This window comes from Chelativorans intermedius, from assembly GCF_025398255.1.
In the GTDB taxonomy this organism is placed as follows: domain Bacteria; phylum Pseudomonadota; class Alphaproteobacteria; order Rhizobiales; family Rhizobiaceae; genus Chelativorans; species Chelativorans intermedius.
On record NZ_JAODNW010000008.1, the window covers coordinates 55,319 to 160,221 of the forward strand.

Here is a 104,903-nt window from a genome sequence, read left to right on the forward strand (position 1 = left end):
ATGAACAGGCAGGAAAGCGCGCCCAGAACCGGCTTCAGCCGCTCCGCCTTGGCCGGCGAGACGGCGATGGCATGGACGGGTCTTTCGCCCGCCAGCGCCACAAGCTGCGCGATGGCGTCCGCCGGCATGTTGGCATCGCATAGGATGGCATCCGCCGCCGCCACCGCTGCGCGCACCCCGGCGCGGCGCATCTGCCGGGCAAAGCCGTGTTCGTAGAGCGCCATGTCCGCAAGGCCGGTGACGAGATCGCCCTCCTGCGTCAGGATCGCCGTATAGCTCGGCGTGGTGCGGTCGAGGAAGGTGGCCGAAAGGTCCTCGATGCCCGCCGCCTCGATTGCGGCGGCCACCGTCTCGCCCGCCTGGTCGCCGCCGCGCAGCGAAACGAGCGCCACCGTCACCCCGCGCTGCACGGCAGCCCGCGCGGCGTTGAAGGCGCCGCCGCCCACCTCCTCGCGCATGGTGCCGGGATTGGAAGCCTCCGCCACATGGGGGCCGGCCACCCGCCCACGCCGGTCGATATGCGCCCCGCCCGCCGCCAGAAGCCTCAGCCCGCTCATCTCCCTCTCCCCCTGTCCGCCCGCCCGCACCCGCTCATGGCAATGCCCGGAAAGAAAACAAAAATAGAACAAAATTCAATTTCCATTGAAAATCAATGGCATATTGCTATTGCCAAGACAGAACAAAAGAGGTACATAAAAATATCGGGAAATTGGCCGGCGCGGCTTCCATTGACCTTCAAGGGGTGTTGTATCATGGCTCAGAACACATTGCGGCTTGTAGAGGATAGCTCTGTGGACAAATCCAAGGCATTGGACGCGGCGCTTTCGCAGATCGAGCGGGCCTTTGGCAAGGGCTCGATCATGCGGCTTGGCGCCAATGACAGCGTGGTCGAGATCGAGACCATCTCGACCGGCTCTCTCGGCCTCGACATCGCTCTGGGCGTGGGCGGGCTGCCGCGCGGGCGAATCATCGAGATCTACGGGCCGGAAAGCTCGGGCAAGACGACGCTTGCCCTGCACACCGTCGCCGAGGCGCAGAAGAAGGGCGGCATTTGCGGGTTCATCGACGCCGAGCATGCGCTCGATCCCGTCTATGCACGCAAGCTGGGTGTCGATCTTGAGAATCTGCTCATCTCCCAGCCCGACACGGGCGAGCAGGCGCTGGAGATCTGCGACACGCTGGTGCGTTCCGGCGCGCTCGACGTGATCGTCGTCGATTCGGTGGCCGCGCTCACCCCGCGCGCCGAGATCGAGGGCGAGATGGGCGATTCGCTTCCCGGCATGCAGGCGCGCCTGATGAGCCAGGCGCTCAGGAAGCTCACCGCCTCCATCTCGCGCTCCAAAACGATGGTGATCTTCATCAACCAGATCCGCATGAAGATCGGCGTCATGTTCGGCTCGCCGGAGACGACGACGGGCGGCAACGCGCTCAAGTTCTATTCTTCCGTGCGCCTCGACATCCGCCGCATCGGCTCGGTCAAGGACCGTGACGAGACCGTCGGCAACCAGACCCGCGTCAAGGTGGTGAAGAACAAGCTGGCCCCGCCCTTCAAGCAGGTCGAGTTCGACATCATGTATGGCGAGGGCGTGTCCAAGGTGGGCGAGCTGATCGACCTCGGCGCCAAGGCCGGCATCGTCGAGAAGTCCGGCGCCTGGTTCTCCTACAATTCCCAGCGTCTCGGCCAGGGGCGCGAGAATGCCAAGCAGTTCCTGCGCGACAACCCGGAGGTGGCGCGCGAGATCGAGCTGGCGCTGCGCCAGAATGCCGGCCTGATCGCCGAGCGCTTCCTGGACGATGCGCGCGACGACGAGCCCGGCGAGGCCGCCGAGGGCTGAGGCGGCGCGCCGGTGGGCGCGCCCCGCCCTTCGGGCCGGGTGCTGCGAATCCATGCCGAGGGCAGCAGGGATTCGCAACCTGGCGGCAGGGCAGGGCGGCAGGCCACCATCGGCGCATCCCGTGGCCCCGGGGCGGGGCCGTGCGGCGGTGCCTATCCGTCGCTCGCTCTCCGGCAGCCGGAAACTCCCCCAGACCAGCGCATGATGTCGGCGTTCACCCGTGCCCCCGTGCGCGTCTGCGCCAGCGGTCCGTAGGTTGTTACGGTGACGGGAGCGCCCGCCGCCTCGATCACCAGCCCCGGCAGGCCCTCGGCCTGGTCCTTCTTGAGAAGCAGCAGGCGGGGGCGGCCGCTATGGGTGTCGAGCTCAGGCACCAGCCGCAGCGCCTTGAAGGCGGGATCGCCCGCGCGCATCCAGCAGCGCTGGCCCTCCTCGTTGATGCGCTGTAGGGCAGCCACCGGCTCGCGGGCTTCGATCTGAAGCTTGAGCGGCCCGCCCATGGGCTCGCTCTGGCATCCGGCAATCAGGACCGTCGCAAGGGTGCCGGCGGCAAGGCGGCTGCAGCGCCTCACGCTGCCTGCCCCAGAAGCCCCTCGAAGAGGGCCCGCCCGTCCGTCCCGCCATGCGCCGGTTCGATCAGGTTTTCCGGATGCGGCATCATGCCCAGCACATTGCCGCGTGCATTGACGATGCCGGCAATGTCGTTGATCGAGCCGTTGGGATTGGTGCCTTCCGCATAGCGGAACACCACGCCGCCCTCGCCTTCGAGGCGCGCCAGCGTCTCGGCGTCGGCAAAGTAGTTGCCATCGTGATGGGCCACCGGGCAGCGGATGATCTGGCCGGGCCGGTAGCCGCGGGTAAACGCCGTATTGGCGTTCGCCACCTCCAGCTTCACCTCGCGGCAGACGAATTTGAGCGAGGCATTGCGCATCAGCGCGCCGGGCAGAAGCCCGGCCTCCAGCAGGATCTGGAAGCCGTTGCACACGCCCATCACCATCACGCCCCTTGCCGCCTGCTCCGCCACCGCCCGCATCACCGGCATGCGCGCGCCGATCGCCCCGCAGCGCAGATAGTCGCCATAGGAGAAACCGCCCGGAATGACGATGAGGTCGACATCGGGCAGCGTGCTCTCCGTCTGCCAGACGGTCAGCGGCGCGCGGCCCGAGATCCTGGTGATCGCCGCGATCATGTCGCGGTCGCGGTTGAGCCCGGGAAGCTGGATGACGGCGGCTTTCATGTCTCGTGGTCTTGGGGTTTCTGCGGCCCTTCGGCGATGGAGATGCTGTAGTCCTCGATCACCGTATTGGCGAGAAGGCGCTCGCACATCTCCTTGAGGTCGGCCTGCGCCCTGGTCCTGTCGGCTGTCTCGAGCTCGATGTCGAACACCTTGCCCTGGCGCACGGAGCCGACGCCGGCGAAGTTCAGCCCCTTCAGCGCTCCCTCGATGGCCTTGCCCTGCGGGTCGAGCACCCCGTTCTTGAGGGTGACGGTCACGCGCGCCTTGATCACCTCGCCTCTCCTTGTCCCGGTCTGCGCCGTCAGTGGCGCGTCTCGCCGTTGCCGTTGCCCTTGGTGGACACCAGCACGGGGCCTGTGGGCGCGGACGGCTCGTTCTCGTTCATGATGCCAAGCCGCCGCGCCACCTCGCGATAGGCTTCCAGCATCCCGCCCATGTCGCGGCGGAAGCGGTCCTTGTCCATCTTCTCCTGGGTGGCGATGTCCCACAGCCGGCACGAATCGGGCGAAATCTCGTCGGCCACGACGATGCGCATCATGTCGCCCTCGAACAGCCGCCCGCACTCGATCTTGAAGTCCACGAGCTGGATGCCCACGCCCAGGAACAGGCCGGACAGGAAGTCGTTGACGCGGATGGCAAGCGCCATGATGTCGTCGATCTCCTGGGGGCTTGCCCAGCCGAAGGCGGTGATGTGCTCCTCGGAGACCATCGGATCGTCCAGCGCGTCCGCCTTGTAGTAGAACTCGATGATGGAGCGCGGCAGCACCGTGCCTTCCTCGATGCCCAGCCGCTTGGCCAGAGAGCCTGCGGCAATATTGCGCACCACCACTTCGAGCGGAATGATCTCCACCTCGCGGATGAGCTGCTCGCGCATGTTGAGCCGGCGGATGAAATGGGTGGGAATGCCCATCCGGTTCAGGTGCTCGAAGATGTACTCCGAGATGCGGTTGTTGAGCACGCCCTTGCCGTCGACGATCTCATGCTTCTTCTTGTTGAATGCGGTGGCGTCGTCCTTGAAGAACTGGATGAGGGTGCCGGGTTCCGGCCCTTCATAGAGAATCTTGGCCTTGCCTTCGTAGATGCGGCGGCGACGGTTCATGGCTTTTCCTGGCTGTCTGCCGGTATTCCGGTGCTGGTCACATGGCCGGCTCGAAAAAGATATGCGCCTTCATGGCTTTTCGCGGTCTAGCGCAAACCCGCCGCCATCTCAATCGTCATTTGCGACCATCAACCGGCAATGGCTGCGCCCTATTGCCCATCTGGCGCAGCGGTGCCAGGCCGGATATTCTGAAGGCGAGGCCGCGCTCGGCGGCAATCGGAAATGTCGGAGGCAGAAAAGGCATGAGCAGCTTGAAAGACCGCGAAGAAATGTTCGAGCGCAAGTTCGTCCACGACGAGGAGCTGAAGTTCAGGGCGGTCTCGCGCCGCAACAAGCGGCTTGGCCTGTGGGCGGCGGAAAAGCTCGGCAAGAGCGGCGACGAGGCGGAGGCCTATGTGCGCGAGGTCCTCAGGGCCGATCTGGAGGAGGCGGGCGAGGAGGATGTGTTCCGCAAGATCCGGCGCGATTTCGACGCCGCTGGCGTGCAGCAGTCGGACCATCAGATCCGCCGCACCATGAGCGAGCTTCTCGCCGAGGCGATCGAAGAAGTCAGGAGCGAGTAGGCGCGCGCTTCCGCCTTTCGGGCCGTTTCGGCCATGCGGCGCGCCGGCAGGGCGCGCCGCCGTGTTCTTGGATGCTCCCTGCCGTCCGATCGGGCCGGGGAATGCGCTTTCAGAGCTGCGCCAGGAACCGCGCGAAGGTGAGGGAGCCCTCCGGCCACGGGCCATATCCCGATTCGGCATTGATGTGGCCGGCCTCGCCCGCGTCCAGAAGCGTTGCCCCCCATGCGGCGGCGATGTCCTCCGCCGCCGCGAAGCTGCCGAAATGGTCGTTGCGGCTGGCCACCACCAGCGCCGGGAAGGGCAGGGGGGCGCGCGGGTAGGGGCCGAAGGTCATGAGGTGCCTCGGCCGGATCTTCGGATTCGTCACCTCCGGCGGCGCCACCAGAAAAGCGCCTGCCACCGGCTTGCGGAAATGCGGGATGGCGTGCACGGCGCAGGCCACGCCCAGCGAGTGGGCCACCAGCACGACGGGCCTCGTCGCCGCGTTCACCGCCTCGGCCACCCTGGCCACCCAGTCCTCGCGCACCGGCTTCGACCATTCGGCCTGCTCCACCCGGCGCGCAGTGGAAAGCCGCGCCTGCCACCGGCTCTGCCAGTGGTCGGGCCCGGAATTGGTGTATCCGGGGATGATGAGAATATCGGCGTCCCGTGCTTTCATGGCGCCGCATGTAGCGGCCCCGGCCGGCCGGTGCAACCGTCTCGCCCCCGGGGCAACCGTCTCGCCCATGCCGCCGGACGCGGCAAATGGTGAACACGCTGTTCGCGCTTCGCCCGCTTGCCCCCGGTCTCCGTCCGCCACACATGAAAGGGCCGACAGCCGGCATTCCGCCCGCGCGGGCGGCATCCGTCTTCCGGCAGCAGCGCCGCGACAGGACACACCTGCGGCCACGCGGCTCGGTCCGTATCGCATCCTTGGCTTCAAAAGCGCTTCAGGAAGAAGCGCCAGGAGATTGAAATGGAAAATCTTTCCCTATCGGCAACAGCGCCCGTCAGAATCGCCGCAGTGGGCCTCAAGGCACGCGATGCGCGCCGCCTTTCCGCCTTTTATCGGGATGTCGTGGGCCTTGAGGAGATGCCGGGGCGTGATGGCGCGGCGGTTCTGGGGGCAGGCGGCAGGCCGCTTCTCGCCATCGAGGAGGATGCAGCGGCGGTGCCGGACGACGCGCGCCAGGCGGGCCTGTTCCACATCGCCTTCCTGTTGCCCTCGCGTGCCGACCTGGCGCGCTGGGCGCGCCATGCGCTGGACCTGCGGGTGCCGCTTCAGGGCGCCTCGGATCATCTGGTCAGCGAGGCGATCTATCTTGCCGACCCGGAGGGCAACGGCATCGAGATCTATGCCGACCGCCCGGCGGCGCGCTGGCCGTGGGAGGGCGGCCAGATTGCCATGAAGACCCTGCCGCTCGATATGGACGGCCTGCTTGCCACGCCGCGTGCCGAACGGCCGTGGGCGGGGGCGCCGCGTGGCACCATCATCGGCCATGTGCATCTGCGCGTCGGCGATCCGGCCGCCGCCGAGGCCTGGTGGCACGAGGCGCTGGGGCTCGACACCATGGCCCGCTACGGCCGGCAGGCCGTCTTCCTGGCCTCCGGCGGCTATCACCATCATGTCGGGGTGAATGCCTGGCACAGCGCCGGCGCCGGCCGGCGCAACCCCGCCATGGCGGGGCTTGCCTGGGTGGAGCTGCAATCCGACGGGGCGGGCCAGGCGCGCACGCTGCAAGACCCTTGGGGAACGGTGGTGCGCATCGCTCCCGCCGTGCAGGGCTGACGACTGCCGGCGCGCCGCCGGCGGTCCGGCGCAGGGGTGAGGCCGCGTCGATCAGCCCTCCGCGAACACCCGGCGGAAGATCGTGTCCACGTGCTTGATGTGATAGCCGAGGTCGAATTTCTCGCGGATCGCCTCTTCCGAAAGGGCCGCCCGCACGTCCTTGTCGGCCAGCAGCTCCTCCAGAAAATCGGCGCCTTGCTCCCACACCTTCATGGCGTTGCGCTGCACCAGCCGGTAGGCGTCCTCGCGGCTTACCCCCGCCTGCGTCAGCGCCAGAAGCACTCGCTGCGAGTGGACGAGGCCGCGGAAGCGCTCCAGGTTCCTCATCATCGCCTGCGGGTAGACGACCAGATTCTCGATCAGGCCGGTCAGCCGCACGAGCGCGAAGTCGAGCGTCACCGTGGCGTCCGGCCCGATCATGCGTTCCACGGAGGAGTGGGAGATGTCGCGCTCGTGCCACAGCGCCACGTTCTCCATCGCCGGCAGCGCGTAGGCGCGCACCATGCGCGCAAGGCCGGTGAGGTTTTCCGAAAGCACGGGATTGCGCTTGTGCGGCATGGCGGAAGACCCCTTCTGCCCGGCGGAGAAGAATTCCTCCGCCTCCAGCACCTCCGTGCGCTGCAGATGGCGCACCTCCACCGCCAGCCGCTCGATCGAAGAGGCGATGACGGCCAGCGTGGCGAAGAACATGGCGTGCCGATCGCGCGGGATCACCTGGGTGGAGATGGGCTCCGGGTCAAGCCCCATCTTCTCCGCCACATGCGCCTCGACGCGCGGGTCGATGTTGGCGAAGGTGCCGACCGCCCCGGAAATGGCGCAGGTGGCCACCTCCGCGCGCGCATTCTCCAGCCGCTGCCGGCAACGGGAAAACTCGGCATATGCCTGCGCCAGCTTCAGCCCGAAGGTGGTGGGCTCGGCATGGATGCCGTGGCTGCGGCCGATGGTGACCGTGTCCTTGTGCTCGAAGGCGCGTTTCTTCAGCGCTGCAAGCAGCGCGTCGAGATCGGCCAGCAGGATGTCGCTCGCCCGCACAAGCTGCACGTTGAAGCAGGTGTCGAGCACGTCGGAAGAGGTCATGCCCTGGTGCACGAAGCGCGCCTCCGGCCCCACGATCTCGGCCAGATGGGTCAGGAAGGCGATCACGTCGTGCTTGGTCTCGCGCTCGATCTCGTCGATGCGCGCGATGTCGAAGGCGGCCTTGCCGCCCTTCTCCCAGATGGTGCGCGCCGCCTCGCGGGGCACGATGCCGAGCTCGGCCATGGCGTCGGCGGCATGTGCCTCGATCTCGAACCAGATGCGGAATTTCGTCTCGGGCGACCAGATGGTGGCCATCTCGGGCCGCGAATAGCGGGGGATCATGCGTCTGCCTGTGTCTAGAAGGAAGCCGCACGCGGTGTAGCAGACCCCGCCCTCAAGTCAACGCGGACGGGGCCTGTGGAACACGCTCGCCGCTCCAGCATTTTGCAACCGGATGGAATCATCCGGCGTCGCACAAATGCGGCAAAACAAATGGATGGACCGGATCAGCGTTTCATTGAAACGATGAACCAACCTAGAACTGCCCCGTCACCGCGATGAAACGGTGGTCCGGTCCCTCGAAGCCGACCCGACGAATCGCGATCAGCACGGCAAAGACCGCCGGCCCGCCCTGTGGGTGGAAGGTCTGAACGCCGGCTAGCCGATAGCCGAGCGGGCATCCCCGGCTTGCCGGGATCTGGCTGTCCTCGTGCACGGTCTGGGTGGTTTCGCCCGCCGTGGTGGCGATCTTGAGAAGCCGCAGGCCCACGGCCCTGCCCATCCCCTCGCACTGCGCGGGCTGGCCGAGGTCGATCTCCTCCAGGCGGAACTCCAGCACGTCATCGATGGGCGGCATCACCGGGCGCGGGTTCACAGCCATGCGGTGGGGATCGGCCGAAAGCTCGGTCACGGCATTCCAGCCGGCGGTGAATCCGCGCTTCAATGCGGCGTCGGAAATCACTGTTTCGCCTTGGGTTTTCGCCTCTTCGCGGGCGGCCTCCACCGGTGCCAGCTCCTCCTCGATCATCACGCGCACCGGCGTGCCGGGCAGAAAGCTGTCACTTTGCGTGTCGATGTAGAAGCGGTTGGCATAGGCGAAGCCCGAGCCGTCCTGAACGCCGTATTCCTCGAAGGCGAAAATGCCACCGTCGGCGCTGAAGCCCAGAATTTCCACCTCCGCCACATCGCCGGCACGGGCAGTCGAAAGAGACAGGGCAAACGCGGCAGCGGCCGCAACAAGACGCAATATAGACATGGCTAAAATCCTTTATCTGTTTGCCCGGCCCTTATAGCGTCTTCACGGCGCCGGGGCGAGGCGCTTGCGAATGCGGAAGAATGGGCGGCTGTGGAAGAATGGGGTAAAGACGGGCTCTCCCCTTCAGGGCCGCGGCATCCCGACATGGGCCCACACGGGCATCGTGTCGCCCGCCGCCGGGCTTGCGGCAAAGACGCCGCGGGCGATGGCGCGGGCCATGGTGGCGGTGGCCGCCGCATGCAGCTCAATGCTGCCGTTTACATCCGGCTCGATGCCGGCTTCGCCGGTGGCAAGCGCGAAGACGAGATCGCCGTCGAGCGGCGTATGCGCCGGCCACAGGGCACGGGCAAACCCGTCATGGGCGGCGATGGCCAGACGCCGCGCCGCCCCCTTGGAAAGCCGGGCATCGGTGGCGATCACCCCGATGGTGGTGTTGATGCCGGGGCTGCCGGCGCCCAGCTTGGTGCGCACGGCGCGTGCGTCCTCCGGCCATGGCGCTGGCAGGCCCAGCCCGCCGAACTCGCCATCCATCTCGAAGGGCGCCGCCCAGAAATGGCGCGTGCTTCCGATGGTGGCCCGACCTACAGCGTTCACCGCCACCAGCGCTCCCACCGTGATGCCGCCCGGAAGGATGCAGGAGGCCGAGCCGAGCCCGCCCTTCAGCCCCGCCGTCGTTGCGCCGCAGCCGGCGCCGCAGCTTCCAAGCGCGAAATCCGCCGCGGCCGCCCGCGCCGCCTCGTAGCCGAGTGCCTGATAGGGCGGAAAGCGGCCCCAGTCCTTGTCGCCCCCATTGGCGAGGTCGAAGAGGATGGCCGCCGGCACGATGGGCACGCGCCGCCCCGCCACCTTGAAGCCCCGGCCGGCCTCCGCCAGCGCCGCCTGCACGCCGGAGGCCGCGTCGAGCCCGAAGGCCGAGCCGCCGGAAAGCACCACCGCATCCACCCCTTCCACCAGGCTGTGAGGGGCCAGAAGATCGGTATCGCGCGTGCCCGGCGCACCGCCCAGCACCTGGTAGCCGGCGATGGTGGGCCTGGCACAGATCACGGCGGTAACACCGGATTTCAGCCGCGGCTCCTGGCTGTTGCCGACGGCAAGGCCTGCCACGTCGGTGATCAGGTTTCTGGGCCCCGCCCGCATCACTCCACCTCCACGAAGCGCGCGCCGTCATAGCGGAAGAGGCGGTAGAGACTGCCCGCGAAGTCTCCCTTCTGGTCGAAGCGCACCTGGCCGATGGCGGTCTCGAAGGCGGCACTGTCGAGCACCGTGCTCACCGGCACCTGGTCCTCGCGCGCCACGCGCAGCGCCTCGCTCGCCAGCTCGACCGCCACGTGGCCGGGCACGGCATAGCCCTCGGCATGAACGTTTGCCGCCTCGAACGCTTCCAGCACCGCCGGCGCCGTCAGCGCCTGCCAGGGCAGGGGCGCGATCATCAGCACCCCGGCCGGCAGCGGCTCCGGCCCGTCCGCCGCCAGCAGCGCCTCGCCGCCGGCAAATGTGACCGCATAGCCGAGATCGGCCGCGTCCCGCGCCATGATGGCGATGTCGGAACGGTCGCCGCCGACGAACACATGCGTGGCGCCCGCCCGGCGCAGCCGCCCCACCAGCCCGATCTGGTTGTCGAGCTGCGGTCGGTAGGTGTCGATGAAGACGGGTTCCAGCTCTGCCATTTCCGCGGCGGCGCGCAGGTTCTCGGCAAGCTCGCGGCCATAGATCGTGCCGTCGTCCACGATGGCGAAAAAGGCATCGCGCCAGCGCTGCACCAGGATGTCGGCCACGGCCCGGCCTTCCGCGTCGGCGCGCGGCGCCAGCCGATAGACGGGCCAGCCCGTGCGCGCCTTCCGGTCGGTCAGGCTGGTGGTGCGCACCGCCGTCACGACCGGGATGCCCGCCTCCTTGAAAACCGGCAGCGCCGCCTCAACGGCCTCGGTGCACAGAAATCCTACGACGATTCCGGCACCCGCCTCGGCGAGCCTGCGGGCTGCCTGTGCGCCGCCCTCGGCGGTGCAGCCGTCGTCGGCTTCCACCAGGCGCACCGCGCCGTCGCGGCTGGCGGCCACGCGCGCGCCCTCCACCCACTGCCGGCCGAGAAGCGCGAAGTCGCCGCTCAATGGCGCCGCCACCCCCACCGTCACGGGCTCCTGCGCGTGCGCGGGCGTGCCCGCCAGCGCGGCAATGGCGAATGCGGCCATGAGAAGGCGCGGAAAGGACAGCGCGACAACCCCTTCTGCTGCAAACAAATCTCGTCTCACGCCACTGGTAAATGCTGGCAGGGCGGGGTGCAACACGTTATTCAGGCGCCCACCGGCGCTTGCATGGCCGGGGCCGGGCAACCTATCTGTAGCCTATCGAATGGAGCTTTCGTGCTGAAGACCAGCGACATAACCCCCCAGCACTACCGCGATGCCATGGCCCGCTTCGCCGGTGCGGTGCATGTCGTCACCACAGACGGGCCGGCCGGGCGCCGCGGCGTGACCGCGATTGCCGCCTGCTCGGTCTCGGACAATCCGCCCACCGTGCTGGTCTGCCTCAACCGCGAAAACCCCAACAACGACCTGTTCCTGAAGAACGGCGTCTTCGCGCTCAACACCCTGTCCGCCGACCACCGGGAACTGGCCGATGCCTTTGCCGGCTTCACCGGCCTGCCGCCGCAGCAGCGTTTCGCCCTCGCCGGGTGGGAGGTTCTCTCCTCCGGTGCGCCGGTGCTCGCCGATGCCCTGGCGGTTTTCGATTGCCGGGTGATCGACACCAAGGATCTCGCCACCCACCGTGTCTATTTCGGCCGGGTGACGGGGCTGCGCGTGGGCGACAACCTCTCGCCGCTCATCTATCATCAGCGCGGCTATCGCGTTCTCTAGAGGCCCTCAGGGAGAAGACATGCCCGATCTCCAACCGCGCCCCCTCCCGCAGTCGATCGACGCCACGCTCGACCTGTTGGCCGGCGCCGACTATGTGGCCGAGCGCTCGCTGGCCACCGTACTCTTCCTGGCGCTCAGGATGCGCCGTCCCCTTTTTCTGGAGGGCGAGGCAGGCGTCGGCAAGACGGAGATCGCCAAGGTGCTCGCCGCCGCGCTCGGCCGCCGTCTCATCCGGCTGCAATGCTATGAGGGGCTCGATGTCTCCTCCGCCGTCTACGAATGGAACTACGCCGCCCAGATGATCGAGATCCGCATGGAGGAGGCGACGGGCACGGCGGATCGGGACATTATGGAGCACAACGTCTTCTCCGAGAAATATCTCATCCGCCGCCCCGTGCTGGAGGCGCTGTCGGGCGGCATCGGCGCTGCCCCCGTGTTTCTGATCGACGAGCTCGACCGCACCGATGAGGCGTTCGAGGCGTTCCTTCTGGAGATTCTCTCCGACTATCAGGTCAGCGTGCCCGAGCTTGGCACCATCCGCGCCGAGGAACCACCCATCGTCGTCATCACCACCAACCGCACGCGCGAGATTCACGACGCGCTCAAGCGCCGTTGCCTCTATCACTGGGTGGATTACCCCGATGCCGAGCGCGAGCTGGAGATCGTCCACCGCAAGGTGCCAGGCGCCAACCGCCGCCTGTCGGAGGAGGTGGTGCGCTACGTGCAGAAGCTGCGCGGGATCGACCTGTTCAAGGTGCCGGGCGTGGCGGAGTCCATCGACTGGGCAAGCGCGCTCACCGAGCTCGACAAGATTGCGCTCGATCCCGAGACCGTATCCGACACGCTGGGTGTCCTTCTCAAGTATCAGGACGACATTGCCCGCCTTCAGGAAGGGGAGAGCACCAGGATCCTGCGCGAGGTCAAGGCCGAGATGGAAGCGGCGGGCTGACGCCATGGCCGCTTCCGGCACACGCCAGGCCCGCCAACGTGCCGACCCGGATGGCCGGCTTGCCGACAACATCGTCTATTTCGCCCGCGCCCTGCGCAAGGCGGGCCTGCGCGTCGGCCCCGGCGCCGTAACCGATGCCATCCAGGCGGTGCTGGCCGCCGGCATCGGCACGCGCGAGGATTTCTACTGGACGCTGCACGCCGTCCTGGTCAAGCGCCACGAGGATCGCGCCGTCTTCGATGAGGCGTTCCGTCTGTTCTGGCGCTCGCGCGAGCTCATCGAGAAGATGCTCGCCATGCTTTCCCCCGTGGCGCCCGAGCGGGCGGAGAAGCAAAAGCCGCGGGCCGGCGAGACGCGGGCCGGCGAGGCGCTCCTCGACCGGCAGGACCGCCAGACCGCACGGGAGCAGGAGATCGAGATCGACGCGCGCCTGTCCTTTTCCGCCCGCGAGGTGCTACGCCACAAGGACTTCGCGCAGATGACGGCGCAGGAGCTGGCGGCTGCCCGCCGGGCGCTTGCCGGCCTCCTCCTGCCGCACGACCGTCTCGCCACGCGCCGCCTGCGGCCCGATCCGCGCGGCGCGCGCATCGACCCGCGCGCCATGATGCGCCAGGGCCTGAGAACCGGCGGCGGCCTCATCCTGCCGCGCTATCGCAGCCCGCGCCACGTGCACCCGCCGCTGGTGGTTCTGGCAGACATTTCAGGCTCCATGAGCCAGTACACGCGCATCTTCCTGCATTTCCTGCATGCGTTGACGGAGAAGCGCCGCCGCGTGCATTCCTTCGTCTTCGGCACACGGCTTACCAACCTGACGCGCCAGCTTCGCCACCGCGACCCCGACGAGGCGCTGGCCGAATGCGCCGCCGCGGTTTCCGACTGGTCGGGCGGCACCCGCATCGGCGAAGCGCTTCACGCCTTCAACCGGCTGTGGTCGCGCCGCGTGCTGGGGCAGGGGGCCACGGTGCTTCTCATCACCGACGGCCTGGAGCGGGACGACATCGACCGGCTGGCCCGCGAGATGGAGCGGCTGCACAAGTCCTGCCGCCGCCTGATCTGGCTCAATCCCCTGCTGCGCTTCGAGGGGTTCGAGGCGAAGGCACGCGGCGTGCGCGCCATGCTGCCGCACGTGGACGAGTTCCGGCCCGTCCACTCGCTGGAGGCGCTGGAGGACCTGTGCCATGCGCTTTCCGCTTCCCCCCGGCGCGGGGCGGCCAGCGCCGCGGCGCAGTGGGGGGTTGGCAAGCGCCTGCCCGCGTGACCATATTCGCAGGAGACAGGAAAGGCGAGGCGCGACATGCTCGAAGAGGTGAAGGAGCCGCTTGATCCCCTGGCGACGGCCGAGGCGTGGATGGAGGCCGGCCGCAAGGTGGCCATCGCCACCGTGGTGGAGACCTGGGGCTCGGCGCCGCGTCCGGTGGGCAGCCATCTGGTGATCGACGGCGACGGGCATTTCGAGGGCTCGGTTTCCGGCGGTTGCGTGGAAGGCGCGGTGGTGGCCGAGGCGGCGGACGTGATCGCCGAGGGCAGGCCACGCATGCTGGAGTTCGGCGTGGCCGACGAGACCGCCTGGCGCGTCGGCCTTTCCTGCGGCGGCCGCATCAGGGTCTATGTCGAACCGCTTCTGGGCTGAGCCATGGACGCCGCATCCCTGAAAACGCTCAACCGCTGCCGGCGCGAGCGCCGGGCGGCCGTTCTCCTCACCGATCTGGAGTCGGGGGCAAGTCGTGTGCTCGTCGAGGGCGAAGCACCGGAGCAACCCCTGCGCGAGCCGGTGGAAAAGGCGCTGCGCTCCGGCCGTTCCGGCACCGTGGAGGCGGGCGGGCGAAGCTATTTCCTCAACGTTCACCTGCCGCCCCCGCGCCTGGTGGTGATCGGCGCCGTGCACATCAGCCAGGCGCTGGCGCCCATGGCGCGTATTGCCGGCTTCGATGTGCGCATCGTCGATCCGCGCACCGCCTTCGCCTCGCCCGAGCGCTTTGCCGGCGTGCGGCTGCAGGCGGTCTGGCCGCAGGAGGCGTTCGAGGAAAGCCCGCTCGATGCCTACACGGCGCTGGCCGCCCTCACGCACGACCCGAAGATCGACGATCCGGCGTTGACGGCAGCGCTTGAGGCCGGCTGTTTCTATGTCGGCGCGCTGGGCAGCCGCAAGACCCATGCAAAGCGCGTCGAGCGCCTGACGCACAGCGGGCTGGGCGCGGCCGCCGTCGCGCGCATCCACGCGCCCATCGGTCTCGCCATCGGGGCAGCCAGCCCTGCCGAAATCGCCGTCGCCATCCTCGCGCAGGTCATCGCGGCGTTGCGCTCGCGCGGGCTGGAAGAAAGGGGCGAGGCGGCGTGAAGTTCGGTCCCGTTGCCGTCGAGAACGCGTGCGGCGCCGTGCTCGCTCACGCCACCATGGCCGGGCAGAAGCGCCTGCGCAAGGCACACCGGCTGACGCGGGAGGATGTCGAGCTGCTGCTTCAGGCCGGCGTGCGCGAGGTGATCGCCGCCGTGCTCGATCCCGAAGATCTCGACGAGGACGAGGCCGCCAGGCGCATCGCCGCGGCCCTTCGCGCCAGTGGCGCGGAGGCGCGGGCGCCCGCCACCGGCCGGGTGAACCTCCACGCGCGGGCGGCCGGCATCTTCCTGGTCGACCGCAAGGTCATCGACGCCATCAACGGCATCGACCCGGCCATCACCATCGCCACGCTGTCGCCCTTCGCGGCGGTGGATGCGGGCCAGATGGTGGCGACCGTCAAGATCATCCCCTTTGCCGTGCCGGAGAATCTGGTGGCGCAGGCCGAGGCCGTGTGTGCCGCGCGCGAGGCGTTCTGCGTCCGCCCCTTCCAGCCGCGCCGCGTCGGCCTGGTGCAGACCGTGCTTCCGGGCGTCAAGGCCAGCGTGCTCGACAAGACGGCCCGCATCACTGAGGCGCGCCTTGCCCGTTCGGCAAGCCGCCTGACCGGCGAGATGCGCCCGCCGCACGAGGAGGGGCGCCTGGCCGCCGCCATTCGCGCCCAGGTGGCGGAGAACGACATGGTGCTGGTCTTCGGCGCCTCCGCCGTGTGCGACGAGGAGGATGTCATTCCCGCCGCCATCCGCCTGGCCGGCGGCCGGGTGTCGCGCGTCGGCATGCCGGTCGATCCTGGCAACCTGCTGGTCGTCGGCACGCTTGACGGCAAGCCGGTTCTGGGAGCGCCGGGCTGCGCGCGCAGCCCCAGGCCCAACGGCTTCGACTGGGTGCTCGACCGGCTGATGGCCGGGCTCGACGTCTCGCCGGAGGAGATCGCCGGCATGGGCGTGGGCGGGCTCCTGATGGAGATCCCGAGCCGCCCCCAGCCGCGCGAGGCGCCGGCCCGCGCGCCGGCGCCCGAGGTGTGGGCCGTGCTGCTGGCGGCCGGGCGCTCGCGACGCATGGGCGCACACAACAAGCTGCTCGCCGCTTTCGACGGTCAGCCGCTGGTGGGCCGTATGGCGCAGCGCCTTGCCGCCAGCCGGGCGGCCGGTGCCGTCGCCGTGCTTGGCCACCAGGCCGAGGCCGTCTCCCGCGCGCTTGCCGGTGTCGCAATCCGGCAGGTGGAAAACCCGGATTTCGCCACCGGCCTTGCCAGTTCGCTGAAGGCGGGCATTCGCGCCCTGCCGCCTTCGGCCTCCGGCGCACTGGTGGTGCTGGCCGACATGCCGCACATCGCAACGGCCGATCTCGACCGCCTGGTCGAGGCGTTCCTCGCCTCCGGCGGCCGGGCCATCGTGCGCGCCACCCACGGCGGCAAGCGCGGCAATCCCGTGATCCTGCCGCGCGCCCTGTTCGGCGAGGTGGAGCGGCTTGAGGGCGACACCGGCGCGCGCCAGATCGTCGAGAGCGCGCCCATGGAGGTGATCGAGGTCGAGCTGGGGGAGGCGGCGAGCCTGGATGTCGACACACCCGAGGCGCTGCGCGCCGCAGGCGGCGTGGCGGGCGCATGAAGTGGCGTGCCGAACGATGGACGCCGGCGCTCGGCAGGGGTGCCGCCGCCGGCCTTGTCCTTGCCTGCCTGGTCGCGGCGGCCGCGGCCGCGACGCTCCATCTCGCCCCATTCAAGGACCGCCTCTTTGCCTATCCCGGCATTCTCGAATCGCGCGATGCGGGGGCCTATCTCGTCGTCGACTATCGCGAGGCGCGCGACATCGACGCCCGCGACGCGGTGCCGGAGCGGCGCGTCTCCGGCCGCTATGTCGACACGGCCATTCGCCGCCTGCAGCGCGATCTGGTGGCCGAGACGCCGGCCGGTCCGGTGCGCCACTTCGCGGTCGGCAGGCCGCGCCCGCCCCGGCTCCTCACGATCTATCTCCACGGCCAGGGCGGCAGCCGCCACCAGGGCGTCGACGATTTCACCTTCGGCGGCAATTTCAACCGCATCAAGAACCTGATGGGCCGCAATGGCGGGCTCTACCTGTCGCCCGATTTCTCTGACTTCGGCGCCCGTGGCGCGGCCCAGATCGCCGCCCTCATCGCCCGCTACACCGCCGCGTCACCGCAGGCTCCCGTCTTCCTGGCCTGCGGCTCAATGGGTGGGGCGCTGTGCTGGCGGCTTGCCCGCGATCCGCAGGTGGCGGCGCGCCTGGGTGGTCTCCTGCTCCTCGGCTCCATGTGGGACGAGGGCTTTCTGTCCTCCGCCGCCTTTCGCCATCGCGTGCCCGTGCTCCTCGCCCACGGCAGCCGCGACACGGTGTTCCCTGTTGCCCGGCAGGAGGCGTTCTATCGCGCCATCAGCGAGCGCGCGCCGGCCTATCCGGTGCGCTTCGTGCGCTTCGAGACCGGCACCCATGGCACGCCCATCCGCATGGTGGACTGGCGCGAAACCTTGAACTGGATGCTCTCCGTGCCGCGCTAGGGCATTTTGCAGCCGGATGGAATCATCTGGCGTCGCACAAATGCAGCAAAACAAATGGATGGACCGGATCAGCATTTCATTGAAACGATGAACCGGTCTAGCGGCGCTTCGCGGCGGGCTCCTACGGTCCGCTGTGATAGTCGAGCAGCAATTCGGGGTTGATCTCCCCGTCATAGGAGGCGTCCACCTCGTACTTCACCAGCGTGAAGGTGCCGGCGCGAAACAGCCACACGCCGGCGGAGAAGGCGTCGCCGAGCCCGCGCCATTTCGCCAGCGTGGTGATCTCAAGCGTCTGCGGGTCGAAGCGCGAGTTCAACAGCACGTCCTCCGCCGTGTAGCCGACGATGCGCAGCTCCTCCACGCGCCCCTCCGCGTCGCCGTTCTCGTAGCGAATGGCAAGCTCGGGCACGGCAAAGCGCAGCGGCAGAAGCTTTCCGAACTCGTCGGCCAGAAAGTACACATGCATCGTGTTGTACGCCGCAGCGTCGCAGAAGAAGCGGAACAGATGCACCTCGTGGGGCGGCGTCTGCGGGTCTTCGTGCGGGTGATTGAAGGCGATGGTGTGCCGCTCCGGCTCCTCGGGCACGTCGGGCCCGGCAAGGCAGGAATCGCCGTAGAGCGCCGCAAAGCGCGCCTTCGCCTTCTCCGCAAGCAGCGCCTCGGCATCCTGCACCTGCCCCTCGCCGCAGCGCGCCGGCAGCGCCTCCTGTGGCGGGCCGTCGGCGGGTGCCAGGCGTCCCTCCTCGATGTGCAGCGGCTCGAAGGGCGCGCCCTGCACCCGCGGGTTTGCCAGCCGCAGCGTGTAGCAGCCGGCGAACACCGCCTCGCTGCCGTCGCTGTGGCGCGCCAAAAGGGCGACGGGCAGGTGATAGTGGATGCCGCCCGCGGCCGCATCCATGCTTGGCTGCCCGGTCGTCAGTGCCACGCTTTCGGTCTGCGAGAAGCCCTCGGCGAAGGCTTCCCAGGTCTCGGCCGGCGGCGTCGAGAAATAGCCGTAGGCGCGCGCATATTCCTTGCGGTTGATGGCGTTGTAGAGCGAGCGGATCAGCGCCTCCGGGCCGGATCGATCGTCGAGATAGGGCGGCTCCGCCGCAGGTGCCGGGCCTGCCGCGAGGCCGCAGAGGGCTGCCGCTGCAAGGAGAAGTCGTCTCATTCGGGGCGCTCCGCATCTGGTTCCGCCGGGCCGCGAGCATAGCACGCCGCCGGCGCTTTTGAACGCGTCGCCTGCCGGCGGTGAAAGGGCAGCAAAAACATTGAATTGTCTCCGTGAAATGAGACCTTTCTTAACCCCGTGGCCCTAGTCTCATCCATGCGAATTGCGACCGCAACGGGCGGGGAGTGAGAATCATGGCAGCGCGGCACGCCCCGCAGGACTTTGCAAGCATTCTCGACGAGCTGCTGGCCGAGCATGGCCGCGAAGTGGGGGGTGCCGCCGCCTCGGTCGATTATCTCTCGGTGGTGGAGGAGCTGCATTCCGGCCGCATCCGCATTACGGGCGAGGGGGTGGTGGAGGCGGCCTATCGCACCTTTGCCGAAAGCCCGGCCGAGGCTCCGCAGCCCTCGGTCGATCCCGACGACATCGCCCGCGAGCTCGGGCTTTCCAGGTGCGCCCGCCCGCGCGAGCTCGACCGGCTGCGCCGCGACTTCGCGATGCGCAATCACCCCGACCGCGTGCCCGAGCATCTGCGCGCCCGCGCCATCATCCGCATGCAGGTGGCCAACATGCTGATCGACGAGGCCAAGCGCGACCGCTTCAAGCCGCGAAAGGCATGAGCCTGTCCCGCGACAGCCAGCGCGACAGCAGCAGCCCCGCCACCACGGCCAGCCCGGTGAACAGCCCGAGCCAGATCCCCACGCCCGCATAGCCCAGCGGAAAGGCGAGCACTACGCCGAAGGGCAGGCCCACGCCCCAATAGCCGATGGCGGCGAAGAGCATCGGCACCGTGGTATCGTGCAGTCCGCGCAGCATGCCGCTGGCCACTGCCTGCGCCCCGTCGGCGATCTGGAACAGCGCCGCAAGCGCCAGGAAGGTCGTCGCCATGGCGATCACCGGCTGGTTCTCCGGCGCCTGCAGGTCGAGGAAGCCGGCGATCAGCAGCCGCGGCGCGGCCAGCATGAGAAGCGCCATCAGCCCCATGAAGCCCACCCCCATGGCAAAGGCCGTCCAGCCGGCACGCGTTACCGCCGCCGCGTTGCGTGCCCCGAAGGCCCGGCCGACGCGCACCGTCACCGCCTGGGAAAGCCCCAGCGGCACCATGAAGCTCACCGAGGCGATCTGGATGGCGATGGCGTGGGCGGCCAGCGACACCGTGTCGATCAGCCCCATCAGGAAGGCGGCGGCGTTGAAGATCGACACCTCGAAGGTGAGGATGGCGGCGATCGGCAGGCCGAGCCGGGCCAGTGCGCCAAAGCGCGGCCAGTCCGGCCGCCAGAAGCGGCCGAACAGCCGGTAGCGGCGAAACTGGCGGTCGAGCGAGACGACCGCCACCAGCCCGAGGAAGATGAGCAGGCTCGAAAGCGTCGTGGCCAGGCCGGAGCCGGCGATTCCAAGCGCCGGAAAGCCCAGATTGCCGAACATCAGGCACCAGTTGGCGAACACGTTGAAGCCCACGGCCAGAAAGGCCACCACCAGTGCCCAGCCCGGCCGCTCCAGCGCCGAGATGAAGGAGCGCAGCACGATATAGCCGAAGAAGGGCAACACCGCCCATTGCAGCGTGCGCATGTACTCGCCGGCCAGCGCCGCGAGGGCCGGCTCCTGGCCCATGGCGATCAGGATCGCCTCGGCATTCCAAAGGAACAGCCAGATGGGCAGCGCTGCCGCCGCGGCCATCCACAGCCCCTGGCGCGCCGTGCGCCGCACCTCGCGCACGAAGCGCTGCCGGCGCCCCAGCGCGCTCGCCATCATCGGCGAGGTGGCGGTCAAAAGCCCGATGCCGAAGATCAGTGGCAGGAAATAGAGATTGTGGCCGAGCGTGCCAGCCGCCAGCGCCTGCGGGGAGAGCCGGCCCATCATCATCACGTCGGTCACGTTCATCGCCGTCTGGGCGAGATTGGTCATGATCATGGGCCAGGCGAGCGCCAGCGTGGCGCGCGCCTCGGCAAACCAGGAATTGACCGGCGGCGCTCCCGCGCCCGAAACCAGCACCGACATGACAAGGGTTTCCTGCAATTGGCGGCCGCTTCCTGAAGCGGCGGAATCCGGCGGCGCCGTCGCGCCCGCACGGCGCTTTTAACGGCTTGCTGCCGTCGCACAAGTCAAATTTCCTGAGGTTTTGCTGCGCAATCATTGATCGGTCGGGCCTTTCGCAGCGTCCTGCCGCCGCTATAATGGCGGCATCTTTCGGGCGCCCGCCCGTCTTTCAACCGCCGGAGAACGCCGTATGGAAAAGCGCCGCCTCGGACGCACCGATCTCTTCGTCTCGAAGATCTGCCTCGGCACCATGACCTGGGGCGAGCAGAACAGCGAGGCCGAGGGCCACGCCCAGATGGACCGCGCCTTTGCGCGCGGCGTGAACTTTCTCGACACCGCCGAGCTCTATCCCATCCCGCCCAGGCCCGAGACGCAAGGGGCCACCGAGCGGATCATCGGAAGCTGGATGAAGGCGCGCGGCAATCGCGACCGGGTGATCGTCGCGACCAAGGTGGTGGGCCGCACCGCCAACGACTGGTTCCGCGGCGGCCGCCCCTCCCGGCTGGTGCGCGCCGATATCGAGGACGCGGTGAACAAGTCGCTCGCCCGCCTTTCGACGGACTATATCGACCTCTACCAGATCCACTGGCCGGACCGCGCCGTCGCCACCTTCGGGGCCAATCCCACGCGCCTGACCAGAATGCCGGAGCGTCATGCCGACGAAACGCCCATCGAGGAGACGCTTTCCGTGTTCGCCGATCTGGTGAAGGCCGGCAAGATCCGCCATCTCGGCCTGTCGAACGAGAGCGCCTGGGGCGTGATGCGCTTTCTCTGCGGGGCGGAGAGGGGCGTGGGCCCGCGTGCGGTCTCCCTGCAGAACGCCTACAACCTGGTCAACCGCACCTTCGAGGTGAACCTCGCGGAGCTGTGCGCGCGCGAAGAGGTGAGCCTGCTTGCCTATTCGCCGCTCGCCCAGGGTTATCTGACGGGCAAGTACGACGACGGCGCGCTGCCGGCCGGCTCGCGCAAGGCGCTGTTCGACCGGCTCCAGCGCTACGAGAAGCCAGGCGCGGCGGAGGCCATCCGGGCCTACAATGCGCTCGCCCGCTCCTTCGGGCTTACGCCGGCCGTATTCGCCAACGCCTTTGTCTGCTCGCGCCCCTTCGTCACCGCCAACATCATCGGCGCCACCAGCCTGGCGCAGCTCGAAGAAGCGCTTTCCGCGGCCGATGTCGCCTGGAGCGAGGAGATGCAGACCGCCGTCGACGCGCTGCATCAGAAGGTGGGCAACCCCTGCCCCTGAGGAAAGTTTCGCCCTTTGTCGGACGCAGCATCACTCCTGCGTCCTTGGGCCATGGGATTCTGGATCGGCCGACCCAAGGACAAGGGAGTTGAACGATGCTCGGAAGAATGTTGATTGCCATCGCCGTCGCGGCCTTCTCGCTTTCACCGGTCGCTGCGCGTGCGCAGGAAGGCATGGCGCCGGTGGAGAGCGGCCATGTCGAGGTCAATGGCCTTGCCTATTACTATGAGGTTCATGGCGAGGGCGAGCCGCTCCTCCTTCTGCACGGCGGTCTCGGACATACGGGGATGTTCGCGCCCATTCTGCCGGCGCTCTCAAAAGGGCGCACGGTCATCGGCGTCGATCTCCAGGGCCATGGCCGCACCGCGCTTGGGGCTCGCCCGATCGACATCGCGGATATGGGGCGCGACATGGGGCAACTGGTCGAAAAGCTCGGCTACGACCGTGTCGATGTAATGGGCTATTCCATGGGCGGCGGCGTGGCCGCGCAGATGGCGGTACAATACCCTGAACGTGTCCGCCGTCTGGTTCTGGTCTCTACACCGGCTTCAAAAGACGGTTTCTATCCTGAGATCGTCGAGCAGATGCACCAGATCAACGGCGGCATGGCCGAGGCCATGCGCGACACGCCGATGTACCAATCCTACGCCGCCGTCGCGCCGCGCGTCGAGGATTTCCCGAAGCTTCTCGATGCCATGGGCGATCTGATGCGCCGTCCCGACATCTACGACATCGAGGTCGAAGCACTTGAGATGCCCGTGATGCTGGTCTACGGCGACAGCGATATGTTCCGTCTCGGACATGTCGTGGCGTTCTACCGGCGCCTTGGTGGCGGGCTACGGGATGCCGGCTGGCAGCGCGAGCACATGTCGCAGAACCGCCTGGCCATCCTACCCGGCCGCACCCATTACGACATCTTCTTCGCTCCCGCGCTGGTTCCCACCGCACGGTCGTTCCTCGATGGTGAGAGCGCGACGGGAAGCTGGGCCGAGCAGGTCGGGGCAGGGCAGCAATAGTACCCGCCGCTATCGGGCGCCGGCCCTGTAGTAGACTTGGCTTTCGCCGTCCCGCCCCACGGCATAGACGTCGTAGCGCGCCGTCGGGTCGTCGCCCATGCCGGGGGAGCCTGCGGGCATTCCCGGCACGGCAAGGCCGGCGATGCGCGGCCGCTCGCGCAGGAGCCTGGCAATCGCCTGCGGCGGCACGTGGCCTTCCAGGAAATAGCCTCCGAGCGTTGCCGTATGGCACCCTTCCATCCGCTCCGGCACCCCGGCCTGCCGCCTGATGGGGGAAAGGTCCTCGCTCTCGCGCACCGTCACCTGATAGCCGGCGCGCTCCATCACCTGCGCCCAGGCGGCGCAGCAGCCGCACCAGGGCGATTTCCAGACCGTCATGTGCGGCGCCCCGCCGGCCTGCGCGGCCACGGGTCCGAGCAGGGACAGCGCAATCCCGGCGGCCAGAAAAACGGACTTCTGCATCATTCCTTCGTCTCCATCCACGGGTTCCCCACCCCGGTCGCTCTAGAGCTTCCAGCCGCTGGAAGGTCAAGCCCCAGATCCCGGCGCGCCCGGGCATTCTTGTCGCAGGCGGGGTGCGGGTGTATCCTCGCGTTCCGACTGACCAGCAGGCGGACTGACGTGGCGCTGGTCTTGCAGGGGCGCGCAAGCCTCTGCCCCGCGATCTCCCGTCGGCCGCTGCGGCCGCTTTGGCGCGGCATCAAGACCGGGAGGATGAGGTCATGGGTATCGCGATGACCATGCAGGAATATCTGGAGGACAACCACGTTCCCTACGATATTGCCAGACACAACGCCACCAGCAACTCGATGATGACGGCACGGGTCGCCCATGTGCCGGGCAACGCGCTCGCCAAGGGCGTGGTGCTGAAGTGGGACGGCAGCTATCTGCTCGCCGTGCTGCCTGCCTCGCGCCGCGTGGACCTGAAGAAGGTGCGCGCCATCGTCGGCGAGAAGGTGGAGCTTGCCAGCGAGGAGGAGGCCGCGACCCTGTTTCCCGATTGCGCGGAAGGGGCGGTGCCCATCTTCGGCGCGCCCTATCATCTGCCCTGCGTGGTGGACGAGGGGCTGGAGGAAAGCGGCGACATCTACTTCGAGGGCGGCGACCACCGCACATTGGTGCATGTCAGCCATGAAGGGTTCGACCGCCTGATGTACGGCATGCCGCGCGGCCACATCAGCGGCTGAAGCGGCGCGCCGCCACGGCGGTATTAACGAATCGATTCAAACTTTATTGGCAAGTTTGCGGCAAGGATGGCGCCTCCTTCCATCGCAGGCCGGGGTGCATTGCCGGGTGCGTGCGGCCGGCCGATGCCGGACGGAAGGGGAGAGCGGGTGCCCGTGCGCCCGGCTCCGGTGTTTTCGCGTAGGGGTCGTTCATGCGTTCGCTTGCCCTTGCCTTCCTTTTCGCGGCCTGCCTTGGCCTTGCCGGCTGCTCCGGCGGCTCGGCGGTCGATGCGTTGCAGATCGCCGGCCCTTCGGCGGAGACGACGAGCGCCATCGCGCGGCCCGAGGCGACCATACCGGGGCCGGCGGACGATGCGGCGCCGGCCGACCTCGCCACCGCCGGCATGACCGCCCTTGCGCCGGTGCCGAGTGTTCAGCCGGCCGCCCTGCGCGTGCCTGAGGCGCCGCGCGTCTACAGGAGCCGTTTCGACGATGCGCATCCGGTGAACTTCGGCCGCATCGCGCCGCACCATCATGCCGTGCACGGCGTCGACGTCTCGCGCTGGCAGGGCGAGATCGACTGGCCGGCGCTGCGCCGCCACGGCGCCAACTTCGCCTATATCAAGGCCACCGATGGCATCGATCACATCGACCCCATGTTCCGGCACAACTGGCAGGCGGCGGCGCGCGCCGGGGTGAAGCGCGGCGCCTATCACTTCTTCTACTGGTGCCGGCGGGCCTCCGATCAGGCTGAATGGTTCATCCGCAACGTGCCGAAGGAGAAGGGCGCCCTGCCGCCGGTGCTGGATGTGGAGTGGAACCACCAATCGAGCTGCAAGTGGCGCCCTTCGCGCGCCGAGATCCTGGAGAAGATGCAGGTCTTTCTTGACCGGCTGGAGCGCCATTACGGGCAGCGGCCGGTCATCTACACCACGCCCGACTTCTATCGCGACAACCTGCGGGGCGCCTTCCGCGACTATCCGTTCTGGCTGCGCTCCGTCGCCGCCCACCCCTCCGAGGTGTATCCCGGCCGCGACTGGGTGTTCTGGCAATATTCCGGCACCGGCCTGAGCCAGGGAGTCGACGGAAAGATCGACCTGAACGTCTTCAACGGCGACGAGAAGGCCTGGCACCGCTGGCTCGCCCGCGTCGCGGGGTAGGGCGCCGCCGCGCTTCGCCCCGGCTCAGTCGCGCTTGCGGGCGGCGATGAAATGGGCAGGCGGCGAACGAGGATAGTCGCCCGTCTCGATGATCGCAAAGCCGGCATCCTCCATGTAGCGCTGCATCTCGTACGGCGTGTAGAAGAAGACGGGCGGCGCCTTTCCCACCAGCCGCAGCGCGGCGACCATGCCACGGATGAACAAGCCCCGGCCGGCAAGGCAGGGGGTCTTGGAGATGAAGCGGCCGCCGGGCTTCAAGAGCCCGTGCACACAGCGCAGCGCCGCCGGCACGTCGCCGATCAGATGCAGAAGGTTAAAGGCCAGGACGGCGTCGAAGCTTTCCCTCCCGAAGCGGTGGTCGAAGGGCGTCGCCTGCGCGAAGGTGACGTTCCCGACGCCGGCGCGCTCCGCCTTCTCCCGACCGATGGCCAGCATCCTGCCCGACAGGTCCGTGGCGGTGACGTGACGCACCGCATCGGCAAGCCGCAGCGCCGTGCTCCCGGTGCCGCACCCCAGTTCCAGCACCGTGTCCTGCGCGCGCAGATGGCTGCGCGTGCGCGTCAGCGTGGTCTCGTAGGCCGCCATGTCCTTGACGGGCCTGGCCGCATAGCGCTCGGCAATTCCGTCCCAGAAAGCTGCCGTTCTGTCCATCGCTTGTCCCTTTCTTTGCCGCCGCGGGATGTTCTCCCGGTCGTGTCCTTCACTTTATCTATGCAATCTTCAGGGATAAATTGCCGAAACTGGCATATGGATCATACAGATTTGCATGAACTGGCAGAACATCTCCTTCGACTGGAACCAGGCGCGCGCCTTTCTCGCAACCGCTGAGGCCGGCTCCTTTTCGGCCGGGGCGCGGGCGCTCGGCATGGCGCAGCCGACGCTCAGCCGGCAGGTGGCGGCGCTAGAGGCCAGTCTCGGCGTGCTCCTGTTCGAGCGCGTGGGGCGGGCGCTGCGCCTGACCGAGGCGGGGCGGGACCTGCTCGATCATGTCCGCACCATGGGAGAGGCGGCGGCGCGCATCTCGCTTGCCGCCTCCGGCCGGTCTCAGGAGATCGGCGGCCGCGTCACCATCACGGCCACCGACGTCATGGCGGCCATGTGGCTGCCGGCCGCCGTCAGGCGCATCGCCGAGGAGGCGCCGGGCATCGAGGTTCATCTGGTGGTCTCCAACCAGTTGCGGGACCTGCGCCGTCGCGAGGCCGACATCGCCATCCGCCATGTGCGCCCCAGCGAGGGGGAACTGGTGGCGCGGCTTCTGCGCCAGACGACCGCCCACCTCTATGCCGCCAGCGAATATCTCGAAAGGCTGGGCCGTCCCGCCACGCTGGAGGATCTGCGCCTGGCCCCCTTTGTCGGCTTTGCCCCGGTCGAGCAGGTCGTCGCGGTTCTCCAGCGCATGGGGCTCCCCGTCGAACGCCACCAGTTCAAGGTGGTTGCCGACAACGGCATGGTGCTGTGCGAGCTGGTCAGGCACGGCCTCGGCATCGGCGTTTTGACGCGGGAGATGGGTGAGCGGTTGCCGGGCGTGGAGTGCGTGCTGCCGCGCTTCGGCCCGTTCCCGGTTCCCATCTGGCTTACCACCCACCGCGAGCTGCACACCAGCCGGCGCATCCGGCTGGTTTTCGACATCCTGGCCGAAACGCTGTCATAGGCCGGGCCGCCGCACTTCCTGACAGCCTTCTGTCAGCAGCACGCGGCCTTGGTCGAGGCCGGCGTGGCGCCCCCTTTCCATCGTCGCTGCGATCCTCCATATTCGGGCCATGTCCGATACGCCCCGCAACAAGCCCGGCGGCTTCTCCGAGCCGCCGCAGCCGTCGCTCTCCGGCACGCCCGTCTCCGGCCCCATCGCGCAATGGGCGGAGGACATCGCGCGCGAATCGCGGGCGTCGCAGGCGTCGCCTGCCAAGCGCAAGAAGAAGGGCGGCCAGACGGCGCGCGGCACCTCCATGGGCGGTGCGGCCTCGGCGCGCGAGCGCGCCGCCGCCGGGCTCAATCCCGTGGCCGGCCTCGATGTGCCGCTGGAGGAGGCAGAGAAGCTCGCGCCCGGCGGCGTCACCGCAACGGTGGCGGCGCTCACCCGTCTCATCGAGGGCGGCGACCCCAATCTGCGGTCGAGCTGGGTGCCCCATCGCCCGCCCCGCCCGGAAAAGACCGAAGGCGGCATCCCGTTCCGCATGGCGACGGAGTTCAAGCCCTCCGGCGACCAGCCCACTGCCATTGCCGACCTCGTGGACGGCATCAGACGCAACGAGCGCACCCAGGTGCTCCTCGGCGTTACCGGCTCGGGCAAGACCTTCACCATGGCCAAGGTGATCGAGGAGACGCAGCGCCCGGCCATCATCCTCGCCCCCAACAAGACGCTCGCCGCCCAGCTCTATGGCGAGTTCAAGTCCTTCTTCCCCGACAACGCGGTCGAGTATTTCGTCTCCTACTACGATTACTACCAGCCGGAGGCCTACGTCCCGCGCTCCGATACCTATATCGAGAAGGAATCCTCCATCAACGAGCAGATCGACCGCATGCGCCACTCGGCCACGCGCGCGCTCCTTGAACGCGACGACGTCATCATCGTGGCGAGCGTCTCCTGCATATACGGCATCGGCTCGGTGGAGACCTACACCGCCATGACCTTCCAGATGGAGGTGGGCGACCGGCTGGATCAACGCCAATTGCTCGCCGATCTCGTGGAGCAGCAATACAAGCGCCGCGACGCCGATTTCTCCCGCGGCTCCTTCCGCGTGCGCGGCGACACGATCGAGATCTTCCCCGCTCACCTGGAGGACCGCGCCTGGCGCATCTCGCTGTTCGGCGACGAGATCGAATCCATCACCGAGTTCGACCCGCTGACGGGCAGGAAGACCGACGAGCTGAAATCGGTGAAGATCTACGCCAACTCGCATTATGTCACCCCGCGCCCCACGCTCAACCAGGCCATCCGCTCCATCAAGGAGGAGCTGAAGCAGCGCCTGGAGGAGCTGACGCGTGCCGGCCGCCTTCTGGAGGCCCAGCGACTCGAACAGCGCACCCGCTTCGACCTCGAGATGCTGGAGGCCACGGGCTCCTGCGCCGGCATCGAGAACTATTCGCGCTATCTGACCGGCCGCGCGCCGGGCGAGCCGCCGCCCACGCTCTTCGAATACGTGCCCGACAACGCGCTGGTCTTCGTCGACGAGTCCCACGTCACGATCCCGCAGATCGGCGGCATGTACCGAGGCGACTTCCGCCGCAAGGCGACGCTTGCCGAATATGGCTTCCGCCTTCCTTCCTGCATGGACAACCGCCCCTTGCGCTTCGAGGAGTGGGACGCCATGCGCCCCGCCACCGTCTGCGTTTCCGCCACCCCCGGCGACTGGGAGATGAACGAGGCCGGCGGCGTCTTCGCCGAACAGGTCATCCGCCCGACGGGCCTCATCGACCCGCCGGTCGAGGTGCGCCCGGCCAAGACCCAGGTGGACGACGTGGTGGGCGAGATCCGCGCCACCACGGCCGCCGGCTACCGCACGCTCGTCACCGTGCTCACCAAGCGCATGGCCGAGGACCTGACAGAATATCTGCACGAGCAGGGCATCCGGGTGCGCTACATGCATTCCGATATCGACACGCTGGAGCGCATCGAGATCATCCGCGACCTGCGCCTCGGCGCCTTCGACGTGCTGGTCGGCATCAATCTCCTGCGCGAGGGGCTCGACATCCCCGAATGCGGCCTCGTCGCCATTCTCGACGCCGACAAGGAAGGCTTCCTGCGCTCCGAGACCTCGCTCATCCAGACCATCGGGCGCGCGGCGCGCAATGTCGATGGCCGCGTCATCCTCTATGCCGACCAGAGGACAGGCTCCATGGAGCGGGCGATTGCCGAGACGGAACGCCGCCGCGAGAAGCAGCTCGCCTACAATGCCGCGCACGGCATCACGCCCGAGAGCATCAAGAAGAACATCGGCGACATTCTGGGCTCGGTCTACGAGCGCGACCATGTGCGCGCCGACATCACCGGTGCGAAGGGCGAGTCCCTGAACAACCTCGTCGGCGACAACCTCGCCGCCCATCTCGAACATCTCGAAAAGGCCATGCGCGACGCCGCCGCCGACCTCGACTTCGAGGAGGCCGCCCGCCTGCGCGACGAGATCCGGCGCCTGCGCGAGACCGAGCTTGCCATCATGGACGATCCCCTGTCGCGCGACGCGGGCGTGGAGAACACGCGCGAGCGGCGGCGCGACAAGGCGCGCGGGCGCAAGGGGCGCGATGCCGCCGCGGAAAAGTCCCTCTTCCGCAAGCCCGATCTGGACGAGATGGGCACCGCCGGCGCCCATGCGGTTCCCGCCGGCGGGAGCCTCTTCCGAAAGAACACCCTGGACGAGATGACCGTCGGCCGCACGGAAAGGCCGCTCGCCCGGAAGCCGGCGCCCGACGACGACCCCACCCCCCTCCGGCGCGGCCGGATCGGCACCGGCTCCTACGAGGACGAGGCCGAAGAACGCGCCCGCCGCCGCCGGCCGAAGAAGACGGGCCGGCCGGGGCGATAGGGCGCGTCGGTCGCGCCCCTGTCGGATGGGCCGCGCCTTCTTCGTCCTTGGGCAGTGCAGCTGGAACGAGGAAAGGTTTTCCCATGTCCTATGTCGATGGTTTTCTGGTCGCCGTGCCCAAGGCCAATCTTGAAGCGTACAAGAAGATGGCGCGCCTCGCCGGCACGGTGTGGAAGGAGTACGGCGCGCTCGCCTATGTGGAGGCGGTGGGCGACGACGTGCCCTATGGCGAGCTCACCTCGTTCCCCCGCGCCGTGCTGGCGAAGGAGGACGAGACCGTCATCTTCTCCTGGATCGTCTATGAATCGCGTAAGGCGCGCGACGAAATCATAGCCAGGGTCATGGCCGACCCGCGCCTGCAGGGCGACGAATGGAAGTCCGTCTTCGACGGCAAGAGGATGGTCTTCGGCGGCTTCGAGGTGGCGGTGGAGATGTAGCTGCCGCTGGAGCATTTTTTGCAGCCAGATGGAATCATCTGGCGTCGCACAAATGCGGCAAAAACAAATGGATGGACCGGATCAGCGTTCTAATGAAACGATGAACCGGTTCAACCGCCGGCAAAGGCGTCGATCATCCGCGCCACGCGCGCAAGCTGCCGGTCATTCCTGTCGGAGAACATCCGGTCGATGCGCACCAGCAGGCGGCCGCGCCTCCCGGCGGCCTGCGCCGCCCCTCCCGGTGAACGGCGGCTGAACGGCCGGTTCAGCGTGCGTTCCGGGTGCTTCCCCTAGAACCGTCATCGTTGACAACCCGCGGGGGAGCACCCGCACCGACAGGAGGAGTAAGGACCATGACCCGCAACTTCATCATCGCCACCGCCGCCGCTGCCGTTCTCGGCTTTGCCGCGCTCCCGGCTTCCGCCAACAGCGTCTCCATCGAGCAATACGGCTTCGGCAACGCCGCCGGTGGCGCCCAGACCGGCTTCGACAACCAGATCGGCGTCTTCCAGGACGGCGTGTGGAACGAGGCCATCAGCCAGCAGCACGGCTCCAACAACGTCTCGGCCACCGGCCAGCACGGCTTTAACAACCGGGCCGACACCTGGCAGGCCGGCCACGGCAACGCGGCGGGCATCGGCCAGTTCGGCGACAACCACAACGCGGTTCTGACGCAGGACGGAAACGGCAATGTGGCCGCCGGCGTGCAGGTGGGCCATGGCTGCGATGCCGAGGTCAGCCAGACCGGCGGCGGCAATGTCGCAGCCTTCGTGCAGACCTGCCCGTAACGACAGGCAGGACCAAACGCGGCGCGGGGGGCCGGAGAGCGTCTGCGCTCTCCGGCCTTCCCCGCTTCACCCCGAAGGAGGTTTTCATGTTGAACCGCAAACCCATCGCGGCTGCTGCCGCCATCCTGGCCCTTGCCCTGTCGGGCTCGGCCCTCATGGCCGGCGCCGGCAGCGCCGGCGCGCCGCAGGCGCGCTGCGAGATCCGCACCGCCACCCAGGGCGGCATGGTCGCGCTGCAGGGCGTCGTCCATGCCGAGACGGCCTTGACCGGCTCCTATGCCTTCCGCGTCGAGACGGTGGCCGGCGCCGGCAGCTCCGACATCCGCCAGGGCGGTGCCTTTTCCGCCGCCCCCGGAAAGCCGGCCGAGCTGGGCCGGGTCATGCTGGGCGGCTCCGGCGCGCTCTACGAGGCGACGCTGGAGGTGGAAACGCCGACAGGCCGTCTCACCTGCACCGAGCGCGCCGGCGCGCTGTAAGCGCCGGTCGCGGGGCGGGCAGGGCACGGGCTCCGGGCAACCGGGGCCCGTTTCCGCCCGCCGGCCCGGCCCGGGGATGACCCGGCCCGGGGATGAACGGTCGGTTAACGCCCCGTTCCGCGCCGGTTCAAGCCCGTTCTGCCATGCTCTCCCCATCGCTCGGCAATCAAGCCGGCACCAGCAGAACCAGGAGGAGAGTTCAAATGACCCGCACCATCCGCGCCATCGCCGCCGCCGTCCTGTCCGCCGGCCTTGCCGCCGCAGCACCGGCCTTCGCCGGCGGCTCCGTCTCGGTGAGCTACAGCCCGACCGACCCGCAGGAGGCAGAGGCCCTGCAGACGGGCCTGCGCCTCTACGCGCTCGTGGAAGGCATCAGGAACGGCTCGATCACCCAGAACGGCTTCGGCAATGCCGCCGGCCTGGTCCAGAATGGCAGCGGCAATCTCGGCATCGTCCATCAGGAGGGCGACGGCCACACCGGCACCATCACCCAGAACGGCAATGGCAATGCCTGCGGGCTTTTCCAGTTCGGCAGGAACACCGAGGCCCATCACGTGCAGAATGGCGACGACCAGGCGTGCGCCACCGTCCAGTTCGGCTGGTAGGCGGCTTCCCGCGTCCGCCACGGGCGGTGCGGCCTTCCCCGGCCGCGCCGCCTCATTCTTCGGGCTCGGCGGTGAAGGTCAGCGGATATCCCTTCTTCCGTCCCGCCTCGCTGGCCCGCATTGCCTTGGTCTCCGCCACGTCCCTCGGAAATACCGCCACCACGCAGGCCCCCTTGAGGTGGGCCGTCATCATGACGCGATAGGCCTGGTCGCTACCCAGGCGGAACTCCGCCTTCAGCACCGTCACCACGAAGTTGCGCGGCGTGAAGTCGTCATTGACGAGGATGACCTTGTAGAGTCTCGGCCGCTCGACCTTCGGCTTGGGCCGCGCCCGCGGCCTTGTCGCGATGTTGCTCACCGCTCGCCTCGTCGAGTCGGATGCTCAGCCCGCCTGTCGCTGCGCCGCTTCCGCGAGGCCGGCATGGACCAGCCACAGCGGCGTGCGCCGGCCGGCTGCCCATGAGCGCATGATGCCGCTGGCCACCCGCTCGCGGCCTGCCGTATCGGCCTTGTCGATGCCCAGTTCCGTGCACACTGCCTCCACGGCCGTACGGATCTCCGCCAGCTCCTCGGCGTCGTAAATGGTGCCTGCGGCTCTTTTTGATGTGGACATGGCAGGTCTCCTTCCCGAAATCTGCGCCTGCCGAACCCCTCTCGGGGAACATTACCAGGATACCATGATGCACGATTGTGGCGCGGAGATGAAGGGGTTTTGATTCGCCGTTTTTCCTGTCAAGGCGAAAATTCTTTCGTGCCGCTTTTCTTGACATGGCTCCCCGGCATAGAATTTCTGTCGTATTTTGCGGATAAGCATCCTTCCCGCCTGAAAGAACGAGGGATTCGATTCGATGAAGATTGCAGTCATGGGTGGCGACGGCTTTGTCGGCTGGCCCACCTCCCTTCACCTGTCCGCCAGGGGCCACGAGGTTCACATCATCGACAATCTCTCGCGCCGCTGGATCGACACGGAGCTCGGCGTGCAGTCGCTCACGCCCATGGACTCCATTCAGGAGCGCACGCGCATCTGGCATCAGGAGACGGGGCGGCGCATCCGCTTTCACCTGATCGACCTTGCGCGCGACTACGAGGTTCTCAAGGCGTGGCTCGCCAAGGAGCGGCCGGATGCCATCATTCACTTTGCCGAGCAGCGTGCCGCGCCCTATTCGATGAAGAGCGACCGGCACAAGAACTACACGGTCAACAACAACGTCAACGCCACGCACAACCTGCTCAACGCGCTGGTGGAGGTCGATCTCGACGCGCATCTGGTGCATCTGGGCACCATGGGCGTCTATGGCTATTCCTCCGTGGGCGCAGCCATTCCCGAAGGCTATCTCACCGTTGGGGTGGAAACGCTGTCGGGCGGGACGGCCAGCCAGGAAATCCTCTATCCGGCCAATCCGGGCTCCGTCTACCACATGACCAAGTGCCTGGATCAGCTTCTCTTCCAGTTCTATGCTAAGAACGATGGCCTGCGCATCACCGACCTGCACCAGGGCATCGTTTGGGGCACGCACACGCCGGAGACGCGGTTGCACCCGCAGCTCATCAACCGCTTCGACTATGATGGCGACTATGGAACGGTCCTGAACCGTTTCCTCATCCAGGCGGCGATCGGCTATCCGCTCACCGTGCACGGCACGGGCGGGCAGACGCGCGCCTTCATCCACATCCAGGATTCGGTGCGCTGCGTCGAGCTGGCGCTGAACAGCCCGCCGAAGCGCGGCGAGCGGGTGAAGATCTTCAACCAGATGACCGAGACCCACCGCGTGCGCGACCTGGCGGAGCTGGTGGCGCGCATGACCGGCGCCGAGGTTGCCTATCTGCCCAATCCGCGCAAGGAGGCGGCGGAGAACGATCTGGTGGTGCGCAACGAGCAGTTTCTAGAGCTCGGTCTCAACCCCACGACGCTGGAGGAGGGGCTTCTGGCCGAGGTCGTCGACGTGGCCAGGAAGTATGCCTATCGCGTCGACCGCAGCCGCATCCCCTCCGTCTCCGCCTGGACCAAGGACATCGCCCCCACCATCGAGCGCGACCCGGAGGGCAAGCGGTTGAAGAGCGTGAGCTGAGCCTTGCGGCACGCCTATGTGACGCTCGTCACCAATGCCGATTATGCGCTGGGCGCGCAGGCGCTGGTGCGCTCTCTCCGGCTGACGGGCACGCGGGCCGACATCGTTGTGCTGCACACCGGCGGCGTGGCGGCGGCCGAACTCGCTCCGCTCTCCGCCCTTGGCGCCAGGCTGGTGAAGGCCGATCTGCTGCCCACATCGGCGCAGTTCAACGAGCGCCATCAGCGCGCCAGACTGCACAGGGACGCGCCCTTCACCAAGGGCAACAAGCCGGCCTTCCACACACCGCTCGACAATTTCGCCAAGCTGCGCCTGTGGCAGCTGACCGAATACAGCCGCGTGGTCTTCATCGATGCCGATGCCATCGTCATCCGCAACATCGACCGGCTGTTTTCCTATCCACAATTCTGCGCGGCCCCCAACGTCTATGAAAGCCTCGCCGACTTTCACAGGCTCAATTCCGGCGTCTTCGTCGCGGAGCCGTCGCACGGGACCTTCGAGTCCATGCTGGAGCGTCTCGACCGGCCGGGCGCCTTCTGGCCGCGCACGGACCAGACCTTCCTGCAGAGCTATTTTCCCGACTGGCATGGCCTGCCGGTGTTCTTCAACATGCTGCAATATGTCTGGTTCAACCTGCCGGAACTGTGGGACTGGGCGTCGGTGAAGGTCATCCACTACCAGTATGAAAAGCCCTGGGAAGCCGATCATCCCAAAGCCGAAAGGCTTAAGCCGCTGATCGCGCTTTGGCAGGCGTACCGCGCCGGCGAAGGGATTCCCGACATCGACCGGCTGGAAAACCCCGCAAGGCCGGCATGAAGGCGCTGTGCAGCGCGGTCTCCGGCGGGACCGGCTATGTCGGCCGCTTCGTCGTCGAGGGACTTCTGGCCGCCGGCCACCGGGTTGTGGTGCTGGGCCGCACGCCGCCAGCGGCGGGCTTCTTCTCCGCGCCGGTCGAGCATCGGCCGTTCTCGCTCGACCCGCAGGCCGTGGAGGCGGTTCTCCTCGCGGGGGTGGATGTCCTCGTTCACGCTGCCTTCGACCATCTTCCGGGAAAATATCGCGGCGGGGAGGGGGATGAATCGGAGCGGTTCCGCTGCCGCAATCTCGACGGCACGGTGGCGCTCTTCAAGGCGGCCAGGGCCGCGGGCGTGCGCCACGTGGTGTTCCTGTCGAGCCGCGCCGTCTATGGCCCGCGACCGCCCGGCACGTGGCTGGACGAGCAGGACGAGCCGCGCCCGGACACGCTTTACGGAGAGGTGAAGCTTGCCGCCGAAAGGGCACTTTGCGCCATGTCCGGCGGCGACTTCCATGGCGTCAGCCTGCGCGTGACCGGTGTCTATGGGCCGGCCGGGCCGGGCAGGGCCCACAAATGGGCTGCCCTGTTCTCGGACTATCTCGCCGGGCGCGGGATCGCCCCGCGCGCCGGCACGGAGGTGCATGGCCGTGACGTTGCGCAGGCGATCCGGCGCGTGCTGGACGGGCAGGTCCGTGCGGGCGCTGTTCTGAACGTTTCCGACGTGCTGGTGGACCGCCGCGACATCCTCGCCATCGTCAAGCAGGTGACGGGGGCGCCATACCCCCTGCCGCGCCCGGCGAACAAGGCAGCCGTCAACGCCATGCGCTGCGACCGGCTCGCCGCCCTCGGCTGGCGGCCGGGCGGCATGGCGCTCCTGGAGGAAACGGTTGCGCAGCTCGCCGCTTCGCGGGAGGATTTGGCGCGTTGAACCGCGCCGGCGCAACGATTCGCAACGTCGCGCCGGAGGGAAAAGCCGGAGGGGCCTCGATGCCGGAAAACCGTCCGCAGCCTGATGGAGAACTGACCCTGCGCACCCAGGCCATGCCCGGCGATGCCAATGCGGCGGGCGACATCTTCGGCGGCTGGGTAATGGCGCAGATGGATCTGGCAAGCGGCATCAGGGCGGCGGAGCGGGCGCGCGGTCGCGTGGTGACGGCAGCCGTCAAGGAGATGGCCTTCGCCAAGCCGATGAAGGTGGGCGACACGCTGTGCGTCTACACGCGCGTGGCCAGCGTCGGCCGCACCTCGATGGTGCTGAAGGTGGAGGCATGGGCGCAGCGCTATCTTTCCGACATCATGGAAATGGTCACCCATGCCGATTTCGTGATGGTTGCTCTCGATGCCGAGGGCCGGCCGACCCCGGTGCCGCCGGAATCCTGACGGCCGGTTCGCTCCACTGTTCATCGAAGCGTCGACGCGCCTCATCGATGCGTTCGCGATTTATGTCGACCCATTTGGCGAGCGCTGCCACGGGCACCAGGAGTTCGCGCCCCAGATCGGTGAGAGTGTATTCGACCCGCGGCGGAATCGTGGGATAGACCGTGCGCGTGACAAAGCCATCGCGTTCGAGATTGCGCAGCGTGGTCGTCAGCATCTTCTGAGAGATGCCATCGATGGCGCGCCGAAGCTCGTTGAAGCGCATGGTCTTCTGGCCGAGAAAACGCACGATCAGCACCGACCACTTGTCACCGACAAGGCTGAGAATTTCGTGAACCGGCCGACAGCGCTCGTGTTGAAGATTGACGCTGTCGGTATGATCCGGGTGACCGGGTTTCAAAAAAGTGCCTCCTTGCAGCAGTTTTTCCGGTATCCAATATAGCGTCGGTTTCCAAGCGTTACCACTCTGGATGGAGAACCGATCTATGGAGAAACTGAGGACTGGCATCATCATTGGTTCGACGCGCGAAGGCCGCTTCGCCGAAAAGGCGGCGAGCTGGATCTATGAATTGGCGAAGAAGCGCGTCGATCTGGATGTAGAACTCGTGGACCTGCGCGATTATCCAATGCCTTTTTTCGAGGACGCCGTGCCACCCGCCTACGGATCGTCGGAGAATTCGCAGGTCCGGTCGTGGCAAAGCAGGATCGCTTCGCTCGATGGCTTTATCTTCACCGCCGCCGAGTACAACCGCGGGCCCACCGCCGTACTCAAGAACGCGCTCGACTATGCCTATCATGAGTGGAGCAACAAGCCTGCCGCATTCGTCGGCTACGGTGGGGTCGGCGGCGCCCGTGCAGTGGAGCAGCTCCGGCTTCACGCAGTGGAGTTGCAGATGGCGCCCATCCGCACGGCGGTCCATATCCTGCTGCCGGACTTTCTAGCCTGCCGCAGTGGAGAAAAGTCGCTCTCACAGATCGAACATTTGAACCAGGGGGCAGAAAGCATGCTCGACCAGTTCGCCTGGTGGGCGAAGGCGCTCAAAATGGCGCGCGAAGCGACCGCTCAGAGGGAGGAGGCGGTGTAGCCTGAGGCGAGAGGCCTGCCATGGCGCGGGCCCTGCCGCAAGCGTCGGGATCCAGCAGCGGATCAGGCCTTCGCCCTTTGCTCTTCCACTTGATTGATTCTTTGGGCAAGCACGCGGTCGATGCGCCTTCCGTCCATGTCGACGATCTCGAAACGCCAGCCCATCGCATCCACCGTGGTGCCGGTGCGCGGCAGCTCCCGCGTGAGGGAGAGAAGGAAGCCGGCAAGCGTGGTGAAGCTGCGCTGCGCGGGCAGGGAAATGCCCAGATGATCCGCCATCTCGTCGGCCGGCATCAGTCCGGGCAGGAGCCAGGAGCCATCGGCGCGCTGGACGACGTCGCGCTCTCCCCCCTCGGCATCGGCACGGAATACGCCGGCAATCGCCTCCAGAATGTCGGTCGGCGTGACGATTCCCTCGAAGCTGCCATACTCGTCATGCACCAGCGCCATTGGCACCTCCGCCTCGCGCAGCACGGCAAGCACATCGAGGGCATCGGCGAAATCGTGCACGATGGGAGCGGGGTGGATGTACGCGCGCAGGTCGAGCGGCTTTTCCTCCAGCCGGGCCGCCAGCAACTCGCGCTGCTTGACGACTCCGACCAGATTGTCGAGGGACCCGTCTCCGACCGGTAGCAGGGCGTGATCGCTGTCGCGCAGGGTTTGGGCGATGGCCTCCGGCCCATGCGCCAGGTTCACCCAGTCCACCTCGCCGCGCGGTGTCATGATGGCGCGCGCCTTCCGGTCGGCCAGCCGCATCACACCGGCAATCATGCGGCGCTCGTCGCTCTCGATCGTGCCTGCGTGCTCGGCCTCGGCGATGAGAGTGCGGATTTCCTCATCGGTAACGCGGCGGGACGCCTCCGCGCTCTGGCCGAGCAGGGCAAGCACCGCCCGGCCCGAAACGTCGAGCAGCCAGACGAGGGGCAGCGCCACCTGCGCCATCGCCGTCATGAAGGGGGCAACCCGAATGGCGATGCTTTCCGCATTCTTCAGCGCAAGCTGCTTCGGCACAAGCTCGCCGATGATAAGCGAGACATAGGTGATCAGCGCCACCACGATTCCCACACCCGCCGGATTGGCGATGGAGGGCGAAAGGCCGAGTGTCGCCAGCCATTGCGACAGCCGCACGCCCAGCGTGGCGCCCGAAAAGGCGCCGGAGAGCACGCCGACCAGCGTGATGCCGATTTGCACCGTGGAGAGAAAACGGCCGGGGTCGGCCGAAAGCCCGAGCGCCCGTTGTGCCCCGCGCTCGTGCTGGCGCGCCTTCAGCCGCGCCGGACGGGCAGAGACGACGGCCAGCTCCGACATGGCCATGAAGCCGTTGAAGAGAATGAGCAGGAAAAGGATGGCAATCTCGATCGCAAGCATGGGCGCTGTCCTATCACCTGCCGGACAGGGTGGCGAGTGGCAACGGCCGTGTCTGCACGGATTCAGCGGCAGGCGCGGTAGCCGTTCTTGCGCTCCTTGATGTCGAAATGGAAGTGGTCCGCATGGTCGGCATCGTATCCCGGCCCCAGCACGGTGGTGAAATAGCCGCAGCCCTGCGCGCGCACCTTGTTGAGAAGGCCACGCTGGCGGAAGGCGAAGAAGCCGGGCCGGCGCACGTCGATCTCGCGGCCGTTGTTGAGCGTGATCGACATCACGTCGAGGGCATTGCCCTTGGAATGTTCGGAGGCCACGCCGGTGCCGCGGATGCGCCGGCAGGAGTAGCTGGAGCCCTGGCGGATCGTGTCGATGCCCGAGAGGTAGCGCATGCGCGCTGCCGGTGCCAGCTCGTTCTTCGTCCAGCGGGCAAAAGTGGCTGCCATGCGGCAGTTGAGGGTGGCGGGAGGCTGCATCTTGATGCCGCCGGAGAGCGCGCTCACCTCTACCGGATGGTCTATGCGGCAGGCGCCGCCGTCGTCAATCGGGGCCAGATCGCGATAGGTCACGCCGAGGCGCTTGAGCTCGCGCCGGCAGGCCGCCTCGTCGGCCGGCATCGCGGCGGCAGGATCGCGCGGCATGGTGAAGCGCGGATAGCTCGTCATCATCGGGTTGGAGGGCACCAGATTCTGCAGCCCGCCGCCCGAGACGGCCGCCGTGCGCACGCCGACATCCACCTCCGGCCGCAACACCGCCTCCGCCGAGCAGGCGGCAAGCACGCCGGCAAGCCCAAGTCCGATCAGGCTCCGCAGGAGGCGGGAGGCACGCAATGGCCTGCGACGCGGCGACATACACTCAAGCACGCAACCATATCCCTTCACGCGGACAGGCCGGCAAGTCTAGGGGCGAAGGGTAAAGGAAAGCTCAGCAGGCCCGTTGATGCCTGTGGCGGAATTGCGGCAGCCGGCGGAAGGGAAGGCCGGAACGGGGTGGCAGACGCTCAGGCGCCGATGGCCGCCAGCCCCTCCTCCAGCCAGTCGCTCAGCATGGGCATGCCGAGCAGATAGTTCGCAAGGCCGCTGTTGACGCGCTGGCGCGCCTCCGCCACCGCCTCGGCCCATTCCTCCGCCTCGTAGTCGCCGCGGCCGATCCAAGCAATGGCCAGCAGCTCGGCCGCCTCATCGACATTCAGGTCCGCGATGAGCTCGCGGAACTCCTCTTCCGTGAGGTCCTCCTCTTCTTCCTCGGCCAGCCCGTCGTGATTGTGAAGGTCGGTTTCGTCGGCAAATTCGATCTCGTGCTCCTTGCCGTCGTCGTAGTCGTCATTGACGGCAGCGGAGATGGTGCGCGCCTTCTCCGCCAGAAGGCGCACCGTGTCCGGCCCCAGCGACAGCTCCCATTCCCTTTCGACCGACCTCTTCATGAACGGCTCCATCGGCGTCTGAGCCCCGCGCCATCATAGCGCATCTTGCAATGGATTGGTGCCGCCTGTTCAAGGCGCGGTGCGGCGGGAGCGCAGCGCCGGCACGACCTCGACCAGCAGGATGGCCGAAAAGATGAGAACACATCCCGCAAGCCCCGTGGGTGGCAGCCGCTCGCCCAGGAAGATGGCGCCGAACAAGGCGGCGAAGACGGCCTCGGTGGACAGGAAGATGGCCGCCTGCGGCGCCGTGGTGTGGCGCTGGCCCACCACCTGCAGCGTGAAGGCGATGCCGCCGGAGAAGATGCCGGCATAGAGGATTTCGGGCAGCGCGGCGCGAATGGCGGCCGGATCGATAGGCTCGACCGCCAGCGCGATGAGCAGCGCGATGAGCGCGGTAACCGCGAACTGCGCGACGGCCAGCGTGACCGGCCGCCCGGTGCGGCTGGCGGCGCGGGCGATGTAGATGACCTGCAGCGCCCAGAAGGCGGCGCACAGGATGGTGAGCCAGTCGCCGGCAACCAGCGCCGTGGCGCCGCCACCGGACAGAAGCCAGATGCCGGCGAGCGCGCAAAGGGCCGCCGGCCATACGATCCGGTGCGGCCACTGCCGGAACAGCAGCACGCCGAAGAACGGCACCATCACCACATAGAGCCCGGTGAGAAAGCCGGCATTGGTGACCGTGGTGGTCAGCAGCCCCACCTGCTGGGCGGCCATGCCGGCGAACAGGAGGAGACCGATCAGCGCGAAACTGCGCCAGTCGCTGGCCCGCAGCCGCACCGGCGTCCGCGCCCCCTCCCGCAGCGCGAAGGGCAGCATGGACAGGCAGGCGATGGCAAAGCGCAGTCCGATGAAGAGGAAAGGGCCGATCGCCTGCATGGCGGTGGACTGGGCAACGAAGCCCATCCCCCACATGGCGCCGGCGGTCAGCAGCAATATGTTGGCTTGAAGACGAGTCATGAACAGAAACCGCAAGGCATGAAAACCGGGCGGTCATAGCAGGGGCGAAGGCGGACGCAAGCCCTTTTCGACGGGCTTCAGGCCATGGTCGATGGTGGCGCCGGCAGCCTGCCGCTAGGGTGCACGCGACAGGCGGATGATCCTTCCGTCGGCCTCGTCGGTGAGCAGCCAGACGGAGCCGTCCGGCGCCACCTCGACGTCGCGCAGGCGGCCGAAGGCACCTTCGAGCAGGCGCTCCTCGCCGACAATCTCGCCCGCATCGTCGCGTTCGAGCCTGGCAAGAAGCTGGAAGGCGAGGGCGGCGACCAGGAAGTCGCCCCTCCACTCGGGGAACATGTCGCCGTCATAGACGGTCATGCCGGAGGGGGCGATGGAGGGATCCCAATAGTGCTTCGGCGGTTCGAAGCCCGGCGCCTCGGCTCCCATCTCGATGCCGCGGCCCGAATAATGGCGGCCATAGGAGACGCGAGGCCAGCCGTAGTTTCGGCCGGGTTCCGGCCGGTTGACCTCGTCGCCCCCGCGCGGGCCGTGCTCGACGGTCCACAGGGCGCCGGTGACGGGATCGAACACGGCCCCTTGCGGATTGCGATGGCCTATGGACCAGATCTCCGGCGCGGCGCCAGGCGTGTCGAGGAAGGGATTGTCGGACGGCACGCTGCCGTCGGGATTGATGCGCAGCACCGAGCCCGCATGGTCGGACACGTCCTGCGCGCGCTCCATCTCCCCGCGGTCGCCGATGGTGAAGAACAGCGTTCCATCGGGGGCGGGCACGATGCGCGAGCCGAAATGGCGGCCTGCGCCGGTCTTGCGGTTCATGGAGAAGATGGTCTCGACATCGGCCAGCCTTGCCGCGTCGCCCTCCCGTACCAGCCGGGCGCGCGCGATTGCCGTGCCGGCGCCGCCGGGGCCGGGCTCGGAGAAGGAGAGAAACAGCGTGCGCGAGGTCTCGAAGTCGCCGGCCGGCGCCACGTCCAGAAGCCCGCCCTGGCCAATGGTCGCCACGCGCGGCACGCCGTTAAGCGGTGGCGAGAGGCGGCCCTGGGAGAAGAGGCGCAGCCGGCCGGCACGCTCCGTCACGACGGCGCTGCCGTCCGGCAGGAAGGCGATGCCCCAGGGATGCTCCAGCCCATCGGCCAGCGTTTCGGCGCGCAGCGCGACATCTCCCGCCTCGAAGACCTGGGCGCCGGGGGCTGCGGGGAAGGCGGCCGCGAAAAGCGCCGCCAGCAGAAGTCTCGCCATGACATTCCCTCCCTGCTCGATCCTCGAAGCTTTTCACATAGGGTGGGGCGGCCGCCAGGCCAAGCGTTGCGGGCGCGCGCGGCGCCCCGGGCCCTTTGCCGGCAACCATCGAATTTCCCCGCTGCGCACAAGATTCCGCGTGAAAATGCCACAAAGATTGCTATATTTGCCGAGAGTCGAACGAAACGGTTCCGTTGGCCAAGGCTGCCGGACCGTTTTCTTTTTGTGTCCACAGGTGCTGGGCCGAGGCCCGCAAGCGGCCTTAGACGTCAGAGAAGGTGAAACGACATGAACAAGGTCCCGATGACCCTGGCCGGGTACGATTCGCTGAAGGAAGAGCTGCGCTGGCGCCAGCAGGAGGAGCGGCCGCGCATCATCGAGGCGATCTCCGAGGCCCGCGCTCATGGCGACCTTTCCGAGAATGCCGAGTACCACGCCGCCAAGGAGGCACAGAGCCTCAACGAGGGGCGCATCAGCGAGCTTGAGGACCTGATCGCCCGTGCCGAGGTGATCGACGTCAGGAAGCTGTCCGGCGACACGGTGAAGTTCGGCGCCACCGTCGTTCTCGTGGACGAGGACACGGAAGAGGAAAAGACCTACCAGATCGTCGGCGACCAGGAGGCGGACGTGAAGTCGGGCCGCATCTCCATCTCCTCGCCCATCGCCCGGGCGCTGATCGGCAAGACCGTGGGCGACACGGTGGAGGTCAACGCGCCGGGCGGGGCGCGTGGCTACGAGGTGCTCCGCGTCCAGTACGGCTGAGATGGCGGGCGGGACGGCGGGGCGCCGGGCCGGCCCTGCCGGTGCGCCCGATATGCGCCGGGTGGAGGTGGTGGCTCCCAACTTCAAGCGCCGCCTCTCCGGTGTCACGAGCACCATTGTTCAGCTCATCCCCGAGCAGGCGAAGACGATCGGCATCGCCGCGCTGGGCCCCGGCCTGCCGGCGGACATGCCGCGCATGCGGCTTTGGCAGGTGCCGGCGCTGTGGCGGCGGCCGGCCGGCCGGCCCTTCCGCATCTGGCACGCGCGGCGCAACACGGAAATGCTGGCGGGCCTCGTGCTGCGCGACGTTCTGCGCGCGCCGCTCAAGCTGGTCTTCACCTCCGCCGCCCAGCGCCGCCACACGCGCTATACGAAATGGCTGATCCGCCGCATGGACGCGGTGGTGGCCACCAGCGCGCGCTCCGGCGCCTTTCTGGACGTGCCGCACCGGGTCGTCATGCACGGCATCGACACCGAGCGCTTCCACCCGCCGCGCGATGCGCATGACGGGTGGGCGGCCTGTGGCCTTCCCGGGCGCTACGGCATCGGCTGCTTCGGCCGCATCCGCCATCAGAAGGGCACCGACCTCTTCGTGGAAGCCATGATCGCGCTTCTGCCGCGCCATCCCGACTGGACGGCGCTGGTGTTCGGGCGGGTGACGGGCGAACACAGGGCGTTCGCCCAGGGGCTTTTGCAGCGCGTGCACGCGGCAGGGCTCGGCGAGCGCATCCGCTTCCTGGGCGAGGTGCCGGATGTCGTGCCGTGGTATCGCCGCCTTTCGCTGTGCGTGGCGCCCTCGCGCAACGAGGGCTTCGGTCTCACCCCGCTCGAAGCGATGGCCTCCGCCACCGCCGTGGTGGCCAGCGATGCCGGCGCCTATGCGGAGATGGTGGTGCCGGGGCGCACGGGCGCCGTGGTGCCGGCCGGCGATGTGGCCGCGCTTGCCGCGGCCATCGAGCCCTATCTGGCCGATCCGGCACTGGCGGCCCGCCACGGCGAGGCCGCACGCGCCCACGTGGCCGCTCGTTTCGCCCTTGCCGGCGAGGCGGAGGGGCTGCTGCAGGTCTATGAAGCGCTGTGGGCGGGCGGGCCATGAAGGCGGAAGCGTTCATCATCCATCTGGCGCGGGCGCGCGGGCGCGCGCCGCAGGTGGAGCGGCTTCGCCGGAGCCTGCCCATGCCGGTGACGGTGATCGACGCAGTGGACGGCGCGGCGCTCGGGGCCAACGAGATCGCCGCCGTCTACCGCCCCCGCCTTCACCGCCCCCGCTATCCTTTCCGCCTACGCGACTCCGAAGTCGCCTGCTTCCTGTCGCACCGCGCCGCCTGGCAGGCGATCCTGGCACGCGGGCTCGATGCCGGACTGGTGGTGGAAGACGATGTGGAGCTCGACAACGGCCGCTTCCCCGCGGCGCTGGGACTGGCGCTGGCGCATATGCGCGGGGCGGACGTGGTGCGTTTTCCCAAGAAGGCGCGCGGCGAGAAGGGGCCGGCGGTGGCGGCGGGCGAGGGCGCGCGCCTGCTTGCCCCGCGCCATGTGATGCTCGGCATGCAGGCCCAGCTCGTGGGGCGCGAGGCGGCCCGCAGGCTGCTCGCCTTTACCGAGACCTTCGACCGGCCCGTGGACACGCTCCTGCAGATGCAATGGCTGCACGGCGTGCGCATGCTGAGCGTCATGCCGGTGGCCATCCGCGAGGTGGCCGGCACGCTGGGCGGCTCCACCGTGCAGCAAAAGGCCAAACCGCTTTCCGAAATTCTGTCACGCGAGCTGCAGCGCACGCGCTACCGGTTTGCCGTCAGGCTGTTCGATGGTCTAAAGAGCCGGTCGGGGGGCGGCCGACCGGAGAGTTGATTCATGGCAAAGCGCAAGAAGACGCTGTTCATCGTCGGCAACGGCCCGCTGTTGTTCGACATGTCCGAGCATGTCGATTCCTGCGACCACGTGGTGCGTTTCAACGAGCCGAAAACCTCTTTCGGCATGAGCGGCACCAAGACGGACTGGCTTTTCGTGTGCAACACGGGCAAGCCGATGCGCCGGCGTCTGAAAAATCCCGATTACCCGAAATCGCCCATCGTGCAGTCGGCGGAGCTGGTTTTTCTTGTCATCCACCCGATTGCCGTGGAAAAGTATACCTTGAAACCCAACTTTATTTCCCGGCTCCGGGGGCGGCGGGCCGAATGGACCTGGGCATCGCTCATGATGTACGGCAAGGCCGGCAAGACCGTGGCTGTTCTTCCACCCTCCTTCTACGAGGAGAGCTGTCGGGATCTCGGTATCGACCCTGTCGAATCGCTCAAGCACCGCATCTTTCCGAGCACCGGCTATCTCGGCATCCGCTATGCGCTCGAGAAACTGCCGGCGGAGGAGTGGAGGGTTGAGATTGCAGGCTTCAGCTGGCAGGGCTGGAAAAAGCATGCCTGGAACTATGAGCGCGACTGGATCGAACGCAAGGCCGCGGAGCGCGAGATTCGACTTTGGCCCTCGAAGGACGACGAGCGCATAAGCAAGAAGAAGGACTGAACATGGACGACAGACTCGATATCTATATCGGCTGGGACTCCCGCGAGCCGATTGCCTATGACGTTGCCAGGAAGACGCTTCTGGAGCGGGCCAGCATTCGGGTTGACGTGCACCCGATCAAGCTGGCCGACCTGGTGGACAAGGGAGTCTATACGCGCGAGATCGACCCGCTGGCCTCGACGGAGTTCACTTATTCGCGCTTCTTCACGCCCTGGCTTGCCGGCTACAAGGGCTGGGCGCTGTTTTGCGACTGTGACTTTCTGTTCCTCGACGATGTGGCGAAGCTGCTCCAGTACCGTGATCCCGAGAAGGCGGTGCTGTGCGTAAAACATGACTACACGCCCAAGGCGACGGTGAAGATGGACGGCAAGGTGCAGACCGTCTATCCGCGCAAGAACTGGTCGTCCTTCATGCTTTTCAACTGCGAGCACCCTTCCGCCAGGACGCTGACGCCGGAGGTGATCAACCGCGAGACGGGCGCTTATCTGCACCGCATGCAATGGGCGAAGGACGAGGAAATCGGCGGTCTTCCAGAAACCTGGAACTGGCTGGAGGGCTGGAGCGAGAAACCCGCCAGTGGCACGCCCAGCGCCATCCATTTCACCAATGGCGGACCATGGTTCAAGGACTGGCAGGACGTGGACTATGGCGACCTGTGGCGCGCTGAAGCGGACAAGGTCGATCCAGACTGGAAGCCGATCTGAGGGGCGGCGGGCGCCGCCTGCCGCCGCGTGATCCTGCCCTACCATCCGTCGGTCATCACGCGTTATCATCCGAAGCCCGATCCGCTCTCGCGGCTCAAGGGCCGGCGCGCGGACTGGACCGGCAGGGCCGTGGAGGTCTTCGGCAGGGCGGGAAAGGAGGTGGCAATCCTGCCGCCGCGCTTCTACGAAGAATGCTGCGAGGAATTGGGGATCGGGGCGGAAGAAAGACGGCGGACCTTTCCCAGCACTGGATTCCTGGCGATCGCCTATGCTATGGATAAATTTCGGCGGACGGAATGGGCGATCAGCCTGTTCGGATTTGGTTGGCGGGGCTGGAAGCGGACCGACTGGGAAATGGAGCGGAAGTGGGTGGAGCGGAGGATCGGCCGTTCAGATGCAGCTTCTAATCTAAGTTCCTAAACAGATCGAGCAACCAGAATCGATGAGATGCGCGTTTGCTTTCATACCTTTCCAAGAGGCTGGCCTTACTATCCTCTTTCGTGGTTCAGCTATCGACGCAACAAGTTCAAGATCGATCTGAGCTACGCCCTCATGGAAGGTATGCGCAGGCATGGCGAGAAGCCATTCATCGGTAAAAAATGGAAGCCTTCCAACGCCGATCTTTCCGTCATATGGTCCTGGAAACGCCCGGCCGTCATCGATGCCATGCTTTCATCCGGACGCCATGTGCTGGTGATGGAGCGTGGTTTTATCCAACCGCGCTTCGAATGGTGCAGCCTCGCCTTCGACGGCATGAACGGGCGCGGCAAGTTCGCGCCTGCGGGCGATAGGGGAGAGCGCTGGGAACGGCTCTTTGCCCACCATCTCAAGCCGTGGAGGACCGAACCCGGCGACTACGCGCTCTTGATCGGTCAGGTGCCGAACGACTCCGCGCTGCACGGCGCCGATATCGTGAAATGGGCGAGCGAGCAGGCGGCAAGGCTCAAGGCGCTCGGGGTTCCCGTGGTGTATAGGCCACACCCGTTGCATCCGACGCCATGCCCAGACGGGGCAATACTGTCAACCGGAACTCTGGAAGAAGACTTCGCGCGAGCGGATCGCGTCGTCACCTTCAACTCGACGACCGCCGTAGAGGCCGTACTGGCTGGCATTCCGACAGTCATCAGCGACATCGGCTCAGTCGCCTATCCCATGGCGTCGCATGATGTAAGGGAGCCCTTGGTGCGGCCCGACCGCACTGGCTGGTGCCACGATCTCGCTTGGCGGCAATGGTCGATCGAGGAGTTGGCCAGCGGTGAGGCTTGGGCGCACATCAGGCAGGTGTTGGAGCAATGATGAATTCATACACTCTGCCGACACCGAAGCAGGTGAGGCGTATCGCCCGCGAGCATTTACAGCAATTCACTCCTGCTCGCAGAGATTACACTGATCCTTGGTGCCTAGTGTTTCCAGAATCAAAGATTGTTTATCTTCCGATTCCTAAGGCGGCTAATTCATCAATCAGAGCGGAGCTTCTTCGTATTATTAATATTAATCCAGAAGAAATTGAAAAAGTAGATGAATTTTCTGGTTTTGATAAAAGGAAGTTCAGTAATCTTTCTAAGATTATTGACAAGGAATGGTTTGTTTTTTCTGTAATTAGGAATCCTTTTTCTAGATTAGCTTCAGCTTATCTGGATAAATTGAAGACGCGATCGGACCCATTCCCTGCCTTGCGACGAATGGGGCTGCGCCGTGATGATAGCTTTCTACGATTTCTTCGAGTGATACGTCTTTGGCCGCAGGAGACTCTCAATGATCATTTTATGCCGCAATCTCTTTTACTCAAGGATGCTCTGAAAAATCCACATATTAAAATATACAAAATGGAGAATCTTAGATCTATTTGGGGCGAGGTGCAATGGGAAGTGGCCCAACGTACCGGCATAAATCTGCAAGAGTTAGGCCATAGAAATAGATCAAAGTCTGAATTAAAGTGGAAAGACTTGTACAGCGAAAAGTCATATCACCTTGTGAGGCGAATCTATAAGGATGACTTTGAGATGTTTGGTTACGATAAGAATATAGACTAGTTTCTAAACTTCGCAATTGGAGGAGGGGGATGTATCAAGCAAGATCGAGAAATCTCAGCCTTCAAAGCGACCCTACTCGATCGCCACCAACCCCTCGTCCTTGACCTGGCGGATGGTGAGCGCGGTGCGCACCGTATCGACGTTGGGGGCCGAGGTCACTTCCTCGATGACGAAGCTCTGGAAGGTGGCGAGGTCGGTGGCCACGCAGTGGAGCAGGAAGTCGGAATCGCCGGAGACCATCCAGGCGCGGCGCACGATGGGCCAGTTGCGCGCCCGTTCGGCAAAGATCTTCAGCTCCACCTCCGACTGGTGGTGCAGCCCGATAAGGCAGAAGGCCACCACATCATAGCCCAGCGCCGGGCTGTTGAGCAGCGCGCGATAGCCCTTGATGATGCCGTTCTCTTCCAGCCGTTTCACACGGCGCAGGCAGGGCGGGGCGGAGATGCCGACCCGCCGCGACAGTTCGACATTCGTGATCCGGCCGTCGTCCTGCAGCTCGCGCAGGATCTTCCAGTCGATGGCGTCGAGATCGGCCTTCAACGGCATGGGGGCTGCCCCTGTCTTGGCGGCATTGCGCACGAATCTGTCGTGCTCACGAAACAAACTTATGGCATCGTGCCGCCCGCGCCAAGCAGCTTGCCACAGATGACGCCATTTTATGCACGGCGCCTGCCGCGCAAGGCCAGCCGCGACAACCGGTAGCTGTTGGAAAACCGTTCTTCGCCTTGCGCCGGGGGGTGTGGAATAATTAGATCGATTGGGCTGCGCGGCGCCATCCGCGCGGCATGTCGGAATATTGGACAAGGACAGGGAACCATGACCAGCCGCCACGCGCCCGTTCTGATCGTCGGATCGGGACCGGCAGGATACACCGCGGCGATCTATGCCGCCCGCGCCATGCTGAAGCCGCTGCTCGTGGCGGGGCTGGAGCAGGGCGGCCAGCTCATGATCACCACGGATGTGGAAAACTATCCAGGCTTTGCCGAGCCGGTCCAGGGCCCGTGGCTGATGGAGCAGATGCGCGCCCAGGCGGAGAATGTGGGCGCCGAGATCGCCAGCGACCTGATCGTCGAGGCCGACCTCAGGCAGCGGCCCTTCCGCCTCACCGGCGATTCCGGCACGGTCTACACGGCCGATGCGCTGATCATCGCCACCGGCGCCAAGGCCAGGTGGCTGGGCCTGCCTTCGGAGCAGACCTTCATGGGATTCGGCGTCTCCGCCTGCGCCACCTGCGACGGTTTCTTCTACCGCGGCAAGGACGTGGTGGTGGTGGGCGGCGGCAACACCGCCGTGGAGGAGGCGCTCTATCTCTCCAACCTCGCCCGGAAGGTGACGCTGCTGCACCGCCGAGACGAGCTGCGCGCCGAGCGTATCCTGCAGGAGCGGCTTTTCAGGAAAGACAATATCGATGTGATGTGGGATACGGTGATCGAGGAGATCACCGGCAACACGCCGAAGCCGCCGCTGCCGCCCTCCGTCACGGGCGTGACCGTGCGCAATGTGAAAAGCGGGGAGACCAGGGCGCTGCCTGTCGATGGCGTGTTCGTCGCCATCGGCCACGCGCCGGCGGTGGAACTCTTCGAGGGCCAGTTGAAGCAGAAGCCGAACGGCTATCTGTGGACGGAGCCCGACTCCACGCGCACGGACGTGCCGGGCGTCTTCGCTGCCGGCGATGTCACCGACGACATCTATCGCCAGGCGGTCACGGCGGCGGGCATGGGCTGCATGGCGGCACTGGAAGCGGAGAAATATCTGGCGGAGATGGAAACGCGCCGCGAGGCGGCGGAATAGACGCAACGGTTGCACGCCACCAAAAAAGAGGGGAACAGGGCGTTGGACTGGGACAAGCTGAGGGTGTTTCACGCCGCCGCTTCGGCGGGGTCCTTCACCCATGCGGCGGAGACGCTGCATCTTTCGCAATCGGCGATCTCGCGCCAGGTGAGCGCGCTGGAGCAGGAGGTGGGCGTGCCGCTTTTCCACCGCCATGCGCGCGGCCTCGTGCTCACCGAGCAGGGCGAGATGCTCTATCGCACCGCGCACGAGGTTCTCATGAAGCTCGAAAGCGTGAAGGTGCGCCTGTCGGAGACCAAGGACCGGCCTTCCGGCCTGCTCAAGGTCTCCACCACGGTGGGGCTGGGCACCGGCTGGCTGACGGAGCGGCTGCCGGAGTTCGGCGAGCTCTATCCCGACATCCAGCTACAGCTCATTCTCGACAATGAGGAGCTGGACCTGACCATGCGCCAGGCCGATTGCGCCATCCGCCTGCGCCAGCCGCAGCAGCCGGACCTGATCCAGCGCAAGCTGTTCACCGTGCACTTCCATCTCTATGCCTCGCCCGGCTATGTGAACCGCTACGGAAAGCCGAGCTCGATCGACGATCTCGACCGCCACCGGCTCGTCACCTTCGGCGAGGCGGTGCCGGCGCATCTGAGCGACATGAACTGGCTGGAGACGGCGGGCAAGCCGGAGGGCGTGAAGCGCACAGTCGGCCTGCAGATCAACAACATCCTGTCGATCAAGATCGCCGTGCAGCGCGGCGCCGGAATCGCCATGCTGCCCGACTACATGGTGGGCAACGAGAGCGGCCTGGTGCAGCTTCTGCCCGAGACCGCGGTGCCTTCCTTCGACACCTATTTCTGCTATCCCGAGACCCTGAAGCACCAGGCGAAGCTGCAGGTCTTTCGCGATTTTCTGATCTCGAAGTCGCGGAGCTGGACGTTTTGAGGGCACTTCCGCCCCTCCCATGCAAAATTGCATGGCTGAAATGCAAAAAGCCATGGTTGTTATTTGAGCAGCAAATGCTCATATCTTGATCACTCCCGGGGGTCTTCTCCTCCCATTTGCCCCCGCGAGTGTTCCCCTCTGGAGGTTTCGCCTTAATGGCACTTCCAATAACTGGGCCGGATCTTCCCGATCCGGCTCTTTTTTTGCCTCTCGTCGGGCCGGTGGGGCAGGGCCTCAGGCCGCCTTGCCCCTGGCGTTCAGAACCTCGTCGGCCAGCCGTCCGGTCAGCTCCGCCATATGGTCGAAGCTGGCGCGGTAGGTGGCCGCGCCTGCGGTGGCCGAGCGCAGCTCGATGATGATGTTGCCCAGCTCCGCCTCCGGCATCATCGCCTCCACCACGTCCCAGCCCGGTCTGTCGGTCCGCGTCTCGAACCCCAGAATCTGCCCGCGCCTTTGCGACAGGATGGCCGTCACGCGCGCCGTGGCGTCGGACGGCGTGTCGACCTCCACCTTCAGCATCGGCTCCAGAAGCACAGGGCTGGCGGCCGCCAGCGCCTCGCGCATGGCCAGCCGGGCAGCCATCTGGAAGGCCATGTCGGAGGAATCCACCGAGTGATAGGACCCGTCGGCGAGATTCACCGCAATGTCGACGACCGGAAAGCCCAGCGGCCCGCTTTTCAGCGCCTCGCGCACCCCGGTTTCCACGGAGGGAATGTATTGCTTGGGCACCACGCCCCCGGTGATGGTCTCGGAGAATGCGAAGCCGCTGCCGCGCGGCAGCGGGCGGATTTCCAGAACCACGTCGCCGAACTGGCCGTGGCCGCCCGACTGCTTCTTGTGGCGGCCGCGCTGGGTGACGGACTTGCGGATCGTTTCGCGATAGGGCACCTGCGGCGCGCGCATCTCCACGGCCACCTGGTACTTGCCTTCGAGCCGCTCCCTGGCCACGCGCAGGTGCATCTCGCCCTGGCCGCCGAGCACGGTCTCGCCCGTCTCCTGCCGCTGCTCCAGCACCAGCGAGGGGTCTTCCTGCAACAGCTTCTGTAGGGCGGTGGAAAGCTTCACCTCGTCCTTGCGGTCGCGCGGACTGATCGCCACGGCGAACACCGGCTGCGGCGTGGCCGGGCTGGCAAGCTGCACCGGCCGGGCCTTGCCGGTGGACAGCGTGTCGCCCGTATTGGCGCCTTCGAGCTTGCCGAGCGCTGCCGTCTCTCCCTCTCCGGCGGCGGCCAGCTTGGTCTGCTCGCGCCCGTTGAGCGCATAAAGGCCGGAGACGCGCCCGGCGCCGGGAAGCTCCATGCCGTCGCTCACCTGGCCGCACAGCACCCGCGCCACGGACAGCTTGCCGCCGTGGCCGGTGTGAATCGTCTTCATGATCTGAAGGACCGTCTCGCCATTCGCCTCGACGCCCAGCCTCTCGCGCGTCGTGGCGACGTCCGGCGCATCGTGCCGGATGGCTTTCAGCAGCCGCAGCACGCCGTTGCCCCGCTCTGCCGAGCCAATGAGGACGGGCGTCACGGCGCCGGCGCGCAGATCGGCCGCCAGGTCGTCGAACACCGCATCGCGCGGCGGCTCGATCTCCTCCAGAAGCTGTTCCATCAGCGCGTCGTCATGGTCGGCCAGCGTCTCCAGCATCGAGAAACGGGCCTCGATCTCGCGTGCCTTTTCGTCGTCGGGAATGGCCGCGACCTCGCTGGGCGAGTGCTCGCGATAGATGTAGGCGCGCTCCAGCGCCAGGTCGATGGAGCCGATGACGATGCCGTCCTTACGCAGCGGAATCTGGCGCAGCAGCAGCGGATTGCGGCTCGCCGGCTGCAGCAGCTTCAGTGTCTCGCGCACCCCGGCGGCGCTCTTGTCGATCTTGTTGAGGAAGAGCATGCGCGGCACGCCCAGCGCGTCCAGCCGGTCGAGAACGAGCTGCAGTGCCAGCAGCTTCTTGTCGTCGGGTTCGGTCACCACCACGGCCACATCCGCCGCCGCCAGCACGGGCTCTGCCTCCAGCGCGAACTCCACCGAGCCCGGGCAGTCGACGAAGGTCATGCTTTCGCCCATGAAGCTCAAGGTGGCAAAGGCCGCCTCGACGCTGGTGGCACGCTCGCGCGCCTCGCCATGACGGGGCGGCCCGTCTTCGCCGGCGCGCGCCTGTATGGCCTCGAAAAGGGTGCTCTTGCCGCTTTCAAGGGGGCCAACAATGGCGATGCATTTTGGCCCCGTCTGTCTTCCTCCCGCGCGGTTTCCCATGATGCCGACCTCCTCTCACGCGTTGTCCCATGAGCGGCGGCCGGCCCTGCTCGGCCGTCGCGCTGGCGGAAGCCGCTCACCGGTCGTCCGCCGTCACGGCATCGTCACATGACACGGGAAAGAGAGCAAGTGGCAGAAGAGGGCGACGGCTGCGAAACGGCGACGGGAACGGGATTGCAGCGGTCGCCGGCCCGCCGGCGCGTCAGGCAACGAGCGCGGCCTCCCGAACACTGTCCGCCGCTGGCTGCGGCGGCCGGAGTTTCGGTTGCGGCCGGCCGAGCAGGAAACCCTGGAACTGGTTGCAGCCGGCCGCCTTGGCAAGCTCGAACTCGGCTTCCGTCTCGATGCCCTCGGCAACGATGGTCAGCCCCTGCAGGCGCGCAACCTGGGTGAGCGCCGAGACGAACACCTGCGCGATGCTTCGCTCGCCGAGCTCGCGGATGTAGCTGCGATCGATCTTGATGCAGTCGATGGGCAGTTCCTTGAGATAGTTGAAACCGCAGTGGCCCGTGCCGAAATCGTCGAGCGCGATCTGGAATCCCATGGCGCGCAGCGTCTCGATGCGGGCGATGACCTGCGGTGTCGCCGCCGTTGCCACCGTTTCCGTGATTTCGAGGGTGAACCGTGCGGCGTCGCATCCGGTCTCGTTCAGCACGCGGCGCATCATGGTGACGATCTCGTCGCGCTTGAGCTGCTCGCCCGAGACGTTGATGCCGATGCGGCCCGCCGGCAGCGTGGGCGCATCCAGACAGGCGCGGCGGAAGACCCAGGCGCCCAGCAGGTCGATGAGGTTCGAGCGTTCGGCAACGGGAATGAACTGCGAAGGCGGGATCATGCCGCGCACCGGGTGGCGCCAGCGCACGAGGCCCTCCACGGCTGCCGCCGTGCGGCTGGCGTCCGTCACGGGCTGGTAGTGCACTTCCAGCTCGTTGAGGTAGATGGCGGCGCGCAGCTCGCGTTCGAGGAAGCGGCGATAGCGCTTCTCCGACAGCATCTCCTCGTCGAAGAGGGTGGCGCGTCCGCGTCCGCCGCTCTTGCTCTCGTAGAGCGCCAGATCGGCAAGCTGTATCAGCTCCTCGCTGTTGACGGTGTGCGCCGGCGCGGCCGCCACGCCGATCGACGCACTCAGCGGAATGCAGGACCCCTCGTGCTGAACGCCCTCGCTCAACAGGCCGATCAGGCGGCCGGTACGCCGCATTGCCCTTTCGATGTCGTTGCCCGGCATGATGATTCCGAACTCGTCCCCGCCCAGCCGGCCGAGGGTGCAGTCGGGAAAGCACCAGCGCATGCACTCGACGAGATGAGACAGCGCCCTGTCGCCGAGCTGATGGCCGAAGCTGTCGTTGAGCTGCTTGAAATGATCGAGATCGACGAGCAGCAAGATCGCTTCGCGCCGCTGTCTCATGGTCCCGACGCTTTCGTTCAGAAGATCGAGGAAGATGCGGCGCACCACCGCGCCCGTCACGAGATCGGTCTCGATGAGCTTGCGCCGCTCCGCCTCGACCGCCTCCGCTTCGCGCAGGCGATGCGTCACGCTGTGCCGCAGGTGGGAGAGCAGGCCGGCGCCAAGCGCCGAGGACATTGCCGCAGCCGCGGCCAGCCAGCGGGCCTGCGGGATCTCCGGATGCAGAAAGGCCGCGGAGACCGCGGCTGCGCTGGAAATCAGCAGCGAACCCTGCACCGCCATGTAGAGAGGACTGCCGTGACTCTTTATCTTGGCAAGAACGTTCATCGCCCCGACCCCCACTGCACCGCATGTGGGGGTAAGAGAAGTGCACAAGACTTAAAGTCCCGTGAACGTTATTGCAGTGCACCGAAAAAGTTGGCGGATGGCCGGGCGCCGGCCACCCGCGACAGGCGGGATCAGCGCAGGTTTGCCGTGAAGCGCTGGATGCGGCTGCAGGCTTCCTCCAGAAGGGCCTCGGAGGTGGCGTAGGAGATGCGGAAATTGGGCCCGAGGCCGAAGGCCGAGCCGTGCACCACCGCCACGCCCTCCGTCTCCAGAAGCTCGGTCACGAAGTCGGCGTCGTTCTCGATCACCTTGCCCGAGGGGGCACGCTTGCCGATGGTGCCGGCGCAGGAGGGATAGACGTAGAAGGCGCCCTCCGGCACCGGGCAGTCGATCCCGGCTGCCTGGTTGAGCATGGAGACCACGAGGTCCCGCCGGGCCTGGAAGATCTTCTTGTTCTTCGGGATGAAGTCCTGCGGGCCGTTCAATGCCTCCACGGCGGCCCACTGGCACATGGTGGCGGCGCCGGAGGTCTGCTGTCCCTGGATCATGTCCATGGCCTTGATGAGTTCGATGGGACCGGCCGCATAGCCGATGCGCCAGCCCGTCATCGCGTAGGCCTTGGAAACGCCGTTCATGGTCAGCGTGCGCTCGTAGAGCGCGGGCTCCACCTCGGCGATGGTGCGGAACGTGAAGTCGCCATAGGTCAGGTGCTCATACATGTCGTCGGTCAGCACCCAGACATCGGGATGCCTCAACAGCACCTCGGCCAGCGCCTTCAGTTCGTCGCCGGTATAGGCGGCGCCCGACGGGTTGGACGGTGAGTTCATCACCAGCCATTTGGTCTGCGGCGTGATGGCCTTTTCCAGCGCCTCCGGCTGCAGCTTGAAGCCGTCCTCGAGCCGCGTTTCGGCAAACACCGCCTTGCCGCCGCAGATGGCCACCATCTCCGGGTAGCTCACCCAGTAGGGGGCGGGGATCACCACCTCGTCGCCCGGATTCAAGGTGGCCATGAAGGCGTTGAACAGGATCTGCTTGCCGCCCGTTCCGACAATGGTCTGCTTCCAGTCGTAGTCGAGATTGTTCTCGCGCTTGAACTTGGCGGCGATGGCCTCGCGCAGCGGCTGGATGCCGGAGACCGGGGGATATTTCGTCTCGCCCCTCTTGATGGCCTCGATGGCCGCCTGCTTGATGTTGTCCGGCGTGTCGAAATCCGGCTCGCCGGCGCCCAGGCCGATGACGTCGCGGCCCTGCGCCTTGAGCTCGCGCGCTTTCTGGGTCACGGCGATGGTGGCAGAGGGCTTCACGCGTGACAGGGCATCGGCAAGAAAGGCCATGGGAGATCGCTCCAATCGGGATTGCTGCTTCTCAACGGGGTGAGATACGGTGCCTTTAATGTCCGATCGCGCGGCAAATCGCAAGGCCGCCCCATTCACGATCAGGCCCCGCGTTAACGCGGGATCAATCGTTCGATGCGAGCTTCTGCAAAAACGGCATGCCCTCGACGGCATTTGCCGAGCGCGAAAAAGGCGGGGAGGCCGATGCGGATGAAGAGATCGAGAAATTGCCCGATCCATGCCGCCATGCGCCGGCCGGGGCAGGCGGCGCCATGAAGCAGCACGGGGAAATGGCCGCCCGCATCGAGGAGTCGATCCTCGTCGACGAGATGGGCATCGAGACTGGCCGCTATGGCCCATACTTCCTGAAGACGGTCTACAGGCCGGTTTTCGGCGGCACGCCCGACGGTTTGGCGCCCGTCGGCGTGGCGGCGGGAACCAGGCCGCTTCGCGATGGCAGGCCGGTGGCGCTGCGTGTCTTCCTCGCCCAGGTGGCGCCGCGCGAGCGCACCTTTGTTGCCGGCCTGTTGCAGATGCTGCGCCTGCGCAACTACTGGAACATCGCTGTGGACGGGCTGACGCTCTTCCTGCCCCATGAGGAGCTTCTCTGCCTGGACGGGCCGATGGCGGCGGGGCAGGCGGAGGCGCTGGCCGCCTGCGTGGCCGAGCGTGATATCGACCCGGCCAGCGTGGTCTGTGCGGTGGGCGAGGGGACGGACGAGGCCGTCGCCGCCGTCTATGCCGCCGCGCTGCGCCGCCACGGGATGCGCATCGCCGTGGAGGACTTCGAGGGCGGGCCGCCCGCGCTCGCCCTGGTGCGTGCGATCGACGCCGAAGTCGTCAGCCTCAAGGGCGACTGGTTCCGCCGCATCGCCGGCATCGCCGTTGCCGCCCGGCTTCTGGCGCCCCTCGTCGGCATTTTGCAGCGGGAGGGCCGAGCCGTGCGGATCGAGGGCATCAACACACCCGCGCAGATGCGCACGGCCGTGGAGGCGGGGGCCGACTACCTGCTGGGAGACCTTCTGCACCGCCCGAAACTTGCCGGCGCACTGTTCGACACCACGTCGCTCGACACCTCCATGCTCACCGCAGAGGGCGACAAGGTGGTGCCACTGTTCACAAAGTGCAGCCGCTCCGTCTGACCGGCTCAGCCCGCCGCGCGCAGCGAATGCCGGCCTGTCCCTTCGGCCGTAGGGGCGTGCATGGCGGCGAGCACGGCATTGAGCTCGTCCATGTCGATATAGAAGGCGCGCGCCAGATGGACCGGGATCATCTCTTCCGGCACACCGCGCTCGAGCAGCTTCTCGACCGCAAGCAGAAGATGGGCGCGGTCGGTCAGGCGCCTCTTGATGCTGTCTTCCCTCGGATGGTGCATGTCTTTTCCCTTGGCTGAAGGGCATGGCCCCATGCCATGTCATCAGGCCGAAAACGCAGGCAGCACGCAACGGAAGCACTCGAAGCCGTCCGAAAAATGGCGGCCGGGGAATCATCCCCTTCACAATTATGCCGCGTAGGAGCGGCCACGCAAGGATTGTCCCGGCTGCCTTGCCCGAGGCTTGATCAGAAGGAGAAGGATGCCTGCGCCGGCTCGCCGTCGGGCGGCACGGCACGCTCCAGCGCCAGCATGCGCCGCTTGGTCTGTGTGCCGCCGGGCGCGGAAAAGCCGCCGATCTTTCCGCCGGCGGCGAGCACGCGATGGCAGGGAACGAGGAGAGGAACGGGGTTGCGCCCCAGCGCAAGGCCGGTCTCGCGCGCGGCTTGCGGAAAGCCGGCCTGCGCGGCCAGCGCGCCATAGGTGGTGGTCTCGCCATAGCCAAGCCGCAGCGCGGCCCGGTAGATGGCGCGGCGGAAGGGGTCCACGCCATGAAGGTCGAGCTCCGTCGCCGAGAAGTCCTCCCGCTCTCCGGCGAAGTAGCGCATCGCCGCATCAACCACCGCTGCCGCCGCCCCGCAGGGCGCCGCCGCCCGCGCACCGGGAAGGCGCGCCGCCATGGCCTGTCCCGCCGCCTCGCGCGTGGCCACCGGCAGCATGAAGCGGGCAATCCCGCGCTCCGTCCAGCCGATGCCGCAGAAGCCGAAGGCGGTCTCGAAGACATGATGGAAAACCATGGCAGGCTCCAGCACGATTCCCTGGTCGCGCATGATAATCCTGGGACGGTACAAAGCAAGAACAAATTCCCGGATGGCATTGCCGATTGAATGGCGGGCAGGGCTGTTGTAAGGAGCGGGCGGCGGGGATGGCGGCGATCGATCATGACGGAAAGCGGCGTGGCCATGCCCTTGATTCCTGCGACATCCACCCTTGCGCGTGCGTTGAGCCTTGGCCTCGCCCTGGCGCTGCCGGTTGCCGCAGGCTGCAGCGCGACGCAGACGGCCGCTGCCGGGTCCGGGGCCGAGGCGGTCTTGCAGGACAGCGCCGCCCCGGAGGAGGGGACTGCCCTGAGCGCCTATGCCGCGCCTCCGCCGGCTCTCGCACCGACAGCCTTCGAGGAAAGCGGCGCGGTGCGGCCGGTGGCAGCCCGCAGCCCGGAACTCGATGCGCTGATCGCCCGCTATGCCGCGCTCTACGGCGTGCCGGAGCGCCTGGTACGCCGGGTCGTGCAGCGGGAGAGCAATTTCAACCCGCAGGCCCGCAACCGCATCTATTGGGGCCTCATGCAGATCCGCCACGACACGGCGCAGACCATGGGCTATCGCGGGCCGGCCAGCGGCCTGCTCGACGCCGAGACCAATCTGAAATACGCCGTGAAATACCTGCGCGGGGCCTACATCACCGCCGACGGCGACGAGGACAGGGCAGTGCGGCTCTATGCCAGCGGCTATTACTACGATGCCAAGCGCAAGGGACTGCTCAAGGAGACGGGCCTGCGCAGCTGATCGGCTGGCAAGAGGTGTCCGTTGGCTGGCCGCCGCCGTCTTCAAAAAGCTGGACAGGCCGCTATAAGGGTGCGCGCCGCTGCTCCGCCGCAAGCGGTCCCCTTGCGAAGGGGAGGGCGGTCGAAGGAGGCTTCCATGAACGATACCGCGCTGGCAAGGCGCCCGGCAACCAAGGGTGAAACCGCGCCACTCGCCATCTCCGCCCGCGGGCTGGTGAAGCATTTCGGCGACGTCAGGGCGCTGGACGGCATCGACCTCGACGTGCCCCGCGGCACGATCTTCGCCATTCTGGGTCCCAATGGTGCCGGAAAGACGACGCTGATCCGCCTGCTTGCCACGCTGCTCTCGCCGGACGCGGGCAGCGCCACGGTGATGGGCCACGATCTCGTCGCCGAACCCCAGGCCGTGCGCGCGGCGATCGCGCTCACCGGGCAGTTCGCCTCGCTGGACGAGGATCTGACGGGGCGCGAGAACCTCCTGATGCTGGCGCGCCTTTGGGGCTTTCGCGGCCGTGCGGCCAGGCAGCGCGCCGATGCGCTTCTCGCCGCCTTCGACCTGTCCGACGCCGGGCGCAAGCAGGTGAGCGCGTATTCGGGCGGCATGCGCCGGCGGCTCGACATTGCCGCCTCGCTGATCGTCACGCCGGGCATTCTCTTCCTCGACGAGCCGACCACCGGCCTCGACCCGAAGGCGCGGCAGGGCGTGTGGCGTATGATCCGGCAACTGGCCAGGGCCGGCGTGACCGTGCTCCTGACCACGCAATATCTGGAGGAGGCCGACCAGCTTGCCGCACGCATCGCGGTCATCGACCATGGGCGCAAGATCGCCGAGGGCACAAGCCGCGAGCTCAAGGCGCAGATCGGCTCGGGCTTCCTGCACGTGGCGCCGGCCGACCAGGCCCACCTCGACAAGGCGGCGGCCATTCTGGAGGCGCGCCTCGGCAACCCGGTGCAGAGGAGCGCGGAGGGCGCGCAGCTCTCCGTGGTCGCCGCTTCGGCGCAGGTGGCAAATGAGGCGCTCAGTGCGCTGCTTGCCGCTGGCATCGACCTCGCCGATTTCTCCATGGGATCGCCGAGCCTTGATGAAGTGTTTTTTGCCTTGACCGGCCAGGGGCTGGACGAGGAAGAACGGGAGCAGAGACCATGAGCGAGGTAAGCCCTGCCATCCTCGACACGGTGCAGCGGCCGGCCGCGCCCTCCGCCTTCTCCAATGCGCTCGTCTTCGGCTGGCGCGCGGTGTTGAAGTTCCGCCACGTGCCGGAGCAGCTTTTCGACCTCGTCATGACGCCGCTCATGTTCACGCTGCTCTTCACCTTCGTCTTCGGGGGCGCGCTGGCTGGCTCGACGGGCGACTATCTGCAGTTCTTCCTGCCCGGCATCCTGGTGCAGACGGTGGTCTTCAACTCCGTCTATTCCGGCATGGGGCTTTCCACCGATCTGTCGAAGGGGCTGTTCGAGCGCTTCCGCTCGCTGCCCATCTGGTCGCTGGCGCCTTTTGCCGGGCTGATGGTGGGAGACGTGCTGCGCCATCTGATTGCCGGTCTCATCATCCTCGGGGTCGGGCTGGTGCTGGGCTACCGGCCGGAAGCGGGGCTTGCGGGCGTCGTCTTCTCCTTCCTGCTGCTTTTTGCCATCGGCTTCGGGGTGGGCTGGATCTTCCTGGTCCTCGGGCTGCTGATCCGCACGCCCATGACGGTGATGACCATCGGGTTCACCTTCATCTTTCCGCTCGTCTTTGCCTCCAACATCATGGTGCGCCCGCAGACCATGCCCGGCTGGCTGGAAGCCTTCGTGGTGCGCAACCCGGTTTCGCACATGACGACGGCGCTGCGCGGGCTGATGGCGGGAAGCGCGACGGCGGCGGAGGTGCTGCTGGCGCTGCTCGCGCCGGCGGTGCTGACCGTGCTGCTGGCGCCCGTGGTGCTGTGGCTCTACCGGCGGAACTGAGCCCGCGCGCCGCCTTCTCCATCGATTTGCGGCGCGTCCAACGGCGCTGCGCTATGGCTCCATAGGCAGGGGCTTGATCTGCATTGCAAGGCCGCGATGAGAACGGCCGGGGAGCGGGCGGGGTGGGGTTGCCGCAAACGCTTGGCCCCTCGAACGTCGAGGCAAAGCCCCGTGCGCTGCCTGGGGGCGCTTGCATTTGCGGGGGGATGCCTCTATATGCGCGCTCATTCCACACGCGGATCAACGGGTATCCGTCCGGGAGACATCCGGCGGACACCTCCGGTGGCGGCGCTGCCGCCTGACGATCCGCGGAGGCTCAACCGGAAAGGAAGACGACCATGGCTCTGCCAGACTTCAGCATGCGCCAGCTCCTCGAAGCAGGCGTGCATTTCGGCCACCAGACCCATCGCTGGAACCCGAAGATGGCGCCCTTCATCTTTGGCGCCCGCAACAACATTCACATCATTGACCTGAGCCAGACCGTGCCCCTGCTGCACCAGGCGCTCAAGGCGGTCTCCGACACGGTGGCCCGGGGCGGGCGCGTGCTGTTCGTCGGCACCAAGCGCCAGGCTTCCGATATCGTGGCCGACTCGGCCAAGCGCTGCGCCCAGTACTATGTGAACGCGCGTTGGCTGGGCGGCATGTTGACCAACTGGAAGACGATCTCCAACTCGATCCAGCGCCTGCGCCAGCTGGACGAGCTGCTGGCTGGCGAAGCCCAGGGCTTCACCAAGAAGGAGCGGCTGAACCTGGAGCGCGAGCGTGACAAGCTGGAGCGGGCGCTGGGCGGCATCCGCGACATGGGTTCGATCCCGGACATGATGTTCGTCATCGACACCAACAAGGAGGCCATCGCCGTGCAGGAAGCCCGGCGGCTGGGCATTCCGGTGGTCGCCATCGTCGATTCGAACAGCGACCCGGACGATGTGGACTATCCCGTTCCGGGCAATGACGACGCCGCGCGCGCCATCGCACTGTACTGCGACCTGATCTCGCGGGCCGCCATCGACGGCATCGAGCGCCAGCAGGGTTCGCTTGGCCTCGACATCGGCGAGGCCGCCGAGGCGCCGAGCGAGCCGGCGCTGGAGGAGGCCCCTACCGAAGCCCCGGCCGCCGAGGAAGGGCAGTCCGGCGAGACGCCGGCTGAGGAATCCGCCGCGCAGGCCGACAAATCCTGAAGGGAAGGGGGGTCCCCTTTCCCGTTCCCTGGGGCCGCAGCGCCCCGATCGTGACGGCGGGCGCATCCCTTGAGGGAGGCGCTGACACGCACAATTCGCACATGAAGAGGCAGTGATGAGCATTTCGGCAGCACAGGTCAAGCAATTGCGCGAGATGACCGGCGCGGGCATGATGGACTGCAAGACCGCGCTTTCCGAGACCGGCGGCGACATCGAGGCGGCGGTCGACTGGCTGCGCAAGAAGGGCATTTCCAAGGCCGACAAGAAGTCCGGCCGCAAGGCCGCGGAAGGGCTGATCGGCATCGCATCCGATGCCGCAAGCGCCGTGGTGGTGGAGGTCAACTCCGAGACCGACTTTGTGGCCCGCAACGACGCCTTCCAGGATCTGGTGCGCAACGTCGCCACCGTGGCGCTTTCCACCGACGGCAGCGTCGAGGCGGTGGCCGCAGCGCCCTATCCGGGCGGCGACAAGACGGTGGAGGCGGCGATCAAGGACGCCATCGCCACCATCGGCGAGAACATGACGCTGCGCCGTGCGGGCAGGCTTTCGGTTTCCAAGGGCGCCGTGGCCACCTATGTGCACAACGCCGCCGCCGAGGGGCTCGGCAAGATCGGCGTTCTGGTGGCGGTCGAGACCGACGGCGACGCCGAGGCGGCGCGGAATTTCGGCCGTCAGGTGGCCATGCATGTGGCCGCGACCAGCCCGATGGCGCTGACAGAAGCCGAGGTGGACCCGGCGGCAGTGGCGCGCGAGAAGGAGATCTTCTCCGAGCAGGCACGCCAGTCCGGCAAGCCGGAGAACATCATCGAGAAGATGGTGGAAGGCCGCCTGCGCAAGTTCTTCGAGGAGGTGGTGCTGCTCAAGCAGAGCTTCGTCATCAACCCCGATGTGACGGTGGAGCAGGCGCTGAAGGAGGCGGAGAAGGAGATCGGCGCGCCCGCCAGGATCACCGCCTTCCTGCGCTTCGCGCTGGGCGAAGGCATCGAGCGCGAAGAGTCGGACTTCGCCGCCGAGGTGGCGGCCGCCGTCAAGAAATAGGCTTCGCAGAAGCGGAGACACGGCAGGGGCACCGCGTGACAACGCGGTGCCCTTCGTGTAGGGCGACAGGGAAATGACAAGGACCGGAAAGAGGCGACGATGAGTGCGACCCCCCGTTACCGCCGCGTGGTGCTGAAGGTCTCCGGCGAGGCGCTGATGGGCAGCCAGGGGTTCGGCATCGACGTCTCGGTGGTCGACCGCATCGCAGCCGACATCGCCGAGGCGCGCGCACTGGGTGTCGAGGTGGGCGTGGTCATCGGCGGCGGCAACATCTTCCGCGGCGTGGCGGTGGCCTCCAAGGGGGGCGACCGGGTGACGGGCGACCATATGGGCATGCTTGCCACCGTCATCAACTCGCTGGCGCTCAGGACCTCGCTCGTCAAGATCGGCGTGGAGGCGGTGGTGCTGTCGGCCATCGCCATGCCGGAGCTTTGCGAAAGCTTCTCCCAGCGCCAGGCGACGGCCTATATGAATGCCGGCAAGGTGGTAATCTTTGCCGGCGGCACGGGCAATCCCTTCTTCACCACCGATTCGGCGGCCGCGCTGCGCGCCGCGGAGATCGGTGCCGATGCGCTGTTCAAGGGCACGCAGGTGGATGGAGTCTATTCCGCCGATCCGCTCAAGACCAAGGATGCCGTGCGCTACGACAGGCTCACCCATGAGCGCGTGATGCGCGAGGGGCTGCGCATCATGGATACCGCCGCGATAGCGCTTGCACGGGAGAACAACATACCGATAATCGTCTTCTCGATTCACGAAGAGGGCGGGTTTGCGGCCATTCTCAAAGGCGCGGGGCGCTGCACGATCGTTGACGACGACCCGGCAGACCTCGATGCTGTGAAAGCGTAAAGGAGGCAGAAATGCCGGATGGTGTTGACTTCAAGGATATTCACCGGCGCATGGACGGCGCGGTGAATGCGTTCAAGCATGACATCGCATCGCTGCGGACCGGGCGCGCCTCGGCCAATCTGCTCGACCCGGTGCATGTCGAGGCCTATGGCGCCTCCATGCCCATCAATCAGGTGGCCACCATCTCCGTGCCCGAGCCGCGCATGATTTCCGTCACCGTGTGGGACCAGAGCATGGTGCAGGCGGTGGACAAGGCGATCCGCGAATCGAATCTTGGCTTCAACCCCATCGTTGAGGGGGCGACGCTGCGCATCCCGCTGCCCGAACTCAACGAGGAGCGGCGCAAGGAGCTGGTCAAGATCGCCCATCAATATGCCGAGAACGCCCGCGTGGCCGCCCGGCATGTGCGCCGCGACGGCATGGAACACCTCAAAAAAGCCGAAAAAGACGGCGAGATCAGCCAGGACGAGCACCGCCAGCAGGCCGAGCGCGTGCAGAAGATGACGGACGAGACCATCGCCAAGATCGACAAGCTGCTGGCGGAAAAGGAAGCCGAGATCATGCAGGTCTGACGGCCGCCGGACGCGGCCCGGCGGGCCGCAAGGGGAGGCAAGTGTGAAGCCCGCGCATATCGCCATCATCATGGACGGCAATGGCCGCTGGGCACGCGCCCGTGGCCTGCCGAGAACCGCCGGTCACCGCGCCGGCGTGGAGGCGCTGCGCCGCACCGTGCGGGCGGCCGGCGAGATGGGGATACGCTGGCTGACGGTCTATGCCTTCTCCTCGGAGAACTGGTCGCGTCCCAAGGCCGAAATCTCCGACCTGATGGGGCTTCTGCGGCTGTTCATCCGCCGGGATCTCGCCGAACTGCACCACAACGGCGTGCGCGTGCGCGTCATCGGCAGCCGCAAGGGGCTGGAACCCGACATCGCCGCTCTCCTGGCCGAGGCCGAGGGCCTGACGGCGAAGAACACCAACATGAACCTGGTCGTTGCCTTCAACTATGGCGGGCGCGACGAGATCCTGCGTGCCGCGCAGGCGCTGGCCGAGAAGGCCAGGGCCGGGGCTCTCGACCCGGCGGACCTGAGCGAGGCGGACTTCGAGGCGCATCTCGACACCGCCGGCATTCCCGATCCGGACCTCATCGTACGCACCAGCGGCGAGCAGCGGCTGTCGAACTTCCTGCCATGGCAGGCCGCCTATGCGGAGTTCGTCTTCCTGCCCTGCAACTGGCCCGACTTCGGGCGCGAGGACCTTGCCGCCGCCATTGCCGCCTTCGAGGAGAGGGACCGACGCTTCGGCAGCGTGAGGCCGCAAGAAGCCGTGTCATGAGCGGTCGGGACGCGGCAGGCCGCAGCGAGCTGACCCGGCGCCTTGCCTCCGCCCTGGTGCTCGGGGTGGCTGCCCTGGTGTTGACCGTTCTGGGCGGCGTCGCCTTCCGGTTCTTTGCGGTGCTTGCCGCTGTTCTCGTCTTTCACGAGTGGATGGCCATGCGGGCGCCTGAAGGCCGTGCGCAGGCGCTTGTCGCCTGGGGGCTGCTCGGCGCCGGCCTGCTTGCGCTGCTGGCGGGAAGTCCGGCGGCCGCGGTCTTCGCGCTGCTGGCGGCGGGCTGCCTTCTGGCGCTGCTGCATGCGGCGCTGGCGGGCGGCAGCGCATGGCCGGCGGCCGGCATCGCCTATGCCGGCCTGCCGGCGCTGGCCCTCGCCTTCCTTCGCGGGGCGGACATGGCGGGGCTGATCGCCATCCTCTATCTCTTCGCCGTGGTGTGGGCCACGGACATCGGTGCCTATTTCGCCGGCCGCGCGCTGGGCGGGCCGAAGCTCGCGCCGTCCATCTCGCCGGGCAAGACATGGAGCGGCGCGGCGGGCGGGGCCCTGAGCGCCGTCGCGGCGGGTGCCGCCGTGGCCTGGTTTTCCCCGGCGGGTCTGGCGCCAGGTCCCGCCGGTCTGCTGGCCCTGCTCCTGTCGGCGGTCTCGCAGGCGGGCGACCTGTTCGAGTCGGCTCTGAAGCGCCGCCACGGTGTGAAGGATTCAGGCAGCCTCATTCCCGGCCATGGCGGCGTGATGGACCGCGTCGACGGGCTGGTGGCGGCGGCGGTGCTGCTTTACGCGCTGGGTGCCCTGTCTTCCGGGCTGGAGACGCCGGCCGCCGGTTTCTTCTCGCGTTGAGAAGTGCTACAGGCTGTCATGGATTTGCCGGGTTTGAACAGACACTAGGCGCGCAAACATCCAGCACCGAAACAAGCCAGAGGAAGCGACGTGGCCGACATCGCCATACCCCTTATCGGTCTCGGCAATTTCCTTCTGGGAACCATCGTGCCGTTCCTGTTCGTGCTCACCGTGGTGGTGTTCGTGCACGAGATGGGGCATTATCTCGTCGGCCGCTGGTGTGGCATCGGGGTGCGGGCCTTCTCCATCGGCTTCGGGCCTGAGCTTTTCGGCTTTACCGACCGCCGCGGCACACGCTGGCGCTTCGCGGCCATCCCTCTCGGCGGCTATGTGAAATTCGTCGGCGATGTGGGCGCGGCAAGCCGCCCCGACGCCGACGCCGTGGAAGCACTTTCCGAGGAGGAGCGGCCGGTCGCCTTTCACACCCAGCCGGTGTGGCGGCGGGCTGCCACGGTCTTCGCCGGGCCGCTGTTCAACTTTCTGCTGGCCATCGTCGTCTTTGCCGTCATGTTCACCGTGTTCGGCCGCTACGTGGCCGACCCCATGGTGGCCGAGGTGCGCCCGGGAAGCCCCGCGCAGGAGGCGGGAATCGAGCCCGGCGACCGCTTCGTCTCCGTCGACGGCGTGCCGGTGGAGACCTTCGCCGATGTGCAGCGCCTCATCTCCGGGCGCGCGGGCGACCGGCTGACCATCGTCGTGGAACGCGACGGACGGCTGATCGAGACCCAGGCGACACCGCAGGCCACCGAACAGACCGATGCGCTCGGCAACACCATCAAGATCGGCATCATCGGCGTGGTCAACAACGAGGCGCTGGGCCAGCCGCGGCTTGTCGAATACGGGCCGATGGAGGCGCTGGTGGCGGGCACGCAAGAGACGTGGAACGTCATCGCGCGCACCGGGCAGTTCCTGAAGCGCCTGGTGGCGGGGCGCGAGGACCGGTGCCAGCTCGGCGGTCCGGTGAAGATCGCAGACATGGCCGGGCGGGCGGCGGATCTGGGCTTCGTCTGGCTGGTGCAGCTCGTGGCGCTGCTTTCGGTGGGGATCGGCATTCTCAACCTCCTGCCGATTCCGCCGCTCGACGGCGGCCATCTCCTCTTCTACGGAATCGAGGCGATCCTGCGTCGGCCCGTGCCCTGGCAGGTGGTGGACGCGGTCTATCGGGCCGGAATGATCATGGTTTTGATGTTCATGGCTTTCGTTTTCTGGAACGATCTGTTTGGATGCTGACATCTGGGGTAAGGCACGGCACAGCCCTTGCGGAACAGGGCGCGGTCATGCGAGACGAACGTGCAGCCTCGATTCGAGCCGCAGCAGGCGAGGAGGGGAAGTGCCGTCCATTGAGGGTTGTTGAGAAGGCGTTTACCACGGCGGACGATTGGCGTGGCGGGAAAGCCACGAGCGTGCGTTTCGTAAACGCAAATTAACCAGAAGCCTTGCGTGTAGGGAAAATCCGGCTATTAGGTTAGACCGAATTGCCCGATGTCCGGTTTCTCGCGTGGGGACAACGAGAGTAGAAGGTATTTTAGCCCAATGAAGGCAGCTTCGAGATTGATGTCCGCCGTTTCGGCGGTGGCGCTTTCCGCCACGATTGCGACGGCTGGGGCGGCGGCTCTGCAGCTTGCAACCATCACGTCGGTCGAAGCCGCAACGGTCAGCCGCATCGAGGTGCGTGGAAACCGGCGTGTCGATGCCGACACCATCCGCACCCAGGTTGGCATCGCCCCCGGACAATCCTTCAGCAATGCCGATCTCGACGAGGCGGTGAAGCGGCTGTTTGCCACCGGCCTTTTCGCCGACGTGTCGATTCGCCAGGTCGGCGGCACGCTTGTCGTGACGGTGGATGAATACGCCATCGTCAACCAGGTGCTGTTCCAGGGCAACAAGAAGATCAAGGACCGCAATCTGGCCCAGGCGGTGCAGCTTCAGCCGCGCCGCGCCTTCTCCTCCCAGCTTATGGAGGCCGACGCGGAGGCTGTGCGCGAAGCCTATCGCCGCATCGGTCGCGACGATGCAACGGTGACGGCGCGCACCCAGGAACTGGCCGATGGCCGCGTCAATGTGATCTTCGACATTCAGGAAGGCGACCGTACCAAGATCGGCTCCATAAATTTCGTCGGCAACAACGCCTTCAGCGACCGGCGCCTGCGGGACGTGATCTCGACCAAGGAGTCGAACGTCTTCTCCTTCCTGTTCCGCAACGACATCTATGACGAGAACCGGCTGCGCGCCGACGAAGAGGCACTGCGCCGCTACTACTACAACCGCGGCTATGCGGATTTTCAGGTGCTTTCCTCCTCGGCCGACCTGGTGGATAACGAATACACGGTGACCTTTACCGTCGACGAGGGCGAGCGCTATCGCTTTGGCGAAGTGGACATCGAAACGACCATTCCCGGCGTCGACGTGGAGACGCTGCGCAGGCAGCTCAAGACGCGCAGCGGCAACACCTACAGCGCCAAGGATGTCGAGGACACGATCGTCAACCTGACGGAGACGGTGGCCGGCAGCGGCTATGCCTTTGCCCGTGTCACGCCGCGCGGCAACCGCGATTTCGAGAACCGGACCATCTCCGTCGTCTATTCCATCGACGAGGGGCCGCGCGCCTATATCGAGCGCATCGAGATTCGCGGGAACACCCGCACGCGCGATTACGTGATCCGCCGCGAGTTCGATCTGAGCGAGGGCGACGCCTTCAACCAGGTGCTGGTGCAGCGCGCAAAGCGCCGCCTCGACGCGCTGAACTTCTTCCAGACGGTGAACATCACGACGGTGCCCGGCTCCCAGCCCGATCAGGTGGTGCTGGTGGTGGATGTGGTGGAGAAATCCACCGGCGAGTTCTCCATCGGAGCCGGCTACACGACCAGCAGCTCGTCGAGCCGGAATGGCGGCTTTTCCGTCGAGGGCTCGATCACCGAGCGCAACTTCCTGGGCCGTGGCCAGTTCATCCGCGCGGCCGCTTCGGGCGGTGCCGATACGCGCGACTATCGGTTCTCCTTCACGGAGCCATACTTCCTCGGGCGGCGCATCTCGGCCGGTTTCGACATCTATCGCAACACGCGCACCTTCGCGAACTCGAACGACAAGGACGTCTACGACCGCGAGGTGACGGGCGGCACCGTGCGCTTCGGCCTGCCGATCACGGAGGCGCTGTCCACGCAGCTCGCCTATAACTATTCGCAGGAGAACTACACTTACGGCCGCGACTGCAAGGGCGGGAGCTGCGATCTCTCCCCATACATCAAGGCGGCGATCGACGATGGCAAGTGGGTGAAATCGTCGGTGAGCGGCTCCATCATCTACAACACCATCGACAACATCCAGGATCCGCGCGAGGGCCTTTATGCCAACCTGACGCTGGAGGTGGCGGGCGTCGGCGGCGATGCGAAGTTCGTGAAGGTGACGGGGCGCGCCAACTACTACCACACGCTGTCCGACGATCTGGACCTCGTGGGGCTGATCACCGTCGGCGGCGGGCATATCAGCGCGCTCAGCGGCGACCTGCGGGTGTTCGACCACTTCGAGAGCAACGACCGAATCATCCGCGGCTTCGCGTATGACGGCATCGGGCCGTACGACGCGGATAAGGGCGACCATCTGGGCGGCAAGACCTACTTCCATGCTTCCGCAGAGGCGCATTTCCCCATTCCGGTGATCCCGGAAAGCTTCGGCCTGCGCGGCGCCGTCTTTGCCGATGCGGCAACGCTCTACGGCAGCGACCTGACGGGGCTTGGCCCCGTGGCGGGCACGAGCATGAAGTGGCGTGCCTCGGTGGGCGCGAGCCTGATCTGGGCCTCGCCCTTCGGCCCGCTGCGCATCGACTATGCCGAGCCGGTCGTCAAGGAAGCGAGCGACGACATCCAGCACTGGAATTTCGGCATCTCGACGCGCTTCTGAGGCTTTACCCACGCCGCCCGGGCCCGGCGGCCCGGGCGAGAAGGCATTCAATGACGGAACCGGAATTCTTCGTCCCCGCACGCCGCTTCGAGGTGAGCGAGATCGCTGCCTTGACCGGCGCGCGGCTGCTTGACGAGTCCCATTCCGGCATCGCCGTCACGCGGTTGGCCCCGGCCTCCCAGGGGGGGGAGGATGCGCTCGTCTTCATTGACGGCCGGCGCAACGCGGCAAGCCTCGATGCGCTGCGCGCCGCTGCCGTGCTGTGCACGGAGGAGATGGCCGGCCGCGTGCCGGCGGGCATCGCCGTGCTCGCGACGCCGCGGCCGCAGCAGGCCTTTGCCGCCGTGGCGCGGCTTCTCTTTCCCGCGGCCATGCGCCCGCAGCCGGTAACCGGCGAGACCGGCATCTCCGTCCATGCCGTGCTCGCATCCGACGCTGTGCTGGAGGATGGGGTGGTGATCGAGGCGGGCGCGGTGGTGGGCGCGGGCGCTGCCATCGGTCGCGGCACGGTGGTCGGCCCCCACGCGGTGATCGGCAAGGGCTGCCATGTGGGGCGCGACTGCTACATTGGCGCCAATGTGACGCTGCAATGCGCCATCCTTGGCGACAGGGTGATCGTGCATCCCGGTGCGCAAATCGGCCAGGACGGCTTCGGCTTTCTGCCGGGCGCCAGGGGCCTGGAGAAGAACCCGCAGATCGGGCGGGTGATCATCCAGGACGACGTGGAGATCGGCTCCAACACAACGGTGGATCGGGGCGCGCTCTCCGACACCGTGATTGGGGAGGGCACCAAGATCGATAATCTGGTGCAGGTGGCGCACAATGTGCGCATCGGACGGGGCTGCGTGATTGCCGGCCATTGCGGGCTCTCGGGCTCCGTGACGCTGGGCGACCACGTCATGCTCGGCGGGCGCGTGGGCATTGCCGACCACATCACCGTGGGCGACCGCGCCCAGCTTGCCGCCTCCAGCGGCGTGATGACCGACATTCCCGCCGGCGAACGCTGGGCCGGCTCGCCGGCGCAGCCGATGCGCCAGGCCTTTCGGGAGATCGCCGCGCTGCGCAGCCTGGCAGAGGGAAAGCGCAAGGGAAAGAAGAACGATGGATGAAAGCGTGTCCACCACACTGGAAAGCCTCGACATACAGAAGCTGCTGCAGCTTCTGCCGCATCGCTATCCGTTCCTGCTGGTCGACCGGATCGTCGATGTGGATGCGGACAACTCCGCCGTGGGCATCAAGAACGTCACGGTCAACGAGCCGCACTTCATGGGGCATTTCCCCGGCCAGCCGGTGATGCCGGGGGTTCTCATCATCGAGGCGATGGCGCAGACGGCAGGCGCGATCTGCATCCACAACGCAGGCGAGGGTCAGCCTTCGGTGGTTTATTTCATGACCATCGACAGCGCCAAGTTCCGCAAGCCGGTGGTGCCGGGCGACCGGCTGGAGATACACGTGAAGAAACTCAAGCAGCGCGGAAAGATCTGGAAATTCTCCTGCGAGGCGATGGTCGACGGAGCCAAGGTGGCGGAGGCCGTGATCTCCGCCTTGATGTCGCCAAACGAGCCGGATTGACGGACAGGCATGACTGAGACATTCATCCACCCTTCGGCAATCGTCGAAAAGGGCGCGCGGCTGGGCGCCGGGGTGCGCATCGGCCCGTTCTGCCACGTTTCGGGCGAGGCGGAGCTGGGCGACGGTGTCGAGCTGATCGGCCACGTGACGGTGATGGGCGCGACGACGCTGGGGCCGGGCTGCCAGGTCTTTCCCAACGCGGTGCTGGGCGGCCCGCCGCAGAACTTCAAGCACCAGGGCGGCCCGACGACGCTGACCGTGGGCAAGGGCTGCGTGATCCGCGAGGGCGTGACGCTGCATCGCGGCACCGATACCAGCCGCGGCAAGACCACCATCGGCGACCATTGCCTGTTCATGGCCTACAGCCACGTCGCGCATGACTGCGATGTCGGCAACCACGTGACCATGGCGAACTATGCCGGCCTTGGCGGCCATGCCGAGATCGGCGACCATGTGATCCTGTCCGCCTATGCGGCGGTGCACCAGTTTGTGCGCGTCGGCCACCACGCCTTTCTGGGCGGTTTCGCCGCCGTCGTCGGCGACGTCATTCCCTATGGCATGGCGGTTGGCGACCGGGCGAAGCTGCGCGGTCTCAATGTCGTGGGCATGAAGCGCGCCGGCATGGCGCGCGGCGAACTGACCGAGCTTCGCCGCGCCTGCCGGATGCTGTTCGATGCGCAGCGGCCGCTGGCCGAAAACATCGAGGCCGTGCGCCGCGCTTTCCCCGGTTCGGCGGCGGTGGCAGACATTCTGGCCTTCCTCGCCGGCCGCGAAAAGCGCCATCTGACCGTGCCGCCGCGCGGGCGCGGGCTGGAAGAGGGCGATGACGGCGAGGCGGAATGAGCTTCCACGCTGGCAGGCCCCGGGCGGCGATGCCCGCGTGGCCGTGGTCGCCGGCAGCGGACGGCTGCCGCACGATGTCGTCGAGGGGTTGACGGGCGCCGGCCATCGGCCACTCGTCGTGGCCATCGAGGGGGAGGCGGATTTCGCCGCCCGCCCCGAGCTCTACGATCTCATCTGCGCGCCGCCGGGGCGTCTCGGCCTTCTCATGCCCGCGCTCAAGCGGCAGGGTGTGACCCATCTGGTGATGGCCGGCGGCGTGGCCGTGCGCCCGCCGCTTTACAGCCTGCGCTTCCGGCCCGGCGTTCTGCGCCACCTGCCACGCTTTATCGCGGCCTATGCGCGCGGCGACGACGCGCTTCTGCGCATGCTGGTCAGCTATGTGGAGGCCAACGGCATCCGCGTCGTCGGCGCTCATGAGGTGGTGCCGGACCTGCTGGCGCCCGAGGGGCTGCTGAGCAGGGCGAGACCGACGCGCGGCGACGAGAAGGATATTGCCGCCGCGCTTGCCGCCGCGCGTGCCATTGGCCGGCTGGACATCGGCCAGGCGGCCGTTGCCATCGGCGGGCGGGCGATTGCGCTGGAGGGAATCGAGGGCACGGACGGGCTGCTTGCCCGCACGCGCGCGCTGCGCGGCCATGGAAGGCTTGCGGGAAAGGGGCGCGGCGTGCTGGTGAAATGCGCCAAACCCGGCCAGGAAGCGCGCGCCGACCTGCCGGCCATCGGCCCGCAGACGGTGGAGGACGCGCACGCCGCGGGCCTTGCCGGCATCGCGGTGGAGGCGGAGCGCAGTTTCATCCTTGACAGCGGCGAGACGGTGCGCCTTGCCGACCGGCACGGGCTTTTCCTGCTGGGTTTTGCGCGGGGGCGGGAGCAATGAGCCGCGCGCGGCCGCTCCGGCTCGCCGTGGTGGCCGGCGAGGAGTCTGGCGATCTGCTGGGCGCCGACCTGGTGGCCGCGCTCGCCCGCCCGGCGGGGCGGGACATCGCGTTGACCGGCGTCGGCGGGCGCAATCTCGCCGCCCTGGGGCTCGATCCGCTTTTCGACGCCGACGAGATCGCGCTGATGGGCATCTCGGCCGTGCTGCGCGACCTGCCGCGCCTTGCGTGGCGCATCCGCCAGACGGCACGGGCCATCGTGGCGGCCAGGCCCGACTGCCTGGTGACCATCGACAGCCCCGATTTCAGCCTGCGCGTGGCGGCCAGGGTGCGCGCGGCCGATCCTTCCATCCCCATCGTGCACTATGTCTGCCCGAGCATATGGGCATGGCGCCCCGGCCGGGCAGCGGCGATGCGCCCGCATGTCGACCATGTTCTGTGCCTTCTACCCTTCGAGCCGGAGGAGCTGCGCCGGCTCGGCGGGCCGCCCGGCACATTCGTGGGCCATCGGCTGGCCGCCGATCCCGACATTCGCAGCGCCGCGCAGGCTCAGCTTGCCCGTGGCGCGCCGGCGGCGGGCGCGCGCCGGCGCCTTCTGGTGCTGCCCGGCTCGCGCAAGGGGGAGGTGAAGCGGCTTCTGGGCCCCTTCGGCGAAACGGTGGCGGCGCTGAAGGCCGCCGGCCACGCTTTTGAGGTGGCGCTTCCCACCGTGCCGCACGTGGCACAGCTGGTCGAGGCGGCAGCGGCGGACTGGGCGGTGCGGCCGGAAATCATTGTGGACCGGGCGCGCAAGGCGGCGGCCTTTGCCGAGGCGGATGCGGCGCTTGCCTGCTCGGGCACGGTGGCGCTGGAGCTGGCGCTGTGCCGCGTGCCCTTTGCGAGCTGCTACAAGATGGACCCGGTAGCCCGCCTTCTCACCCCGCTGATCACGGCCTGGTCGGCCTCCCTGCCCAATCTGATCGCCGGCTGGCCGGTTGTGCCCGAGCATTTCAACGCGTTCGTCCGTCCTGCCTATCTGGCACGGCAGGTCGATGTGCTCTGGCGCGACACGCCGGCCCGCCGCGCCCAATGCGCCGGCTTTGCCGAGGTGGCGGAGCGGCTTGCCACCGAACTTCCGTCAGGCGAACTGGCCGCGCAGGTCGTGCTCCGCCAGATCGAGGCGCGGGAGCGCTGAGCGCCGCGTCGATCCCGGCTTTCAGCGCACGCGCTCCATGAACGCCTGTGCGGCCTGCGGCGCGCGCACCTTGCCCTCGTGGATGAAGTAGACGAAGACGTCGCGCGGGCGCTTCTCCACCGGCGCCGCGCCATCGGCGCGGGGCAGATCGTCCGGGACACCGCCCGCTGCCCACAGCCGCGCCCTCTCGGCCCAGCGGTCGAGCTCTCCCGCCGGATAGGCCGTCGGAACCGTGTCCTGGCCGCGCTGCAGCCGCGCATAGACGAAATCCGCCGTCACATCCGCTATCTCGGGATAGGTGAAATGATGCGCATAGCAGATGGCGACGCCATATTTGCGGGCAAGCGCGGCGAACTCCGGCACCACGAAGGAAGGATGGCGCACCTCCAGCACATGACGCAGCGGCACGCCGTCCTGCTGTTGAGGCAGAAGCTGAAGAAAACCCTCGAAATCATCGGGATCGAACTTCTTTGTCGGCGCGAACTGCCACACGAGAGGACCGAGCTTCTCACCCAGCTCCGAAATGCCGGAACCCAGGAAACGCGAGAGCGACTCCCCGGCCTCGGACAGCACCCTGCGATTGGTGACGAAGCGGTTGCCCTTCAGCGAGAAGACGAAGCCCTCCGGCGTCTCTGCTGCCCATTTGGCGAAGGTGGCCGGCTTCTGCGTGCCGTAATAGGTGCCGTTCACCTCAATGGTGGGAAGCCTGCTGCTGGCATATTCGAGCTGTCGTCTCCTGGGCAGATCCTCCGGGTAGAAGGTGCCTTCCCAGGGCTCGAAGGTCCAGCCGCCGATGCCGGCGCGGATGGTGCCGGAAGTGGTCACGATGCCATGCCTCCCAAGGTTCAACGTCGCGAATGCCGGGCCGCGGCATTCAGATCCCGGCGGGGCGGGCATCAGCGCCTTCGAGGTGGCGCAGCCGCCGCTCGGCCGTAGTCATTCCGCCGCCTGTCGCCGCCTCTGCGGCCTGCGCTCCAGAAGCTCCTTCAGGAACCTGCCCGTATAACTGCGCTCCTCGGACATGACCTCCTCGACGGAGCCGGCGACCACCAGTTCGCCGCCGCCGTCGCCGCCCTCGGGCCCGAGGTCGAGAATCCAGTCGGCGGTCTTGATGACCTCCAGATTGTGCTCGATGACCACCACGGTGTTGCCCTGGTCCACCAGCTCGTGGAGCACCTCCAAAAGCTTCGCCACGTCGTGGAAGTGCAGGCCCGTGGTCGGCTCGTCGAGAATGTAGAGCGTGCGTCCCGTGGCGCGCTTCGACAACTCCTTGGCAAGCTTGATGCGCTGCGCCTCGCCGCCCGAAAGGGTCGTGGCCTGCTGGCCGATATGGATGTAGCCGAGGCCGACGCGCGAAAGCGTGACGAGCTTGTCGCGCACGGCCGGCACGGCGGAGAAGAACTCCACGCCCTCGTCCACCGTCATTTCCAGCACGTCGGCGATGGACTTGCCCTTGAAGGTGACCTCCAGCGTCTCGCGGTTGTAGCGTTTGCCATGGCAGACGTCGCAGGTGACATAGACATCCGGCAGGAAGTGCATCTCGATCTTGATGACGCCGTCGCCCTGGCATGCCTCGCAGCGCCCGCCCTTCACGTTGAAGGAGAAGCGGCCCGGCTGATAGCCGCGTGCCTTGGCCTCGGGCAGGCCCGCAAACCAGTCGCGGATGGGGGTGAAGGCGCCGGTGTATGTGGCAGGGTTCGAGCGCGGTGTGCGGCCGATGGGGCTCTGGTCGATGTCGATCACCTTGTCGAGGAACTCCAGCCCCTCGATGCGGTCATGCTCGGCCGGGTGCTCCCTCGAGCCCATGATGCGGCGCGAGGCAGCCTTGTAGAGCGTTTCGATGAGGAAGGTGGACTTGCCGCCGCCCGACACGCCGGTGACGCAGGTGAAGGTGCCCAGCGGAATGTCGGCCGTCACGTTCTTCAGGTTGTTGCCGCGCGCTCCCACCACGCGGATGCGCCGCTTCTTGGGAATCTCGCGGCGGCGCTCCGGCATGGGGATGGCAAGCTCCCCCGTGAGATACTTGCCGGTGATCGAGGCGGGATTCGCCATCACGTCGCGGGGCGTGCCCTCGGCGATGATCCGCCCGCCATGCACGCCGGCCGCCGGCCCGATGTCCACCACGTGGTCGGCGGTCAGGATCGCATCCTCGTCGTGCTCTACCACGATCACCGTGTTGCCGAGGTCGCGCAGGTGGCGCAGCGTGGCGAGCAGCCGGTCGTTGTCGCGCTGATGCAGGCCGATGGAAGGCTCGTCGAGCACGTAGAGCACGCCGGTGAGGCCCGACCCGATCTGCGAGGCCAAGCGGATGCGCTGGCTTTCCCCGCCCGACAGCGAGCCGGAGTTGCGCGACAGGGTAAGATAGTCGAGACCGACATCGTTGAGGAAGCGCAGGCGCTCGCGGATCTCCTTCAGGATGCGCGCGGCGATCTCGTTCTGCTTGTCGGTGAGCCTTTCGGGCAGCGCCTCGAACCATGCGCCGGCCTTGCGGATCGACATTTCCGTGACCTGGCCGATATGCAGCCCGTCAATCTTCACCGCCAGCGCCTCCGGCCGCAGCCGGTGGCCGCCGCAGGCCGGGCAGGGATAGGCCGACATGAAGCGCTCGATCTCCTCGCGCATCCAGGCCGATTCCGTCTCCCGCCAGCGCCGTTCCAGATTGTTGACCACGCCCTCGAAGGGCTTGGTGGTGCGGTAGGAGCGCAGGCCGTCATCATAGTTGAAGACGATCTTGCGCTCGCCCGTGCCGTGAAGGATGGCCTGCTTCGCCTCTTCCGGCAGGTCCTTCCAACGGGTCGCCACCGAGAAGCCGAACTCCCGGCCCAGCGCCTCCAGCGTCTGCAGGTAGTAGGGCGAGGTGGACTTCGCCCACGGCGCAATGGCGCCCTCGCGCAGGATGGCGTTCTCGTCGGGCACCACCAGATCGGGGTCGATGGCGCGCTGGCTGCCCAGCCCGTCGCAGGAGGGGCAGGCGCCGGCGGGGTTGTTGAAGGAGAAGAGCCTTGGCTCGATCTCGGGAATGGTAAAGCCGGAGACCGGGCAGGCGAACTTCTCGGAAAAGACGATGCGCTCGTGCGTCTCGTTCTTCGACTTGTTGGCGCCGCCGCCTTCTGCCGTCTGGTCGTCGGGCAGCGGCCGGTCCGCGAACTCGGCCACGGCCAGCCCGTCGGCAAGCTTGAGGCAGGTTTCGAGCGAATCGGCAAGCCGCGTGGCAATGTCCGGCCGTACCACGATGCGGTCCACCACCACGTCGATGTCGTGCTTGTATTTCTTGTCGAGCGCCGGCACGTCGGCAATCTCGTAGAACTGGCCGTTCACCTTCAGCCGCTGGAAGCCCTTCTTCTGAAGCTCGGCCAGCTCCTTGCGGTACTCGCCCTTGCGCCCGCGCACCAGCGGGGCGAGGATGTAGAGCCTGGTGCCCTCCTCGAGCGCCAGCACGCGGTCCACCATCTGGCTGACCGTCTGGCTCTCGATGGGAAGCCCGGTGGCCGGCGAATAGGGCACGCCGACGCGGGCGAAGAGAAGGCGCATGTAGTCGTAGATCTCCGTCACCGTGCCGACGGTGGAGCGGGGATTCTTCGACGTCGTCTTCTGCTCGATGGAAATGGCCGGGGAAAGTCCGTCGATGCGGTCGACATCCGGCTTCTGCATCATCTCCAGAAATTGCCGCGCATAGGCCGAAAGGCTCTCCACATAGCGCCGCTGACCCTCGGCATAGATGGTATCGAAGGCGAGCGAGGATTTGCCGGAGCCCGAAAGGCCGGTCATGACGATCAACTTCTCGCGCGGCAGGTCGAGATCGACATTCTTCAGATTGTGCTCGCGCGCGCCGCGAATGGAAATAAGCTTGTGGTCGGGCATGCCCCGTCGCTGCCTTGTCTCGACTTCTGAAAAACGGCCGGCACCGCCGCCAGCCAGGCTTCAACTTCGCCAGGATGCGGTGCGCAGAAGAATGCGCCGGCCGCACCCGCCGCCAGGCCAATATCGGATAGCCCCGGCATCTTTTCCAGCTTTTGCCGGCAAGGGCAAGCAAAAAGAACAAAGAACGAACAATCTCCTGACATCTTCCTGTCGGAGCGCGCTTGGGCGATCACATTTTGTGCCGCCGCCGCGCCTTTCGCTTGACGGACGGCGGCAGCGGACGCAAACTTTCACCGTCCGTCGTTCTGCCGGCCCGCCCGGCCCGCAAGCACGGCGGTGCGAACCGGAGCAACGAGCCAGGAGGGAGGCATGACTCCACCCGACTGTCCGAAAGGCTCCACCGGAAGCGGGGAGCCACGGCCTTTCCGGGCCTGAGAGCCTGCTAGGCGACCGCGTGAAAGCGCGGGGCCTGAAGGGGTGTCCGCGAGGATGCCGCCCAGGATTTCCGGGACGGCCGTATCATCGTTACAATCGATACTTCCATGCTGGACGCGAGCGAGGCTTTCGCCCGTCCTTACGACGCCGGTAAAGCACTCCCGGCAAGCCAAGAAGCAAGATGGCCCCAGCGCGCCCGAGATGAAGCGGCGGCGGGGCCTTTTCCTTGCTGGCTGCCGTAATCGACGCGAGGTGAGGGCGGTTGCCCGCCGGCAGGAGGTGTGTTATTGAACAAAACAAGAACAAAATTGAACTGTGGACGGAGGAAGGCGTGGCGTCTCAAGGCGCGCACAAGGACCGCGCATCGGATAAGCTTGCCGGCGATCAACTGACGGCAGGTCCGGGCGCGTCTTTCTCAGGCGGCGGGCCGGCTTTCGGGATGCGCAATTTCTCAACGGTGGAGTGATGCCATGGCTGGCAGCGTGAACAAGGTCATCCTGGTGGGCAATCTGGGCGTCGATCCGGAGATCCGGCGGCTCAACTCCGGCGACCCGGTGGCCAATCTGCGGGTGGCGACATCGGAGACCTGGCGCGACCGCAACACCGGCGAGCGGCGCGAGCGCACCGAGTGGCACAATGTGGTGATCTTCAACGAGAACCTGGTGAAGGTGGTCGAGCAGTATCTCAAGAAGGGGATGAAGGTCTATATCGAGGGCCAGCTCCAGACCCGCAAGTGGCAGGACCAGTCCGGCCAGGACCGCTACACCACCGAGGTGGTGCTGCAGAAGTTTCGCGGTGACCTGCAGATGCTCGACGCGCGCGGCCAGGGCGGCGAGGGGCAGATCGGCTATGGCGGCTCGCGCGGCTCGGACTTCGGGCAGTCGGACCCGGCGGAAAATGCGGGTTCGGGGGGCGGCTATTCGCGCGATCTCGACGACGAGATCCCGTTCTGAGCGCCCCCGCGGGGCCGGCACGGGCTGCAGAACCCCGATGCGCGCTCCCGGCGGCGGGCCGGTGAGCGCCGGCGGCCAGGGCGGGTAAGGGCGCGCAGTCTGCGCCTGTACACCGTGGCCCGCGCATATCGTGGCCCGCACATCGTGGATTGAGGCTGAAAATGGCATTCGAGGTCGTGACGCGGCCGGCGCAGACGCTTTGCGGAAAGATGTGGGAGGGCAGCTACGATGCCGCGGCAGCGGGGCATGTGAAGGAATTCATCGCCGACATGGAGCGGTTGCGCAGCCGGCTGGCGGCAGGCCATGAGGGCGAGGCAAGCGGCCTTGTCGGCATCTCCTTTAACGACATTCCCGGCGGCTTCCGCTATCTCGTGGCCCTGCCACCGCAGCTTGCCCCGCGATCCGGGCTGGCGCTGAGCGCCTTTTCCTTTCCATCGATGCGCTTTGCCGCGGTCTGGCACGAGGCGGCGGACGGTGACGTCTTTGCCCATTACGAGCGCATGTTCGCGTGGATCGAGGCGCAGGGGCTGCGCCGCGTGACGGATGTTTGCCACCATCGGGAGGAATATCCTCCCCAGCCCGATCTTCACGCGCCGCCGCGCCTGCGGCTGATGACGCCGGTGGCGTGAGGGTGGGCCGGCGCCGCACAGTGTGGCGCGATTCGGGCAGGCAACCCCCGTGGGCGGTCAGGATTTCTTTCCCGCATTAAACGGAAATGATCGCCATGGTGGCCGCCGCGCTGTTGGCGCGGTCACATTCCTCCGTCACGGTGCACCCATGCGGCTGGCTGGCCCTGGCCGGGCAGCGGTATCGCGGCACGGGATGCGCCCGGGCCGACGAACAGGAAACGACAGAAGGATCCGCAAACGTGATGAACCGTTCCAAGAGGCTGATCGCGGCCGCCTGCTTGGCGGCAGGCACCACCCTGACCGCCCAGGCGCTGGCGCAGGACGCCAGCCAGCCCTCGCAGCCGGCCATCGAGGCGCCGGCCCTGAGCGAGCAGAAGCTGCAGTCCTTCGCCGTCGCCTTCGTGCAGGTGGAGCAGCTCAAGCAGCAATATATGGCGCGGCTGCAGGAGGCCGGCTCCGAAAGCGAGCAGCAGGAAATCCGCAACGAGGCCGGGCAGTCCATTCTCCAGGCGGTGGAGCAGGCCGACGGCATCTCGGTCGACGAGTACAACCAGATCATCCGCTCCGCTCAGTCCGACCCGGAACTGGCGCAGAAGCTGAGCGATGCTATCCGCCAGGTGAACCAGTAGGCGGCCCGCGGCCGGCGCTTCAGCCGGCCGCAAACAGCGCCTTGGCGCCATCGGCCACGAACTGCACCGCAAGCGCGGCCAGCAATACGCCGAGCAGCCGGGTGAGGATCGAGCGGCCGGTCTCGCCCAGGAACGAATCGATCCGCTCCGCCAGCACGAAGACGAGATAGGTGAGGGCGATGACCAGCGTGATGATGGCGGCCAGCACCGCCATCTCCAACGCGGTGCGGGCATGACCGGACTGGATGACCGTCGCCGAGATGGCGCCCGGTCCCGCAATGAGCGGGATGGCGAGCGGAAAGGCGGCGATGTTGCGGATCATGTCGCGCGTGACGGCGCGCTTGGCGCTCTTCTCGTGCCGCTCGTGGCGGCGCTCGAAGATCATTTCGAAGGCGATATAGAAGAGCAGGATGCCGCCGGCGACGCGGAAGGCCGGCAGTGTGATGCCGAGCGTCTTCAGGATGGCGTTGCCGGCCAGCGCGAACAGCAGAAGAAGGGCAAGCCCGATGAGGCTTGCCCGCACCGCCACCTGATGGCGCTCCGCCCGGTCCATGCCTGCCGTCAGCGCCAGAAAGAGCGGCGCAAGCCCCACCGGGTCCACGGTCACCAGAAGCGTGGTGAGCGCATTGAGCACCGCATCCGACGTCAGCATCGCAATCTCCTTCCGCGTGGCGCCACCCCGAATCGGCACCATAGTGGCACATTGCGCGCCGGAATTTGCCGCGCGCGCCGGGCTTTTTGCGTAGCCGGCCGGCGCGCGCCATGCCGCACCTGCGAACGAAAACGCTATCCTGTTGGAATATAGAGGCATTTGCGCCGGGAATATCGCGCCCGCGCATTGGAGAATTGGCCGTCTTTCCTATATAAGAGGGCAGTGATTCTCATAGCTGAATGTGACGCGATTTGACCGACCAGACGACGCCGCGCGGGCCGGGCGAGCCCGACGACATCGAGCCCATCTCCATCATCGAGGAAATGCAGCGCTCCTATCTCGATTACGCCATGAGCGTGATCGTCTCGCGGGCGCTGCCGGATGTGCGCGACGGGTTGAAGCCCGTGCATCGGCGCATTCTCTATGCCTCGCACGAGAGCGGCTATCACTGGAACCGCAAATATGTGAAGTCGGCCCGCCCCGTGGCCGACGTGATGGGTAAATACCACCCGCACGGGGACGCCGCGATCTACGATGCGCTGGTGCGCATGGCGCAGGATTGGTCGATGCGCCTGCCGCTGATCGACGGGCAGGGCAATTTCGGCTCCATCGACGGAGATCCGCCCGCGGCCATGCGCTACACCGAGGCGCGGCTGACCAAGGTGGCCCATGAGCTGCTGGAAGACATCGACAAGGACACGGTCGACTTCCAGGACACCTATGACGGCGCCGCGCAGGAGCCGCGCGTCCTGCCCGCCCGCTTTCCCAACCTGCTGGTCAACGGTTCTGGCGGCATCGCGGTGGGCATGGCCACGAACATCCCGCCGCACAACCTGGCGGAGGTGGTGGAAGGCTGCGTGGCGCTGATCGACAACCCGGCGATCGAGCTTTCGCGGCTGATCGAGATCATCCCCGGGCCCGATTTCCCGACCGGCGGCATCATCCTCGGCCGCTCCGGCATCCACAGCGCCTATGCGACGGGGCGCGGCTCGGTGATCATGCGCGGCAAGGTGGAGATCGAGCAGATCCGCGGCGAGCGCGAGGCCATCATCATCACCGAGGTGCCGTATCAGGTCAACAAGGCGCAGATGATCGAGAAGATGGCCGAACTGGTGCGCGAGAAGCGCATCGAGGGCATCTCCGACATCCGCGACGAGAGCGACCGCCAAGGCTACCGGGTGGTGATCGAGCTGAAGCGCGACGCCAACGCCGAGGTCATCCTCAACCAGCTCTACCGCTTCACGCCGCTGCAGACCTCCTTCGGCTGCAACATGGTCGCGCTCAACGGCGGCAAGCCGGAGCAGATGACGCTCATCGACATGCTGAAGGCCTTCGTCGCCTTCCGCGAGGAGGTGGTGAGCCGGCGCACGAAATACCTGCTGCGAAAGGTGCGCGAGCGCGCGCATGTGCTTGTGGGACTGGCCATCGCGGTGGCCAATATCGACGAGGTCATCAAGCTCATCCGCCATGCGCCCGACCCGCAGGTGGCGCGCCGCGAGCTCATGGAACGGCGCTGGCCGGCGCAGGAGGTGGAGGCGCTGATCCGCCTGATCGACGATCCGCGCCACAAGGTCAACGAAGACGGCACGTACAACCTCTCCGAGGAGCAGGCGCGCGCCATCCTGGACCTGCGCCTGCAGCGGTTGACGGCGCTTGGCCGCGACGAGATCGCCGACGAGTTGAACGCCATCGGCGCCGAGATCAAGGACTATCTCGACATCCTGTCCTCGCGCGCCCGCATCCTGGAGATCGTCAAGAACGAGCTGCTGGCGGTGCGCGAGGAGTTCGGCACGCCGCGGCGTACGGTGATCGTCGAAGGCGGCGCCGACATGGAGGACGAGGACCTCATCCAGCGCGAGGATATGGTCGTCACCGTCACCCACAAGGGCTACATCAAGCGCGTGCCCCTGTCGGTCTACCGCGCCCAGGCGCGCGGCGGCAAGGGCCGCTCGGGCATGTCGACCAAGGATGAGGATTTCGTCACGCGGCTGTTCGTGGCCAGCACCCACACGCCCATCCTGTTCTTCTCCTCCCGCGGCCTCGTCTACAAGGAGAAGGTCTGGCGCCTGCCGCAGGGCACGCCGCAGTCTGTCGGCAAGTTCCTGCGCAACATGCTGCCGCTTCAGGAGGGCGAGCGCATCACCTCCATCATGCCGCTGCCGGAGGACGAGGAAAGCTGGGACGCGCTGCACGTGATGTTCGCCACCACGCGCGGCACGGTGCGGCGCAACAAGCTGTCGGATTTCGTGCAGGTCAACCGCAACGGCAAGATCGCCATGAAGCTGGAGGAGGAGGGCGACGAGATCCTCGCCGTCTATACCTGCACGGAAGAGGACGACGTGCTGCTGACCACCGCCTCCGGCCAGTGCATCCGCTTCCCCGTGCGGGACGTGCGCGTCTTTGCCGGGCGCAATTCCGTGGGCGTGCGCGGCATCAACCTTGCGCCCGGCGACCGCGTCATCTCCATGGCCATTCTCGGCCATGTGGAGGCAACGGCCGACGAACGAGCCGCCTATCTGAAGCAGGCAGCGGCCGAACGGCGGGCCGCCAGCGGCGGCGAGGAAGAGGAGATCGTGCTCACCAACGAGGAGGTGAGCGAGGAGGCCGATCTCTCGCCCGAGCGGTACGAGGAGCTGAAGCGTCGCGAGCAGCTCGTCCTGACCGTCAGCGAGTATGGCTACGGCAAGCGTTCTTCCTCCTACGACTTCCGCGTCATCGGCAGGGGCGGCAAGGGCATCCGCGCGACGGATGTTTCCAAGACGGACGAGATCGGCCGCCTGGTCGCCGCTTTCCCGGTGGCGCCCGAGGACCAGATCATGCTCGTCACCAATGCCGGGCAGGTGATCCGTGTGCCGGTGGACGGCATCCGCATCGCAAGCCGCGCCACCAAGGGCGTGACCATCTTCAACACCGCCGAGGGCGAGCGCGTGGTTTCCGTGGAGCGCATCTCGGAGCCCAGTGGCGGCGATGATGGAACGGGAGAGACCGAGGGCGACGGGTAAGGCCGCGCCTGCCAGAACCGGCCGCAAGGCGGCAAAGGAAAGGCGGCGGACCCGATCTGTCCCCGGATCCGCCGCCTTGGCGCCTGCCTGCCGAAACCGCCCATAACGCCGCGCCTTCTAGAGAAGGGACGGCGCCGCAAGGTGCTGAAGCTGCGCATCGGGCCTTTTGGCAAAGCCGTCTGCGGCCTTCTTGCCTGTGCGCTAGCGGCGGTGGGGCTGGCGCATGCTGCGCACACGGGCTTCGAGCCGTACGCGCTGCGCTTCCTGGTGGATGCCGAAGGCGGTGGCGATCAGCATGGCAAGGGTCATCGCGGCTGCGAGCGTGAAGATCAGCATCGTTCTGCCCTCCTCGGCACGGTAACGGGCGGCGGCGCATTCCGGTTCCGCCGGCCCGCCTGATTGACTGTCCTCCTTCCATTGCCAGAGAACACGCGAACGAAGGCTGAATGGCCCATTCATGTACCGTTCATGTGGGCCGGGTCCCGCCGGCCGGCAAGCGGCAGGGCGGAATGCACATGCCGCTTGCCTTTGCCGGAGGGGTGTGGCTTCGTTGCGTTATCAACGTTGTGGATCACACCCATGCCGGACCTTGCTGCCCTTCTTTCCTATATCGTCGCCTGTTTCGTCATCGTCATCGTGCCGGGTCCGTCGGTGACGGTGATCGTCGCCAATTCGCTGCGCCACGGCGCGCGGGCCGGGCTGCTCAATGTTCTGGGCACGCAGATCGGTCTCGTGCTGATGATCGCCGTGCTGGCCTTCGGTCTGGCCGCGGTGGTGGGTGCCATGGGCAATGTGTTCGAGGTGTTGCGCCTTCTCGGCGCGGCCTATCTCATCTGGCTCGGCATCCGCATGTGGCGTTCGGACGGCTCGCTCGGCGCGGCGGACGGCGTGCCCGCAGCGCGGCGCTCCTTCGTCCTGCAGGGGTTTGTCGTCATCTGGTCGAACCCCAAGGCGCTGCTCTTCTTCGGCGCCTTCATACCGCAGTTCATCGACCCCGCGGGCAGCACCCTGTGGCAGACGATGCTGCTCGGCGGCATCTTCATGGCCATCGCGACGGTGTGCGATTCGCTCTATGCCTTTGCTGCCAGTGGCGCGGGCGCGCGGCTGACGCAGGCGCGGGTGAAGCTTGCCGAGAGGATTTCCGGCACCTTCCTCATCGGCGGCGGCCTTTGGCTGGCGCTGTCGCGGCGCTGAGGCGAATTGCCTTCGCGGGCCGGCCGCGATAGAAGCGTGCCCATGACCATGCGCACCGCCTTCTATGCCGGCTCCTTCGACCCGCTGACCAACGGCCATCTGGACGTGCTGAAGGGCGCGCTCACCGTGGCCGACAGGGTGGTGATCGGCATCGGCATCCACCCCGGCAAGGCGCCGCTTTTCACCTATGACGAGCGGGTGGCACTGATCGAGCGCTGGGCGGCGGCGGATCTCGGACAGGACGCCGGGCGCATCAAGGTCGTCGCTTTCGACACCCTGCTGGTGGATGCCGCGCGTGCTCACGGCGCCTCGATCATGATTCGTGGCCTGCGCGACGGCACCGACCTCGACTACGAAATGCAGATGGCGGGCATGAACGAGACCATGGCACCCGAGCTCCAGACCGTGTTTCTGCCAGCCAGCCCTTCGGTACGCACCATTACGGCCACACTCGTGCGCCAGATTGCCTCCATGGGCGGCGATGTGCGGCCTTTCGTTCCCGCCCCCGTGGCGGAAGCGCTGAAGGCCAAGTTCGCCGCCTGACCGCAAGCCATTCCCGGAGAGACCATCCCATGCGCATTTCCTCATTCGCCGCGCCGCTGCTTCTCGCCGCGGGCCTCACCCTTGCCGCTGCCACGGGCCACGCGGCGGAGCCGGAGAACACGCTCGTCATCGAGCTGGAAAGCGGGCCGGTCGAGATCGCGCTGCGGCCCGACCTGGCGCCGCAACACGTCGAGCGCATCAAGACGCTGGCGCGTCAGGGCGCCTATGACAATGTGGCTTTCCACCGTGTCATCGACGGTTTCATGGCGCAGACGGGCGACGTGCAGTTCGGCGACATGGAAGACGGTTTCGACCCGCGCCTTGCCGGCACCGGCGGCTCGGACCTGCCGGACCTTCCGGCCGAGTTTTCCGACGCGCCCTTCGAGCGGGGCACGGTGGGCATGGCCCGCGCGCAGGATCCCAACTCGGCCAACTCCCAGTTCTTCATCATGTTCGCCCCCGCGCCGCATCTGAACGGCAGCTACACCGTGGTGGGCACGGTGGAAAGCGGCATGGAGCATGTCGACAGGATCAAGAAGGGAAGTGCGGCCATGAATGGCGCGGTGCAGGACCCCGACCGCATGCTGCGCGCCTATATCGCCAGCGACGAATAGAAGGAAACTTTGCAGATGGCCGAGATCAAGGACCCGGAAAACACCATCCTGATGGAAACCACCAAGGGCAGGGTGGTCATTCAGCTCTTTCCCGATGTGGCGCCGGCCCACGTGCAGCGCATCAAGGAGCTGTCGCGCGAGGGATTTTACGACGGCGTGGTCTTCCATCGCGTCATCGACGGCTTCATGGCACAGACGGGCGACCCGACGGGCACCGGCACCGGCGGCTCGGACAAGCCGGACCTGAAGGCCGAGTTCTCCAACGTGGCGCATGAGCGCGGCACCTGCTCGATGGCGCGCACCCAGAACCCCAACTCGGCCAACTCGCAGTTCTTCATCTGCTTCGACCGGGCACCCTGGCTCGACCGGCAATATTCCGTGTGGGGCCAGGTGATCGATGGCATGGAGAATGTCGACAAGATCAAGCGTGGCGAGCCTGTGCGCGAGCCGGATTCGATCGTCTCGATGAAGGTGGCCGCGGACGTGGCCTAGGCGCCGACCGGCGGGCCGGCAGGAGGCCCGCCCGAGCGCCCGTTCCCCCGTCTTCTGTTCACCTTCGCCATCGTTCCATGCGCGTCGATCTTTTCGATTTCGATCTGCCGGAAGACCGCATTGCGCTGCGGCCTGCGAGCCCGCGCGATGCCGCGCGCCTGCTGGTGGTGCGGCCGGGCGATGCGCCTAAGGACCGCATCGTGCGCGACCTGCCACAGCTTCTCAGGCCCGGCGATGCGCTGGTCTTCAACGACACCAAGGTCATTCCCGCCCGCCTTTCCGGTGTCCGCCGGCGCGGCGAGGCGACGGCGCACATCGAGGCGACGCTGCACATGCGGGCAGGCCCCGACCGCTGGAAAGCCTTCCTGAAGCCGGCCAAGCGGGTGGCCGTCGGCGAACGCATCCAGTTCGGCCACGGGGAGACGAGCTGCCTTCTGGGCACCCTCGACGCCACGGTGGCGGAGAAGGGAGACGGCGGGGAGGCGTTGCTCGTCTTCGATCTGTCCGGCCCGGCACTGGACGAGGCGATTGCCGCCGCCGGCCATGTGCCGCTGCCGCCCTACATTGCCTCCAAGCGGACCGAGGATGAACGCGACAGGACGGACTACCAGACCGTCTATGCCCGCAAGGAGGGCGCGGTGGCAGCGCCCACGGCGGGACTGCACTTCACGCCCGAGCTTCTCGCCGCCCTCGATGAAGCAGGCATCGAACGGCACTTCGTGACCCTGCATGTGGGGGCAGGGACCTTTCTGCCGGTCAAGGCGGAGGACACGGAGGCGCACCGGATGCACGCCGAATGGGGTACGGTGGACGCGCAGACCGCCGACGCGCTGAACGCCGTGCGCCGCCGGGGCGGGCGCATCGTCTGTGTCGGCACCACCTCGCTGCGCCTGCTCGAAAGCGCGGCCGACGAGGCGGGGGTGCTTTCCGCCTGGTCGGGCGAGACGGACATCTTCATCACGCCCGGCTATCGCTTCCGGGCCGTCGACGTGCTGATGACCAACTTCCACCTGCCGCGCTCGACGCTCTTCATGCTGGTTTCCGCCTTCAGCGGGCTGGAGACGATGAAACGCGCCTATCGCCACGCCATCGACGGCGGCTATCGCTTCTATTCCTACGGCGATGCCAGCCTGCTCTTCAGGGAGGAGGGGTGAGCGAGACCTTCACATTCCGCATCCTTGCCACCGACGGCCAGGCACGGCGCGGGGAGATCGCCATGCCGCGCGGGCTGGTGCGCACGCCGGCCTTCATGCCTGTGGGTACGGGCGGCACCGTCAAGGCCATGTATATGGACCAGGTGCGCGCGCTGGGTTCCGACATCATTCTGGGCAACACCTATCACCTGATGCTGCGCCCCGGCGCCGAGCGCGTGGCGCGGCTGGGCGGGTTGCATGAATTTGCCCGATGGCCCCACCCGATCCTGACCGACTCCGGCGGCTTCCAGGTCATGTCGCTGGCCGCACTCAGGAAGATCCGCGAAGAGGGTGTGACCTTCCGCTCCCACATCGACGGGCAGGTCCATGAGATGTCGCCCGAACGCTCCATCGAGATCCAGGGCCTGCTCGACGCCGACATCCAGATGCAGCTCGACGAGTGCGTGCGCCTGCCAGCCCCGCGCCGTGAGGTGGAGCGCGCGATGGAGCTTTCGTTGCGTTGGGCCGAACGCTGCAAGGCCGCCTTCGGCCGGCAGCCGGGCAAGGCCATGTTCGGCATCGTGCAGGGCGGCGTCGATCTCGATCTGCGCGCCCGCTCCGCTGCCGCACTGTCGGCCATGGACCTGAAGGGCTATGCGGTGGGCGGGCTGGCCGTGGGCGAGCCGCAGGCGGTGATGCTGGAGGTTCTCGAGGCCACGTGCCCGGCACTGCCGGCCGACCGGCCGCGCTATCTGATGGGGGTGGGCACGCCCGACGACATTCTGCATTCGGTGGCGCGCGGCATCGACATGTTCGACTGCGTGATGCCGACCCGGGCCGGCCGCCACGGGCTGGCCTATACGAGGCGCGGCAAGGTGAACCTGAAGAACGCCCGCCACGCCGACGACCCGCGCCCGCTGGATGAGACAAGCGACTGTCCGGCGGCGCGCGACTACTCCCGTGCCTATCTGCACCACCTGGTGAAATCCGGCGAGGCGCTGGGCGCCATGCTTCTCACCTGGAACAACCTGGCCTACTACCAACGGCTGATGGCCGATATTCGCGCGGCCATAGAGGCGGGACGCTTCGAAGAACGCGCAGCCCAGATGCGTGAGGAATGGGCGCGGGGAGACCTGCCACCCGTTTAGCCCGCGTGGGCCTTTCGCTGTTTTCGTTTCTCCTGTAAAACGAAGAAAACGAAAACGGGGACGGGCCCATGCTTCTCTCGCCGCGCCATGAGGAAATCTTGCAGATCGCCAAGGAGCGCGGCCGCGTGACGGTCGACGACCTGGCCGCGCGCTTTCGTGTGACGCCGCAGACGATCCGCAAGGATCTCAATGACTTGTGCGAGCAGCGACTTTTGACGCGCATCCATGGCGGGGCGCTTCTGCCGTCGGGAATCGAGAACATGGAATATGAGGCCCGCCGGGAATTGCGGGCGGAGGAAAAGCGCGCCATCGGCCGCGCCGCCGCCGAGTTGATCCCCGACAAGGCCTCCCTCTTCATCAACATCGGCACCACCACCGAGGCGGTGAGCGACGCGCTTCTCGACCATCGCGAGCTGATGGTCATCACCAACAACATCAACGTCGCCAACAGGATGCGCGTCTATCCCGCCTTCGAGGTCATCATCGCCAGCGGCGTGGTGCGCGGCTCGGACGGCGGCATCGTCGGCGAGGCGGCGGTGGACTTCATCCGCCAGTTCAAGGTGGACTACGCCGTGATCGGTGTCTCGGCGATCGACGAGGAGGGGGCGCTTTTCGACTTCGACTTCCGCGAGGTGAAGGTGGCCCAGGCGATCATCGCCAATGCGCGCCACGTCATCCTTGTTTCCGATTCCTCCAAGTTCGAACGCACCGCGCCGGTGCGCATCGGCCACATCTCGCAGGTGGATACCTTCATCACCGACCGCTGCCCGAGCCCGGCATTCCGCGCCGTGTGCCGCGACGGCGGCGTGCGGCTGGTGGAAGCCTGCCCGTGACCTTCTGTCGGACGAGCATATTCGTTTGACATTCGGAATATTTTCGTTTTAGTTTCACTTTCGGGAGGAGCCACCAGCAAGGGAGGAGCGCGTGGACGACCGTCCGCTCCATGAATCGCCGGTCATGGACCTTTTCGTCATCGGCGGCGGTATCAATGGCTGCGGCATCGCGCGCGATGCTGCCGGCCGCGGCTATTCCGTGATGCTCGCGGAGATGAACGATCTCGCAAGCGGCACCTCCTCCGCCTCCACGAAGCTCATTCACGGCGGCCTGCGCTATCTGGAATATTACGAGTTCCGCCTGGTGCGCGAGGCGCTGATGGAGCGCGAGGTGCTGTGGAAGTGCGCGCCGCACATCATCTGGCCGATGCGCTTCGTGCTGCCGCTGCACAAGGGGCTGAGGCCGGCCTGGCTGATCCGCCTCGGCCTTTTCCTCTACGACCATATCGGCGGGCGCAAGCTGCTGCCGCCGACGCGCACCCTGGACATGCGCAGCGACCCCGCCGGCCGACCGCTCAAGCCCGTCTACCGCCGGGCCTTTGAATATTCCGACTGCTGGGTGAACGATGCGCGCCTGGTGGTGCTGAACGCCCTCGATGCCGCGGAACGGGGGGCGGTGATCCGCACCCGCACCAAGGTGGAGGGCGCGCGGGCCGATCGGGGCGTGTGGACGCTTTCCCTGCGCGACCTCGACACCGGCGCCGTCGAGACCGTGCGCGCGCGCATGGTGGTCAACGCCGCCGGCCCCTGGGTGGACGAGGTGATCTCCGGCGCGCTCGGTCGCAATGCCGCGCACAATGTGCGCCTCGTCAAGGGCAGCCACATCGTGGTACGCAAGAAGTTCGAGGATCCGCGGGCCTATTTCTTCCAGAACGCCGACGGGCGCATCATCTTCGCCATACCCTATGAGGAGGACTATACTCTCATCGGCACCACGGACCAGGACTTCGCGGGCGATCCGGGGGAAGCCCGGATCAGCGAGGAGGAGACCACCTATCTGTGCGCGGCGGCAAGCGAGTACTTTGCCGAGCCCGTGCGGCCCGAGGACCTGGTGTGGAGCTTTTCGGGCGTGCGCTCGCTTTTCGACGACGGCGCCTCGAAGGCGCAGGAGGCGACACGCGACTACGTTCTGAAGGCGGAGGAGACGGCAGGCGCTCCCGCGTTGCACGTATTCGGCGGCAAGATCACCACCTTCCGCCGGCTTGCCGAGGCGGCACTTGACGAAATCGCCAGGCATCTGGGCGCGCGGGGCGGGGCCTGGACGGCAAGCGCGCCGCTGCCCGGCGGCGGGTTCGACGTCGATGCGTTCGAGGAGACGCTGGCCGGGCTGAAGCGCGACTATCCATTTCTCGAAGATGTCCATGCGCGCCGCCTCACGCGCCTTTACGGGACACTGGCGCGCGCGTTCCTCGGCGAGGCGGCGAGCCTGTCCGATCTCGGCAGGCACTTCGGCGCCGATCTCTACGAGGCGGAGCTGCGCTATCTGGCCGAACGGGAATGGGCGCGCACGGGCGAGGACGTTCTGTGGCGACGCACCAAGCGCGGCCTGAAGCTGACAAGGGAGGAAACGGACGCTGTGGATGCCTTCATGCGTGAACTGAAACCGCAAACGCCTGCGGCGGCAAGCGCGAGTGAAGCGGCGGGGGGAGGAAAAGGTCGTGCTGGAGCTGCGTAACGTCTCCAAGGTCGTTTCCGGCGAAACGCACATCGCCGATGTCTCGCTGCGGCTCGAACCGGGAACGCTGAACGTGCTCCTCGGGCCGACGCTCGCCGGCAAGACCTCGCTCATGCGCCTGATGGCCGGGCTCGACCGGCCGACCTCGGGCAGCGTGCACATGGATGGCGAGGACGTGACCGGCGTGCCGGTGCAGAAACGCTCCGTGGCCATGGTCTATCAGCAGTTCATCAACTACCCGGCGATGAGCGTCTACGAGAACATCGCCTCGCCCCTGCGGGTGGCCGGGGTCGACCAGGCAACCATCGAGCGCAAGGTGCGCCAGGCGGCGGCGCTTCTGCACCTCGAGCCCCATCTGGAGCGCACGCCGCTGGAGCTTTCGGGTGGCCAGCAACAGCGCACCGCGCTCGCCCGCGCCATGGTGAAGGACGCCCGGCTTGTGCTTCTCGACGAGCCGCTGGCCAATCTGGACTACAAGTTGCGCGAGGAGTTGCGCGCCGAGCTGCCGCGCATCTTCGCCGAATCCGGCGCCATCTTCGTTTACGCCACGACAGAGCCCAGCGAGGCGCTGCTGCTCGGCGGCAATACGGCGACGCTGAGCGAAGGGCGTGTGACGCAGTTCGGCCCCACTGTGGAGGTGTTCCGGGATCCGGTCGATCTGCTGACGGCGCGGACCTTCTCCGATCCGCCGCTCAACACGATTGTCGTGCAAAAGCAAGGCAAGCACTTTATGCTGAAAGGTTCGGACGGCCTGCCTGTGCCGGCGCAGCTCGCGGCACTTGCAGATGGGCGCTACACGCTGGGCTTCCGGCCGCACCATCTCTCGCTCGAACCGGCCACCGACCACGCGGTGCCGATCGAGGCGCGCGTGACGGTGACGGAGATCACAGGCTCGGAAAGCTTTGTCCATCTGGACTATGCCGGCAATGCGTGGGTGATGCTGGAGGAGGGCGTTCACCGCATCGGCGTCGACGAGACGTTGCGCGTCTTCATCGACACGCGCCACCTGCTGGTCTTCGACGAGACGGGCCGCAGTGTTGCCGCCGGACATGCGCAAGCGGCCTGAGGGAGGAATCCATGGCACGCATCAAGCTGAAGGACATTCGCCACGCCTACACGGCCAACCCGGCCAGCGACGCCGACTATGCGCTGAAGCGGGTCGACCATGTTTTCGAGGATGGCGGCGCCTATGCGCTGCTCGGCCCCTCGGGCTGCGGCAAGACCACGCTTCTCAACATCATCTCGGGGCTTCTGCGTCCCAGCGAGGGCGCAATCCTCTTCGACAGCCAGGACGTGACCGACCTGGCGACCGAGGAACGCAACATCGCCCAGGTGTTTCAGTTTCCCGTCGTCTACGACACGATGACGGTCTACGACAATCTGGCCTTTCCGCTGCGCAATCGCGGCGTTCCCGAGGACGAGGTGGCACGGCGCGTGCGCGAGGTGATCGCCATGCTGGGGCTGGAAGGCCAGGCCCGCCGGCGCGCCAGGGGCCTGACCAGCGACGAGAAGCAGAAGATCTCGCTCGGCCGCGGCCTTGTGCGCGCCGATGTCAACGCCATCCTTTTCGACGAGCCGCTGACCGTCATCGACCCGCATCTGAAATGGCAGCTGCGCACCCAGCTCAAGGAGCTTCATCACCGCTTCGGCCACACCATGGTCTACGTCACGCATGACCAGACCGAGGCGCTGACCTTCGCCGACACGGTGGTGGTCATGTATGAGGGCGAGGTCGTGCAGTTCGGCACGCCCGAGGAGCTGTTCGAGCGGCCAAGCCACACCTTCGTCGGCTATTTCATCGGCTCGCCGGGAATGAACCTGCTGCCGGCGAGGGTGGAAGGGCGCACGGCGCATCTGGGCAGCCAGACGATCGAGCTGCCCGGCGCGCCCGGTGCGCTGGGGGCGAAGCGCCTGGAGCTCGGGATAAGGCCGGAGTTCGTGCGGCTCGGCCGGGAGGGCATGCCCGTTTCCATCCGCAAGGTGGAGGACATCGGGCGCAAGAAGATCGTGCACGTTGAGCTTGAGGGCGAGAACATCGCTGCGGTGATCGACGAGGACCTGGAGGTGCCGGCAGAGCCCCGCGTCTCCTTCGATCCGGCGCATCTCAGCCTCTATGCCGATTCCTGGCGCGTGGAGATGGAGGCACGCCCATGACGAAGACCTGGAACAACAAGGCGTGGTTCATGGTGCTGCCGGTGCTGCTGCTGGTGGCCTTCAACGCCGTGATCCCGTTGATGACGGTGGTGAACTATTCCGTTCAGGAAACCTTCGGCAACAACCTCTTCTTCTTCGAGGGCGTGCGCTGGTATGAAGAGGTGCTGGCCTCCAGCCGTTTTCACGCGGCGCTTGGCCGCCAGTTCCTCTTCACATTCATCATCCTCGCCATCGAGATTCCGCTTGGTGTCGCCGTTGCGCTGGCCATGCCGCGCTCGGGCCCCTGGGTCTCCGTGTGCCTCGTCTTCATGGCTTTGCCGCTGCTTGTGCCATGGAATGTGGTGGGCGCGATGTGGAACATCTTCGCGCTTCCCGACATCGGGCTGTTGGGGCGCTCCATCAACGCGCTGGGCATCGACTACAACTTCACCCAGCAGCCGCTGTCGGCATGGTTCACCGTGGTGCTGATGGATGTCTGGCACTGGACCTCGCTGGTCGTGCTGCTCGCCTATGCGGGCCTGCGCTCGATCCCGGATGCCTATTACCAGGCGGCGAAGATCGACGGTGCGTCGCGCCTGGCCGTGTTCCGCTACATCCAGCTGCCCAAGATGAGCCGCGTGCTGACCATTGCCGTGCTGCTGCGCTTCATCGACTCCTTCATGATCTACACGGAGCCGTTTGTTTTGACGGGCGGCGGGCCTGGCAACGCGACGACGTTCCTGTCGATCGACCTCGTCAAGGCAGCTCTCGGCGAGTTCAATCTCGGCATCGCGGCGGCCATGAGCATCATCTACTTCCTGATGACGCTGCTCGTGTGCTGGGTGTTCTACACCGCCATGACGAACTACTACGATGGGGAGCGCTGAGATGGCTCAGGTGAAACAGGACGCCGCACGCAACCGCGGCATTCTTCTGCGGGACAGCGGCCCCGCGCAGGCTGCCGCCGGCGCCTCCGACCGCGCCGCCGGCACCCGGGCGCGCCGCCGGCGCGGCCGGGAAGGCGGCGGCTTCTGGTGGATCGTGCCGACGCTTTACATCGTCTTTCTGATGCTGCCGATCTACTGGCTCATCAACATGTCGTTCAAGACGACCAACGAGATCCTCGGCGGCTTCAGCCTGTGGCCGCAGAACTTCACCATTGAAAGCTATGTCGAGATCTTCACCAACCCGGTCTGGTACAACGGCTATGTGAGCTCCATCACCTATGTGCTGATCAACACCGTGATTTCCGTCACCGTGGCCCTGCCGGCGGCCTATGCGTTCTCGCGCTACCGCTTCCTGGGCGACAAGCACCTGTTCTTCTGGCTGCTGACGAACCGCATGGCGCCGCCCGCGATCTTCGCTCTGCCGTTCTACCAGCTCTATTCGGCCATCGGCCTGTTCGACACGCCCTGGGCGGTGGCGCTGGCGCACTGCCTCTTCAACATACCGCTCGCCGTGTGGATCCTTGAGGGTTTCATGTCCGGCGTGCCGAAAGAGATCGACGAGACGGCCTATATCGACGGCTATTCCTGGCCACGCTTCTTCGTGAAGATCTTCATGCCGTTGATTGCCTCCGGCATCGGTGTGACGGCGTTCTTCTGCTTCATGTTTTCCTGGGTGGAGCTGCTGCTGGCCAAGACGCTGACGGCGGTGGACGCCAAGCCGATCGCCGCCGTCATGACGCGCACGGCCAGCACCTCGGGATATGAGCTCGGCCTGCTTGCCGCGGCCGGCGTGCTGACGATCGTGCCTGGCGCGGTCGTGATCTGGTTCGTGCGCAACTACATCGCCAAGGGCTTTGCCCTCGGGCGCGTCTGAGCGGAGGAGAAAAGGATGGACCTTACCTGGATGGCATGGACCTGGCAGACGGCGACCTTCTTCGCCGTCATCGCCTTCCTGCTCCTGGGCATGATGCTGTGGGAGTATGTCGCGCCCGGCGGCGGGGCGCGCGTCGGCATCCTGCGCTTCGAGACGACGCGCGGCGACCGGCTTTTCATCTCGCTTCTGATGAGCGCCTACATCCACCTGGGATGGCTGGCGTTTTCCGACGCGTCGCTGTGGGGCGCGACCATCGCCTCGCTCGCCTTCGCGGCCGCCGTCTTCCGCTGGGTTTGAAGGACGGCGGCCATGAATCGCCTGCGGCATGTGGATCGACCGGCATCGAACCGGGCCATGCGCCGCTGGCGCTGCGGCGAATGCCGAGCCTCCCAAGCGGGGGCGGCATCCGCCACACACGGGACCTCCCGTGTGACATTTGCAACCTGTTGGGAGGAATGAGAATGAGATCACAATTGATGGCATCGGTTGCCGCTCTCGGCCTGCTCGGCTTTGCCGGCCAGGCCTGGGCGGACATGGCTGCCGCGGAACGCTGGATCGACGAAGAGTTCCAGCCCTCCGTGCTCAGTCGCGAAGAACAGCTGGCCGAGATGGAGTGGTTCATCAAGGCCGCCGAGCCGTTCCAGGGCATGGAGATCAACGTGCTGTCGGAGACGATCCCGACACACACCTACGAATCCGAGGTTCTTGCCAAGGCGTTCGAGGAGATCACCGGCATCAAGGTGAACCACCAGCTTCTCGGCGAGGGCGAGGTGGTGCAGGCCGTGCAGACGCAGATGCAGACCAACCGCAACCTCTACGACGCCTATGTGAACGATTCCGACCTGATCGGAACGCATTCGCGCCTGCAGAGCGCGGTGAACCTGACCGACTGGATGGAAGGCGAGGGCGCCGACGTCACCAATCCGGGTCTCGACCTCGAAGACTTCATCGGCATCTCGTTCACCACCGGGCCGGACGGCAAGATCTGGCAGCTTCCCGACCAGCAGTTCGCCAATCTCTACTGGTTCCGCAAGGACTGGTTCGACCGGCCGGAGCTGCAGGAGCAGTTCAAGGAGATCTATGGCTACGATCTCGGCGTGCCGGTCAACTGGTCGGCCTATGAGGACATCGCCGAGTTCTTCACCGAGCATGTGAAGGAGATCGACGGCGTGCGCGTCTACGGCCACATGGACTACGGCAAGCGGGCGCCGGATCTCGGCTGGCGCATGACCGACGCCTGGCTGTCCATGGCGGGCGCGGGCGACAAGGGCCTGCCGAATGGCCGTCCGGTGGACGAGTGGGGCATCCGCATGGAAGAGGGCACCTGCAACCCGGTCGGCGCTTCGGTGGAGCGCGGCGGTGCTGCCAACGGCCCGGCGGCGGTCTACGCCATCGCCAAGTGGGACGAATGGCTGCGCAAATACGCACCTCCGGGGGCTGCCAGCCTAGACTTCTACCAGTCGCTGCCGGCGTTGAGCCAGGGCAACGTCGCCCAGCAGATCTTCTGGTACACCGCCTTCACCGCCGACATGGTGAAGCCCAAGAGCGAGGGCAACAACACGGTCGACGACGAAGGCATGCCCCTGTGGCGCATGGCGCCGTCTCCGCACGGGCCCTATTGGGAAGAGGGCATGAAGATCGGCTATCAGGACGCCGGTTCCTGGACACTCTTCCAGTCCACGCCCGTCGAGCGGCGCAAGGCGGCCTGGCTCTATGCCCAGTTCGTCACCTCCAAGACCGTGGACACCAAGAAGAGCCATGTGGGCCTCACCTTCATCCGGGATTCGACGGTCAACCACGAATCCTTCACCGAGCGCTCGCCGAAGCTCGGCGGCCTGGTCGAGTTCTATCGCTCGCCCGACCGCGTGATGTGGACGCCGACGGGCGTCAACGTGCCGGACTATCCGAAGCTCGCGCAGATCTGGTGGCAGCAGATCGGTGATGTGAACTCCGGCGCCTTCACCCCGCAGGAGGCGATGGACCGCCTGGCCTTGGAGATGGACCAGACCATGGCCCGCATGCAGGCCGCCGACGAGCAGGCAAATGTCTATGGTGGCTGCGGCCCGCGCCTGAACGAGCCGCGCGATGCGGAATACTGGCTGTCCCAGCCCGGCTCGCCCAAGCCGAAGCTTGAGAACGAGAAACCCCAGGGCGAGACCATCGCCTATGAGGAGATCATCAAGCGCTGGCAGTAGGCACTGGCCAAGGCCATAATCCTGCAACCATCGACGGAGGCGGCCCAGGCCGCCTCCGTCTCGTCAAATGCACAGCTTGGAGGACGGCATGAGCGGCTTTGTCTTGGCCATCGACCAGGGGACGACCTCGAGCCGGGCCATCGTCTTCGATGCAAACATGCAGGCGGTGGGCATCGGGCAGCAGGAATTTCCCCAGCACTACCCCGCGTCGGGCTGGGTGGAGCATGACCCCGAGGACATCTGGTCGAGCGTCGTGGCGACGGTCAAGGCGGCACTTGCCGATGCGGGGCTGGAAGCCCGTGACATTACCGCCATCGGCATCACCAACCAGCGCGAGACCGTTGTCATGTGGGATCGCGAGACGGGCAGGGCGGTACACAATGCCATCGTCTGGCAGGACCGGCGCACCGCACCCCTGTGCGAAAGGCTCAAGCGCGACGGGCTTGAGGAGGTTTTCACACGCAAGACCGGCCTGCTTCTCGACCCCTATTTTTCCGGTACCAAGCTTGCCTGGCTGCTCGACAATGTGGAGGGCGTGCGCGAGCGCGCCGAAGCGGGCAAGCTTCTGGCCGGCACCATCGACACCTTTCTCATCTGGCGGCTGACGGGCGGGCGCGCCCACGTGAGCGATGCCACCAATGCCTCGCGCACGCTTCTTTTCAACATCGAGACCAATGCCTGGGACGATGAGCTGCTGTCGATCCTCGGCGTGCCGCGCAGCCTGCTGGCCGAGGTGAAGGATACGGCCGACGACTTCGGCGTCACCGATGCCGGTCTCTTCGGCGCCGAGATTCCCATTCTCGGGGTCGCCGGCGACCAGCAGGCGGCAACCGTGGGCCAGGCATGTTTTACGCCGGGCATGCTGAAATCGACCTACGGGACGGGCTGCTTTGCGGTGTTGAACACGGGCGAGACGCTGGTGCGCTCGAAGAACCGCCTGCTCACCACCATCGCCTATCGCCTCGACGGCAGGACGACCTACGCGCTGGAGGGTTCCATCTTCATCGCTGGCGCGGCCGTGCAATGGCTGCGCGACGGGCTGCAGATCATCGGCAAGGCGTCCGATTCCGGGGTCTTGGCCGAAAAGGCCGATCCCGCTCAGGACATCTATCTGGTGCCTGCGTTCGTGGGGCTCGGCGCACCCTACTGGGACACCGAGGCGCGCGGCGCCATCTTCGGCCTGACACGCAACACGGGGCCGGCGGAATTTGCCCGCGCGACGCTCGAATCCGTGGCCTTTCAGACACGCGATCTGCTGGAGGCCATGCGCGGGGACTGGCCGGAGGGTGGCGAGGCAAAGGTGCTGCGCGTGGATGGCGGCATGGTGGCCAGCGACTGGACGATGCAGTGCCTGGCCGACATCCTGAACGCGCCCGTGGACCGGCCGACCGTTCTGGAGACCACGGCCCTGGGCGCTGCCTGGCTTGCCGGGGCACGCGCGGGCGTTTGGCCCGATGCGGAGAAATTCGCCGCAAGCTGGGCGCTGGATCGCCAGTTCACGCCCAGGATGAGCGAGCAGGAGCGGGCGCGCAAGCTGAAGGGCTGGCGCAACGCCGTGCGCCGCACGCTGACCTCCACGCTCAGGGATTGATGAGGCCGCCCAGCACGGCCCTGGCCACGGCCTGGGAAAGCGTGCGGCAGCCAAGCTTTCGCCTGGCGGTGCGCAGATAGCTGCGCACCGTGAACTCGGACAGGCCGAGGATGACGGCAATCGCCTTGGCGTCCTTGCCGCGCGCTGTCCAAAGGAGGCATTCCACCTCGCGCGGGGCAAGGGCCGGCGCCTCGGCTGCTGCGGCGAATTCGCCGACCGCCTTTTCATGGATGAGACGCGCGATCTTCTCCAGCCCGGCGGCGCTGATGGCGAGGAACTCCGCCCAGGTTTCCATCGCCATGCTGGTGTTCAGCGAAAGGATGGAGCGGCGGCAGGCGCGGTCCATCAGCGGGATGCAATAGCCCTTGTCGCCCACGCCATGGGCCAGCGCGTCGGCCATGAACGCGCCCTCCGGCCCCGTCCATTCCTGCCCGCTCCAGACGAACGGCTCGGTGGCCTCGAAGCCCATGCGCACCACCGGATCGACACGCAGATAGTCGCGCAGCACGTAGCGCGCGATCCATTGCGGCGGATAGGTGGTGCGCAGAAAGGGAACGCCGAGGGGGCGCAGGGAGATGGCCGCGAGATAGGTAACGTGGTCGAAGCCCAGATGGTCGCGAAAACGGGTGATCGCGTCGTCGACGGTTTCGGCCTCGATCACGGCGCGCCGCGCCGTTGCCAGCAAGGACCGAAATGCACCCCTTCCCACACCATGCATGCGCCTCTCCCGCCTGATTGTCCCGAATCGAGAATGCGCGGCAGCCGCGGCGATTGCAAGCTGTTGTTGCGCAAAGAAAAAACCCGGCAGCGCCTGGGCGCCGCCGGGGTCTTGCGGGCGTGAACCGGGGGTCCGCCTTCGGGTGGCCGCTCCTAGCGCAGCCGCCCGCTGGCGTGGGCCAGCATGGTGTAGACCTTGCCGGTATCGGAGGTGAGGTAGGTCTGGGTCATGATGTTGTCGCGGTCGGAGCGCGAAACATCGGCCAGAAGTCTCTCGAAATCGCGGCAATACTGGTCGACCGCTCGGCGGAACTCGGCATCCGCGCGGTACTTGCGCTGGATCTCGTCGAAGGTCTGCTGCCCCTTGAGCGTGTAGAGCCGGCGCGTGAACACGTTGCGCTCGCCACGACGGTAGCGGTCCCACAGCTCGATGGATGCTTCGTGGTCGATGGCGCGGGCAATGTCCACCGACAGCGAGTTCAGCGATTCCACCACGTGGAGGGGAGAGCGGCCATCGCCGCCGGCCGGCTCCTGCTCATCCTGGCCTTCGTCTTCCGCCCGCGAGGCGCTGCGCAGAAGGTCGCGGATCCAGCCCCCGCCGCTCGTCGCGGTCTCCCGCCGAGGCGCGGACGGGCGGGCAGGCGCAGGCTCCGCCGGGGCGGCCACGACGCGTGGCCGCTCGGCCACAGGGGTGACGGCGGGCGCCGGACGCGGTGCCTCGGGCGCTGTCTCGACGGGGGAGCCCACATCGTGAAGACGACCGGATTTCGCAACGATTTCCGATAGTTCCTTCAGTGCGTTCACCTGCTCCGCGATGGCGGTGCGCATGGCCGAGGTGGATGCCTTGGCCTCCTTCGGAAGCTCCACGATGCCGCGCTCCATGTCGGCGCGCGTCTGCTCCAGCTCCGCACGGATCGCCGCGGCGGTGCGGCGGATGTCTTCCGTCGCCCCGGCAAAGCGCTGGGTGGCCGTCTCCACCACCTGGTTGATGGCGTTGCGGATCGTCTCGGCGGATTTGTGCGTGCGTCCCTCGGCCGTCTCGAACATGCTATCGAGCAGCCCCTCGAAGGACTTCATGGTGCTCTCGATCTGCCGCGACTTCTCCACCAGTCCACCGGCCAGCGCCTCCAGCGCCTTCTGCCGTTCCTCGAGCGATGCGCCGAGGCCGGTCTGCGCCTTCTCCAGCAATTGCGAGGCGCTCTCCAGCACGCGGCTGTGGTCCTCGAAGCGGCTGGCGATGTTGGAGATCTCGCGCAGCGTACGCTCGGAGAAATCCGCAAGACGCCCGGAATTGGCGTTGATGAGGCTTGCCGAATTGGCAAACGTCTCCGCCGCCTTCTCCGCGTTCGCGGCGAATTCGCGCGTCGTGCCGGTCAGCTTCTCATCCACCTGCGACAGGTTCTGCGCCGCTGCCTCGACAAGCCGGCTCAGCCGGTCGCCGGAAGCGCTGAGGCTCTGCAGAAGTTCCTCGACATTGCCCGTCAGGCTGCTGCGGGCGCGCTCCATGGCCTCCAGCGCCTCGCTGGTGCGGCTGGCAAGGGCGTGCACGAGAGCAGCGTTCTCCTGCCTCAAGCGCTCCGAGGTGCGCTCGGCAATCGCTTCGATTTCCCTCTGCAGCTCGCCGCCGCTGGCCTCGAACCGCTCGATGAGCGGCCTGGCCGTTTCGTCCAGAATGCGGCTGATCTCGGCGCTGCGGCCTGCCAGCATGGCGTTGAACTCGCGCGTGCGCTCCTCGAGCGTGCGTGCGGCCTCGCCGGTGCGCTTGGAGATGTGCTCGTTCACCTGGGCGAAGGTCTGGCCGATCGTATCGGCGGTTGAAACCAGGTCGGCCTGGGTGCGCGCAAGCTGCTGGCTGACGAGGTTTGCCGCCTGCTCGGCACTCTGCTTGAGGCGCTCCTCGGCATCGCCGATGCCCTCCTGCAGCACCATGCGCGTGTGGCCGACGCTTTCGCCGATGCGCTTTTCCACGTCGAGCATACCGCTGGCAACGGTGGCGGCAGCCGAGCCGGCCGTGGACTTCAGCCGGTTCTCGATCTCGCCGAGACGCTCGGCAATGGCCTCGGCGCGCGCTTCCAGCTCGCTCGACGTCTGGCTCGTGCGTGCCAGAATGCGGTTGTCGGCGTCCTCGAAGACCTGAACCAGCGCCTCGGCGCGGCTCGACAGAAGCTCCGCCGACTGCCTGGTGCGTTCGGCGATGCGGCTGTCCATCCCGGCGATGCGCTCGTCGACATCGCCCAGCACCTTGGCCGACTCCTCGCTGAGCGTCGAGGTCGCCTCGATGACCTTCTCGCGCAGCGAACCGGCGAGCACGCTGGCGCTTCTCTCCAGCGTCTGGCGGACATTGCCGATGCCCACCTCCAGCGCCTTCTGCATGGTGGTGGTGCGCTCGTCGATGACGCCGACCTGCGCGGAGAAGGCGGCGTTGATGCTTTCGATGTCGGCGCGGATGGCCGCCGTGAGCTCCTCGCGGCGTTCGCCGATCTTGGCGATGTCGGCTTCCAGTGCCGCGGCAAAGCTGCCGTGGGTCTCCTCGATCTTCCTCAGGTCGGCCTCCAGCAGCGCCTTCATGCGATCTTCGCTTTCGCTGAAGGCCGCGATCTGGCGGTCGACAGTCTCGTCCATGCGCGCCTTGACCGCTTCCAGACGGCTGAAGCTCTCGTCGAGGCGGGTGTTGAGCCGCGCCTGGCCTTCCTCCACCCGGCGGGCGAACTCCTCGCCCTTGCCTTCCAGCATGACGGAGGTGGAGGCCACGAGATCGGACAGGTCGTTGTCGATGGCGCTCTTGCCCGCCTCGATGACCGAGGAAACTTCCCGGCGGCCACGCGCGAAGGTGTCGGCGATTTCGCGGGTGCGCTCGACCAGATGCTCGTTGATGGCCCGGGCGCGCGCCTCCAACGCCGCGTCGAGCTTCTGCATGCCGCTGTCCAGCGCCTCGGCGCGGGTGGAGAACTCGGCAATCAGTGCGCGACCGCGCTCGGAAAGCGTGCCTTCGAGCTGGCTCAGACGCGTGTCGAAGGCGTCATTGACGGTGTCGGACGCCTGCTCCAGCGCCGACAGCAGGCCGGACACGCGCTGCCTGAACATGCTGTCCAATGTTCCGCTGCGCTCGTCGAGCAGGCTTACCAGATGGTCGCCGGAGGTGGCGATGCGGCGCGCCAGATCCTCGGCGCGCTGATCAAGCGCCTCGCCGACCGTGCGGCTGGACGCATCCATGCGCGCAATCAGGCTCTCGGCCGAATTGCCGAGCGATTCGATACGCTTGTCGAGCAGACCGGAGAGATTGCCGGCAGACACCGTGATGCGCCGTGCCAGCTCGTCTGCCCGCTGGTCGAGGGCCTGGGTAAGCGTCTGGCTCGACTCGTCGATGCGCTGGACGAAGCCCTCCGTGGACTGGCCAAGCGATTCGATGCGGCTGTCCAGCAGCGTGGAAAGGTTGCCCGTCGAGGCCGCGATGCGTTGGGAGACGGTGTGCGCGCGCTCGTCGATGGTGCGGCTGATCGCTTCGCTCGAGGTCTCCATGCGGCGGATGAACTCCTCCGCCGAGGTGCCCAGCGTCTCGATGCGACTGTCGAGCAGGGAGGAGAGGTTGTCGCCCGATTGCGCGATGCGCTGGGCAAGCGTCTCCGAACGCTCGTCGAGCGCGTGGGTGACGGACCGGCTGGACGCATCCATGCGGCGGATGAACTCCTCCGCCGAGGTGCCCAGCGCCTCGATGCGGCTGTCGAGCAGGGAGGAGAGGTTGTCGCCCGATTGCGCGATGCGCTGGGCGAGCGTCTCCGAACGCTCGTCGAGCGCGTGGGTGACGGACCGGCTGGACGCATCCATGCGGCGGATGAACTCCTCCGC

General features: G+C 66.8%; 105 protein-coding genes and 2 pseudogenes (1 of these 107 cut by a window edge). 72 read left to right on the forward strand and 35 right to left on the reverse strand.

The window, feature by feature from the left end; genetic code table 11:
• Nucleotides 1-557, reverse strand: the 5' portion of a protein-coding gene (locus NYR58_RS08255) for a carbohydrate kinase family protein (protein WP_261520038.1). 379 nt of this gene lie to the left of the window's left edge; only the first 557 of its 936 coding nucleotides appear in the window; the start codon lies at nucleotides 555-557; its stop codon lies beyond the left edge, outside the window.
• A 195-nt stretch (nucleotides 558-752) separates the two neighbouring features.
• On the opposite strand from NYR58_RS08255, the gene recA reads away from it, so the two are divergent.
• Entirely contained in the window at nucleotides 753-1,835 is a 1,083-nt protein-coding gene (recA, locus tag NYR58_RS08260) for a recombinase RecA (protein WP_261520040.1), read from the forward strand.
• A 152-nt stretch (nucleotides 1,836-1,987) separates the two neighbouring features.
• On the opposite strand, the gene NYR58_RS08265 is transcribed toward recA, so the two are convergent.
• From NYR58_RS08265 to purC, 4 genes are read right to left on the reverse strand one after another with little or no spacing between them, the layout of a single operon-like run.
• Nucleotides 1,988-2,407, reverse strand: coding sequence for a hypothetical protein (locus tag NYR58_RS08265; protein ID WP_261520041.1), 420 nt, complete (start codon nucleotides 2,405-2,407; stop codon nucleotides 1,988-1,990).
• On the reverse strand, nucleotides 2,404-3,072 hold the full coding sequence (purQ, locus tag NYR58_RS08270) for a phosphoribosylformylglycinamidine synthase subunit PurQ (protein ID WP_261520042.1): 669 nt from the start codon (nucleotides 3,070-3,072) through the stop codon (nucleotides 2,404-2,406). Before purQ ends, NYR58_RS08265 begins: the two co-directional genes overlap by 4 nt.
• Complete coding sequence (gene purS, locus NYR58_RS08275) at nucleotides 3,069-3,344, reverse strand: phosphoribosylformylglycinamidine synthase subunit PurS (RefSeq protein ID WP_261520043.1); 276 nt, start codon at nucleotides 3,342-3,344, stop codon at nucleotides 3,069-3,071. Before purS ends, purQ begins: the two co-directional genes overlap by 4 nt.
• 29 nt (nucleotides 3,345-3,373) lie before the next feature.
• Nucleotides 3,374-4,171, reverse strand: coding sequence for a phosphoribosylaminoimidazolesuccinocarboxamide synthase (purC, locus tag NYR58_RS08280; protein ID WP_261520044.1), 798 nt, complete (start codon nucleotides 4,169-4,171; stop codon nucleotides 3,374-3,376).
• Nucleotides 4,172-4,413: 242 nt separating this feature from the next.
• Between purC and NYR58_RS08285 the strand changes: the two genes are divergently transcribed.
• Complete coding sequence (locus NYR58_RS08285; protein WP_261520046.1) at nucleotides 4,414-4,734, forward strand: DUF1476 domain-containing protein; 321 nt, start codon at nucleotides 4,414-4,416, stop codon at nucleotides 4,732-4,734.
• A 109-nt stretch (nucleotides 4,735-4,843) separates the two neighbouring features.
• Here NYR58_RS08285 and NYR58_RS08290 read toward each other — a convergent pair whose 3' ends face one another.
• Nucleotides 4,844-5,392, reverse strand: coding sequence for an RBBP9/YdeN family alpha/beta hydrolase (locus tag NYR58_RS08290; protein WP_261520048.1), 549 nt, complete (start codon nucleotides 5,390-5,392; stop codon nucleotides 4,844-4,846).
• A gap of 297 nt (nucleotides 5,393-5,689) precedes the next feature.
• Here NYR58_RS08290 and NYR58_RS08295 point away from each other — a divergent pair, with 297 nt between their 5' ends.
• Nucleotides 5,690-6,502, forward strand: coding sequence for a VOC family protein (locus NYR58_RS08295; RefSeq protein WP_261520049.1), 813 nt, complete (start codon nucleotides 5,690-5,692; stop codon nucleotides 6,500-6,502).
• A gap of 51 nt (nucleotides 6,503-6,553) precedes the next feature.
• Here NYR58_RS08295 and purB read toward each other — a convergent pair whose 3' ends face one another.
• From purB to NYR58_RS08315, 4 genes are all read right to left on the reverse strand, one after another.
• Nucleotides 6,554-7,861, reverse strand: coding sequence for an adenylosuccinate lyase (gene purB, locus NYR58_RS08300; protein ID WP_261520050.1), 1,308 nt, complete (start codon nucleotides 7,859-7,861; stop codon nucleotides 6,554-6,556).
• Nucleotides 7,862-8,054: 193 nt separating this feature from the next.
• On the reverse strand, nucleotides 8,055-8,774 hold the full coding sequence (locus tag NYR58_RS08305; RefSeq protein ID WP_261520051.1) for a DUF2259 domain-containing protein: 720 nt from the start codon (nucleotides 8,772-8,774) through the stop codon (nucleotides 8,055-8,057).
• A gap of 123 nt (nucleotides 8,775-8,897) precedes the next feature.
• Nucleotides 8,898-9,911: a P1 family peptidase gene (locus NYR58_RS08310; RefSeq protein ID WP_261520053.1), complete on the reverse strand. Its 1,014-nt coding sequence runs from the start codon at nucleotides 9,909-9,911 to the stop codon at nucleotides 8,898-8,900.
• Nucleotides 9,911-10,963 (reverse strand): branched-chain amino acid ABC transporter substrate-binding protein, encoded by a 1,053-nt coding sequence (locus NYR58_RS08315; protein WP_261520157.1) that lies wholly within the window; start codon nucleotides 10,961-10,963, stop codon nucleotides 9,911-9,913. Before NYR58_RS08315 ends, NYR58_RS08310 begins: the two co-directional genes overlap by 1 nt.
• Before the next feature lie 171 nt (nucleotides 10,964-11,134).
• On the opposite strand from NYR58_RS08315, the gene NYR58_RS08320 reads away from it, so the two are divergent.
• From NYR58_RS08320 to NYR58_RS08350, 7 genes are read left to right on the forward strand one after another with little or no spacing between them, the layout of a single operon-like run.
• Entirely contained in the window at nucleotides 11,135-11,629 is a 495-nt protein-coding gene (locus NYR58_RS08320) for a flavin reductase (RefSeq protein ID WP_261520054.1), read from the forward strand.
• A gap of 19 nt (nucleotides 11,630-11,648) precedes the next feature.
• The gene (locus NYR58_RS08325) at nucleotides 11,649-12,578 is read left to right on the forward strand and encodes an AAA family ATPase (RefSeq protein WP_261520055.1); all 930 of its coding nucleotides are present in this window, start codon (nucleotides 11,649-11,651) and stop codon (nucleotides 12,576-12,578) included.
• Between the two features lie 4 nt (nucleotides 12,579-12,582).
• Nucleotides 12,583-13,836 (forward strand): vWA domain-containing protein, encoded by a 1,254-nt coding sequence (locus tag NYR58_RS08330; protein WP_261520056.1) that lies wholly within the window; start codon nucleotides 12,583-12,585, stop codon nucleotides 13,834-13,836.
• A gap of 36 nt (nucleotides 13,837-13,872) precedes the next feature.
• A complete protein-coding gene (locus NYR58_RS08335; RefSeq protein ID WP_261520057.1) occupies nucleotides 13,873-14,208 on the forward strand; it encodes an XdhC family protein in 336 nt (111 codons plus the stop codon).
• A gap of 3 nt (nucleotides 14,209-14,211) precedes the next feature.
• The gene (locus NYR58_RS08340; protein ID WP_261520059.1) at nucleotides 14,212-14,916 is read left to right on the forward strand and encodes an XdhC family protein; all 705 of its coding nucleotides are present in this window, start codon (nucleotides 14,212-14,214) and stop codon (nucleotides 14,914-14,916) included.
• The gene (locus tag NYR58_RS08345) at nucleotides 14,913-16,523 is read left to right on the forward strand and encodes a molybdopterin-binding/glycosyltransferase family 2 protein (protein ID WP_261520060.1); all 1,611 of its coding nucleotides are present in this window, start codon (nucleotides 14,913-14,915) and stop codon (nucleotides 16,521-16,523) included. The genes NYR58_RS08340 and NYR58_RS08345 overlap by 4 nt, the downstream gene beginning before the upstream one ends.
• A complete protein-coding gene (locus tag NYR58_RS08350) occupies nucleotides 16,520-17,431 on the forward strand; it encodes an alpha/beta hydrolase (protein ID WP_261520061.1) in 912 nt (303 codons plus the stop codon). Before NYR58_RS08345 ends, NYR58_RS08350 begins: the two co-directional genes overlap by 4 nt.
• Before the next feature lie 121 nt (nucleotides 17,432-17,552).
• Here NYR58_RS08350 and NYR58_RS08355 read toward each other — a convergent pair whose 3' ends face one another.
• A complete protein-coding gene (locus NYR58_RS08355) occupies nucleotides 17,553-18,584 on the reverse strand; it encodes a DUF1176 domain-containing protein (RefSeq protein WP_261520062.1) in 1,032 nt (343 codons plus the stop codon).
• A gap of 194 nt (nucleotides 18,585-18,778) precedes the next feature.
• Between NYR58_RS08355 and NYR58_RS08360 the strand changes: the two genes are divergently transcribed.
• Entirely contained in the window at nucleotides 18,779-19,204 is a 426-nt protein-coding gene (locus tag NYR58_RS08360) for a hypothetical protein (RefSeq protein ID WP_261520064.1), read from the forward strand.
• Here the strand turns inward: NYR58_RS08360 and NYR58_RS08365 are convergent.
• Nucleotides 19,185-20,582: an MATE family efflux transporter gene (locus NYR58_RS08365; RefSeq protein ID WP_261520066.1), complete on the reverse strand. Its 1,398-nt coding sequence runs from the start codon at nucleotides 20,580-20,582 to the stop codon at nucleotides 19,185-19,187. The two genes, NYR58_RS08360 and NYR58_RS08365, sit on opposite strands and share 20 nt — an antisense overlap.
• A gap of 229 nt (nucleotides 20,583-20,811) precedes the next feature.
• Between NYR58_RS08365 and NYR58_RS08370 the strand changes: the two genes are divergently transcribed.
• The gene (locus NYR58_RS08370) at nucleotides 20,812-21,864 is read left to right on the forward strand and encodes an aldo/keto reductase (protein ID WP_261520067.1); all 1,053 of its coding nucleotides are present in this window, start codon (nucleotides 20,812-20,814) and stop codon (nucleotides 21,862-21,864) included.
• A gap of 95 nt (nucleotides 21,865-21,959) precedes the next feature.
• Nucleotides 21,960-22,880 (forward strand): alpha/beta fold hydrolase, encoded by a 921-nt coding sequence (locus NYR58_RS08375; protein WP_261520068.1) that lies wholly within the window; start codon nucleotides 21,960-21,962, stop codon nucleotides 22,878-22,880.
• A gap of 9 nt (nucleotides 22,881-22,889) precedes the next feature.
• On the opposite strand, the gene NYR58_RS08380 is transcribed toward NYR58_RS08375, so the two are convergent.
• On the reverse strand, nucleotides 22,890-23,342 hold the full coding sequence (locus NYR58_RS08380) for a DUF411 domain-containing protein (RefSeq protein WP_378074547.1): 453 nt from the start codon (nucleotides 23,340-23,342) through the stop codon (nucleotides 22,890-22,892).
• 260 nt (nucleotides 23,343-23,602) lie between these two features.
• Here NYR58_RS08380 and NYR58_RS08385 point away from each other — a divergent pair, with 260 nt between their 5' ends.
• Both NYR58_RS08385 and NYR58_RS08390 read left to right on the forward strand, forming a co-directional pair.
• Entirely contained in the window at nucleotides 23,603-24,067 is a 465-nt protein-coding gene (locus tag NYR58_RS08385) for an aminoacyl-tRNA deacylase (RefSeq protein ID WP_261520070.1), read from the forward strand.
• A 191-nt stretch (nucleotides 24,068-24,258) separates the two neighbouring features.
• A complete protein-coding gene (locus NYR58_RS08390; RefSeq protein WP_261520072.1) occupies nucleotides 24,259-25,206 on the forward strand; it encodes a glycoside hydrolase family 25 protein in 948 nt (315 codons plus the stop codon).
• Between the two features lie 24 nt (nucleotides 25,207-25,230).
• Here the strand turns inward: NYR58_RS08390 and NYR58_RS08395 are convergent, their stop codons facing one another.
• The gene (locus NYR58_RS08395; protein WP_261520073.1) at nucleotides 25,231-25,857 is read right to left on the reverse strand and encodes a class I SAM-dependent methyltransferase; all 627 of its coding nucleotides are present in this window, start codon (nucleotides 25,855-25,857) and stop codon (nucleotides 25,231-25,233) included.
• A 115-nt stretch (nucleotides 25,858-25,972) separates the two neighbouring features.
• Between NYR58_RS08395 and NYR58_RS08400 the strand changes: the two genes are divergently transcribed.
• From NYR58_RS08400 to NYR58_RS08425, 6 genes are all read left to right on the forward strand, one after another.
• Nucleotides 25,973-26,857 (forward strand): LysR family transcriptional regulator, encoded by an 885-nt coding sequence (locus NYR58_RS08400; protein ID WP_261520075.1) that lies wholly within the window; start codon nucleotides 25,973-25,975, stop codon nucleotides 26,855-26,857.
• Nucleotides 26,858-26,966: 109 nt separating this feature from the next.
• Nucleotides 26,967-29,726 (forward strand): excinuclease ABC subunit UvrB, encoded by a 2,760-nt coding sequence (gene uvrB, locus NYR58_RS08405; protein WP_261520076.1) that lies wholly within the window; start codon nucleotides 26,967-26,969, stop codon nucleotides 29,724-29,726.
• Nucleotides 29,727-29,809: 83 nt separating this feature from the next.
• Complete coding sequence (locus tag NYR58_RS08410; RefSeq protein ID WP_261520077.1) at nucleotides 29,810-30,163, forward strand: DUF1428 domain-containing protein; 354 nt, start codon at nucleotides 29,810-29,812, stop codon at nucleotides 30,161-30,163.
• Between the two features lie 353 nt (nucleotides 30,164-30,516).
• Nucleotides 30,517-30,951, forward strand: a complete 435-nt coding sequence (locus NYR58_RS08415; RefSeq protein WP_261520078.1) for a curlin — start codon at nucleotides 30,517-30,519, stop codon at nucleotides 30,949-30,951.
• Nucleotides 30,952-31,037: 86 nt separating this feature from the next.
• Complete coding sequence (gene csgH, locus NYR58_RS08420) at nucleotides 31,038-31,427, forward strand: curli-like amyloid fiber formation chaperone CsgH (protein ID WP_261520081.1); 390 nt, start codon at nucleotides 31,038-31,040, stop codon at nucleotides 31,425-31,427.
• Nucleotides 31,428-31,630: 203 nt separating this feature from the next.
• Nucleotides 31,631-32,032 carry a curlin gene (locus NYR58_RS08425; protein WP_261520082.1) on the forward strand — a complete coding sequence of 134 codons (402 nt, stop codon included), beginning with the start codon at nucleotides 31,631-31,633 and terminating at the stop codon, nucleotides 32,030-32,032.
• 52 nt (nucleotides 32,033-32,084) lie between these two features.
• On the opposite strand, the gene clpS is transcribed toward NYR58_RS08425, so the two are convergent.
• Both clpS and NYR58_RS08435 read right to left on the reverse strand, forming a co-directional pair.
• Nucleotides 32,085-32,390 carry an ATP-dependent Clp protease adapter ClpS gene (gene clpS / locus NYR58_RS08430; protein ID WP_261520085.1) on the reverse strand — a complete coding sequence of 102 codons (306 nt, stop codon included), beginning with the start codon at nucleotides 32,388-32,390 and terminating at the stop codon, nucleotides 32,085-32,087.
• Nucleotides 32,391-32,414: 24 nt separating this feature from the next.
• Nucleotides 32,415-32,645 (reverse strand): hypothetical protein, encoded by a 231-nt coding sequence (locus NYR58_RS08435; protein ID WP_261520086.1) that lies wholly within the window; start codon nucleotides 32,643-32,645, stop codon nucleotides 32,415-32,417.
• A 235-nt stretch (nucleotides 32,646-32,880) separates the two neighbouring features.
• Between NYR58_RS08435 and NYR58_RS08440 the strand changes: the two genes are divergently transcribed.
• From NYR58_RS08440 to NYR58_RS08455, 4 genes are read left to right on the forward strand one after another with little or no spacing between them, the layout of a single operon-like run.
• Nucleotides 32,881-34,101, forward strand: coding sequence for an NAD-dependent epimerase/dehydratase family protein (locus tag NYR58_RS08440; protein ID WP_261520087.1), 1,221 nt, complete (start codon nucleotides 32,881-32,883; stop codon nucleotides 34,099-34,101).
• A gap of 3 nt (nucleotides 34,102-34,104) precedes the next feature.
• A complete protein-coding gene (locus tag NYR58_RS08445) occupies nucleotides 34,105-34,917 on the forward strand; it encodes a glycosyltransferase (RefSeq protein ID WP_261520088.1) in 813 nt (270 codons plus the stop codon).
• Nucleotides 34,914-35,825 carry an NAD-dependent epimerase/dehydratase family protein gene (locus NYR58_RS08450; protein WP_261520089.1) on the forward strand — a complete coding sequence of 304 codons (912 nt, stop codon included), beginning with the start codon at nucleotides 34,914-34,916 and terminating at the stop codon, nucleotides 35,823-35,825. The genes NYR58_RS08445 and NYR58_RS08450 overlap by 4 nt, the downstream gene beginning before the upstream one ends.
• 59 nt (nucleotides 35,826-35,884) lie before the next feature.
• Complete coding sequence (locus tag NYR58_RS08455; protein WP_261520091.1) at nucleotides 35,885-36,277, forward strand: acyl-CoA thioesterase; 393 nt, start codon at nucleotides 35,885-35,887, stop codon at nucleotides 36,275-36,277.
• Here NYR58_RS08455 and NYR58_RS08460 read toward each other — a convergent pair.
• Nucleotides 36,204-36,674, reverse strand: a complete 471-nt coding sequence (locus tag NYR58_RS08460; protein WP_261520092.1) for a winged helix-turn-helix transcriptional regulator — start codon at nucleotides 36,672-36,674, stop codon at nucleotides 36,204-36,206. The two genes, NYR58_RS08455 and NYR58_RS08460, sit on opposite strands and share 74 nt — an antisense overlap.
• A gap of 85 nt (nucleotides 36,675-36,759) precedes the next feature.
• Between NYR58_RS08460 and NYR58_RS08465 the strand changes: the two genes are divergently transcribed.
• Nucleotides 36,760-37,359 (forward strand): NADPH-dependent FMN reductase, encoded by a 600-nt coding sequence (locus NYR58_RS08465; protein ID WP_261520093.1) that lies wholly within the window; start codon nucleotides 36,760-36,762, stop codon nucleotides 37,357-37,359.
• A 62-nt stretch (nucleotides 37,360-37,421) separates the two neighbouring features.
• On the opposite strand, the gene NYR58_RS08470 is transcribed toward NYR58_RS08465, so the two are convergent.
• The 5 genes from NYR58_RS08470 to NYR58_RS08490 all read right to left on the reverse strand — a co-directional run bounded on the left by NYR58_RS08470 (nucleotide 37,422) and on the right by NYR58_RS08490 (nucleotide 42,339).
• A complete protein-coding gene (locus tag NYR58_RS08470; protein ID WP_261520094.1) occupies nucleotides 37,422-38,726 on the reverse strand; it encodes a hemolysin family protein in 1,305 nt (434 codons plus the stop codon).
• 62 nt (nucleotides 38,727-38,788) lie between these two features.
• Entirely contained in the window at nucleotides 38,789-39,571 is a 783-nt protein-coding gene (locus NYR58_RS08475) for an extensin-like domain-containing protein (RefSeq protein ID WP_261520158.1), read from the reverse strand.
• A gap of 149 nt (nucleotides 39,572-39,720) precedes the next feature.
• The gene (locus tag NYR58_RS08480) at nucleotides 39,721-40,143 is read right to left on the reverse strand and encodes a DUF3775 domain-containing protein (protein WP_261520095.1); all 423 of its coding nucleotides are present in this window, start codon (nucleotides 40,141-40,143) and stop codon (nucleotides 39,721-39,723) included.
• 69 nt (nucleotides 40,144-40,212) lie between these two features.
• Nucleotides 40,213-41,100 carry a DMT family transporter gene (locus tag NYR58_RS08485; RefSeq protein WP_261520096.1) on the reverse strand — a complete coding sequence of 296 codons (888 nt, stop codon included), beginning with the start codon at nucleotides 41,098-41,100 and terminating at the stop codon, nucleotides 40,213-40,215.
• Between the two features lie 114 nt (nucleotides 41,101-41,214).
• Nucleotides 41,215-42,339: a PQQ-dependent sugar dehydrogenase gene (locus NYR58_RS08490; protein ID WP_261520098.1), complete on the reverse strand. Its 1,125-nt coding sequence runs from the start codon at nucleotides 42,337-42,339 to the stop codon at nucleotides 41,215-41,217.
• A gap of 288 nt (nucleotides 42,340-42,627) precedes the next feature.
• Between NYR58_RS08490 and greA the strand changes: the two genes are divergently transcribed.
• From greA to NYR58_RS08530, 8 genes are read left to right on the forward strand one after another with little or no spacing between them, the layout of a single operon-like run.
• Nucleotides 42,628-43,101, forward strand: coding sequence for a transcription elongation factor GreA (gene greA, locus NYR58_RS08495; protein WP_261520100.1), 474 nt, complete (start codon nucleotides 42,628-42,630; stop codon nucleotides 43,099-43,101).
• A gap of 1 nt (nucleotide 43,102) precedes the next feature.
• Nucleotides 43,103-44,197 (forward strand): glycosyltransferase family 4 protein, encoded by a 1,095-nt coding sequence (locus NYR58_RS08500; protein WP_378074543.1) that lies wholly within the window; start codon nucleotides 43,103-43,105, stop codon nucleotides 44,195-44,197.
• Entirely contained in the window at nucleotides 44,194-44,952 is a 759-nt protein-coding gene (locus NYR58_RS08505) for a glycosyltransferase family 25 protein (RefSeq protein ID WP_261520101.1), read from the forward strand. Before NYR58_RS08500 ends, NYR58_RS08505 begins: the two co-directional genes overlap by 4 nt.
• Nucleotides 44,953-44,955: 3 nt before the next feature.
• Complete coding sequence (locus NYR58_RS08510) at nucleotides 44,956-45,621, forward strand: glycosyltransferase family 29 protein (RefSeq protein WP_261520102.1); 666 nt, start codon at nucleotides 44,956-44,958, stop codon at nucleotides 45,619-45,621.
• Nucleotides 45,622-45,623: 2 nt separating this feature from the next.
• Nucleotides 45,624-46,325, forward strand: coding sequence for a glycosyltransferase (locus NYR58_RS08515; protein ID WP_261520104.1), 702 nt, complete (start codon nucleotides 45,624-45,626; stop codon nucleotides 46,323-46,325).
• 27 nt (nucleotides 46,326-46,352) lie between these two features.
• Nucleotides 46,353-46,745 carry a hypothetical protein gene (locus tag NYR58_RS08520; RefSeq protein ID WP_261520105.1) on the forward strand — a complete coding sequence of 131 codons (393 nt, stop codon included), beginning with the start codon at nucleotides 46,353-46,355 and terminating at the stop codon, nucleotides 46,743-46,745.
• Nucleotides 46,746-46,772: 27 nt separating this feature from the next.
• Nucleotides 46,773-47,621, forward strand: a complete 849-nt coding sequence (locus NYR58_RS08525) for a hypothetical protein (RefSeq protein ID WP_261520107.1) — start codon at nucleotides 46,773-46,775, stop codon at nucleotides 47,619-47,621.
• The gene (locus tag NYR58_RS08530; protein WP_261520108.1) at nucleotides 47,621-48,358 is read left to right on the forward strand and encodes a sulfotransferase family protein; all 738 of its coding nucleotides are present in this window, start codon (nucleotides 47,621-47,623) and stop codon (nucleotides 48,356-48,358) included. The genes NYR58_RS08525 and NYR58_RS08530 overlap by 1 nt, the downstream gene beginning before the upstream one ends.
• 72 nt (nucleotides 48,359-48,430) lie before the next feature.
• On the opposite strand, the gene NYR58_RS08535 is transcribed toward NYR58_RS08530, so the two are convergent.
• Entirely contained in the window at nucleotides 48,431-48,904 is a 474-nt protein-coding gene (locus NYR58_RS08535; protein ID WP_261520110.1) for an Lrp/AsnC family transcriptional regulator, read from the reverse strand.
• Between the two features lie 270 nt (nucleotides 48,905-49,174).
• Here NYR58_RS08535 and trxB point away from each other — a divergent pair, with 270 nt between their 5' ends.
• Both trxB and NYR58_RS08545 read left to right on the forward strand, forming a co-directional pair.
• Entirely contained in the window at nucleotides 49,175-50,149 is a 975-nt protein-coding gene (gene trxB, locus NYR58_RS08540; RefSeq protein ID WP_261520111.1) for a thioredoxin-disulfide reductase, read from the forward strand.
• 42 nt (nucleotides 50,150-50,191) lie between these two features.
• Nucleotides 50,192-51,082, forward strand: coding sequence for a LysR family transcriptional regulator (locus tag NYR58_RS08545; RefSeq protein ID WP_261520112.1), 891 nt, complete (start codon nucleotides 50,192-50,194; stop codon nucleotides 51,080-51,082).
• A 234-nt stretch (nucleotides 51,083-51,316) separates the two neighbouring features.
• Here the strand turns inward: NYR58_RS08545 and NYR58_RS08550 are convergent, their stop codons facing one another.
• From NYR58_RS08550 to NYR58_RS08560, 3 genes are all read right to left on the reverse strand, one after another.
• Nucleotides 51,317-53,323 (reverse strand): elongation factor G, encoded by a 2,007-nt coding sequence (locus NYR58_RS08550; protein ID WP_261520113.1) that lies wholly within the window; start codon nucleotides 53,321-53,323, stop codon nucleotides 51,317-51,319.
• A 202-nt stretch (nucleotides 53,324-53,525) separates the two neighbouring features.
• Nucleotides 53,526-55,055 (reverse strand): putative bifunctional diguanylate cyclase/phosphodiesterase, encoded by a 1,530-nt coding sequence (locus NYR58_RS08555; RefSeq protein WP_261520114.1) that lies wholly within the window; start codon nucleotides 55,053-55,055, stop codon nucleotides 53,526-53,528.
• Nucleotides 55,056-55,186: 131 nt separating this feature from the next.
• A complete protein-coding gene (locus NYR58_RS08560; protein WP_261520115.1) occupies nucleotides 55,187-56,389 on the reverse strand; it encodes a pyridoxal phosphate-dependent aminotransferase in 1,203 nt (400 codons plus the stop codon).
• Between the two features lie 158 nt (nucleotides 56,390-56,547).
• Between NYR58_RS08560 and NYR58_RS08565 the strand changes: the two genes are divergently transcribed.
• Nucleotides 56,548-57,531, forward strand: a complete 984-nt coding sequence (locus NYR58_RS08565; protein ID WP_261520116.1) for an EAL domain-containing protein — start codon at nucleotides 56,548-56,550, stop codon at nucleotides 57,529-57,531.
• A 5-nt stretch (nucleotides 57,532-57,536) separates the two neighbouring features.
• Here the strand turns inward: NYR58_RS08565 and NYR58_RS08570 are convergent, their stop codons facing one another.
• Both NYR58_RS08570 and NYR58_RS08575 read right to left on the reverse strand, forming a co-directional pair.
• A complete protein-coding gene (locus NYR58_RS08570; protein ID WP_261520117.1) occupies nucleotides 57,537-57,764 on the reverse strand; it encodes a hypothetical protein in 228 nt (75 codons plus the stop codon).
• 185 nt (nucleotides 57,765-57,949) lie between these two features.
• Nucleotides 57,950-58,531: a methylated-DNA--[protein]-cysteine S-methyltransferase gene (locus NYR58_RS08575; protein WP_261520118.1), complete on the reverse strand. Its 582-nt coding sequence runs from the start codon at nucleotides 58,529-58,531 to the stop codon at nucleotides 57,950-57,952.
• 387 nt (nucleotides 58,532-58,918) lie between these two features.
• On the opposite strand from NYR58_RS08575, the pseudogene NYR58_RS08580 reads away from it, so the two are divergent.
• From NYR58_RS08580 to lpxB, 16 genes and pseudogenes are all read left to right on the forward strand, one after another.
• Nucleotides 58,919-59,266: pseudogene (locus NYR58_RS08580) on the forward strand (transglycosylase SLT domain-containing protein); the annotation flags it as partial.
• Between the two features lie 135 nt (nucleotides 59,267-59,401).
• A complete protein-coding gene (locus NYR58_RS08585) occupies nucleotides 59,402-60,412 on the forward strand; it encodes an ATP-binding cassette domain-containing protein (RefSeq protein WP_261520119.1) in 1,011 nt (336 codons plus the stop codon).
• Complete coding sequence (locus NYR58_RS08590; RefSeq protein ID WP_261520120.1) at nucleotides 60,409-61,212, forward strand: ABC transporter permease; 804 nt, start codon at nucleotides 60,409-60,411, stop codon at nucleotides 61,210-61,212. Before NYR58_RS08585 ends, NYR58_RS08590 begins: the two co-directional genes overlap by 4 nt.
• Before the next feature lie 338 nt (nucleotides 61,213-61,550).
• Nucleotides 61,551-62,390: a 30S ribosomal protein S2 gene (gene rpsB / locus NYR58_RS08595; RefSeq protein ID WP_261520121.1), complete on the forward strand. Its 840-nt coding sequence runs from the start codon at nucleotides 61,551-61,553 to the stop codon at nucleotides 62,388-62,390.
• Between the two features lie 115 nt (nucleotides 62,391-62,505).
• Nucleotides 62,506-63,429 (forward strand): translation elongation factor Ts, encoded by a 924-nt coding sequence (gene tsf, locus NYR58_RS08600; protein ID WP_261520122.1) that lies wholly within the window; start codon nucleotides 62,506-62,508, stop codon nucleotides 63,427-63,429.
• Nucleotides 63,430-63,528: 99 nt separating this feature from the next.
• Nucleotides 63,529-64,278 carry a UMP kinase gene (gene pyrH, locus NYR58_RS08605; protein WP_261520123.1) on the forward strand — a complete coding sequence of 250 codons (750 nt, stop codon included), beginning with the start codon at nucleotides 63,529-63,531 and terminating at the stop codon, nucleotides 64,276-64,278.
• Between the two features lie 11 nt (nucleotides 64,279-64,289).
• Nucleotides 64,290-64,850: a ribosome recycling factor gene (gene frr, locus NYR58_RS08610; protein WP_261520124.1), complete on the forward strand. Its 561-nt coding sequence runs from the start codon at nucleotides 64,290-64,292 to the stop codon at nucleotides 64,848-64,850.
• A gap of 43 nt (nucleotides 64,851-64,893) precedes the next feature.
• Complete coding sequence (locus NYR58_RS08615; RefSeq protein WP_261520125.1) at nucleotides 64,894-65,610, forward strand: isoprenyl transferase; 717 nt, start codon at nucleotides 64,894-64,896, stop codon at nucleotides 65,608-65,610.
• The gene (locus tag NYR58_RS08620; RefSeq protein ID WP_261520126.1) at nucleotides 65,607-66,446 is read left to right on the forward strand and encodes a phosphatidate cytidylyltransferase; all 840 of its coding nucleotides are present in this window, start codon (nucleotides 65,607-65,609) and stop codon (nucleotides 66,444-66,446) included. Before NYR58_RS08615 ends, NYR58_RS08620 begins: the two co-directional genes overlap by 4 nt.
• Nucleotides 66,447-66,536: 90 nt before the next feature.
• Nucleotides 66,537-67,676, forward strand: a complete 1,140-nt coding sequence (gene rseP, locus NYR58_RS08625) for an RIP metalloprotease RseP (protein ID WP_261520127.1) — start codon at nucleotides 66,537-66,539, stop codon at nucleotides 67,674-67,676.
• Nucleotides 67,677-67,979: 303 nt separating this feature from the next.
• Nucleotides 67,980-70,343, forward strand: a complete 2,364-nt coding sequence (gene bamA / locus NYR58_RS08630; RefSeq protein ID WP_261520128.1) for an outer membrane protein assembly factor BamA — start codon at nucleotides 67,980-67,982, stop codon at nucleotides 70,341-70,343.
• Between the two features lie 50 nt (nucleotides 70,344-70,393).
• Entirely contained in the window at nucleotides 70,394-71,452 is a 1,059-nt protein-coding gene (gene lpxD, locus NYR58_RS08635; protein WP_261520129.1) for a UDP-3-O-(3-hydroxymyristoyl)glucosamine N-acyltransferase, read from the forward strand.
• Nucleotides 71,445-71,915, forward strand: coding sequence for a 3-hydroxyacyl-ACP dehydratase FabZ (gene fabZ / locus NYR58_RS08640; RefSeq protein ID WP_261520130.1), 471 nt, complete (start codon nucleotides 71,445-71,447; stop codon nucleotides 71,913-71,915). Before lpxD ends, fabZ begins: the two co-directional genes overlap by 8 nt.
• A 9-nt stretch (nucleotides 71,916-71,924) precedes the next feature.
• Nucleotides 71,925-72,758, forward strand: a complete 834-nt coding sequence (gene lpxA, locus NYR58_RS08645; protein WP_261520131.1) for an acyl-ACP--UDP-N-acetylglucosamine O-acyltransferase — start codon at nucleotides 71,925-71,927, stop codon at nucleotides 72,756-72,758.
• Nucleotides 72,739-73,635 (forward strand): LpxI family protein, encoded by an 897-nt coding sequence (locus tag NYR58_RS08650; protein WP_261520132.1) that lies wholly within the window; start codon nucleotides 72,739-72,741, stop codon nucleotides 73,633-73,635. The genes lpxA and NYR58_RS08650 overlap by 20 nt, the downstream gene beginning before the upstream one ends.
• Nucleotides 73,632-74,807 carry a lipid-A-disaccharide synthase gene (lpxB, locus tag NYR58_RS08655; protein ID WP_261520133.1) on the forward strand — a complete coding sequence of 392 codons (1,176 nt, stop codon included), beginning with the start codon at nucleotides 73,632-73,634 and terminating at the stop codon, nucleotides 74,805-74,807. Before NYR58_RS08650 ends, lpxB begins: the two co-directional genes overlap by 4 nt.
• A gap of 21 nt (nucleotides 74,808-74,828) precedes the next feature.
• Here lpxB and NYR58_RS08660 read toward each other — a convergent pair whose 3' ends face one another.
• Both NYR58_RS08660 and uvrA read right to left on the reverse strand, forming a co-directional pair.
• The gene (locus NYR58_RS08660; RefSeq protein ID WP_261520134.1) at nucleotides 74,829-75,632 is read right to left on the reverse strand and encodes a DUF72 domain-containing protein; all 804 of its coding nucleotides are present in this window, start codon (nucleotides 75,630-75,632) and stop codon (nucleotides 74,829-74,831) included.
• Nucleotides 75,633-75,743: 111 nt separating this feature from the next.
• Nucleotides 75,744-78,668 carry an excinuclease ABC subunit UvrA gene (uvrA, locus tag NYR58_RS08665; RefSeq protein ID WP_261520135.1) on the reverse strand — a complete coding sequence of 975 codons (2,925 nt, stop codon included), beginning with the start codon at nucleotides 78,666-78,668 and terminating at the stop codon, nucleotides 75,744-75,746.
• Nucleotides 78,669-79,573: 905 nt separating this feature from the next.
• Here uvrA and NYR58_RS08670 point away from each other — a divergent pair.
• The 3 genes from NYR58_RS08670 (at nucleotide 79,574) to NYR58_RS08680 (ending at nucleotide 81,314) form a co-directional block, all read left to right on the forward strand.
• Nucleotides 79,574-80,056, forward strand: coding sequence for a single-stranded DNA-binding protein (locus tag NYR58_RS08670; protein WP_261520136.1), 483 nt, complete (start codon nucleotides 79,574-79,576; stop codon nucleotides 80,054-80,056).
• A 161-nt stretch (nucleotides 80,057-80,217) separates the two neighbouring features.
• Nucleotides 80,218-80,685 (forward strand): GyrI-like domain-containing protein, encoded by a 468-nt coding sequence (locus tag NYR58_RS08675; RefSeq protein WP_261520137.1) that lies wholly within the window; start codon nucleotides 80,218-80,220, stop codon nucleotides 80,683-80,685.
• A gap of 242 nt (nucleotides 80,686-80,927) precedes the next feature.
• On the forward strand, nucleotides 80,928-81,314 hold the full coding sequence (locus NYR58_RS08680) for a DUF4168 domain-containing protein (RefSeq protein ID WP_261520138.1): 387 nt from the start codon (nucleotides 80,928-80,930) through the stop codon (nucleotides 81,312-81,314).
• A 19-nt stretch (nucleotides 81,315-81,333) separates the two neighbouring features.
• Here the strand turns inward: NYR58_RS08680 and NYR58_RS08685 are convergent, their stop codons facing one another.
• Nucleotides 81,334-81,966 (reverse strand): MarC family protein, encoded by a 633-nt coding sequence (locus NYR58_RS08685; RefSeq protein WP_261520139.1) that lies wholly within the window; start codon nucleotides 81,964-81,966, stop codon nucleotides 81,334-81,336.
• Between the two features lie 251 nt (nucleotides 81,967-82,217).
• On the opposite strand from NYR58_RS08685, the gene gyrA reads away from it, so the two are divergent.
• Nucleotides 82,218-84,968, forward strand: a complete 2,751-nt coding sequence (gene gyrA / locus NYR58_RS08690; protein ID WP_261520140.1) for a DNA gyrase subunit A — start codon at nucleotides 82,218-82,220, stop codon at nucleotides 84,966-84,968.
• A 201-nt stretch (nucleotides 84,969-85,169) separates the two neighbouring features.
• Here the strand turns inward: gyrA and NYR58_RS08695 are convergent, their stop codons facing one another.
• Nucleotides 85,170-85,304, reverse strand: coding sequence for a hypothetical protein (locus NYR58_RS08695; RefSeq protein ID WP_261520141.1), 135 nt, complete (start codon nucleotides 85,302-85,304; stop codon nucleotides 85,170-85,172).
• A gap of 243 nt (nucleotides 85,305-85,547) precedes the next feature.
• On the opposite strand from NYR58_RS08695, the gene NYR58_RS08700 reads away from it, so the two are divergent.
• From NYR58_RS08700 to glpK, 15 genes are all read left to right on the forward strand, one after another.
• Nucleotides 85,548-86,162: a LysE family translocator gene (locus tag NYR58_RS08700; protein ID WP_261520142.1), complete on the forward strand. Its 615-nt coding sequence runs from the start codon at nucleotides 85,548-85,550 to the stop codon at nucleotides 86,160-86,162.
• A 48-nt stretch (nucleotides 86,163-86,210) separates the two neighbouring features.
• Nucleotides 86,211-86,705, forward strand: coding sequence for a pantetheine-phosphate adenylyltransferase (coaD, locus tag NYR58_RS08705; protein ID WP_261520160.1), 495 nt, complete (start codon nucleotides 86,211-86,213; stop codon nucleotides 86,703-86,705).
• Between the two features lie 29 nt (nucleotides 86,706-86,734).
• Nucleotides 86,735-87,319, forward strand: a complete 585-nt coding sequence (locus tag NYR58_RS08710; RefSeq protein ID WP_261520143.1) for a peptidylprolyl isomerase — start codon at nucleotides 86,735-86,737, stop codon at nucleotides 87,317-87,319.
• 15 nt (nucleotides 87,320-87,334) lie between these two features.
• Complete coding sequence (locus NYR58_RS08715) at nucleotides 87,335-87,811, forward strand: peptidylprolyl isomerase (protein ID WP_261520144.1); 477 nt, start codon at nucleotides 87,335-87,337, stop codon at nucleotides 87,809-87,811.
• Nucleotides 87,812-87,888: 77 nt separating this feature from the next.
• On the forward strand, nucleotides 87,889-88,965 hold the full coding sequence (gene queA, locus NYR58_RS08720; RefSeq protein ID WP_261520145.1) for a tRNA preQ1(34) S-adenosylmethionine ribosyltransferase-isomerase QueA: 1,077 nt from the start codon (nucleotides 87,889-87,891) through the stop codon (nucleotides 88,963-88,965).
• Nucleotides 88,962-90,092 (forward strand): tRNA guanosine(34) transglycosylase Tgt, encoded by a 1,131-nt coding sequence (gene tgt / locus NYR58_RS08725; protein WP_261520146.1) that lies wholly within the window; start codon nucleotides 88,962-88,964, stop codon nucleotides 90,090-90,092. Before queA ends, tgt begins: the two co-directional genes overlap by 4 nt.
• A 68-nt stretch (nucleotides 90,093-90,160) precedes the next feature.
• On the forward strand, nucleotides 90,161-90,925 hold the full coding sequence (locus NYR58_RS08730; RefSeq protein ID WP_261520147.1) for a DeoR/GlpR family DNA-binding transcription regulator: 765 nt from the start codon (nucleotides 90,161-90,163) through the stop codon (nucleotides 90,923-90,925).
• Between the two features lie 124 nt (nucleotides 90,926-91,049).
• Nucleotides 91,050-92,600, forward strand: a complete 1,551-nt coding sequence (gene glpD / locus NYR58_RS08735; RefSeq protein ID WP_261520161.1) for a glycerol-3-phosphate dehydrogenase — start codon at nucleotides 91,050-91,052, stop codon at nucleotides 92,598-92,600.
• Nucleotides 92,584-93,666 (forward strand): ABC transporter ATP-binding protein, encoded by a 1,083-nt coding sequence (locus NYR58_RS08740; RefSeq protein WP_261520148.1) that lies wholly within the window; start codon nucleotides 92,584-92,586, stop codon nucleotides 93,664-93,666. Before glpD ends, NYR58_RS08740 begins: the two co-directional genes overlap by 17 nt.
• A gap of 11 nt (nucleotides 93,667-93,677) precedes the next feature.
• The gene (locus NYR58_RS08745) at nucleotides 93,678-94,754 is read left to right on the forward strand and encodes an ABC transporter ATP-binding protein (protein WP_261520149.1); all 1,077 of its coding nucleotides are present in this window, start codon (nucleotides 93,678-93,680) and stop codon (nucleotides 94,752-94,754) included.
• Nucleotides 94,751-95,620, forward strand: a complete 870-nt coding sequence (locus NYR58_RS08750) for a carbohydrate ABC transporter permease (RefSeq protein WP_261520150.1) — start codon at nucleotides 94,751-94,753, stop codon at nucleotides 95,618-95,620. The genes NYR58_RS08745 and NYR58_RS08750 overlap by 4 nt, the downstream gene beginning before the upstream one ends.
• Nucleotides 95,621-95,801: 181 nt before the next feature.
• Complete coding sequence (locus NYR58_RS08755; RefSeq protein ID WP_261520162.1) at nucleotides 95,802-96,554, forward strand: carbohydrate ABC transporter permease; 753 nt, start codon at nucleotides 95,802-95,804, stop codon at nucleotides 96,552-96,554.
• A gap of 15 nt (nucleotides 96,555-96,569) precedes the next feature.
• A complete protein-coding gene (locus NYR58_RS08760) occupies nucleotides 96,570-96,851 on the forward strand; it encodes a DUF2160 domain-containing protein (protein ID WP_261520151.1) in 282 nt (93 codons plus the stop codon).
• Between the two features lie 164 nt (nucleotides 96,852-97,015).
• Nucleotides 97,016-98,749: an ABC transporter substrate-binding protein gene (locus tag NYR58_RS08765; protein WP_261520152.1), complete on the forward strand. Its 1,734-nt coding sequence runs from the start codon at nucleotides 97,016-97,018 to the stop codon at nucleotides 98,747-98,749.
• 88 nt (nucleotides 98,750-98,837) lie between these two features.
• Nucleotides 98,838-100,340, forward strand: a complete 1,503-nt coding sequence (glpK, locus tag NYR58_RS08770) for a glycerol kinase GlpK (protein WP_261520153.1) — start codon at nucleotides 98,838-98,840, stop codon at nucleotides 100,338-100,340.
• On the opposite strand, the gene NYR58_RS08775 is transcribed toward glpK, so the two are convergent.
• The 3 genes and pseudogenes from NYR58_RS08775 to NYR58_RS20670 all read right to left on the reverse strand — a co-directional run.
• A complete protein-coding gene (locus NYR58_RS08775) occupies nucleotides 100,330-101,025 on the reverse strand; it encodes a LuxR family transcriptional regulator (RefSeq protein WP_261520154.1) in 696 nt (231 codons plus the stop codon). The two genes, glpK and NYR58_RS08775, sit on opposite strands and share 11 nt — an antisense overlap.
• A gap of 185 nt (nucleotides 101,026-101,210) precedes the next feature.
• Complete coding sequence (locus NYR58_RS08780) at nucleotides 101,211-103,973, reverse strand: hypothetical protein (protein WP_449243666.1); 2,763 nt, start codon at nucleotides 103,971-103,973, stop codon at nucleotides 101,211-101,213.
• Between the two features lie 3 nt (nucleotides 103,974-103,976).
• A pseudogene (locus NYR58_RS20670) lies at nucleotides 103,977-104,891 on the reverse strand (hypothetical protein); the annotation flags it as partial.
• Nucleotides 104,892-104,903 lie beyond the last annotated feature (12 nt).

Excerpts from the sequence above, each read along its gene's own strand:
- recA (WP_261520040.1), top strand. The coding sequence starts at position 753 with ATGGCTCAGAACACATTGCGGCTTGTAGAGGATAGCTCTGTGGACAAA.
- purQ (WP_261520042.1), bottom strand. The coding sequence starts at position 3,072 with ATGAAAGCCGCCGTCATCCAGCTTCCCGGGCTCAACCGCGACCGCGAC.
- purC (WP_261520044.1), bottom strand. The coding sequence starts at position 4,171 with ATGAACCGTCGCCGCCGCATCTACGAAGGCAAGGCCAAGATTCTCTAT.
- NYR58_RS08285 (WP_261520046.1), top strand. The coding sequence starts at position 4,414 with ATGAGCAGCTTGAAAGACCGCGAAGAAATGTTCGAGCGCAAGTTCGTC.
- NYR58_RS08290 (WP_261520048.1), bottom strand. The coding sequence starts at position 5,392 with ATGAAAGCACGGGACGCCGATATTCTCATCATCCCCGGATACACCAAT.
- NYR58_RS08295 (WP_261520049.1), top strand. The coding sequence starts at position 5,690 with ATGGAAAATCTTTCCCTATCGGCAACAGCGCCCGTCAGAATCGCCGCA.
- purB (WP_261520050.1), bottom strand. The coding sequence starts at position 7,861 with ATGATCCCCCGCTATTCGCGGCCCGAGATGGCCACCATCTGGTCGCCC.
- NYR58_RS08305 (WP_261520051.1), bottom strand. The coding sequence starts at position 8,774 with ATGTCTATATTGCGTCTTGTTGCGGCCGCTGCCGCGTTTGCCCTGTCT.
- NYR58_RS08310 (WP_261520053.1), bottom strand. The coding sequence starts at position 9,911 with ATGCGGGCGGGGCCCAGAAACCTGATCACCGACGTGGCAGGCCTTGCC.
- NYR58_RS08315 (WP_261520157.1), bottom strand. The coding sequence starts at position 10,963 with ATGGCCGCATTCGCCATTGCCGCGCTGGCGGGCACGCCCGCGCACGCG.
- NYR58_RS08325 (WP_261520055.1), top strand. The coding sequence starts at position 11,649 with ATGCCCGATCTCCAACCGCGCCCCCTCCCGCAGTCGATCGACGCCACG.
- NYR58_RS08330 (WP_261520056.1), top strand. The coding sequence starts at position 12,583 with ATGGCCGCTTCCGGCACACGCCAGGCCCGCCAACGTGCCGACCCGGAT.
- NYR58_RS08335 (WP_261520057.1), top strand. The coding sequence starts at position 13,873 with ATGCTCGAAGAGGTGAAGGAGCCGCTTGATCCCCTGGCGACGGCCGAG.
- NYR58_RS08340 (WP_261520059.1), top strand. The coding sequence starts at position 14,212 with ATGGACGCCGCATCCCTGAAAACGCTCAACCGCTGCCGGCGCGAGCGC.
- NYR58_RS08350 (WP_261520061.1), top strand. The coding sequence starts at position 16,520 with ATGAAGTGGCGTGCCGAACGATGGACGCCGGCGCTCGGCAGGGGTGCC.
- NYR58_RS08355 (WP_261520062.1), bottom strand. The coding sequence starts at position 18,584 with ATGAGACGACTTCTCCTTGCAGCGGCAGCCCTCTGCGGCCTCGCGGCA.
- NYR58_RS08360 (WP_261520064.1), top strand. The coding sequence starts at position 18,779 with ATGGCAGCGCGGCACGCCCCGCAGGACTTTGCAAGCATTCTCGACGAG.
- NYR58_RS08365 (WP_261520066.1), bottom strand. The coding sequence starts at position 20,582 with ATGTCGGTGCTGGTTTCGGGCGCGGGAGCGCCGCCGGTCAATTCCTGG.
- NYR58_RS08370 (WP_261520067.1), top strand. The coding sequence starts at position 20,812 with ATGGAAAAGCGCCGCCTCGGACGCACCGATCTCTTCGTCTCGAAGATC.
- NYR58_RS08375 (WP_261520068.1), top strand. The coding sequence starts at position 21,960 with ATGCTCGGAAGAATGTTGATTGCCATCGCCGTCGCGGCCTTCTCGCTT.
- NYR58_RS08380 (WP_378074547.1), bottom strand. The coding sequence starts at position 23,342 with ATGCAGAAGTCCGTTTTTCTGGCCGCCGGGATTGCGCTGTCCCTGCTC.
- NYR58_RS08385 (WP_261520070.1), top strand. The coding sequence starts at position 23,603 with ATGGGTATCGCGATGACCATGCAGGAATATCTGGAGGACAACCACGTT.
- NYR58_RS08390 (WP_261520072.1), top strand. The coding sequence starts at position 24,259 with ATGCGTTCGCTTGCCCTTGCCTTCCTTTTCGCGGCCTGCCTTGGCCTT.
- NYR58_RS08395 (WP_261520073.1), bottom strand. The coding sequence starts at position 25,857 with ATGGACAGAACGGCAGCTTTCTGGGACGGAATTGCCGAGCGCTATGCG.
- NYR58_RS08400 (WP_261520075.1), top strand. The coding sequence starts at position 25,973 with ATGAACTGGCAGAACATCTCCTTCGACTGGAACCAGGCGCGCGCCTTT.
- uvrB (WP_261520076.1), top strand. The coding sequence starts at position 26,967 with ATGTCCGATACGCCCCGCAACAAGCCCGGCGGCTTCTCCGAGCCGCCG.
- NYR58_RS08410 (WP_261520077.1), top strand. The coding sequence starts at position 29,810 with ATGTCCTATGTCGATGGTTTTCTGGTCGCCGTGCCCAAGGCCAATCTT.
- NYR58_RS08415 (WP_261520078.1), top strand. The coding sequence starts at position 30,517 with ATGACCCGCAACTTCATCATCGCCACCGCCGCCGCTGCCGTTCTCGGC.
- csgH (WP_261520081.1), top strand. The coding sequence starts at position 31,038 with ATGTTGAACCGCAAACCCATCGCGGCTGCTGCCGCCATCCTGGCCCTT.
- NYR58_RS08425 (WP_261520082.1), top strand. The coding sequence starts at position 31,631 with ATGACCCGCACCATCCGCGCCATCGCCGCCGCCGTCCTGTCCGCCGGC.
- NYR58_RS08435 (WP_261520086.1), bottom strand. The coding sequence starts at position 32,645 with ATGTCCACATCAAAAAGAGCCGCAGGCACCATTTACGACGCCGAGGAG.
- NYR58_RS08440 (WP_261520087.1), top strand. The coding sequence starts at position 32,881 with ATGAAGATTGCAGTCATGGGTGGCGACGGCTTTGTCGGCTGGCCCACC.
- NYR58_RS08450 (WP_261520089.1), top strand. The coding sequence starts at position 34,914 with ATGAAGGCGCTGTGCAGCGCGGTCTCCGGCGGGACCGGCTATGTCGGC.
- NYR58_RS08455 (WP_261520091.1), top strand. The coding sequence starts at position 35,885 with ATGCCGGAAAACCGTCCGCAGCCTGATGGAGAACTGACCCTGCGCACC.
- NYR58_RS08465 (WP_261520093.1), top strand. The coding sequence starts at position 36,760 with ATGGAGAAACTGAGGACTGGCATCATCATTGGTTCGACGCGCGAAGGC.
- NYR58_RS08470 (WP_261520094.1), bottom strand. The coding sequence starts at position 38,726 with ATGCTTGCGATCGAGATTGCCATCCTTTTCCTGCTCATTCTCTTCAAC.
- NYR58_RS08475 (WP_261520158.1), bottom strand. The coding sequence starts at position 39,571 with ATGTCGCCGCGTCGCAGGCCATTGCGTGCCTCCCGCCTCCTGCGGAGC.
- NYR58_RS08480 (WP_261520095.1), bottom strand. The coding sequence starts at position 40,143 with ATGAAGAGGTCGGTCGAAAGGGAATGGGAGCTGTCGCTGGGGCCGGAC.
- NYR58_RS08485 (WP_261520096.1), bottom strand. The coding sequence starts at position 41,100 with ATGACTCGTCTTCAAGCCAACATATTGCTGCTGACCGCCGGCGCCATG.
- NYR58_RS08490 (WP_261520098.1), bottom strand. The coding sequence starts at position 42,339 with ATGGCGAGACTTCTGCTGGCGGCGCTTTTCGCGGCCGCCTTCCCCGCA.
- greA (WP_261520100.1), top strand. The coding sequence starts at position 42,628 with ATGAACAAGGTCCCGATGACCCTGGCCGGGTACGATTCGCTGAAGGAA.
- NYR58_RS08500 (WP_378074543.1), top strand. The coding sequence starts at position 43,103 with ATGGCGGGCGGGACGGCGGGGCGCCGGGCCGGCCCTGCCGGTGCGCCC.
- NYR58_RS08505 (WP_261520101.1), top strand. The coding sequence starts at position 44,194 with ATGAAGGCGGAAGCGTTCATCATCCATCTGGCGCGGGCGCGCGGGCGC.
- NYR58_RS08510 (WP_261520102.1), top strand. The coding sequence starts at position 44,956 with ATGGCAAAGCGCAAGAAGACGCTGTTCATCGTCGGCAACGGCCCGCTG.
- NYR58_RS08515 (WP_261520104.1), top strand. The coding sequence starts at position 45,624 with ATGGACGACAGACTCGATATCTATATCGGCTGGGACTCCCGCGAGCCG.
- NYR58_RS08525 (WP_261520107.1), top strand. The coding sequence starts at position 46,773 with ATGCGCGTTTGCTTTCATACCTTTCCAAGAGGCTGGCCTTACTATCCT.
- NYR58_RS08530 (WP_261520108.1), top strand. The coding sequence starts at position 47,621 with ATGAATTCATACACTCTGCCGACACCGAAGCAGGTGAGGCGTATCGCC.
- NYR58_RS08535 (WP_261520110.1), bottom strand. The coding sequence starts at position 48,904 with ATGCCGTTGAAGGCCGATCTCGACGCCATCGACTGGAAGATCCTGCGC.
- trxB (WP_261520111.1), top strand. The coding sequence starts at position 49,175 with ATGACCAGCCGCCACGCGCCCGTTCTGATCGTCGGATCGGGACCGGCA.
- NYR58_RS08550 (WP_261520113.1), bottom strand. The coding sequence starts at position 53,323 with ATGGGAAACCGCGCGGGAGGAAGACAGACGGGGCCAAAATGCATCGCC.
- NYR58_RS08555 (WP_261520114.1), bottom strand. The coding sequence starts at position 55,055 with ATGAACGTTCTTGCCAAGATAAAGAGTCACGGCAGTCCTCTCTACATG.
- NYR58_RS08560 (WP_261520115.1), bottom strand. The coding sequence starts at position 56,389 with ATGGCCTTTCTTGCCGATGCCCTGTCACGCGTGAAGCCCTCTGCCACC.
- NYR58_RS08565 (WP_261520116.1), top strand. The coding sequence starts at position 56,548 with ATGCCCTCGACGGCATTTGCCGAGCGCGAAAAAGGCGGGGAGGCCGAT.
- NYR58_RS08570 (WP_261520117.1), bottom strand. The coding sequence starts at position 57,764 with ATGCACCATCCGAGGGAAGACAGCATCAAGAGGCGCCTGACCGACCGC.
- NYR58_RS08575 (WP_261520118.1), bottom strand. The coding sequence starts at position 58,531 with ATGCGCGACCAGGGAATCGTGCTGGAGCCTGCCATGGTTTTCCATCAT.
- NYR58_RS08585 (WP_261520119.1), top strand. The coding sequence starts at position 59,402 with ATGAACGATACCGCGCTGGCAAGGCGCCCGGCAACCAAGGGTGAAACC.
- NYR58_RS08590 (WP_261520120.1), top strand. The coding sequence starts at position 60,409 with ATGAGCGAGGTAAGCCCTGCCATCCTCGACACGGTGCAGCGGCCGGCC.
- rpsB (WP_261520121.1), top strand. The coding sequence starts at position 61,551 with ATGGCTCTGCCAGACTTCAGCATGCGCCAGCTCCTCGAAGCAGGCGTG.
- tsf (WP_261520122.1), top strand. The coding sequence starts at position 62,506 with ATGAGCATTTCGGCAGCACAGGTCAAGCAATTGCGCGAGATGACCGGC.
- pyrH (WP_261520123.1), top strand. The coding sequence starts at position 63,529 with ATGAGTGCGACCCCCCGTTACCGCCGCGTGGTGCTGAAGGTCTCCGGC.
- frr (WP_261520124.1), top strand. The coding sequence starts at position 64,290 with ATGCCGGATGGTGTTGACTTCAAGGATATTCACCGGCGCATGGACGGC.
- NYR58_RS08620 (WP_261520126.1), top strand. The coding sequence starts at position 65,607 with ATGAGCGGTCGGGACGCGGCAGGCCGCAGCGAGCTGACCCGGCGCCTT.
- bamA (WP_261520128.1), top strand. The coding sequence starts at position 67,980 with ATGAAGGCAGCTTCGAGATTGATGTCCGCCGTTTCGGCGGTGGCGCTT.
- lpxD (WP_261520129.1), top strand. The coding sequence starts at position 70,394 with ATGACGGAACCGGAATTCTTCGTCCCCGCACGCCGCTTCGAGGTGAGC.
- fabZ (WP_261520130.1), top strand. The coding sequence starts at position 71,445 with ATGGATGAAAGCGTGTCCACCACACTGGAAAGCCTCGACATACAGAAG.
- lpxA (WP_261520131.1), top strand. The coding sequence starts at position 71,925 with ATGACTGAGACATTCATCCACCCTTCGGCAATCGTCGAAAAGGGCGCG.
- NYR58_RS08650 (WP_261520132.1), top strand. The coding sequence starts at position 72,739 with ATGACGGCGAGGCGGAATGAGCTTCCACGCTGGCAGGCCCCGGGCGGC.
- lpxB (WP_261520133.1), top strand. The coding sequence starts at position 73,632 with ATGAGCCGCGCGCGGCCGCTCCGGCTCGCCGTGGTGGCCGGCGAGGAG.
- uvrA (WP_261520135.1), bottom strand. The coding sequence starts at position 78,668 with ATGCCCGACCACAAGCTTATTTCCATTCGCGGCGCGCGCGAGCACAAT.
- NYR58_RS08670 (WP_261520136.1), top strand. The coding sequence starts at position 79,574 with ATGGCTGGCAGCGTGAACAAGGTCATCCTGGTGGGCAATCTGGGCGTC.
- NYR58_RS08675 (WP_261520137.1), top strand. The coding sequence starts at position 80,218 with ATGGCATTCGAGGTCGTGACGCGGCCGGCGCAGACGCTTTGCGGAAAG.
- NYR58_RS08680 (WP_261520138.1), top strand. The coding sequence starts at position 80,928 with ATGAACCGTTCCAAGAGGCTGATCGCGGCCGCCTGCTTGGCGGCAGGC.
- NYR58_RS08685 (WP_261520139.1), bottom strand. The coding sequence starts at position 81,966 with ATGCTGACGTCGGATGCGGTGCTCAATGCGCTCACCACGCTTCTGGTG.
- NYR58_RS08695 (WP_261520141.1), bottom strand. The coding sequence starts at position 85,304 with ATGCTGATCTTCACGCTCGCAGCCGCGATGACCCTTGCCATGCTGATC.
- NYR58_RS08700 (WP_261520142.1), top strand. The coding sequence starts at position 85,548 with ATGCCGGACCTTGCTGCCCTTCTTTCCTATATCGTCGCCTGTTTCGTC.
- coaD (WP_261520160.1), top strand. The coding sequence starts at position 86,211 with ATGCGCACCGCCTTCTATGCCGGCTCCTTCGACCCGCTGACCAACGGC.
- NYR58_RS08710 (WP_261520143.1), top strand. The coding sequence starts at position 86,735 with ATGCGCATTTCCTCATTCGCCGCGCCGCTGCTTCTCGCCGCGGGCCTC.
- NYR58_RS08715 (WP_261520144.1), top strand. The coding sequence starts at position 87,335 with ATGGCCGAGATCAAGGACCCGGAAAACACCATCCTGATGGAAACCACC.
- queA (WP_261520145.1), top strand. The coding sequence starts at position 87,889 with ATGCGCGTCGATCTTTTCGATTTCGATCTGCCGGAAGACCGCATTGCG.
- NYR58_RS08730 (WP_261520147.1), top strand. The coding sequence starts at position 90,161 with ATGCTTCTCTCGCCGCGCCATGAGGAAATCTTGCAGATCGCCAAGGAG.
- glpD (WP_261520161.1), top strand. The coding sequence starts at position 91,050 with ATGGACCTTTTCGTCATCGGCGGCGGTATCAATGGCTGCGGCATCGCG.
- NYR58_RS08745 (WP_261520149.1), top strand. The coding sequence starts at position 93,678 with ATGGCACGCATCAAGCTGAAGGACATTCGCCACGCCTACACGGCCAAC.
- NYR58_RS08750 (WP_261520150.1), top strand. The coding sequence starts at position 94,751 with ATGACGAAGACCTGGAACAACAAGGCGTGGTTCATGGTGCTGCCGGTG.
- NYR58_RS08755 (WP_261520162.1), top strand. The coding sequence starts at position 95,802 with ATGCTGCCGATCTACTGGCTCATCAACATGTCGTTCAAGACGACCAAC.
- NYR58_RS08760 (WP_261520151.1), top strand. The coding sequence starts at position 96,570 with ATGGACCTTACCTGGATGGCATGGACCTGGCAGACGGCGACCTTCTTC.
- NYR58_RS08765 (WP_261520152.1), top strand. The coding sequence starts at position 97,016 with ATGAGATCACAATTGATGGCATCGGTTGCCGCTCTCGGCCTGCTCGGC.
- glpK (WP_261520153.1), top strand. The coding sequence starts at position 98,838 with ATGAGCGGCTTTGTCTTGGCCATCGACCAGGGGACGACCTCGAGCCGG.
- NYR58_RS08780 (WP_449243666.1), bottom strand. The coding sequence starts at position 103,973 with ATGCAGAAGCTCGACGCGGCGTTGGAGGCGCGCGCCCGGGCCATCAAC.